Here is a 115,343-nt window from a genome sequence, read left to right as displayed (position 1 = left end):
TTCGAGAACCAATGGAGCAAATAGCACAGCATCGTCTGATCGAATAGATCATGCTCGAACCATAATACAACTTCATCATATTTATGAAAATCAGCTAAGATCTTTTCCTGTTCCTTACTGCTCTGTATAAATTCCTTCTGCGGAATCCCCATCGTTTGTTCTAAATAATGCGCTCTTACTAAGCGGTTATTCTGTTCCGCAGGCTCTAAAAAGACCGGCCCATGAGAGTAGACCTCTCTCCATACTAATACATCCCCTTGCACAATTCCCTGACGCAGCTTATCTCCCACTACATCTCCGTTTACAATATGAAGCACACCTTTTCCTCCTTCGTACAAATGATTGAACACGGAGAGGACATCCGCAACAGGTAGCGCACCTTTAAGCTTGCGGCGAGCATCAAAGAGTCGTTTCTTCAATACCGGGACTGAGGTTCCCAGAAAGTCAGCAATCTCTTGAAGGGAATATCCCTGAAAATAATATAATTGAACGGCAATCCGCATATTGGATGTCAATGCAGCTATAGACTCGTGAAGCAGACGCCGCGCTTCTTTTTTCTCAATAATGTCCGCCACACTACATGAAGATTCTGTCGATTGCACAGCTTCATCGTAGGGTAATGCAGGATGCTGCTTTCTTCGCAAGATTCGATAACATTGCCTTGTAACAATCGCTTTAAACCAGCCCGGAAATGCCTCTACTGTCCGTAATTTATTCAAATTCAGGAAGGCTTCTGTGAAGGCTTCCTGCACAGCATCCTCCGCTAATTGATAATCGTGGAGCTTTTCATACGCAACTGCATTCGCCATTGGTGTAAAATGCCTAACGATCTGTTCAAAAGCTTGACGGTCTCCTCGTCTCGCTTCTTCAATATACTGAAGCATACCTTCGCTCGCTCCCTTCTTCCGTATTATATACAAGTGCCCACGAAGTTCCCAAAGGTTACGGATTTAGGTCAATGTTTTTCACACAAATCCTACTCTTCACATTTGAACCTCAAGCTAGTTCCATATATGATAGCTTTATCTTTAGTTATCAGGGGAGGATTCATAGAAGTGGCAGTATTAATCAATGAACAAATAAGAGCATCCGAAGTAGTCCTAACTGGACTTAGAGGTGAGAAGCTGGGCATTGTATCTAGAGAAGAGGCATTAGCAATGGCTCGCGCTGCAGGTGCAGATCTAGTTTGTACCTCGCTAATGAGCAGCCCGCCGCCCTGTAGCCTAACTGCAAAGGGCAAAGCAAAAGCGGCCGCGCAGAAGGAGGCAGCCTCAGCACGCAAGGCTAGTGGTGGCCCAGCTGCAAAAGGTGGCAGCAAAGAGAAGGTCAAAGAACTACGCTTCACTGCTCATATTGAGGAGCATGATTACGATACGAAGCTCCGTCAGGCAGACAAGCATCTTCGCTCCGGCAAGCCAGTGCAATTAGTTGTGAAGGCATCCGGCGCCAAAGAAGCCGCTGCTTCCAAGTCCATTTTGGAGCGACTAGTAACTGACCTGAAGGAAGTCGGAACGAAGGATACTGGCATTCAGACAGGTGGTAAAGGTTCACAGGTGAAACTAAATCCACGTTGAAAAGTCACCTATTCCGATCATATAAAATCCAGCAAAAAAGCCATCCTCTCAGGGATGGCTTTCACTCATTAAGAAATATCCTTACTCGCTCTTCATCATTCACCTTAAACATGATTGCCCATTAATCCCCGTGGGCGATAGCTCATGCCGCCAGCATAAAGATGGGAAACGTCTCCTAGTCCAATACATCGAGGAACCGCAAAGTGCTCGCTGCGCTCTTCAAACAAGATCGTCGTTACCGAGCTTGGCGCAAGCCAGAATACGGACCAAGTCAAGGCTAACGGAATTTGTAATAAATGAGCTAGCCATGCGAGACCAAAGCCACCGTGGCATACTACTCCAATCTTCTTGGTAGACGGCTCAAGGATACGATAAAGGCCATCTTCTCTTCTATAATGGTGTCGAAGCAAGAATTGATCTGAAGCCGTTTGTAATTCGCTAAACCGCAATCTGTATTCCTCTTGCTTCAACCAATGATCTGTTTCATCAGACCATACTCTTTTTCCACTCGATAGTTCGCTAATATGTTCTCCGGGGCTATCCCAAATAGATGCCAATTGTCCATCCAACATAATCTCTGTCCAATCCAGTTCGTGGGTCCAAGGCTCTGTATGAATGACAAGTCCCGTCTCTTTGGCCACATAACTGGCTGTTGTCTGCGCCCTACCCAGTGGTGAAGCATATAATTCATCCAGACCTATAGATGCCATGCGTTTTCCTAGTGCTGCTGCTTCCTGATGCCCGAATTCTGTTAGACCATCTATGGAATAGTCCGGATCACCATGACGAATCAGAAATATTTGCATAATAATGCCCTGCTCCCCTCAAATCCAACCTTTTTCCTCTGCCAGTCGTACCGCCTCAATTCGACTTTTCACTTCCAGCTTATTGAGTATTTCAGAAATATAATTGCGAACAGTTCCATAAGAAAGGTGTAGCGAAAACGCGATTTCCGCCGCCGTTTGCCCTTCACCAGCCAGCTTTAAAATCTCTCGCTCCCGTGCTGTTAGTGGATTTTCTTCCCGCAAGCTACCAAAAACTAACTCGGGGGATACCTCCCGATGTCCAGCCATGACACGTCGAATAGATTCGGCCAGCTTATCTACAGGCTCGTCCTTCAACAAATACCCTTGTATACCAGCCTTCACTCCACGCTCGAAATAGCCCGGACGGGCAAAGGTAGTCAAGATGATAATTCGAGTCGGACAGCCTTTACTCCGCAATATTTCTGCAACCTCCAGCCCGCTCTTGAACGGCATTTCAATATCCATGAGACATACGTCCGGCTGAAGCCTGTCGATTAAAGCTAACGCCTCAGCTCCATCACAGGCCTCTCCGACGACTTCGATATCATCCTCAAGATCCAGCAGGGATGCCATCGCTCCCCGAAGCAGACGTTGATCCTCCGCTATAACGATGGTTATCATGCACTCTCACCTCCTGTTGCTTCCTTAACGATTAGAGGGATCATAACGATCAGCGTAGTTCCCTGACCTTCTTCTGAGCTTAGCGACAGAGAGCCATCAATCAGGGATAGTCGTTCCGCCATCCCCTTCATACCATTTCCATCACTAAGCTCACCATTACATCTCTCACCGTTCTGGAGGCCAATTCCGTTATCTTTAACGGTAACTCGAACTTTTCCGGCGGTCTTTTCCACCCCGATAAAGCATTTATCTGCTCTACTATGCTTCACAATGTTAGTCACCGCTTCTTTGATGCAAAGGCTGAGAATATTTTGCGTCAGATCGGATACTCCCTCTAGCGAGATATCCCCTTCCACTTCCAGGGCAATCTCCGCCGTGCGCAGCATTTCCCCGGTTTCTGCCAGTTCTTCTGCTACTGAGATCGCACGCATTTCCGACACTAGCTCACGCACCTGACGGAGCGCAGCCCGCGAAGTACGCTGAATTTCCCGCGCCTCCTCTTGGGCTCGCTCCGTATTTTTGGTCACCAGCTTCTCTACGAGTTGGCTTTTTAATGTAATCAAGGACAACGTATGCCCGAGCGTATCATGTAAATCACGAGCGATTCGCATCCGTTCCTCACGCTTCACCAGCTCTTTAATCACCTCATTGGCTTGATCCAGCTCTTTCTCCAGCTTCTGATTCCGATTCATGGATCTCACTCCGAATGGGCTAATCAACATAATAATGATAAATGGAGCTAAAAATATCATGCTTCCCCACTCCATCTCACGACCCACTAAGACCAGCACAGAAAGTACCATGACCACAAAAGAAGTAAATGCAATTTTGAACCCTTTATTCTCCGTATAGTAAGCTATAAAATTTGCGGTGAAAAAGCCCATGTAAAGATTAAAGGGCGTATAAAACAAACTAAGCACCACGATGATCACCATTTGAATCATTAGCCAGACATTAAAGACTCCACCCCGAACCCAATACAGCTGGCGATAGCTGATGGCAAACACCGCTATCATCAACCCGCCTAGAATGAGCTTCAATCCAGTCTCCCCACGCAAATTCAGGATGGGCAAAACCAGATAAACAGCCCATACATAAGGGAAAAACCCTTGTTTTTGTGGAAATAACCGGAACTGCGCACGCTCAGCCATTCATTCACACCGCTTCCTGTTTTTTTCGGATATAAACCGATAGTAACATAAAAACTACCAAATACCCGAGCAAAATCAAGACATTACTCCAATGCGGAGCTGAGCCACGCACAATCTCCCATGCCCCATTTCCATAGTTGTAGGAAGGTAACCAATGACCAATCTTCTGCATTAATTGCGGCAAAATCTCAATCGGCATCCACATGCCCCCCGCTACAGCAAGCGCCATATAAATCACGTTGCTGACTCCACTAGCTGTGTCCACCCGTTTCATAGCACCCACAAGCGTACCAATCGCCAAAAATGGAAGGGAACCGATCAAAATCCATAGCCCACTAAGCACCCATTGACCCGCAGATAAGGAGACACCGTTGATTAAATATCCTGCGATAAAAATACAAATGACCGAAAACAGATGCATCATCGTTTGCCCGAACATTTTTCCGAAGAAATAAACAGAACCCGGTAGCGGGGTAATCCGAATAAAGGTGGTCCAGCCTTGTGTTCGCTCTTGTACTAAACGGATGCCAAGCGTCATAATCGCTGAGCCCATTACACTAAAGGTTGCCATCGACATTAAGTAGTGAGCGCGCCAAGTCGGGTCATCGTTACCTGTATTAACCACGCGGGTGAAGATGAAGTAGAACATAATGGGCATGAGCAAGGACCAGCACACGTAATAAGGATTACGGATGATCCGCAGCATCTCGGCTTTACACTGTACAGTAATTAATCTCATCTTTAGATAGCCTCCTCTTGGTTCATGGTCAATTGTTCAAAAGCATCATCCAAACGTCCCTGGTCTATCCGAACATCCTTCACGGGAAGCCCATTAACAAAAATCGCTCGCAGCGCTTCATCCGTATCGTCTGTCGTCACATGAATTCGACCTTCCTTTTCATAACAATCTTCAATAGCGGTTAGTTCCAGCAGGCTCCTGCGTAATTTAGATCGATCACCTATTGGCAAAAAGGACACCGAACGCTTTACAATCCGCGATTTAATCTCATCTGGACTTCCGTCTGCAACTAAATGGCCTTTGCTAAACAACAGAATACGATCCGCAATATCTTCAGCTTCCTGTAAGTAATGTGTCGTGAACACTATCGTCTTACCCTGCTCCGCAAGTCCACGAACCGTATCCCAGAAACGCCGCCGGGAAGTAATATCAAGTCCAACCGTAGGCTCGTCGAAAAAGATCAGCTCTGGGTCACCTGCCAGGGCCAGGGCGAAGCCTAGACTACGTTTTTGACCGCCCGAGAGCTTCTCAGCGTATCTATTCAGATCCGCTGGCGCAAGCCCTGTAGCTTTAATTAGAAACTCCATATCCATCGGCTGTGGATAATAGCTACGGATCAGAGCAATGATCTCCCGAACCTTCAGCCGATCCATCACACTTACCTCTTGCAGCATCGCGCCGGTCTTTTCACGTACGATTTTATCTTTTGGATGTTGTCCAAATATTTTCACTGTACCTTCAGTGGGTTCTAATAGCCCCAATAACATTCCCAATGCTGTTGTTTTGCCTGCTCCGTTTGGTCCAAGAATAGCTGTAATCGAACCCTTGGCAATGTTGAAGCTGATATTATCTACTGCTTTCTTATCCTTATATAATTTGCTAACTCCATTCATCTCAATAACATTGTCCATTTCGTAACCCCTCCGATTCCGAATGCGTTTGATCTATTTCAATCATATGGAAAAAGGAGACCAGACATTAGTATGGACTGTCATTTCTTTAAGATGACAACTGTCACCTTCACAAAAAAAGAGGTTGTCCTATCCATAGTTTTAACTACGAATAGGGCAGCCTCTTTAAGCGAAAATACTAGATTACCTCTTGAAAAATCCTTTTCCGAGAAGGAATTCCTTCATATGCATTCGCGCTGGCTGTGCCAACCATTCTGCCATAATCACAGACCAAGGTGTATCCTTGGCACCATGAGTCCGCTCACGCATATAGTCTGAAGAGATTTTATCGTAAGTCTTGACCTGCTCCACTGTCATTTCGGCATTGTAGCGATTGCGATGTAGAACAGCCTCTAATGGCAGACGCGGACGCAGGCTTGTAGCTCCATCAGGATAGCCCACACACATTCCAAATATCGGGTAAACCAGCTCAGGCAGTCCAAGCAAATCAGAAACCTCCCCGATCCGGTTACGGATTCCGCCGATATAAACAATCCCGAGCCCGAGTGATTCCGCAGCTACAGCAGCATTCTGAGCAGCAAGCGCAACATCAACGGTAGCTACAATAAGGTTCTCCGCAGAATCTTCATACGATGTCTCTCCCTGTAAATGAGGTTTTGTGACCTCACGCAGCCGATATAAATCCGCGCACCAGACCAAAAAGACTGGGCATTGTTGGATATAAGCCTGATTACCCGCTAATCCGGCAAGCTCTGCTTTTAGAGCCGGGTCAGTCACTGCAATGACACTATAGGCTTGTACACTGCTGGAAGTCGAAGCCATTTGGCCTGCTTCAATAATAGCTGCAAGCTGCTCTTCACTTACTGGCTTATCCTGATACTTGCGGACAGATGCATGGTTCATTAATAGAGATATTGTCTCGTTGTTTTCTTGCACAGCGGCCACTCCTTACATAGTTAGGTTTCTCTTACAGCTTTACCCGCTGCAAACGAAGTGCATTCAAAACGACGGACACAGAACTGAATGCCATCGCAGCTCCAGCTAGCCATGGAGCTAGAAATCCGAGTGCAGCAATCGGTATACCTATTGTATTGTATGCAAGTGCCCAGAACAAATTCTGCTTAATATTACTCATCGTTTTACGGCTCATCATAATGGCATCGGGTATGCTCTTCAGATCTCCCCGCATCAGTGTAATATCTGCAGCCTCCATTGCTACATCCGTACCTGTACCGATCGCCATGCCCGTATCTGCAGTAGCCAGTGCAGGAGCATCATTGATGCCATCTCCAACCATAGCTACCTTTGTCCCATTCCGCTGCAGCTTACGAACTTCCTCCGCTTTGCCTTCCGGCAGAACCTCTGCTAACACTTTTCGAATACCTGCTTGCTTCGCAATAGCTTCTGCGGTGATTTTATTGTCACCTGTAATCATAATGACCTCTATGCCCATCGCATGAAGCGCAGCTACAGCTGCTTTTGAGGTTGGTTTAATCGTATCGGCAACAGCGACAATCCCGGCAATCTCATCGCCCACCGCTACAAGCATAGCTGTCTTTCCTGCCTCTTCCAGTCTCTTCATGACTGGGGTCCACTCTGTGATGTCCAATTGATGATCTTCCATCATACGCCGTGTACCCACCCTAACTTGTTGATCGGAGACAACAGCCATAATTCCCCGTCCAGGTACATTATCAAACTGTTCAGCGGCGGGTAAGATCAATTCTCTGTCAGCAGCTCCTGCTACGATGGCTTCCGCAAGCGGATGTTCTGATAATTTCTCGGCTGCCGCAGTTAAAGCTAATAAACGATTCTCGGCGCTTTCTTTACCATAAGCGGCAATTCCAGTGGTAGTCACGATATCAGTCAGCACGGGCTTACCATTTGTAACCGTACCTGTCTTATCCAAAACAACGATCTTAACCCCTTGTGCGCCTTCTAAATGCTCACCACCCTTGAACAGGATACCAAGCTCCGCAGCGCGGCCCGATCCCGCCATAATGGAGGTCGGCGTTGCAAGACCTAACGCACATGGACAAGCGATTACGAGCACCGCAATAGCTTTTTCAAGGGCATCGGCAAATTGACCAGGTGCTGCCCAGAAGTACCAGACCAAGAAAGTGATCATCGCAATGCCTACAACAATCGGTACAAAAATACCTGAGATGACATCCGCGATCCGCTGGATAGGCGCTTTGGAGCCTTGGGCCTCCTCCACTACTCTAATGATTTGAGCGAGTGCAGTGTCTCTTCCTACTTTGTTAGCTTTAATTCTTAAGATCCCATTCTTATTTAATGTAGCACCGATAACGGTATCTCCGGTTTTTTTCTCTACAGGAATACTTTCTCCGGTCAACATAGACTCGTCCACAGAAGAGGAACCCTCTACTACCTCGCCATCCACTGGCACCTTTGTTCCGGGCTTCACCAATACAATATCGCCGGGAATCACTTCATCTGTCGAGATATTCATTTCTTTGCCATCACGGATCACGAGAGCCGTCTTTGCCTGAAGCCCCATTAAGCTCTTAATGGCGTCAGAGGAACGTCCTTTGGCTAGCGCCTCGAACCATTTACCGACGAGGATGAGCGTGATGAGTACAGCACTCGTCTCATAATACATTTGGGTGGTATGATTCATTCCCTTCATACTTAATGAATCAATCGTCAGATAAAGACTGTAGAAATACGCTGCTGATGTCCCCAGTACGACCAACACATCCATATTGGCACTCCCGTTACGAAGTGCTTTATACGCGCCTACGTAGAACTGCCAGCCGATGATAAACTGTACGGGGGTCGCCAGAACAAGCTGAAACCAAGGATTCATAAATATCTCCGGTGTTGGAATCCAGCTTGTGAATGAGAAATGACCTGCCATCGCCCATAACAACGGGAAAGAAAGAATAGCAGAAATGATCCACTTCCACTTCTTATGCTGAATTTCCTGTACACGACGGTCCACATGATCCTTGCGGTCTTCTTTAAGTGTAGCTTTATATCCGATATTGCTTACCTTCTCCATGATCTCTCTTGGACTAATATTACCGGGAGTATATTCTACATGTGCCGTTTCCAGTGCTAAATTCACATTCACTGCTGCGATCCCCGGCGTACGACTCAACACTTTTTCGATCCGCGCCGAGCATGCAGCGCAGGTCATGCCTGATATATCAAAATCCGCGGTCTCTTTGACGGTATCATAACCAAGAGCGCGGATTTTATCTTCAATTTGTGGTAACCCTGATACAGAAGGATCAAATCCGACAGTGGCTTGTTCCAAGGCCAAATTTACATTTGCGCGAGAAACACCCTCCATCCGGGACAAACCTTTCTCAATTCGAGCTGCACAAGCAGAACAGGTCATGCCTGTAATCTGTACGGTCGCTTGCTGTTCATTGGGTGAAGCTGTTATTTTTAACTTATCCATGATTCCAAAGCCTCCTCATACCCCTATAGAGTATGATAATTTCTATAAAAAGAAAAGGCATTGGAGCTTATGGCATCCCCATAACAGCTCCAAGCCTTATTACTGTGCTTCAAATTAAACTACATCATACCCTTGCTCTTCAATAGCTTCTTTAATAGCTCCAAGGCTCACCTTGTTCTCATCATACTCAACGGAAACTTTTTTAGCTGCAAGATCAACTTTAGCAGTAGCTCCAAGATTACCTACAGCCTTCTCTACAGAGTTGACACAGTGACCACAAGACATTCCTTCGACATTTAATGTAGCGTTCGACATTATTATTACCTCCAGTAAATGTTATGAAGCTATGCTTAAGAAGCATTAGCTTATTATTTCATTAATTTGTTAACCGTGATTAGCAGCTCATCGATAACCTCATGTTCACCGGCTTCGATTCGTTCAACAATACAACTCTTCATATGCCCTTCCAGCAGCATCTTACCAACACCGTTTAGTGCCGCTTGAACCGCTGCGAGCTGATTGAGCACATCGTCACAATAAGTATCCCGCTCTATCATACCCTTTATCCCGCGGATCTGGCCTTCAATCCGGTTGAGGCGAGTATTCAAACCATTTTTGAAATCTGTCGAATGATGACTCATTCGTTCTCCAGATACTGAAGAATGACAGTCAGCTTCACAGGATTTCTCAGTTTGTTCTTGCTTACTAGTAGACATAAGGATCAGCCTCCTTGCCAATAATATAATATACCCCCGTAGGGTATGTCAAGAGATGTTCTTTATTTCCTATCCCCTAAATCCCATTTTTTCAAGCATAAACGCCTTCGGTATCTATATAAGGACGGTTAGCGTTTAAGCAGAAATATAAGACATATAGTATGGTGTGAAACTTATACTTCTTATATTTTAAAAAAACTATTGCTACCCTATTCAAATTTGAATATAATAAATTTTGCTTCTAACCTATGAACATTTTTTGAACGGATTTATCACTATTAGAAAAAGGAGCCTGCGAAGCATGCATACTAAAGAAAGTAATCTTAAACTCGTAGTTATCGGCCTGCTGCTCGGTATTCTGATGTCCGCGATGGACAATACCATTGTAGCTTCAGCTATGGGAACCATTGTTTCCGACCTTGGCGGTCTGGACAAAATCGTATGGGTCACTTCGGCCTATATGGTCATGGTAATGGCTGGGACCCCAATCTTCGGCAAGCTCTCGGATATGTATGGACGTAAACGTTTCTTCATGTTCGGACTGATTGTATTCCTGATTGGCTCAGCACTGTGCGGTACTGCAACCAGTATTACACAACTCAGTATTTACCGGGCTATTCAAGGGATCGGCGGCGGTGCACTAATGCCTATCGCCTTCACTATCGTTTTCGACATTTACCCGCCTGAAAAAAGAGGAAAGCTGACTGGCCTATTCGGTGCCGTCTTCGGAATCTCCAGTGTACTCGGACCATTATTAGGTGCATATATTACCGACTATGTAGGCTGGCAATGGGTATTCTACATTAACCTGCCGCTCGGAGTTATTGCACTGTTTCTGATCGCAACTTCGTACAAAGAATCGATCTCTCACGCTAAACAGCGCATCGACTGGGGCGGAGCCTTCACTCTCGTCGGCGCCATTATCTGCCTAATGTTTGCGCTAGAACTGGGAGGCAATCAATACGCTTGGGATTCCAGTGTCATTCTCGGCTTATTCGCCGGCTTCGCTGTACTCTTGCTGGCATTCATCCTCATTGAGAGAGTGGCGGCTGAACCTGTTATCTCGTTCGCGATGTTCAGTAAACGGTTGTTTGCAACAAGCAGTGTGACAGCCTTGTTCTATGGCTCTGCCTTTATCGTAGCCACCATCTACATTCCTATCTTTGTACAGGGCGTATTTGGCGGCTCCGCTACGAACTCTGGACTGATCCTCATGCCGATGATGATCGGTACGGTCGTGGGCAGTCAGACCGGTGGGCTACTTACAACCAAAACCAGCTTCCGCAACATTATGATCCTATCCGCTGTCTGTTTTGTAGCAGGTGTCTACAGTCTAAGCACTTTATCACCAGATACCTCCCGTCTCATGCTTAATGTATTCATGGCCTTAACTGGATTCGGCGTGGGCTTCTCCTTCTCCGTGCTAAGCATGGCGGCTATCCATAATTTCGATATGCGCCAACGCGGTTCGGCAACTTCAACAAGTACCTTTATGCGCTCGCTTGGGATGACGCTGGGGATTACGATCTTCGGTATTATTCAGCGTAACAACTTCACTAGCAGCATTAGCGAAGCTTTTGGCGGAAGTGAGCAGTCAGCAGCCTTCGGCGATCCACGGGCAGCCCTGACACCTGAAGCAAGAGCCAAGATTCCACCTGAAATTTTGGAGAAAATATCTAGTGCACTGTCCTCTTCAATCGCACATACCTTTATGTGGGCCATGATTCCTGCCGTCCTTGGTTTAGTCTTTGTGCTGCTGATGCCGAAAGACCGCCTCACCATCCCGAGTAAAACTGCTCAGGCGTCCGAGGGTAAAAGGTAATTATATGTCGATGAAATTGGCTATTCTCGGACTATTGCTTGAACGAAATATGCATCCCTATGAAATTACACTAGTCATGAAAGAGCGCTCCATGGACCGGATTACAAAGCTCCAGCTTGGGTCTCTCTACTACGCTGTCGATAAACTTGCACAAGATGGTTATATCGAAGCTTTAGAAGTGATTAGCAGCAGTGATCGCCCAGACAAAACCATTTACGGTATTACTGAGCAAGGTAAAAATTTATTCGAGCAGTTAATTCTACAGCAAATTAAAAAGAACGAGCCCTTCTATCATCCGATGTATATGGCTCTAGCCATGTCCCGTCATGTTGATCAAAACAAGGTGGAGAAGCTGCTCGAAGAACGTATTCGGGAAACCGAACATCAGGTGAATCTGGCTTATCAGGTATATGAAGAACATATTCCTATTGTTCCTCGTTCCGCCCTTCATCTCATGTACGGCACCTATGAACACACCCTTATTGAACTAAAATGGCTGCAACGTCTCTATGATGATGTTGTAGCACGCAAGTTGAATGACATTGGAACACCACTTAATACAGAGTAGAGTCCTTAGGGCCTCTACTCTTTTTTTGCTTTTCCAGAGACAATAAATACCATACTAGAATCTAAGCGTGTACAATATGTACGTGTACGCAATCATATTTCCCTGGGAGGAATCACATTGTTGAGAACGCTGCCTTTAAACAAGCGCGGTATACCAGCCAGCCGTATTGCTCTAGGTTGTATGGGATTTGGTGGGGGCTGGGATCATGAACCGATTACCACCGAGAATGTTAAGCAAGGACATGCAGCCGTCGACGCTGCACGATCTATTGGTATCAATATGTTTGATCACGCAGATATTTATACCCGTGGTAAAGCCGAGAAGGTATTCGGTCAGATCTTTAAAGAACGCCCAGGACTCCGCGAAGAAATCATTATCCAATCAAAGTGCGGTATTAAGCTAATGGAGCCTGGAGACAGTTCTAATGTCTTTGATTTCTCAAGCCAGCATATTCTAAGCAGTGTGGATGGAATATTATCACGACTAGGAACGGAATATATTGATATTCTGCTGCTGCATCGACCTGATCCTTTAATGGATCCGGAGGAAGTGGCCTCCGCATTACATCAATTGAAGACAGCTGGTAAGGTTCGTCATTTCGGCGTCTCCAATATGAGTGCAGCGCAGATCAAAATGCTGCAAGCCTATTGCGATGAACCTTTTATCGTAAACCAGCTACACATGAGCCTAGCCAAGCTCAGCTGGGTCGATGCTGGAATCAGTGTAAACCGTGAACCTTGGAAGGATATTACCTTTCCCGAAGGAACCCTTGAACATTGCCGAATGGAGAACATTCAGCTTCAAGCTTGGGGCCCACTCGCACAAGGCATATTTAGCGGACGTTCATTAGAGGATCAGCCAGAGAATATCGTCCAGACAGCCGCCATGGTTAAACAAATTGCAGATAAAAAAGGAACAACACCCGAAGCCATAGTGCTATCCTGGCTAATGACACATCCGGCAGCTATTCAGCCTGTGATTGGGACTGTGAATCCGCAGCGCATCGCTGCCTGCGCCGATGCGGACAAGCTGGAGCTTACTCGAAAAGAATGGTATGACCTATATGTTAGTTCACGTGGTACTCGTCTTCCCTAACTGAACCCACAATTAAAACTCGCAAGAATTCTTAATAGCCTAATCGCGCTTCACGCGCGATTAGGCTATTTTTAATGCAGTCGCCTCTTATATCGTTCTTTATTGCGAATAAAAATAGATATCAAGCGATAAACCGAGATAAATAGAGATAAATTAACATTATCGTTCTTTATAGAGTACAAATGAGACTTATTGACAGTTTTCTTTTCAAATTATTCCATGTATTATTCATTACAGAAGTTGTTCTTAATAAAGAACAATAATAACGAACCAAAGTAACTCAAGACATTGAGGGGAGGTATTCCTCTGAGACCCAGATCAGCAAAAAGAAGGCCTAAACGAAAGAAGCAAATCGGATTACGTGTTCTGCAATCAGGAATGGCTGTCTCCGTCTTGTTTCTGACTACCTCGCAGCAAGTGGGTAGTACCTATGGTGGTTTTGGAGCTACTGCGCAAACCACTAGCACCATTAGCTTTTGCGAAGTATTTCCAAACTCGATCAAGGGGCTTCTAACAGAACTCAAAGATCATATCGAAAGAGCTACTGCTTTAAAAGGATCTCTGCAAAGCTATACCCCTTCAGGCAGTCTCTCAGACGTTTCGGGAATAGAAGGCATGACGCTGGATGAGCTTGATGTCGCAGCGCAAGAGATTTCCACACAAATCTCCGCACTTCAATCTCAAATCAATGGCGTGAATGAGCAACTGGCCACCAACAGCCAAATTTGGAACGAAATCAATGGTGAGCTGAACGCAGCAGCAGCCGTCCTATTCCAGATTGGAGGATATATGACCTCTCTAGATTCAAACTGTCTAGAAATCAAGGATGAACCATTCTTCAGAGAGCTGCAAAGCAGCCTAAATCAAAGTGGGGTAATCTCTGAATCTCTAAATGCTTCATTAAAGGGAGTTATCCAGTACCTAAACTCCATACACGACATCGGCCTTCCATTTGCTTCGGTAGTGACCAGTGATGTATATGGACAACCCGAGTTACGCAATGAGGCGTTTCAGCAGCCGTTGCCTTTCCTGATTCCTTTTAGTCAGCCGGCCGGCAATATCTCTAGCGAACTGACCTCCACTTATGAGAATCTCAACACTGAAATGAATGACCTTAAAGAATCCGCTACTTCAGGAATCAGCAATCTTCAGAGTCAGCTCCAATTGATCAGTCAAGCCCGTGAACAACAATTGGAAGCCCTTGAGAAAGCCCGATTAGAGGCGCTGGAACAAGCGAAGAAAGAAGAAGAGCGTTTGGCCCTGGAGAAGAAGGAAAAGCAAGAAGCCGAGGACAAAGCGAAAGCAGAAGAGAAAACAAAAACGGAAGTGACTCCACCGACAGGTGAAGCAGCTCCAGAAAACATAAATAAAGAACAACCTGAAGCCCCAGCCACTAACCCAGTCGTTCCGGGAGTTGGTGAAGAGCCAACGATTCCACAAGATGTACCACAGCAAAAGGTTCCTCAGGAGACGCCAAAGGCGGAAGATACAACCTCTTCCCCACCGGCAGCAACACCAGCTCCTGCGGCCCCTCAACAAGACAAAGGTGGAGAATAATATGCGGATTAAAAAAATGATCAACAATACATTATCGAGCATCATGCTTGTCATCTTTATCCTGCTGGTGGTAGCTGTAGTTTTATCAAAGGCCTCCGGCGGTGAACCTGCCTTCTTCGGATACCAGATCAAATCCGTACTCTCAGGTTCGATGGAACCAGGGATTCACACCGGATCGATTGTCGCTTTAAAACCCGGAGGAGATATGAATCGCTTCAAAAAAGGCGATGTTATCACCTTTAGAAATGAAGAAAACCTGCTCATTACTCACCGTGTTGTGGAAGCAACAATGAACAACGCTACTGGTGAAGCCATGTATCGTACGAAAGGCGATAACAATGATGCGCCTGATATGAACCCTACCAGTTCAACGAATGTTGTAGCTGAGTATACCGGGGTTACCGTACCTTACGTAGGTTACGCTATGAATTTCGCAGTTTCCAAAGCTGGAAGTGTCGTGCTCATGATCGTACCAGGCTTGATGCTCCTGCTCTATGCCCTGTACTCATCATGGAAGGCTGTAGCTGCACTCGAAAAGAAAAATGCTGCTATACTGCCCACCTCTCCACCCCCAACTGAAATACAGTAATCCGTTGATTGTCCGCTTCCGCTTACGAACCGGAAGTTACAATATATAAATTTTATAAAAAAACCACAAAAACCGAGGAGGAATTTTAATTATGGGTATCAAAAAAACATTGGGTCTTGGCGTAGCATCTGCAGCACTGGGTTTATCATTGATTGGTGGAGGAACCTTCGCTTACTTTAGTGACACTGCACAAAACACTTCTACATTCGCTGCAGGTACACTCGATTTGAACTCCGACCCTTCTGTTATCGTAAATATCGCAAACCTGAAGCCAGGTGATACTGTATTTAAAACCTTCAAATTAAAAAATGACGGTTCCCTCGATATCGGATCTGTTCTTCTTAAGACAAGCTACTCCGTTAATGATGTGGGCGGTAACAACAACGGTGTTGATTTAGGTAAATCCATTAAAGTTAAATTCTTAACAAATCTTGATAAGAGTAATATATTTCAAGCCGATAAAGTAGTTTATGAAACAACACTAGCCGATTTGAAAGCTTTGTCCCCTGATATCGTAGAAAGAAAGTTTTTACTCAGTGAAGCAGCTGGAATTAAAGCCGGTACTAATGATACATTCGCAGTCCAATTTGAATTTGTTGATGATGGCCAAGATCAAAACTATTTCCAAAAGGATTCATTAACACTAACTTGGGATTTCTTTGCTAAACAAGGCAAAGGAACTGACTACTAATCTAATAAGTCTTCCATTCGAAGAGCAGCAGATTCTTATTCCGGAAAGCGGATAAGTAGATGCTGCTCTTCTCTTTACAATAAACTTTGTCGAATTTATCGATATTTGCTATACTAATAACAAAAAATACGGAGGGGCGTCAGCATAGTGGCACAAAATATGGGCCAACGTATCCAGCATCTCCGCCTAGAAAAGGGATTCTCCCTATCTGAGCTTGCGGACAGAGCGGATGTTGCTAAATCGTATCTTAGCAATGTGGAGAGAAACATCCAATCCAATCCTTCCATCCAGTTTATCGAAAAGATCGCCGATGCGCTTCAGGTATCCATCCATGCTTTGCTCTATGGAGAGCCTAATGATGCTGAGGAATCGCCTTTAGATTCGGAATGGTTCCGATTGGTGCAGGAAGCTATGGCCTCAGGCATAAGCAAACGCGAATTCAAGGAGTTTCTGGACTACCAGAAATGGCGCCTGGATCAGAAGGACTAATCCTTCATCTGATCTAATAAGATCCTCTTCTACTCATACTATCAAACATAAACGCCTTCGCCCTCCTAACATGGATGGCGAAGGCGTTTTATATTCTAACCATGTATCGTGTACAACTTATAGAAAAAGGGCACAGCGATTTATCGCCATGCCCTTTTTCGGTATATAACGCTCTAATGTATTACTGCACGGCTTGCACAGTCTTCTCCTGAAAGAATCGACGAATTTCATCTGCCTTTATGCCAGCCTTCTTAGCTGCTAATAATAAATGTACCCACTCTACGTCTACATCAATAACCTGCTGTTCTCTGTTGCTTCCCTGGTTGGACTTGTCCAAAAAATCTCCTCCTAAGATTTTACGTCCCCAGGCAATCCGGCTGTCATAGTATTTCTACCTTAGACCCGCGACTTTGTGCCCCTGTCTTTCGGCAGGTTTACCTTTTACTGGACCCTTTACACGAAAGGATCTACTTCAAAAAGGATGAAAAACGCTAACTGCAATAACATTATACTATACTAAAGTGGAAAAGTGTGTCGATTTCTGATTAGTTTTTCCATTAAAAAACAAAAAATAGAAGCTCTTTTCTGTGATATCTTGTCCTATTAACACGATACTCGTCCTATTCATAAAATTAATTAAGCCAATATAATGATGCTTCCTTCCCTATTAGTTAAAAATAAGGATATTAGAATCATTTTAGTGGGCCTTAGGAATGGGTAATGAGAAGAAACAGCGTTCTTTTCATTAGAACAAGCTAACCCATACCATTTTGCGAACGTATTGGACGAAAGAATGAATTGATTACACGTGTGGAAAGTAGCACAATAAGATGAGAAATGAAACCGCAATCATCACAGCTCCAGTAAGCGTTGACACAAAATGTCACGTATGGAGTTCATCCGTTAAGGAGGATGTATTCATGGCAGCCAAAGAGCCCTATAACGAATCCATTTGGAGTAAGTATTACGGACCCAATTTAGGCTACATTCAAGAAAGATATGAACAGTTTGTGAAAGATCCATCCACCGTAGAGAATAATTATCGCGAGCTTTTTACAAATTCGGGTCCCCCACCCCTAACACCGGACAGCGAACCGGCTCCACAGCCTCGCATTTCGGGAGACACCGAATGGCTTAGAAAGGCAGTAAGAGCTTCCAAGCTAATCGCTAATATTCGTATATATGGCCATATGGCCGCTGATATTGATCCGCTTGAGCGTGATCACAATCCCATGGCTAAATATCTCGAACTCGAAACCTATGAGCTGACTCGTGAGGATCTGATCGCACTACCTGCCACGCTCATTTGGGAGAATGCCCCGAATGATGTGCATACCGGATGGGATGCAGTTCAGCGTATGCGTCAGGCTTACACCAAGACGATCGCCTATGAATTCGGGCATGTGCATGAAGAAGAAGAACTGAAATGGTTGAACAGACAGGCAGAATCCACAAGCTCACCAGCGCCTTTAAATAATACAGAACGTAAAGAGCTGCTAAACCGCCTGATCCAAGTCGAGCAATTCGAAACCTTCCTCCACAAAACCTTTGTGGGTCAGAAGCGTTTCAGCTTGGAAGGCAATGACGCTCTCGTACCGATGCTCGATGAAATCGTACGCGCTGCTGCGCATGACGGTGCAGAGCATATTCTGATGGGCATGGCGCATCGTGGTCGCCTCAACGTTCTTGCCCATATTTTGGGCAAACCTTATGATATTATATTTTCAGAGTTTCATCATTCTCCAAACAAGGAGCTTTTCCCTTCCGAAGGCTCTACAGGCATTAACTATGGCTGGACGGGTGATGTGAAATACCATCTCGGTGCAGACCGCGCTGTTCGCGAAGGAGAAACCGTACGCACAAGAATAACACTAGCGAATAACCCAAGTCACTTGGAATTCGTCAATCCTGTCGTGGAAGGCTTCACTCGTGCTGCTCAAGAAGATCGGAGCACAGCCGGATTGCCGAAGATTGATACCAGTAAAGCTATAGCGGTGCTAATGCATGGCGACGCTGCTTTTCCAGGTGAAGGAATTGTTGCAGAAACACTTAATATTGGCAAACTTCAAGGTTATCAGAATGGCGGGACGATCCATATCATTGTTAATAACCGGATCGGCTTTACGACAGAAAGTGAAGACTCCCGTTCAACGCATTATGCGAGTGACATCGCAAAAGGATATGAAATTCCAATTATCCATGTCAACGCTGATGATCCCGATGCCTGTATATCAGCTGTTCGTTTAGCTAGCGCATATCGCAATCAATTCAAAAAGGATTTCGTTATTGATCTCATCGGTTATCGTCGTCATGGACATAACGAAATGGATGATCCTGAAACTACACAACCTATCGTGTACGGCAAGGTGCGTAATCATCCAACCGTTTACAAGGTGTATGCGGAGCGGCTACAGCGTGAGAAAATCCTTACAGCTGAAGATGTACAAAAGATGCACATTGAAACAGAAGGCGTATTGCAACGTGCATACGATAGTATGAAGGAAGGCAATCACAAGAAAAAAGAACCAAAAGCCTTCGTTCCTCTTCAAACAGAGCGCTCAGCGGCAGGGACTACAGCCGTACCGATCTCCAGTCTGCAAGAGATTAATCGTGAGCTACTAACCGTACCTGATGGATTCCAAGTCTATCCGAAACTGGAACGTATTCTGCAGCGTCGCAAGGATGCATTGAATGAGGGTGAAAAGGTCGACTGGGCACTCGCCGAGTCTCTCGCTTTCGCTACCATCCTGAAGGATGGAACGCCAATTCGACTTAGCGGTCAGGATGCACAGCGCGGCACCTTTGCACACCGCCATCTAGTACTGCACGACAGCAAAACAGGAGAATTATTCTCTCCGCTTCATCAGCTAAGTAATTCCCGTGCTTCCTTTGGCGTATATAACAGTCCGCTATCTGAAGCTTCTGTGCTAGGTTTTGAGTATGGATATAATGTGTTCGCACCAGAAACTTTCGTCATCTGGGAAGCACAATATGGCGACTTCGCCAATGCAGGTCAGGTTATATTTGATCAATTCATTGCCGCCGGACGTGCGAAATGGACACAGCGCAGCAATCTCGTCGTCATGTTACCGCATGGTTACGAGGGACAGGGACCCGAGCATTCCAGTGGTAGATTAGAACGCTTCCTGCAGTTATCCGCGGAAGAGAACTGGACCGTTGCCAACTTGACCACCGCTTCTCAATATTTCCATGTCTTGCGGCGCCAAGCTGCTTTATGTGGACAGGAAGACGCTAAACCACTGGTGATTATGACGCCGAAGAGTCTCATTCGTAATTCGCGCAGCACATCTGCCGGTACTGAGCTCGCCTCCGGACAATTCCAGCCTGTGTTAGCAGAGCCCCTGCTAGGCCAGAAACCAGGTGAGGTCAAACGTCTGGTAGTCTGCAGCGGTAAAGTAGCTATCGACATCCAAACAGAGCTAGAGGCTGCTTCAGACAAAGGTTGGTCATGGCTACATGTACTACGCTTGGAGCAACTCTACCCGTTCCCAGAAGTTGAACTGAGTGCTCACTTAAGCTCCTTCACCTCCCTTCAGGAAATTGTCTGGGTGCAAGAAGAGCCGAAGAATATGGGCGGATGGAGTTATACCGAACCTCGGTTACGCGCCATCGCACCGAACAACACTAGCGTAAGATATATCGGACGTCCTGAACGTTCCAGTCCTGCGAGTGGTTATGCAGATGTTCATAGCTTTGAACAGCGTAGAATTGTTTCAGAGGCCCTAAAAGCAAATTCACAAGTACAAACAGCTGTACCATCCTCTTAAGAGGATGGTATCACAATAGCGTAAACCATTATGTTTGGGGAGGTAACGGCCTGTGTCAGAAATCTTAGTACCCGATCTGGGAGAATCTATATCCGAAGGAACCATCTACAAATGGCTGGTTAAAGAAGGCGACACGGTAGGTCAAGGTGATGTGCTTGCTGAGTTAGAGACGGATAAAGTCAATTTGGAAATTAGTGCGGAGGTGGAGGGTGTCATCTCCTCCATCCTGCGTCAAGCGGGCGAGAACGTAGCCGTGGGCGAAGCCATCGGCATCATTGGAGCCGCTAGCGGCAGTACACCGCAGGCCGCTGAGAGCAAAGCGCCTGAAGCGGCACCGGCAAGCGGCACCGCAGCAGCCGCACCTGTAGCAGCGCCCGAAGTCGCTGTAGCGGGTGGCGAAAGCCCCGCTGCACTGGCATCGCCGGGCGCACGCAAGCTGGCACGGGAGCGCGGCATCGACCTCGGCGATGTTAGCGCCCGTGATCCTATCGGCCGGATTGGTCAGGCCGATGTGTCGGGCCATGGTGCAGCAGCGCCACAGGCCGCTGCACCGGTAGCTCCGGCGGCGCAAGCCAAGCCGGAGCCAGCGAAGCCGGCAGCGAGCAAAGCCGCTCCGGACGATGGCAAGCACGTGGAGCGCAAGCGCATGTCGCGCAGACGGCTCACGATTGCCAGCCGCTTAGTTGAAGCGCAGCAAACTGCAGCCATGCTGACCACCTTCAACGAGGTGGATATGACCGCGATCCTCGACATCCGTAAACGCCGTAAGGATGCGTTCAAAGAGAAGCATGAAGTTGGACTAGGCTTTATGTCCTTCTTCACCAAAGCTGTGATCGGAGCACTGAAGACCTATCCACTGCTGAACGCTGAGATCGACGGTGAAGATCTGGTCGTTAAGAAGTTCTACGACATCGGTATTGCAGTTGCAGCTAAGGAAGGTCTGGTGGTTCCGGTTGTCCGTGACGCGGATCGCCTAAGCTTCCCGGAAATCGAACGCCAAATTGGCGATCTCGCTTCCAAAGCACGCGCCAATACACTCAGCCTCTCCGAGCTACAAGGCGGAACGTTCACCATCACAAACGGTGGTGTATTCGGTTCCCTGTTATCCACTCCGATTCTGAATACGCCTCAAGTGGGTATTCTAGGGATGCATAAGATTCAATTGCGCCCAATCGCGCTGGACGAAGAAAGAACCGTTAACCGCCCAATGATGTACATCGCCCTTTCCTACGATCACCGGATCGTTGACGGCTCTGAAGCGGTTAGCTTCCTTGTCAAAGTGAAGGAATTGCTGGAAGATCCCGAAGCGCTGCTGCTGGAAGGCTAACCCTGATCGATCTTTCGACTTAAGAATATAAAAAAGGTATCCCTAAAGCTTCGCATTAGGGATACCTTTTTTTATATCTGAATCAACTTTTGAGATGAAGTATTTCGTAAGTACAGGGTGAATCATGAATCCTTAGTTTAGAAAGCCCGGCGCTGTCAGCAATGCTTCCTACCTTGCATATGATCTAACTGTATTTTGTACACTTATTTATTTCTGATCTCCCATATCCTCTTCCTTCATTGCATTCTCTACAACTAAAATCGCAAAAACGTTTATTTCCACTAATCTAAGCATCAATAGCTGTATTAAATACAACTACAGGGCTTATATAAAGGTATTAGTTAACTTTAATTGTATATAGTACAACTAACTTAGCGCATGCAACTACAAAACTACAAGAATCTACTTCAGCAGCTCACCAGCCACCTGAAGAAATTGCTCCTTGGTCAAAATCTTATCTCCGTAGCTAGTGAGCGTATAATACGCATCCTGCTTCTCGTTATACCAATTCAGATAGTCGTAACTGACCTCTTTCTTTACTACTTTGTTATAAACAACCTCCGTACCTGCTACTACAATCTTATCCGCTTGATTCTCAGGTTCTTGCTCCACGAACACTTTCCCGCCATGCATGATCGTGGCAGAGATACTTATAAAAGCATTATTCTTCGAATAAATTGCACTGATCCAGCCTGGTTCCGACCATGGAATAGCCTTCATAAATATATTATGGCTCCCCTTCTCTTTGTTCACCTGGGCTGTAAGATCTTGTAATGTCTCCTGGTATCGAGAACTTTTCTTATCTGCATCCGTTGTCGGATAATTAGGGTATATAACCCCATATTTAAAAGCATACCCTGATGCCATTGCAGGAAGCATCGGTGCCTCTGTCCGTTTGATTTCCTTTAAGAAATCAGAGTATACGCCTATCCGCTGCTCTTTATACTTAAATTGCAATTCTGTCGCCATGCCTTCTGCACCTGCTTTGTTGTTCATCAAATATGCAATCAGCTCACCCGGTTTAGCAAATGTATCGGCTTGCTGCGCATATTTATCATAGGAGGCTACTCCTGCCGATTCATTCGGGGCAACATGCTGGACCTTCACTACGCCTTCACTATTGCGGATCTGGATATATTCCGATGCAGCATAGGCTGTCACAGAGATCAGCAGGAACAATGCTAACATACTGGCAATTGCCGTTGTTTTATTCATCATCCGCAGCGAAAAAGACCGCTTTCGAGAGGATATGCCATGGATACGACCCATGACCTTCTCTTCTACATCGATTTTACCCAGAAGTTCATTGCCGGCCGAGGCATAGATTATATCTTGGTATTCATCGCTGATTGTGGTTCGTTCCATTTGATCTCCTCCTCCAATTTTATAGCTTCCTGCACCTTCCGCTTGATCCGGTTCATTCTCTTCGTCAGTGCATTCGGACTGACCCCAAGAATTTCGCCTATCTCTGCATAAGTCTTCTCTTCAAAGACCCGCAAAATAAGCATATTCCTCTCTTCCAGCGATAACTGTGTTAATGCGGCTGACAATGAGGGATTAAACAACCGATCATCCAGCTCTTGTTCAGGACTTGCAGACATAAAATCAGGCTTGAAGATACTCATGACCCGCTTTTGCAAACGGCGTCTGCGCAGCAGGTTTAAACAATGATGATACGCGATACGATAAAGCCATGCCGAGAAATGCATTTGCAATTTGTATTGATGGATAGATTGATAGCCCTTTACCAAAATATCCTGAACTGCGTCCTCCGCATCCTGCTTGTTCTCTAACAAACGATAACAATAGCGATAGATCGGCATTTGAAAAGCTTGGACAATAAAAGCATACTGGTCGGTATTGCCTTTTTGCACACTAGCTATGCACTCTTCCAATTCCTTGGGGTCTAACAAATCCTGTGGCGATGTAAGCACCTCCTTACCCTTTATATCTTCTATAACACTTGAGCCTAGAAAAAAGTGCCTATGTACACCAAAATCGGAGCAAATCAGTATAAACCTTTGTTACACAGAAGTAATTCCAGCGTGATATAGAATGTTTAACAGACCAAGGAAACCTTATTTCAGAAAAATATGCAGTTTCCGCCTACAGTCGGACTCAAATGCTGCCATTTGCTCAAATTCACTCCAATTATACACATTTAGAGGCTAATAAGAGCTATGCAGTCTGTATAGCTCTTAGACTCCACAGGTATTTTTTGGGGCACACTCCACGTACTGAACACACTTCTAACCAATAAAAAAACGTACAACTGTTGTCAGTTGTACGTCTTTTATAAATATCCTTAAGCCGTCCGTTCTGTAGCTTTGAGCCGAAGCGCCTTCTTCTCTTCCGCTTTCTCCACTGGCGGTTTTAGCGAAATCGCGATGATGCAGGCCAGCAGACACAAGAGACCAAAGATCACGAAAGTAGGTTTAAACCCGCCCAGGAAGACGGCGATGAACGAACCGGAAAGGGCTCCAATACCGAAACCTTGATATACGATTCCATAGTTCTTACTGTGATTTTTAAGACCAAAGAAGTCACTGACAATCGCCGGGAACACTGTAATGTTACCCCCGAAACAGAATGCAATGGCTGCTACACAAGTGAAGAACAGTCCGAAATTCAGCGTCGCATAGCTAAGGGTCAGCATAGCGGCTGCCGTTACTGCAAGCGAAGCACCTACCAGCTTCAAACGGCTCATTTTGTCAGACAAGGCACCCAAGATTAAACGCCCTGCTGTATTAAAAATTGCAATCATCGCCACGGCATTAGCTGCTGTCTGTACATCAAGTCCAGCCAGCTGCACCCCGATGTCTTTAACAATACCGATCAAATACAGGCCACACATACAAGCGGTAAAGAAAATGATGAATAACAGATAAGCTTCTTTTGTACGTAGCATTTCTTTTACCGTGTAGTCCTTCGGTTTAGCGATAGTCGAAGCTGATGTTGCACCCAGTGATGCCGTTTGTACTGGAGCTTCTCTGACAAGTAAGGAACCGATTACAATCATCACCATAACAATCATGCCCCAATACATAAACGTATTAGATACACCCACCGAGTCGATCAAACTACCATTGATATATTTAAATATCAAGCTCCCCGTTCCGTAAGCACCCACGGACACACCGGAGATTAAGCCTTTATTATTCGGAAACCATTTAATTAAGTTAGATAATGAAGTGATATAAGCTGTTCCGTCTGCAAAACCAACGATTACCCCAGCCAATATATAGAACATTAGCAGCGAATTCGCCTGAGAGCTAAGAATCAATCCTAGACCAAGCACAATCCCTGCGGTGGCAGTTAACCGGCGAAGACCAAAACGATCCTGCAATTTCCCTGCGAACAAAGTCGCAAAAGCGAGTGCAAAGCTCGTGATCGAAAACGTAATCGAAACAGCGTTAAGCTCCCATCCGAATTTTGTTACCAGATGTGCATTGAACAAGCTCCATGTATAAATGGTACCTAGACCCATCTGCATAATTACGGTTCCTAATACGATAAGCCACCGTTTTGCGTTTTTGTTGTCTTTCGTCGAAGTCATGGTCTATTCCTTCTTTCTCTCTCGTGATGTGCTACAAGAGCTTCTATCGCCTCTTTATTGTAGCTAAACCAGCGGATGTTGAGAGAAATCTGGCATGAAATGACGCAAATGAAGAATGAACTGCATTTATAAGCGCATGATCTGCCTGAATTCTTTTACCTTACTGCGACTTACGGGCACCTCAAACTCCAAATCATGCAAACGCAGCAAATACGTATTGTTGAACCAAGGGATGATTTCCTTGATTTTGGACAGGTTAACGATATAGGAACGATGGCAGCGAAAAAAACGATCCTCCGGCAGTCGATTATAAAAATCGCTGATGCTGAGCGCCATACTATATTCCTCACCTTTAGTTATTACGCTCGTACTTTTCTCTTGTGCGGAGGCGTAATAAATATCGTCGGCATTCACTACGATAATCTTTTCGTTTTTCCACAGATTCACCTTATCACTGACGGGATTACGTTCCTCTTCCCCCTGTCTTCCACGAGCAACGAATGCCCCCTCTAGCTTGTGCAGCATAGCTTTAATGCGAACCTCACTGTAGGGTTTAAGAATATAGTCAAACGCTTCAATCTCAAATGCCTCAGCGGCATGCTCCTTATACGCAGTAATAAACACTATATAAGGTTTTACCGAGAATCTGCTAATATTCTGAGCCAGCAGCACTCCGTCTATCGAGGGAATGTTAATGTCCAGAAAGATCACATCTACCGTCTCAACCTGTAAAAATTTGAGTGCATCCAGCCCATCTTCAAATTGTGCGGCAATATCGATCCCGCTATGTGTTTCTATTAAATAAGCCAGCTCCTGTCTTGCCAGCTCTTCATCCTCTACGATGATCGCTCTCATAGCCCCTCCTTTTTGACATCAAAAAAGATGTCCGTCCCTTTATCCAATCTCTGAATGGTAAGTCCTGTCCCATAGATCAGCTTGACCCGTTGATGTACATTAAATAGTCCGATTTTATTCTCCGGCATATCGCCAGCATAGACCTTCTCTATGGTATCTTCGCTGATGCCAGCTCCGGTATCCCGAATGCCAACCCGCACATGATCGCCTTGATCTTTTACAGAAATCGTTACCGTTCCCGTCCCTCTTACCTTTAGTATGCCATGGATGATCGCATTCTCTACAAGCGGCTGAATAATCAGACTCGGAATCCGAACTTGAACCTCATCAATATCATAAAGCACGTTAAGACGGCTTCCGAAGCGCGCCTTTTCAATCTCAACGTATTGCTGGACCTGCTGTAGCTCTCGTTTAATGTCGATAAATTCATCCGTCAGCTCCAGATTGTATCTCATATAACCGGACAGATTCACGATCAACTCACGCGCCTTATCCGGATTAATCCGGATCGAGGACGCAATCGCGTTCAGCGCATTGAACAGAAAGTGTGGGTTAATGCTTGTCTGCAGCGCCTTTAGCTCCGCTTTGTTCGCCATTTCTTTAATGCCCTCAACCCGCGATACTTCCATTAGCGTAGAGATCATTTGCGACAAACCTACAGCCATAGCTTGTAAAGAATAAGTGATCTTGTGGGCTCTGGTGTAATAGATTTTGAGCGCTCCCGTCACTTCACCTTTTTCCTTCAATGGAATAATAATCAGCGATTTAATCTCCGGATTCACATAATCACTATCGTCGTTACGGATCGTAATTTCACCACTGGACAACGTCACTTTCGTTTCTTCGCTTATAATTTCATTGGTCGTAGTATAATCCTCTTCTCCAACACCAACGTAAGCGAGAATGAGTCTTGTATCCGAAATAGCTACAGCGTCTGCACCGATATCTTCTTTGATAATTTGGCAGATGGTACGAAGCGACTCGGGATTAATATTGCGAAAATATGGCAAGGTCTTATTGGCAATATCCAGTGCCAGCTTGGACTGCTTCGCTGCAATCCGTTCCTTTTCACCTTCCACACTCTGCACTAGCATGACAATCAGACCAACACTAATCTGGCTCATAATCATCGGAAAAGCAATTTTGGACACGATATCCACACCCAGCGACGACGGTTCGGCCATCACTAGAATGAGTAGCATCGTCAGGGCTTCACAGGCCATCCCGGCCAAAATACCGGCCATCCAGCGACGTTCACCTGAAGTGCGGCGGTATATTACTCCTGACACAATCCCTGCGGTAATACTCGTAATCAGACAAGGAAGAGAGGTTACCCCTCCAATATCAATTAGAAAACGGTGAACCCCTGAGATGATGCCTGTTATGAGTCCTACCCATGGCCCGAACAAAATCCCACCAGACACGATGGCGATAATTCGCACATTCACAAGCGAGCCTTCCACATTAATCCCACTATAGGTACCAAAGATAGCGAATAAACTGAAGATCGTCGTCGCTATGGCAAGCTCCTGCGGGGCGTAGGTTCCTTTTTGAAAAATCTCTTTAAACCGCGGCAGACGAGTCAGCACGAACAGACACATCAGCAGTAGTGCAGCTCTTTCGAATAATTGCAGTAATATCGTAAACGTATATTGCACGGTCTCCGCCTCCAAAGGACTAGATGTCGACTTATTATAAAGATAGTTCATGCCTCTGTCCATTCAGCCTATCCTTTAATACCTCTATTGAAACTCTTGTTGTATGATAGGAACAGAATAAAAGCATACATATACGGAGGTGGGCGGTTTGCAAAAATTAGAACATGAGGCAGATATCATACAGCTTGTACAAAATGATCCCTGGATGATGGATATATTAGAGAATGCTAGATCGCTGCAGTTACCTGACTGGTGGGTTTGCGCCGGCTTTGTGCGTGCAAAAATTTGGGACACCCTTCACGGCTTCGAAGAACGGACACCTTTGCCAGATGTTGATGTTATTTATTATGACGACAGCAATCTTCAAGAGGAGGTGGAGAAGGATTGGAAGGCGAGACTACGAAGCCTGAATCCTGCTATTCCCTGGTCTGTTAAAAATGAAGCAAGAATGCATACCGTCAATCAACTTCCACCGTATACATCAGCTGTTGATGCGATATCCAAGTTTCCGGAAACCGCTACAGCGCTTGGACTCTCCCTAGATCCATCAGGGAAAATCCTCCTAGTCGCTCCACACGGAATTTACGATGTTATTCATGTAGTATTACGACCTACCCCACATTTTACTGAAAACCCGAGCTTACTCCCTATTTATGAACAACGCGTTATTAAAAAGAACTGGCAGGCGACGTGGAAACAGTTGCAGATCAGCGCTACCTAAAATAACAAAAAGCAAGCCCCTAATATAGCAGGGCTTGCTTTTCTGGTTTTATTACACCGCCAAATCGATACCTACTACACCAACGACATCTCCCTGACGATTCTTAATCGCTCTGGATAATGTAACACAAGAACGCTTCGTAATCGCAGATACATAAGGCTTCGAGACATATTGACCTTCATTTATGGCCCCATTCCACCAATCACGCCGCTTGGCATTCAAGAGGCCAGCCGCTGGCTCGGAAAAGATAAAGGTCCCATCCGTCCGATTGGACCAAATGGCTTGTACATCCGGAATTTTTTTAATGTAAGAGGTCAAAACACCTTGATGAACTTCAGTATCTGGGTCGTACAGTTCTTCCTTAGCTGAAATTGTCTCCAAGAGACTCTGCATTTCTTGAAGCCGGGCTGCATATTGGCTCATCTCGATTTCTTCTCGACCCGCAATGCCGGTAACCGACTGCTGCAACGATTGCGACTCGGCTAACAGATTGGCGCTGACTTCGTTCAGCTGCCCGATCTGGCTCCGCTGCCGTGTCACCTGTTCCAGCGTAAGATCCACATTGGCAATCGTCTCATTCACGATAGCCACTGCCCCACTCAGTTCCGTCGTCACTTCAACTATCAGCTTGCCCTGCTTCGCGGCAGCATCGATGGTTTCCGTTACTGCGCTGCCTACCTCATCGACTCTCGAAGCAATATCATCGAGTCGAAGCTTCACCGTGCCGACCTCGTTCACCCCACGTTCCACTGAAGCTTGCTCTTTCGTAACGGATTCCAGCACCTGCTGTACTCCGTTATTAATGTCGAGCAAGATGCCGGAGGAACGATCGACCGAGCTCTTGCTTTGATCAGCCAGCTGCCGAATCCGGCTGGCCACCACCGCAAATCCGCGGCCCTGTTCTCCGGCCCGGGCCGCTTCTATGGAAGCATTAAGTGCTAGCAGCGAGGTCTCATCCACAATTCCGTTAATAAGCGTATTGATCTCTTCTACCATCGCAATATGATTACTCAAGATAGTAAACTTAGCTAACATGTCCCCGCTCTGCATCTGTAAATCCTTCATCACAGCATCTGCGATGCTCAAGGAATCTACCATGGTTGTCATTCCTTGACGGGCATATTGCATATTTGACCCCAGTCTCTCCGTCAACTCTTCGATATGTGTGGTAACGGATGCTACTCCGCCCATTGTCCGATAAGCATCTTCAATGTTAGCTTTAGCTTCGTTACTGCGAATCCGCAAATCCATTTCATATTCATGTGAATAATCAGCTGTCCGCTGCAGCTTTTCTGTATGACGGCTGATTTCTTCGAGTGCACCATGCAGTCGGTCCGAAGTAACTACAATCTCATTGCCAAGCAGCTCCACCTTACTATTAGCTTCCTTCAGCAGTACTTCTTTACGATAAACGTAGCGGGACAAATTTAGCAGGACCCAGCCTAGAGAAGCCATAAGCAGGATGATTACCAGCTTATGAATCCAGAACATGTCTATCAACAAACTGTAAACACTGACAAGGAGCAACAGGACGACTACAAAAATCTGGCTTCGACGAATCTGCATCATTATTCCCACTCCACTCGATTGATGTTATGTATTCTAACATTATATCAGCAGAGTTAATTAAAGGAAATACTTTCTATACTATTCCTTTTCGATCAGTCCTTCCACACGCAAATCCATATTTATGGAGGACCTATACCAACGTTACCGTAATATACGAATATATTTGGAGATAATTGGTCGAGAGGGAATCCGTAATTATTGTCGAATATATAAGCAAATTGCCACTGGAAAAGAGGAACACATTATGCATACTACATCTCAAACTCCTCGTCAGACCCATTGGAATCGCGTGCTGCTCAATGCATTCTGGATCATCCTGATTGTGGATTTAAGTATTCATATGTTTGTTTCTCAATGCTTATGGGGCCAACATTCGGATACCCTAACCAGAGGAGAGTTTATTACTCAGTCGCTGATTCCTGATTCCGTCATATTGACTTTGATCATTATTCTGGAATTTATCTATAGATGGAAACCCCAATGGTCCGAGCTAGCTATTACAGTAGCGAGCCATTTATTTGCGCTTCTTATTATCATCAATCTCAATGATGAACTGTATGTTAAGTCATTAATTATGCTGCTGCCGCTGCTTGTATCCATGATCTATATGAAGTCTAGTTATATGATAGCCTCTTCTGCTGTTTGTCTACTGTACACGATCATTTTATTCATCAAGGCATCTAATCACGGGTATGTCCCTATCACCCAAACTATCATTATTGTTCTTATTTTTGCTGCTACTGCTTTAGCAGGCTTTGCAGTTATCGGTCGCGGGCGTGATTTGATGCGATCCCTGGAGAACTCCGTAAAGTCAGAACAGGAGTTACGCATTCAGAATATAATCATGGACCGGCTATCCAAGATCGATCCTCTGACGGACCTTTATAATCATAAGACGTTTCATGAATACTTAGGATGGCTGATCGATCATCAGCAGAGTAATCCATTTCCTATGCAGCTAGCCGTCATGGACATCGACAACTTCAAAAAAGTAAATGATTCCTATGGGCACTCCGTTGGAGATATCGTATTGCAAAAGGTTGCAGCGATCCTCCTCGAGCATGTCGGTCCTGATGATTTCGCGGCTCGCTTTGGCGGGGAAGAATTTGTCGTCATTCTGACTTCTAAGACCCTTGATCATTCTCATGAGATTATGAAGCATATTCTAACGTCCATCTCCGATACCCCCTTTGCGGAAATGAACGACAAAAACATAACCGTCAGTATCGGTATGCACGATTTTATAGGTACAGATTCCAAAAACTCTACATTTCAGAAAGCAGACGATGCACTTTATGAGGCTAAGAACACCGGGAAGAACAAAATCGTAATCAGCTAAAGGCCGAACACAAGCAAAAACGCCTTCGGCGTCCCTAATGGACGGTAAGCGTTTTTGTGTTCATCTGCTTGAATCTGACTGCTGTATCCCATAGCGCCTCTGTGTTTCTAAAAGCTCTTCGACTGCCTGCTTTGGCACAGGTCTGCTAATCAGGTAGCCTTGGATCTTGTCGCAGCCTAATTGCTTGAGCACATCCATCTGAATGACCTCTTCTACACCCTCTGCTACAACTTTCAGTCCCATATTATGCCCCAACTGTATAATGGACTGCACAAAAGACTGGCTGTCAGCTTTTTCTGAAAGCGAATCAATAAAGGTTTTATCCATCTTGAGCGTTGAAATCGGCAATTGCTGCAAATAGCTAAGTGATGAATAACCCGTTCCGAAATCATCCAAGGCGATACTAATGCCCTTAGACTTTAGAAACTGCAGCTTACCCAGAATACTCTCAAATGATTTCATAAAAATAGACTCGGTGATTTCCAATTCAAGGCAGCTTGGATTTAGGCCACTTACTGCCAGACTATCCTGTACCCTCTCGATAAAATCGTTCTGGAATAGCTGAATAATCGAAATGTTGACCGATATTTTATAAGGAACACCAGTACGATCTTGAATACCTTTCATAAAGATGCAAGATTCGCGAAGCACCCATTCACCAATATCGATGATCAGTCTGGAATCCTCAGCAATTTTTATAAAAGAAAGTGGAGATACAGAACCGAGAGATGGGCTGTTCCAACGAATTAAAGCTTCAAAGCCAGAGATGAATCCGGATTCGATATCCATCTGGGGCTGATAGTTCAGTTCAAATTCATTATTGTTCATAGCACTGCGCAAATGTTTCTCTATATTCATTCGTTCATTAAACGCTGTATGCATCGATTTGTCATAGACTACATAAGTTCCTTTGCCATCCTCTTTAGCACGGTACATCGCCACATCCGCATTACTCAAAATTTGCTCGGCCGTCTCTCCATCCTCTGGATAAAAGGAAATTCCGATGCTTAGCGAGACGTACAGATTACTCTCTCCTATTAAAAAGGACTGCCTGAACGCTCTCATTATACGCTCTGCCAGACGCAATACAGCCTCACGATCCTCTGTATCTTTAATAAAAATAACAAATTCATCTCCACCTAGCCGTGAGAGCATATCTCCTTCCCGCATCAGTGACTGCAATCTCTCACTTGCCTTCCGGATGAGTACATCCCCGGATTTATGACCTAGGGTATCGTTGATGTATTTAAAATTATCTGAATCCAGAAACAGCAGTGCAAATTTCCCTCCCGGATGCTTTAGATACTTCTCCATGGTCTCCAGCAGACATAAACGGTTAGGTAAGTTACTAAGCGCATCCACATAAGCCAGACGATGCATATGTTTCTGATTGTCTAGAAGCATATTATATTGTACTAGAAGCTCCTGTTGAGTAGTCGCGAGCTGCTCATAGGTCGCCCCAAGCTCTTGGTAGCTGTTGCTCAGTTTAAGCTCCGCTTGCTTCCGTTCGCTGATATCAATCAAGGAGCCCATGAATAACAGAACTTTATCCTTTGGATTAACGGTAGCCTTACCCCTAACCTCAAACCACACGATTTGATTATCTTTGGTAATCATGCGGAACTCCGTTTCGAAAATAGGTGTGACACCCTTCAGGTGATCTTGTTTAAGCTTGAGGGTTGTAGCAAGGTCTTCCGGATGAACAATACTAAGCACTCCATCTTCAAACGAATTGATTTCATCCTTCGTGTAACCCATGAGTTCATACCATCGATCCGATAAATTAAAGTGTCTCGCCTCCAAATCAAACTCCCACATATACGCACCAGAACCTTCTGTGGAGAGCCGAATACGCCTTTCACTGATTTGTAGCTTATTAAATTGCTCCTGTAGATCGATCTCTGTCGCTGAGAGCTCTTCGTATGTAGCTTCCAATTCTCTATAACTTAGCTGTAGCCTCAGCTCATTTTGTTTACGATTATCGATATCCACACCTACAAGGACAAAGATATCGGCTGCTTGCTTATCAAGTCCTTTTAATAAGGCTGTCCGGAATGAGAAATATCGCGCTTCAGATGACTGGTCTGGGAGCTTAATTTCTACGTTGCTGACATATTCGAGACGTATGGCCTGCTTCAGTAGATCCCGGATTATAGCCGTGTTGCCTTCCAGACCTGCGATATCCTCAATATTTACACCCAGTACCTCTTTTTCACTTAAACCCGTCATCTGTTCAGCGAATTTATTAAACCGCACTACCTTTTTATCTGCCTGCACCGCCCAAACTACCATGCCACTATGCTCTATAACATCTTCAAAAAATTGATGCTCTGAATAAACAGCACGCCGTAAACGATTAATATTCATTTTAAGCAGGACTCCACCCAGGATAAGAAGACAGAATAGAAGGATTGCTCCGTAAACCCATCTTTTGTGGATCATACCTTTATAATAATCTGAATGAACGAAAAAATAGTTCTGGTACAGCTCTTCAAAAGCACCCGAATGCTTCAATTCCCCCAATCTCTCGTTAACATAAGAAACTAACTCCGGTGCAGACTTATTGATTGCAAAAGCTACATCCCTGGGATAAAGATCATTTATTTCCTTAATAATACTGTCTGTCTTCCCCTGTTCAACGAGCAGATAATCGACCACCTCCTGATTCTCAAATAGAAGGTCGATCTCCCCTTTTTCTAAAGCCTCCAAGGCTTCAGGAATCGTAGCAAATTCTACGTAATCATTAATTCCCAATTTGCCGTTCAGTACTGTTTCAGAATACTGCCCGTTTCCTAGACCTATCTTATAACCTCCAAGCTTATTTAAATCGATCTTACCCTTAAGCCCTCGCCTTGCGTAGATGGAAATATAGCTTTTGAAAACAGGATCTGAAAATAACAACTCTTGTTTTCGTCCTTCCGTTACTGCCATTAGACCCGCTGTTTCGATATCACCCTGAACGAGCCGATTATACACATCAGGCCACTTCCCTGTACTGTAGTGGACATCGAAATCCTGCTTCTCAAAGATCATATTACTCAATTCAATATCAAAACCGGTCATGTACCCATCTTTTATATATTTATAAGGTGGATATTCCAGCTCTACTTGATATTCGATCTCCTTTCTTTCGGCGTGAAGGGCAGTAGGAGGTAAGAGCATAAATAAAATGCTAATCAGAAGCAACAGTCTGCACTGCTTCATCGCTCGTTCCCCCTTTTTACTGAATTTACAGTAATATCCTAAATGTTATTCGACAAAATATGGCAATACCCCTGCTTTTTCTTTCCTCGTCACATAATATACGCAAATCCCATCAATGAACCCTTCCCTTTGTAAATTATATAAAATTACGGATGCTACATTTTTATATTGCTTTTTAGATGGAAAATGTGGATAATAGCAATAATGATACAAGTTGATAATGATTATCATTATTAAATAAGTTATTGATTTCACTTTACTATATTTAAGTTAAAAGGAGACTGATCACCCATGAACGTTACCTCTACCCGAACAACACTACAGGTTGACGATTATCTGGATCTGCTCAATCTTGCCGTTAAAGTTGGAGATTTAAAATGGCAAAAAGAAATTAAATCCAGATTGCAATACATTCTCTGTCTGCCGACAAGATAACCTTTCTGAATATTCGCCGCATTCCTTTTAGGGAATGCGGCTTTTTTTGCTTGTATGATTGGCAGCTATGTAAGAATAGGTATCCCCGGGTCACTTGAGGGTTAATGATATAGTATAATTATCAGCATAATATACTGAATACAAAGTCCTTCAGATTGGAGCGTGTCAGCTTGAAAAAGTATATAGCTTTATTCTTATTGATCAGCGTGTTATGGATACCCGGTGCATACGCCGCCGAAATCCCTGCTGAGCAGGGATTAGTAACCGATAAAGCTGGAATGTTCAGTTCCGCAGAAGCGACGTCCATTTCTGCTGCTGCCACTGGAGATCTGATTACTATGCATGTACTCACCGTAGATTCCCTAAACGGCACTCCGGCCGATAAGTACGCCGAGGATACTTACACCTCTTGGGGATTATCCACACGCGATATTCTCTTGCTGATCTCCGCTGGCGACCAGTCCATTGAACTAAATTTTAACAATCCGGGCTTTCAAACCTCGTTAAATGCCTGGTCCCAAAATCAGGGAGGAAAATCAGGAAGTGCTGCCATTACAGCGCTAGTTAATACTTATTTCATCCCTTATGCCAGAGAAGGTGACTTCGCTGGAGGGACAAAGGCTCTAATTAAAGCGGTCCATTCCATCGGGGAGAGTACCGGAAATACTGGAGGAAATGCAGGAAGTGGTAGTGCAGTTGGCAGTACGAATAGCGGTTCAGGGAACGGAACCTCCGGTAAACCAGGGACCTCGGTCAGTACCGGAAGCCGCTCCAATAGCTCCATGTTTACGATTGTCGCCATTCTAATCGGAATCGGACTAATACTACTTGTGCTATTCATAGTGGTCACAGGTCTACGTCGACGCAAACAGCTAAACGCACAACAAGAGCAATTATCCGATTTGCTAGTACAGGCAAATCGAGCATTGGAGTCATTAAAGCCATTTCAAGGGATCGTTCAGGGAAAAACCGAGGTACTGGTAGAAGGCATTTCAAAACGGCTCTCTGCAAAGCTTGTTGAAATCTCTTCACTGCAAAGTGATGGGCAAGGTGTACAGCCACCCTTTTATCATTTGACTGCCCTTAAGGCAGCCGTGGAACAATTACAGCAGACAGAGGCCTCCTTCCGCGCAGCGCTCGAGGAAGAAGAGAAGAACATTGCTGTCATCAGTGAAGCTGATCGCAATGTTAAACAGCGAATTACAGAGCTGAAAGAGGATGCACCAGAGCTTGAAGAGCAGCTGCAGGGTGCGGTTAAAGAAACTGGCTATGCACTTCAAGAAATTGTAGAAGAGCTCAAGGAGCTTGCCGAGGAGACCTCTAAGGCAGATCAATTGGAGCTTTTTGACCCTATCGCCGCACAAGAAATTACCGAGGATGCACAAGATCGCCAAGAAAAGATTGAACAAGACCTGAAGGATGTCGATCTCTACGATGATAAGCTAAATAAGTTCCCTACGGTTTTAGCTGCAACCCGTGCCAAAATCACAAACATCATCGAGCAGAGTTCACTCCACAACATGAAGGTAAAACCATTTGACCGTCTGGAGCAGGCCCGCGCAGAATCGCTAACGCTTGAAGCGCCGCTGCGTGTTGGAGATATGGATGAGGTGCGCAAGATAGGCGCTACTCTTGACCTTCTCCTGGATGAGGCTGTTGCTATGACAGAACAACAAGCACTTCTTCGGCAGAATAACCGCAGAGATTTAGAGTTATTCCGTACCCAGTGGAGCCAATTAAAACAGCGGCGAGACGGACTGCAAAGCCGGATTACCGAAGCACGTATGTATTTTGAAGAACAACATGTATCAACTGTGGAGAACATCCTTACAGCGTGGAGCACACGCCTTCGGGAAGGTGCTAGTGAAGTGGCGCAGATTGAGAATTGGACCAGTGATGAGCGCGGCGAATATGATAAGGCCCACAATGCGCTAGAACAGTTGCTATCCCTCCAAGATGAAGCTGCAAAGCAGTTCGATGGAGTCTCAGAAAGTCTAAATGCACTTCATGAAAGACTGGATAAGGTCACTCGCCTCTTTTCCGAAGGGCAAAGCCGGGTGGAAACAACCCAGCGTATTCTGCATAGCAGAGGGTTATCTTCTAGAATTCGCTTCGAGCTATCCTTACTGCCGGAATACAGTGCACTGGAACATCGTTTGGCATCCCGGCCTTACAATCTTGAGGAACTGGAATCCCTTGGCCGTTCTTATGATTCACAGATCAATTCCTTTGTGAATGAAGCGAACCGACTCGTTCGTCAGAAGGAAGAAGAAGAGCGACTAGCTCAATTAGCTATGCTGAGAGAACAACAACGCCGCGCACAGGCTCGCAAACGAATGTCCTCTGGCCCACCTTCATCAGGTGGATTCGGTGGAGGACGCTCGTCCGGAGGCTCCTCCTGGAGTGGAGGCGGCAGCGGTGGCAAATCCTCCGGCGGATCTTCTTGGGGCGGCGGAGGGAAGTCCGGCCGAAATTCATCAGGCGGATCCAAGTGGTAGACTTTCTCCAAATAAAAGACTCTTCCAGCCTGCATAGGCGGAAGAGTCTTTTATTATGAATTACTGCTTGCACGACGAAGAAATAGCCAAGATAAGCCCTTTATTTTATTGGCAAATAAATCGTAACGGCTGTACCTACGCCCTCTTCACTTGCTATGGCCACGCGTCCTCTATGTGCAGACACTATTTTTTTAACAATCATGATTCCCAGTCCATTACCGTCACCTCTGGTTGTGTGAAAAGGCTGCCCTAATTTATCCAGCACTTCCTTGTTCATACCCTCTCCGTTATCTTTGAAGGTAATCGTCTGGAATCCATTCTCCACATCTAGGGCAACTGTAATGCTTCCGCCAAAGGGCAAGGCTTCCATTGAGTTTCTTAGGATGTTTAGGAAGACCTGCTTAATCTGATTACGGTCACACAAGATATTCGCATCACAATGGAATTGTGTTTTCAATGATATATTATTCATCTCCACTTGAATCGCAAAAATGCTGAGCACTTCCTGCAGAATCGTGCTACATTGTTCTACCCTATAATGCGCGGCCTGCGGTTTACCTAGTATGAGGAACTCGCTCACAATGAGGTTCATTCTTTCTACTTCTGACATGATAAGATCATAATGTAGCAGTTGCGAATCTTTATTGGCTAGTTGAAGCATTCCTTTGACTGTAGTTAGCGGATTACGAATCTCATGTGCGATACTCATGGCTAGTTGTCCAGCGACCACTAGCTTCTCTGTATTGCGCAACACTTCTTCCGTTTTTTTCATCTCTGTGATATTACGAAGACTCCCTATCACACGAGCTAAACATGCATTCGAATCGTAAACCGGAAGCACATCCAGCATATAATGCTCAAATAAACCGTTGCTCTCCTGAATCACTTCCAGCCCAGCACATGCCTCTTGCTGAAGAATGACGTGTTGAAAATAAGAGCCCACATTCCGAATTTCGAAGACACTGGCACCGATAACAGATGCTTGATGCTCACCATCCAAATGAAGCATGGTTAAGCAGTTCTCATTTATATTGACGACCGTTCCAAGTTCATCCGTTATAATAACACCCAAGTAATTGGTATCCAATAGGATTCGATTTAAAAGCTGAAGCTCAGCATTCCCCCTACGCAGCAAAATCTCGCGTTCGATAGAGTCAGCCATGGTACAGAGCAAAGGCAATAAGTGGGGATGCGCCACATCAATATCCGCCATAAATGATATCGTCCCTAATATTTCAAGCCCATCCTCTTTATAAAAAGGAGCCGTACAGCACACTAAACGATGAAGAATTTGATGATAATGATCTTGTCCCTTCAACTGAAAAGGCCGCTGATGTTCCAGACACAATGCAATTGAGTTTGTACCCACTTCTTTGTTTAGTTGCACACCTTCTTTGATGCCAACCTGCCCTACGAGATCAATAATCGTCGGATCCCCTTTGAACGCCAATAGATAACCTGCATCATCCGATATCGTAACAAGGATCGGATTACCTTTTACTGAAGAAAGGAACTTGTTTACAAAAAAATCAATAACCTCAATCACTTCACTATATACATGGAGTTGTGACCCCAATTCATCTGCAGCATAACATTTTGGAAAAATAGGAGGCTGCTCTGGATCTATTCCTTGATCAATGCAATGCTGATTGGAAGCCTTAATGATAGTCTCATCCGTCAGTATCCCTGTTGTCTTTTCCAAAGCCTTACCCCATTCTGTATGATTCTTCAATTTTGCAATACTAATATGTATTCTACTTCTTTCCCCCTAATCCTTTTCAACCCTAAAAAATCAAAATATCCCAAAGATAAAGAAATATCTTACAGCACAAAAAACTCCGCTCTTTTAAAGAGCGAAGTTGCGGATTCACATTATTTCTTCTTAATGTTTCGGATCATCCAAAAAAGGTTTGTTCACATAATAATACATAACCCCCATCAGAACCCCGCCGCCAATTAGATTTCCGATTGTAACGGGCACAAGATTATGCACCACACCGCCCCACGAAACCGTTCCGGGATGGTCAAGGACTAATGCAATTGCAAAAGTACACATATTGGCAATACTATGCTCATAACCGGAGATGAAAAAACAGAAAACGAATAAGACCATTGCGAACATTTTGGCCCCATCGCCTTTGATATTCATTGGGATGAAAAAAGCCATACAAACAAGCCAGTTACAGAGGATAGCGCGGAAAAAAAGCTGCCCTGCCGGAGCCTCCATTTTATGCTCAACCACATATAGTAAAAAACCATTTACATCAGAACTGTAAAACAGCCCTGTTAAAAAAATCAACAGTGCAAATGCAGCAGCACCAAGAATGTTACCTATATAACTCATGACCCACATGCGTACAACCTCGGACCATTTCATTTTGCGTCTCAAAGCCGTGTACGTGTAATAGAAAGTATCTCCGGTAAATAAGTCCCCTCCACCGTATGAGATTAGGATGATCGCTGCTCCGAAAGTAATCGCAGCCATTGGATACGCAAACGGTGAATGCTCCATATAGAAATAGTTGCCTGTCTTGAAGGCTACAATTACACCAAACCCGATAAACATACTGGCCAGCATGGCTCTGGCAATATAACGCATTATACTTTGCCGAAAAATTTTCTGTTTCTTGAGTGCCAATTGTTCAACCTGAAGCAGCGCCTCGTTCTCCATGTGACCTCCTTAGGGATTTTGGTATTTCCAGCTAGTTAAGGGCTAATCGTACAGCCTTGAGTTATTATACCCAATAACCCGCTGGAAATTACTTGAACCAAGTTGTGGTTGAAAATCCCCGAATTTCTTAGAGGAATTGATGTTAATTCCCGCTAACTGTCGTCATTCAATTTGGCTATCGCTTCTGCTTTTTCGCTGCTGGCTACGATGATAAGCACGAGTATCAAACACCCTAAGATCATATGCCTATCCCCACTTTCTACACATGTAGTCTTGTGACAACTTATGTATGAGGATAGGGCTTTATGATTGCTGTGAGTTCTTGTTCCCTTATTAGTCTTTCAGGACCCCTGTGTAATAGCTTATTGCCTTATAATCTTTATCATAAAAAATAACGATATATTCTTCTGTCTGTCCATTTAAAGCCGGATCAGAAGAATTGAAAACGGCCATTCCTTGATAGACCTGATTTAAATTCTTGACCACATTTTCGACCGTAAAAGCTTGTTCTTTTTCCAGCATCGATCTTGATGTGACTGTGAAATATACAGCCTCCCGGTGTGTGCGTACGTAGTTTTGGACATCAATAAAGTCTACACGTCCGCCGTTGCCATAGTGACGTTCCATAGTCACTCCATCCAACACTTGAACCGCTGAATTGTCCCATGCTGGAGAAAGGACTGAAAAGTTCATCTGCTTCGTCGTATAGCGCAGTGGCTTATCTGCCTTATCGTAATAAACTATCGTTACGTTATAATCACCTATCTTATCCCGAATAGGCAGTAATATTTTATTAATCTCCGAAAAAGCATATTTACCGTAACTACTAGGAGTCTCTAAATCGTTCGCAGTGATCGGATCTTTAGTAATATAGTAAGAAAAGCTTCCAATCTCCCTTCTTAAAGTATCCGGAAAGTCTATAGAATACGCATTAACTAACGTACCGTTAAAATGAAATTCTCTAATACCAATATAGGAAGAGACAAGCGCAAGGTTCTGTAACGGCCCTGATTTCTTAAGTTTTTCAAGAGTTTCTTGAGCATTCATAAGTTTCACTTTACGCTGCTCACTAATCCTCCCACGGAGAGATTCATTAAGTGCCTCATAGGCTCTAGCGGCCCTATTTATAGTATCCTCATCCTTTAACCCTAGACTGAAAGGAATATCGTCAATCCTCTTCTCGGCAGCTTCAATTGCCAGCTCGTCACTTAATTGAACCTTCCCTTCGTAATAAGCGATTGCCTTCAAATTGGTGTCATAGAACACAATCATATATTCTGCTTCGTTGTAGGTTTTATAGTTATAATAAGACTCGTAAGCAATAGGAATATACCCTGGTGATGTTGCCCCGCCGGAAGAATAAGTAGTTTCGACCACTCTAATCCGAGTATCCTTATACAGCATATGTGGAGTAGTAATAATCTCGCTAGCTTGAGGATTCATGTCCATATCCCTATAATACCTAGGGGAGATTGTATAAGAAACCGCATTACCATTTAACTGTGCAAAAGCATTTGTAACATCAATAATATCAGAATAATATTCCCCTGCATTTAACCAACCGTCATAGATAAATTTTTCTTGTGTAATGGTCACTCCACTTTCCAATTTCACCATGTCATTGGCTTGCTCAGTTTGCGAGAACTGCAAGTTCATCTTTTGGGTGTAATACCCTGTGATTTCTTCTTTATTGTTTCTAACAACAACCGATACATACTTTTCCCCATCCCTGCCTCCATCTATATAACTAGAAGACACCGTGATTGTGGGTAACATCTGAGCTGTAAAACCGGACATAGTTATATATGAATTAAGATTAGTAAGGCCCCAACGAAGATCTCTATCATTAATCGGCTCGGATGTAATATAGTAAGTGATCTGATCATTTAGATTCACTGTTGTGCCAAAAACTTTACTAAAGTCAACTTTCAGATAAACGGAATTTGTGACTGACTCATTTGGAGTAGATGTAATATGAATATTTAAGGCGGGCAATTCTTTTATAGGCATTGTAGGTTCAGGGGTTGACGTTGGTGAAGCAGTGGGTGTGGGTGTCGGTGTAGCGGTTGGAGTAGAAGTTGCCTCAGATTGACCACCACCAGCACCACCACCTCCTCCGCCACCACTTCCTCCGCCAGCAGATGCTGCAGTTGCCGTTGGCGCAACACTAGGCAAAGAAGTTGTAACTGGAGAAGCTGTCGGCAACACTATATGCGTAAGAGCCTCAGCGGAATCAATCAGTGTCAAGGACTCTGCACGGGTTAATGCCTGTCCAGGCGCAAAAGTCCCATTAGGGTATCCTTTCAGAACACCGGCTTTAACTGCTGAAGCAACGCTTTCTTTGCTCCATGCAGCAATTTGTCCAGCATCGCTAAACACCTTCAGTTCATCAACACTGCCCCCTTCCAGTTTCAACAGTCTGCTAATAATGACTGCTGCTTCCTGGCGGTTAATTGGAGCATTCGGACGCATCTCGTTGTTAAATCCTTGGATATATCCGGCTTCAACTGCTCTCGCTATCTCATTATATGCCCAGTTAGTAGAAGGCACATCATCGTAACTAATCTTAGCTAGCTTCGTATAATTAAACGCACGGTTGACCAATGTCATAAACTCAGCTCTTGTTATGGTTTGATTTGGCTTTACAGAGCCATCTTCAAAACCCTTCAACTTGCCGCTGTCTAACCAGCTATCAATAGCTTTTTGAGCCCAATGACCTTCGTAATCCTTGCTATTTTGTGCTGTTACTACCCCTAAAGAACTAAAAAGCATACTTACGCCCAGTGCACCAGCTAATATTCCCCTAAACTTTCTGCCCATCCATTTACCCCTCCCAATAGGTATGCCCGTTTCTCTTGAAACAGCGCATGATAAAGCCGATCCTTTCATCTTAGGTGCACCTGAGCATCAATAAATCCATCAGATCTTTACCATAATATCTCATGAGAAAATTTTAGTAAATTGGAATATATTATAACTAATGTTGAAAAAAGAACAAAGAGAAAAACCTGCTGAAAAATTCAACAGGCTTTACATCCTATACTGTGTATTCATGCGAATTTCAGAAACAATTAGTTCAAGAAACTGCTCAGTTGACTCTCAGCCTCTCCTTGCTTCAGTGCCTGAGGCTTGTCCGCCTCATTTAGTCCTAAACGATTACCCAGCTGAGTATTGATTGCCGTCATTTTAGACGTATAATCTTGACAGCTCTCAATAATACGACGGTTGGACTGTTCTGAAGTATCTAGTGCGCTAAGCAGATCACCAATCGCTTGATTCACAGCTTCCATAGACATAGAAGGCTTAGACAGCAACTCGGTTGTTTTCTCTGTAGTGGTACGCAGCAGACGTGCATTTTCTTTAAATTGATCTTCAATCGTCTTATTCGTCGCTTCTACAGCATTGATGACGTTCTCCTGATCCGCTAAAGACATCGCAATCATTGCCGACACCGTGATCAGATTAGAGGTCTTATCAATTGCGTTATTCACGGAATCAATCAGCTTGTCATTATTATCATTAATGATGTCTGTAGCAGCAATCGCTTGATTGTACAGCAGAATCATTTCTGTCATCGACTGAATTCGAACCATCACTTTACGCAATCCGCGCTCCAGATAAGCTTTACGGTACTCATTCTCTGGCTTCGCGATCTCTACCTCGAACAATTCTTTCAACTTAGTGCCGAAAGCAATTTTGGTCTGTAGGTTATAGATCTCTTCCATAGAGGTACGTTTCAGCTGACGCATATTCACAATGCTCTCTTCGAGGGTATCTCTACCATCGCGAAGCCCTGTAACTATGGCATCAATGTTCGTACGAACCGACTGATATTTATACACATAGTTCTTCATTGGACTCTTGCGCAGCATCTTGCCAAAGAAGCTCACATTCTTACTTTGCTGCAGATTCTCACACTCATTCCGCAGCTTCATAATCATATTAGGCACTTCAACGCGCTTACCAGACATCAGGTCATTCACTGGGCGATCCAGCAGCTTCAAGGTTTGTCCTGCTTTTTCCTGCGTCTTAACCCCAAGCTTGCCGATATCATCCATCAAGGAATCCAGTGTAACCGTATCCGTTTGGGATACCTTCTCAATTAATTGTGCCGCTTCCTCGACTACCTTTTGTTCATCTTCTTTTTTTAATTGGATCAACTGCGTGGACATGGGATTCCCTCCTATAGTTCGGAACTGCTGTACCGCTGATGAATCAGTTCCGCCTTCGTCTGAAGTTCCATCAGGTCTTTATGTTCGATCGTGGACGCGATATCCGATATTTTGGAGTCGACATCTCTTAGACCGTTCAGCAGCATTCTCCGATTCTTCGTCTTTGCTTCACCGCCTAGCCGTAAGAACGGATTGATTACACCATTCAAATCCTTCAGAATCAATCTGCGGACCGTATGATTAATCTCGCCGTTATTCAGCTCCTGCAGCAGTGGAATTACACGTTGAAGCCTCGCGAAGAGCGCCAATGATTTCTCGACAATTTCATTGTCCAGCGTATCCTTCTGCCCTTCTGAGATAATCATATCTTCCAGAATACTAAGATACTCCACAACCGGAGCGAACTCCGGTCCAATCTTCACCCCGCTCTCAGTTCTACTGTCATAGCCGTGATTACCTGATGTGGTATCATTTGTCGTGGTGCTTAATTGAGGAGCACTCTCAGCGGGTGCCTTAGCAATAGGTGTCGTCACAGGGCCTGCTGGCAACACCTCCGCTGGGAGATTGGTTCTTGGACTTCTCGTTACCAGAGCACCTATCCCCGCACCCGCTAAAGGCAACAGCAGAGAGATGAATTCGGGCAGAAAAGAGCTCGTTAATACAGCAACAACATAACCGATACCGGCGTAAAGCAACACTTTCGATTTAAACTGAATTGTTCTCACCTCTTGTGAGCGACTTTATGAACGCTCAATTCACGGCATCCGGAATGACAGATTGGCCGTTTATTTTCATAATCATCGGTTGCTCCAGATGGCTAGCCAATACATCACCTTCAAAATTCATAGGCTGAACCTCGCCACCGAGTGCGCTTTTGACGGCTAAATAAGGAAAGTTAATCCCTGACAGACATGACATATGCAGTCCACCGGACATTCGTGGGTTAATTTCCAACAACTTTGGAATATCTCCATTGTATTTCATTTGAATATTGAAATTGAAGGGGATCTTGTAAACTTCTGCAACTCTAGCTGCAATCTCCTCCAGTTCAGGAATATGCTCCATCAATCGCAGACGACCGCCCACTTTTCGACGTGGCACAGCCACTAATAGCTTACCGTTCTCATCTGCCAGACAATCTATACTATACTCGTAACCCTCCAGTAATTCCATCACCATCAAATCAGGGAAGCTCTCTTTGCTTGCAAGAATATGATAGGCATCCTCAAACGTAATCAATGGAGTTACATACCCAAAAAGCTCTTGAAGCGGATCGCGGGTATTGTCGATAATTCGGAAGCCTAACCCGCCTTCTGTTTCAGTAGGTTTAAAGCAAACACGATGTCCCTTGGCAACAAGGTCCGTGTAAGCGTCTTTAAACTGCTCCGCTGTACTAACTACATGATAATCCGGGATACTCATGATGCCCTGCTCACTAACATTCTCGTAAAATTTACCTTTGTCCATAATGGACTCCAGCAGATCAAGATCTCTACAGACCAGAACCTTAGTACCAATCGCATCAAACATTGCCACATGGAGAGCAATATCAAGCATATGCAACCGTGGAATAAAGACATCGATCTCATTACGCCGACAGAAATCAACGCAAAACTGAACATATTCTATTCCCTTCAGCGCCGGCTCGGTTTCAGCAAAGTCAGCACCTTGTAGCGACATATGGCGGATATCCGGGTGTGTTGCAAAGATTTGAACCGGTATACCATCCTCGTTATTGCGAAGGAGATTCATATAATGGTAAGCCACGGAAAACCAACGATTGAAATAAATATTTACCTTTTTCATAGTGGCCCCACTCCCAATGCAGTTAGATTATTATAGATCATATTTACATACTGCAAAATCTCATCTCCAGCAAATACGCCTGATTCTTTCGTAAATGGATATCTTGATTTTACAAGACCACTCTGTTGCTCTGCAAATATTTCACCATGGCAAGGAGCAATAGCATAGTCGGCACTCTCAAGCAGACTCTTATCTAGCAGTGAGTCCCCGGAGGCTACCATAGGTTCAGAACGAACGGTGCGCCGCAAATGGAGTATAGCGTCGCTTTTGTTCACGGCAGCCGGCACAGCGTACAGCTTGCGGCCTTGTAAAGAAACCCTCCAGCCAAGATTATAGAGCCGATCTGATAGATTAGTGATTTCATCTAAAGGTAACTGATCCCGATAAACCATGAAGGAATAGAATAGATCATCACAATAATTCTCACTAATGATCCAATCCTCACGTACAACCGCCTTGATATATGATCTAACCTCTTCAGCCCCAGCAGAGTGACGAGCTACCAAGCTACCGATTGATTCTCTCCATTCCTTATCGACAACACCACCGATTAAGATATTCCCCCCATTGCTTGTAACCGCATAGTCCGGTATTACTGTTTCTTGAAATAGATTAATACGCTTATATTGTTGTATCGTACGCGTAGTAACCGGGATGAAAATAATCCGTGTGTTCAGATCCATCAGCTGATTTAATGCATGCTGCGAAATATAGGATCTCGTCTTTCCCTCGATAATTTCCGCCGGAATTAGACCTGGAGTATTCTCCGGCACACCTATTGCACCTAAAGAATAGATCAAAGTACGATCTAGATCACTAGCATATATCATTCTGTCTCCCCCTTCAGCGGTTTAATTATTCCGCAGCAGGAGTACGTCATCCCAGGAAAGATCTCAACAGGAACGCCCCGGTCCTTCGCTAAGAGAAGAATATGCTTTAGATTCGGATTATCCATAGTATCGACAAGAATTTTCCAAGGTACTCTACGTAGTAATACGCGGGTTGTTTCGCCGACTCCCGGCTTTATCAGATTAATGTTATCTATTCCGAAAGTCTCCTGAATACTCTGAATATCACGAAGACCCTGCCAAGTAATTTCTGGCGGATGCTCCAGCATCTGTTCAGCAATATTCTTCGCTTCTTCTACTACGGAAGGAAAATACGGGCAAATCGTATCAATAAATACATTGGACTCGTCCGCATTCAGCCACTCCTTATAAAACTTTGAACCATGAAATTCCTCAGGACCAATGAGATCAGCGTGTAACACCGTTCGGCTCATCAGCCCAGAAACGGTAGAGTTTAAGCAGGCGCTAGGAATGAGATAGTCTTCTCTAGTCCCAAACATACCTGCGCAGCTTCCAGGGTCAGCCAATACGGCAAGATCATCATTTAAGCGAATACCATACTTCTCATAGAAGGTATTGCAAGAATCAATCAGCACCCCACGGATAGCCCCTTTTCCTGTCCACCCATCCACAAACTGCAAATCAGCATCAAGTCCATGCTTCTGCAGAATGTAGAGTATCGCATTCTCATCTATACCTTTTCCTCGAATAATAGAAATACTATAATGCGGCAAGTCTACCTCGTATCTCTCAGTTATATAACGCTTAATCAGTATACCAACGGGTGTTCCTGCTCTAGCTAAAGAGACAAGCACCGTACTTAGTCCTCTTCTTGAGACAATCATCTCAGAAACAATGGCAACAGCTAAAGCTACCTTCTTAGCCGATTGCTGCAGCGTCTCATGAAACAGGTCGACATACTGCTCGGTAGGCTGATATTCAACGGGCAACATCTCAGAATAATGGACACCCGATTGAATAGCTTCCTCCCTTTCCTCCGTCGCCAGCTCCAGCGAAATGTCACTAAGATCCTTGAGCAGAAACGTAACATCTGACGATGGATAGCTACCTAGCGGAACTGGTTCTGCTATTTTTTTGTCCATGACTTTATGATTACTTGTTCCCTTCATACTGGAGGCCCTCCACTTCTTCCTTCAGGAGTCAGTACAATAAGATGCACTTTATGGCGGGCAAGTGTCTTCAGTATATCAAGCATGGGTTTCATTCGTTCATGCGGTACATCACGCTCAATCAGCACGAATATTTCATCATACTGATCAGAATCCACATTATAAATAAAGTTTGTAATTTCCGGATCGCTAGCTGAAGGATATGCGGCAGCACTATGCACTCCGTAATCTGGTCGACGTTCAGGGTGGATTGGACTGCGAGTAGAGGACTGATACGAAATGCCTTCCCCCATCTCAGCCGCTATCCGCATAGGAAGGTACATAAATTCACCTACACCCATCACTAGAGTCTTAGAATTCCCCCCTCGTAGTTCTCTTAGCTGAGCGGCTATCCGGGTTACCCCTACATCAAGATCATCATTATTCAGCGACTCCAGTCCGAAACGTCCGCTGTATTTCACATAAGGAGACGAGTTGGTGTCACCATATGAATCTACGGATGTTGCCTGCAAACGTTCTAAACCGTCCACTACATAAGTGGTCACTACTTCGGATTCCACTGAAGACGATAACAAATCTTTGTCATTCCCAGCATTTAGCAAAGGCGTGCCTTTTACTTCAATACTGCCTTGAAGCAAACACAAGGACTTAATCCGAATCCCCAGTTCCTGTTCTAATTCGCTATAGGTATGAAGATTATTACCGCTCCTCCAATCCAAAATAGAAACGACTACGTATTCCTCCCGAGGGAATTTGGACTGAATATCACGGATCGTATTAATGGCTGTATTCCCTGTTGTAATCTCATCATCCACCAAAATAATCGGCTCAGTCCCTGATAATAGCTTAATATTCAAGGCGTAACATAGATGGTCAACCGCATGTGAATGCTCTTCTTCAAAGCTAACAATGGACTCCAAATCGATGATATGTTCACGGGTAGTATGAATATATGATGCTGCATCAGCAAACATGTTGTACACACTGTGACCCAGTGCAGTTGCAGTCTCAGCAAAGCCAATAAAGACAACAGGCCTAGGAAGAACTAATCGTGCAGCTAATAAATGCTCATAGGCTTCCTTGGCAGACTCAGGATGTATCAGTCCGTGTACAGCTTTATCTAATAAATCTTCCATCCTATCATTATCCGCAGAATTACCGTTCATCTCCTGATATAACAGCAGCGCTAATGCAGCACCACTTAGCAGAGAGGTGTACGGATTAACAGGGATATGTTTACCAAGTACCTTGCTGACGAACAAAAAGGAGCGTTTCTTATTAATCCGGGCTGCCATGGAGAATAAAGTATCCACAGGCAAATGAAAGGGATTAGATGTTTCGGTAACCATAACCTGCAGGTTCTCGACTATGTTATACGTGTGTAAATTCGTTTTCGGGTAATAATCCGACAAAATGCTGTTGTTCATGTAACACCCCGTATATTTGTGATCGTAGTAAAATCCGTTTTGCCCAGTTCAAATGCGGCTTAATCTCGTTCATCTTATTAGAATATTGACTCTTGAAGACGCCTAGGCTACCATCGTTACTCTCTACGATACTGCAGGCGTCAACATATTCCTCGTGCATTACCGTGTACATGGCCTGAACAGGTCTGAGATGTGAGGGATGTATAATCGTCTTGCCCAAGATCCCATTTTCTTTATCTAAAATCACTTCACGAATAAGCCCATCCATGCTGCTAGAAATGTAACTATTTCGCATGTCGCGGCCGTTTTTACCATAGGTGTCCTCAAATGGAGTCTGCCGTAGCTGTGGTCTGAGCACCCGATGCCCTTTATTCGCAAAATATTCCCAGACTGGTCCGGAAATTACATACCCTTCTTCCACTCTGCCAAAAATATTAATAATATCCGATATGCAGTCTCGAATAGGGGTAAGATCATAAATACTAATATCAGGACTACGGCGCAGTCCGAATAAACTTGAGAAGTCTGTTGCTCCAATTCTAACGTTCAACACATATTCGCGGTAATTGCCTAGCAAATTACGAATAGATAAAAGACTATCTACCCGGCTCTCCCGGTAAATAATAGGCGCACTTTCCAGAATTGGCATGCCATAAAGCACTGGGTCTGAGTAACTGCGCGTTCTATTGTAATCGGCTATCGCCTCGAAATATTGGATTCCGTTGTCGACCGAAAACTTAGGGAAAACAAACCCTGTTAACATCGTAACCAAAGACCCTAACCGAAAAATCAGCTGCCGTAGCTGCTCCGGGTTACGAACTCGGATGAAGAGGAGCGGAAGACTATCACTCCCGCTTGGCTCGTTCTCCTCATATGCGGCGAGAAAAATAAGATGCTGAATGAGAGACTCCTCTGCATGGTCAACCTCGTTATCTCCGATCGCATCCTCCAGATCAATAATAACGGTTACAAGTCCTGCACTTTTGAGCTTCAAAATGTCTTCGGGAACACTAGCACGAGTTGCTGGCATATAAAGGGCAGCTCCAACAGCATGAGCCAGCAAATCTTTACTCGTAGTATTATGGTTAAATGAAATCGGCGGATTATAAAATAAGGCTATTTCTTGTTCTTTCGTCAGGTAATCGAAGTATCTCAAGATGGTTCCCCCTTATAGTTTTGCGAAGCCAAGCAAAACAAGCGCAGGCCTCTCCTATAGAGAGTGGCAGAACCAGCTATACCCTATCCGGTTCTCTCATATATAAGTGAAGGCCTACGCTATAAACATATACGATTACCTGAAAGCAGCAGTGTTCAACTAGCTTTGAAATCAAGCATTTCTATGGGCTTCTTTTTTCTTACGCAGTACGCTGTAAAGGATCGTACCACCGAATACAAGAATAATGATTGAAAAGAATAATACATGTGGCATTTCGTACCCAAAAGCGCCCGCGAGCATTTTACCAGCAATAATGGCAATAAGCGCAAAGGCGGCACGCTCAAGTTCCGGAATTTTATCAATAAGCTTCAAGAATAATTGCGCTACTCCCCGCATCATCAGAACGCCTATGATTCCGCCCATAAAGAGCACCCAAACCTGGTTACTAACACCAAATGCAGCAATAACACTATCAATGCTGAAAGCAATATCCATTAATTCAACAAGGAAAACCGTCTTCCAAAAAGAGAACCCCTTATTCTCGATCTTCTCATCGCCACCGCCCTTAAATAACCCGCCATAGGCGATATAAAAGAGATAGGCTGCACCAAGAACCTTAACCAACATAAATTTAATAAGAAATGTCCCTAGACCGATAGCCAAAAACCTAAATACATAAGCGCCTATAATACCGTAAAAGAGCGCCTTCTTCTGTTGTTCCTTAGGTAAATGCTTAACCATGACGGCGAGAACAAGCGCATTATCTGCAGAGAGCAGTCCCTCTAGCAGAACTAAACTACCAATAATGCCCCAGCTAACCGGGTCTGAGAGCGTACCTACCACATCGCTCCATGAGAAAAAATGACCGTAGTTCTCACTAATATTCCTAAAAAAATCAGCGAACCAATCCATTACACTTGCGCCTCCGAAAAAATCGTCTATTTACTGCCAGCAACCCAGCGCAGTCCCCAACCATATGCCTCATCAATCTCCCGATGACCACTGTAATATTGGACCAGCCGTTCAACACTGAATGTCTCGTTATTCACATTCCGAAATAACGCGATAGCACACATGCCTTTGCGGTTGTTATGCTCGTCCAAATTGACAATAATATCGGGGCCGCCACTCTGGGTAATCGTGACAACACCGTCAGCTTCTGACCAATTGGTAACGCCTTTATAAATAAAAGAAAAAATTAGAATCCGTTCAATATCAGCAATTTTGCTGCCGTTAATCCGCAGATTCTCACCGGTTGTTACAGAGCCTGTCCGGTCATCTCCATCAAGCATGACATAAGGAGGTTGGTTCAATGAGCCAAAAGCATTGCCCAGCGCCTGAACTACTCCCTTGCTGCCATTCTTCAACTCATATAGACAAGCAAGATCTAAATCCACACCATTTTTACGATTAAATAGCCCTCCACCCTGCTTCTGATTCCAGTTGAGGTTAATTAGCAATTCACCCAAACCACCAGCTGATTTCTTCAGGTTGATCGAATCACCTTTTTTCTTCAGTTCGATCTTCTTCAGGTTGAGATTGACCGGAGGGGGTGTTACAGCTGAAGGCGCGGCTGCAGGAGGAGGTGGAATCTGAATCTTAGGCTCCGCTACCGGCGCTGATTGACGTTTAAGCTCTGGCTGCGGTGGAGCAGCAGGCTTAGGCACTGGTATTGGTGTCGGTGCTGGTTCATCGTTCGTTTCTAATCCAAAGTTCTTACACAGTTCCTGTAGACCACCAGCAAAACCCGCGGCAATGGCGCTGAATTTCCATTCACCGTTATATCTATATAATTCTCCTACCACAACAGCCGTTTCCACGGAGAAATGATTTTCAAGATCACATCGGAGAAGCTCCGCACCTGTTACTTGATTCAGAATCCGAAAATAGGCCTGATTTACCTGCCTAAAACTTTGACCTCGCTTCTCGCCATCATAAATGGTAAGTGTAAACGCGAGTTTCATCACATCAGAAGGAATTTTGTTTAGTTCCACGTCAAATTGCTTGAGGCTGTCTGATGTAGGCATTTCCTTATATCTGATATAAGGTGTAGACGGATTATTATAAAATATCAAATCCTCATCTTTGCTTACTTTACCTTGCGCTCCAAGCAGAAAAGCAGAAGTATCAATCTCAAGTGAAGATGGCGATTGCCAGCCAATCTCTACGATAAGAGAATCAAGTCCAGGATTGCCTTTAGTTAAATCGACCTTTTGTCCTTTAACAACTGTAATACCCATTCTTACACCACCTTTATAAATGGAGCAAGCATAAACGCCTTCGATGTCCTTATAAGGACGACAAGCGTTTAAGCGAGAAATATAAGATATATAGTATCGTATGAACCTTAACTTGCTTATATTTTTAAATAACCCCACATAGTGGAGTTTATCCTTCGAGATCCCTTCCATGTCCTTTGTGAGGGAATCCATAAAGAATTAAAAAAGGGCAGGATCGGTGATGACCCCGCCCGGAAGATGCTATTGCGCGTCCAGCCCATAATTTCTACACAATGCGCTAAGACCGCCGCCAAAACCACTACCAATAGCCTGGAACTTCCAATCCGCACCATTGCGGTAGAATTCACAGAATACAACGGCTGTCTCTGTTGAGAATTCTTCACCCAGGTCGAAACGAAGTACTTCCCGATCCGACGAAGCATCCACAACTCGTACAAAAGCATTGGAGACTTGTCCAAAGTTCTGTGCACGAGATTCGTAATCATAAATGGTTACTGTTATCCCAATACGCTGAATATGGGCAGGGATTTTGGTGAAATCAACGATGATTTGCTCGTCATCTCCGTCACCTTCACCTGTACGGTTATCTCCAGTGTAGATTACAGAACTCGCACCACCATTTGGATTGTTATAGAATACAAAATCATCTGTACCTTTAGCCTTGCCGTCTTCATGAAGCAGAAACGCTGAAGCATCGAGGTCAAATTCTTGACCTCCACTATATTTATTAGTGTCCCAGCCCAATCCAACTACTACCTTTGTCAGACCTGGATTAGTCTTGGTAAGATCAATTCGCTGTCCTTTGGAGAGACTGATCGTCACGGACATAACCTTCTTTCATTGAGTAGATTCAGTTCACTGTGTAACTCTAAGCTCTATACTACAAGGCTTATTGCAGGCCGTAATCGCGAGTCAAACCGCTCAAGCCGTCTTTGTAGCCGCTACCGATGGCATTGAACTTCCACTCTGCACCATGACGGTATAGCTCACCAACAACAACACCAGTTTCAATAGAGAAGTCTTCACCCAAATCGAAACGAATGAGCTCCTCATTGTTTAAATCATTTACGATACGTACATAAGAACGGGAAACTTGTCCGAAGTTTTGGCTTCTTGCATCAGCTTCATAAATCGTAATGGTAAAAGCTACCTTTTCCACATCTGCTGGGATACTCAGAAGATCCACTTGAACCTGCTCATCATCACCATCGCCGTCACCCGTACGGTTATCACCTGTATGAACAACTGAACCATTCTCATTCTGTTTATTATTGAAGTAAATAAAGTTCGTTTCTTTTTCAACTTTGCTGTTCGCATTAGTCAAGAATACAGAAACGTCCAAATCGAAATCTTTACCGCCATCATATTTATTAGTGTCCCAACCAAGACCTACTGTGATTTTGGATAGACCCGGATTTGTTTTTGTTAAATCGATCTTTTGACCTTTAGATAGATTAATTGCCATGATAACATTCCTCTTTTCTTTTATTTGGATTATACGTAGCGTTCTGCCAGTTGATTGATATGTGCCGCGTGACTACCTTCACCAATTGCGGCGAATTTCCATTCTCCACCTTGTCGGTACAGCTCCCCACAAATCAGTGCCGTGTAGCCATTGTAATTATCAGATAGGTTAAAGCGGATTAGTTCATTATTGCCTACAGCATTCATAACACGGATATACGCTGATTTGATCAGACCAAAATCCTGTTTACGATTTGTGGCATCATAAATATTCACCACTACAAGAACCTTGTGCACATCAGAAGGAATAGCATTCAGGTTGACCATGATTTGTTCATCGTCTCCGTCTCCATCACCCGTGAGATTGTCTCCAGAGTGAATAACAGAGTTACAAGGACTTTGCTTATTATGGAAGCAAATCAGGTTCCCCTTCTTAACTAACTTACCATTCTCATTAAGCATCAATGCTGAGGCATCACAGTCCACGTTGGCCTGTTTCTTCACACCGAAGAATCCTCGAGCCGGCGCAGCCGGATCCCAGCCTAAACCTACAATTACGTTAGATAAGCCTGCATTACCTTTTGTGAGATCAATCTTCTGACCTTTTACCAGATTAATTCCAGCCAACTTTACGTACCTCCATTCTCTAAAAAAAATCACCATCTAGTAGTCTAGCTTTTGGATGTTATATGAGTGATACGCTAAAGAATTAAATACGTTTCATCCGAACTCATGTATAGGGTATTACATCATTTATAAACTGAATTCACTAGGGTTTAATCCCAAGACACCGCAAATATGCCGCACAACTGCTTTTTCATTGTCATCAAAATCACCATCAGCTGATCCAATAGCTGAGCACACACCCACAATTACACGTCCCACATCTGGTTTGCCAGTAAACTTACCGATGGCTTTCAGTGCTTCCTGCTTACCGATTTCTGGTGAGAACTCAAAGTTACTTACATAAAAGTTGAACTGGGTAATGACGTCTCTCATGTCAAACACCTTTAGCTCATTGCTCATATTCATATAGCCGGCCATTTTGTTCTTTTCAGCTTCTTCTATCTTACCGTCGGCAGCAGCAACTAAGGCGCAACCCGCAACTACCGCATTCATGAAATCTTTATTTTTGAATTTCTTCACTTGATCTGTTAGTCCGTTTTTGGTTGTGTTCAACCAGCTTTTAAATGTGCTCATCGTATTCTCCTTCTATCACCGTAAGATTATGATAACAAAAGATATCCTAGAGCCTCCTCTCCACGTATCCGACAGAATTTTCATAGTAGATCCCTGAATCACGGTTTACTCTTCTAATATACCTGATAAAATAGCAATATTCTACTTTTCCAGACTTTTACAGCTCTTTTGACAGAAAGTTGAAACACCAAAAAAAGGCATTGCCAGAGATTCTATCCTCTCTAGCAATGCCTTTAGCACATTCACCTGTAAATTCTATTAAAGAATGATGTCCCCATCATAAGAACCAATCATTTTGTACAGATCCGGCCGGCGATCACGGAAGACGCCCCACTCGATCCGTCCGACTTCCAAAGCATCCAGATCAAATTCACTCACTATTACAGTTTGCTCGTCTCGGCCTGCTTCAACAATTTTATTGCCTTGCGGTCCCGCAATGAACGAAGAGCCGTAGAAATTAATGCTAGAATCTTCATCAATTTCTTCACCGATACGGTTGGAGGCAATGACTGGAATAAGGTTAGCCGCTGCATGCCCAAGCATACAAGTCTGCCAATGATCCTTAGAGTCGATCGATCCATCCTGTGGTTCTGATCCGATAGCGGTTGGATAGAACAGAATTTCTGCTCCCATCAGGCTCATCACTCTAGCCGCTTCCGGGTACCACTGATCCCAGCAAATCCCTACACCAATCTTGGCATAGCGAGTGTTCCATACTTTAAAGCCAGTATCTCCCGGATTGAAGTAGAATTTCTCTTCATACCCTGGGCCATCTGGAATATGGCTCTTGCGGTATTTGCCCAGTATCGTTCCATCGGCGTCGATTACAGCTAGTGAATTGTAACGTGCGTAGTTCTTTTTCTCATAAAAACTGATTGGCAGCACCACTTGCAGTTCCTTGGCTATTGCTGTGAAATGATTAATCGCTTTGTTATGCTCAAGCTCTGTTGCATATGCGTAATAATCAGCTTTCTCTTTCTGGCAGAAATACGGTGTCTCGAACAGCTCCTGCAGCAAAATAATTTGTGCTCCCTGTGCCGCCGCTTCTCTGACCAAGGTTTCGGCTTTGCTGATATTCTCATCAATATTGCTGGAACAGCTCATTTGCGTCGCAGCTACTTTTACATTTCTCAAGAATCTGTCCTCCTTATATATATAAATGTCCCATTGGACGTTTAGTTTCCTTCAATTATTGCTGAGCCGGCATCTGTTGCGTAGTGCAGTGAACATTCCCGCCCTCGGTGATGACCGCCATACCGTTAACGGTACGAATCTTACGTTCCGGGAACAAACCAGCCAGTACTTCCTCAGCAAGTTTATCCGTTTCCACCGCTGTACCGCCAAACACAGGCAATATAATTCCACCATTTACGAAATAGAAGTTCAAATAACTGAGCGTCAGACGGCTGCCGTCATGATCCACCCGTGGAGGCTGCTGAATCTTGATAATCTCCAGCTTACGCCCTTTTGCATCTATGGCATTCTCCAAAATACGAAGATTCTCCTGTGTAATCTCAAAATTCTCGTCCTGCGGATCCTCACAGACCTGAATAATGACTTTACCTGGAGCAGCAAAGCAAGCGATATTATCCACATGACCATCGGTTTCATCACCACTTAGACCACGCTTAAGCCAGATAATAGTTTCTGTACCTGTATAATTGCATACGTACTCTTCAATATTCTCGCGCTTCAAATCCGGGTTGCGGTTCGTATTGAGCAGACATTCTTCTGTAGTAATCAAGCTGCCTTCTCCATCCGTATGGATCGAGCCGCCTTCCATCACAAGCGGCGCATCAAAGCGTGTCACTTGTGAGTGTTCGAGAATCTGTGGAGCTACCTCATCATCCAGATCCCAAGGTGAATATTTACCGCCCCAGGCATTAAACTTCCAGTTCACGCCTGCTAGAACGCCGTCTTTATTAACAACAAAGGTAGGCCCGTTATCACGCAGCCAAGCATCGCTATGCTTTATAGGCAGCAGCGTTACATTCGGTCCGCTGACCAGACGTTCTACCTTTTCCACGTCCTCCGGGTTAACGATGACCGTAATCGGTTCAAACTCCGCAATAGCTGTAATAATGTCAGCATAACCTTGGCATACCGACTCGTGGTTATCCGGGAAACACATAGATTCCTGCACCGGCCAGGAGATAAAAGTACGTTCATGCTTGCCCCATTCCGGTGGCATTGTATAGTTCAAATCTTTAGGATTCATGTGTTAACTACCTTTACTATTATATTTGGAGCCAGCCCTGCCCTAAAACTCCTACCTCATCATACAATAATATGTTCTAGTGCTCAATTCCCTGGAACACTAATAATGTTGGAAGGAATTCGGGTCATATGGGATCTGACTGAGCTTTTAGTGTAATCCTTTTTACCACATCGCCCTCAAAATCCTTAACGATGAATTCTCCACCCTCAAGAATACCATAGGAATTCGGATGATTCTCCTTAGGCAGCGATATCGAACCAGGATTCAGCACGTATACGCCCTCTTTTACATCCGCAACCGGAAGATGGGTATGCCCCTGAATAAAGATATCCTTCTCAGACAGTGCCGGTAAATTCTCAATACTAAAGCCATGACCGTGTGTAACATAGATTCGTCTGCCTTCATGCAGTAGCATCACATAATCGCCCATCATCGGGAACTGCAGCAGCATCTGGTCTACCTCAGCATCGCAGTTACCACGTACTGCCGTAATAGGCTTCTTTTTGTTATATTCATTCAGTTTATTAGCAACTCCCTGCGGGTCATAACCCTTCGGCAGTGGATTTCTGGGACCGTGATATAAAAAGTCTCCTACGATTACAAGACTGTCTGGCTGTTCTTCCTCTACCTTTTCCAAAGCCCGTTCTAACCAGAATAAAGAACCGTGAATATCGGAAATAAACATTAGCTTCATCATGTATTCTCCTTTTCGACTTAAATAGATCTTGTGCTTAGGTTTCAATTTTAACCTTGAACAGGCAAACAACGCAAAAGCGGACGTTCCTCCAAAAGGAACGCCCTGCCCTATATGCCTCTATTCTTACGGCAAGTTCGATGATCCCATCAAGAATCGGTCCACTTCGCGGGCTGTCTGTCGCCCCTCATCAATGGCCCAAACTACAAGGCTTTGTCCGCGGCGCATATCACCTGCTGTGAATACCCCTTCTACATTGGTCGCTTGTGCTCCGAACTCCGCCTTGACATTTCCGCGCTCATCACGTGCCACCCCAAGCTCACCTAGCACAGTCTCCTCGGGCCCTGTGAATCCTAATGCGAGTAGTACCAGCTGTGCCGTTAGAACTTCTTCACTGCCTGGTACTTCAACCGGAACTATCCTTCCCTGTTCATTACGATTCCACTCAATTCGCACGGTATGCAGCTCCTGCACATGACCACCGTCGTCACCAACAAAACGTTTCGTCGAAACCAGATAACGACGTGGATCTTCCTTATACAGTGAAGCTGCTTCTTTTTGGCCATAGTCCACCTTAAGAACCTTTGGCCATTCCGGCCATGGATTGCTAGGCTGACGGGTCAGTGGAGCCTGTGGCATTATCTCAAGCTGGATCACACTACGACAGCCGTGGCGGATCGACGTAGCTACACAGTCTGTGCCAGTATCCCCGCCACCGATTACAACTACATCCTTATCTGCCGCAGACAAGTATTCGCCATCAGCAAGCTCTGAATCCAGTAAGCTCTTAGTATTCAGTGTCAGAAACTCCATCGCCTGATGAATGCCCCGCAGCTCACGACCCTCTAGAGGAAGCTCTCGTGCCTGCGTAGACCCGCCACACAAGACAACAGCATCGTGCTCCGCCTTGAGTTGTGTCGCCGAGATATCTCTCCCAATCTCTGTACGAGTTACGAATGTAATGCCTTCAGCCTTCAGCAGGTCTACCCGGCGCTGAACCGTTTTCTTATCCAGCTTCATGTTCGGAATACCATACGTCAACAAACCGCCAATCCGATCTGCCCGTTCATACACGGTCACCGAATGCCCCGCCTTGTTAAGCTGAGCTGCACAGGCAAGACCTGCTGGACCCGAGCCCACTACGGCTACCTTTTTACCTGTGCGAATAAGCGGTGGCTCAGGAACAATCCAACCTTCTTCAAAACCTCTATCTACAATCGACTTTTCAATCGACTTTATCGTTACAGGCTTGCCGTTCATCCCTACTGTACAAGAACCTTCACAAGGTGCCGGACATACACGTCCAGTAAATTCAGGGAAGTTATTGGTCTTATGCAGACGTTGCAGTGCAACCTCCCAGTTTCCACGATAAACCATATCATTCCATTCAGGAATCAAGTTGTGTAGAGGGCAGCCGGAAGCCATACCAGATAACAGACGTCCTACATGACAAAATGGCGTACCACAGTCCATACAACGTGCGCCTTGCTCGCGCAGCTTCTCTTCATCCATAGGAATCGAGAATTCATCCCAATTCTTAATCCGCTCCAGCGTCTCACACTCCGAAGGCGTCTGCCGTTCAAATTCCAAAAATCCGGTTGCTTTCCCCATCTCTCTCATCCTCTCTAAATACCCCACAAATATATACTTTCTGAACCGCTAAAAAAGAAAGGTACTTTCTATGTTTGTCTGCTGCCAAGCCTATGCCACTCTAAAGCACCAAAGTAAATGTCTTCATATTAACATGCAATATCATCATCGAAAATGAGTAATGTCACCTTTTTATGTAAAATGAAACAATCAAGTTAAGAAAATGGAATAACAAAAAAACACACGGTGTACTGTACCTTATTAAAGTACGTTACATCGCATGCTTTTCAATAATGATCTTGTAAAAGACTATTTATTACGCCGTCAGGACTACTGTCCCAATCCCATTTACAGTTAGCTTATTTCCAGTCAGCTCCTGCGTAAGATCAGCCCCGAAGATGGTCTTCCATGCTCCAAGCTGCGGCAGAACCACAGTAGTGTGTTCAGCATTCGCATTAAAAAGAACATAAATATGCTTCGCTGCATCTTCTCCAGCATGACCACGTAGCGTGTAAGCTACTGCACTTGCGGGTGCTTTTTCAAAAACCAAATGGTTCCGAATGTCAGCTGCTGTTCGCATGCGGAAGGCCGGGTGAGCTTTACGCAGTGCGATTAACTGTTTCATATACGCCACATCTTCCTGATGCGCGGCGCACAATTCCCAGTCCATACGATTGATTTCGACCGAAGATTTATAGCTGTTCTCCACCCCGTCCTTCGTACGCATAAACTCCTGCCCTGCATGGATAAAAGGAATCCCCTGACTCATGAACACTATCGCAGAAGCCAGTCTATGCATGGAACGGCGCTGCGTAACCGTCTCACCCTCGGTGGACAATACGATCTTATCCCATAAGGTATGATTATCATGACACTCTACATAATTAACGTTTTGCTGAGGCTCCACGGCAAATTGCTTAATTCCTGGGCTGAAGTCAATTCCTCCCGCAACCCCTGCTTTGATCGCAGGCTCCAGACCCATCATTCCACTGATGAAGCCCGGCTGATCATACAAAAAGATATTTCCTTTAATAGCATCCCTGAAATCATCATTAAAATGTCCGATTCCCGGCATAAGGGAAGCATTCTTCTGATGAGCGAGCCGTTCCACCGGTAGCTCAGTCCCCATCATCCAGCCTTCACCGATCGTCATGATGGACGGATCTATTCCATCCAGACGCCGCCGGGTTTCCCGCATTGTATCGACATCCATCAAGCCCATCAAATCGAAGCGGAAGCCGTCGATATGGTATTCTTTAGCCCAATAGACCACGGAGTCCACAATGAAGCGGGACATCATCATACGTTCTGTAGCCACGTCATTTCCGCAGCCTGAGCCATTCGACAGGCTTCCATCTTGTTTATAACGCAAATAATAGCCAGGAACCAGTTTAGTGAAATTCACGCGGTATCCGTCGTACACATGGTTGTAAACTACATCCATAATGACGCGGAGTCCACGATCATGAAGCGCTTGAATCATTGTTTTTAGTTCTTGAATACGTAGTCCGGGCACATAAGGATCCGTAGCATAGGAGCCTTCAGGAGCATTGTAGTTCTTCGGATCATAACCCCAGTTAAAATGCGGCTCATCCAGCTTCGTCTCATCTACACTCTCTGTAGAATAATCATAAATAGGCAATAGCTGCACGTGGGTTACACCGAGATCTGCGATATGATCGAGTCCGGTGAGAATGCCCTCTGGTCCGCGGGTTCCTTCTTCCGCCAAAGCGAGATATTGACCCTTATGAGCCATTCCGCTTGCTGGATGAATGGATAAGTCACGCAAATGAAGCTCATAAATAATGGCGTCTACAGGATCCTCAAACGACGGCTTATCTTCTGTCCACCGCTCAGGGTCCGTCTTGCGCAAATCTAGAATAGCGCCTCTGTCCCCATTCACGCCAACAGCCCGTGCGTAAGGATCAGCTGCTTCATTCCACTGTTCACCTAGACGAACTCGGTAGGTATAGAACTTGCCATCTAAATCACCGTCAACCGTAGCTCTCCACGTTCCCCGAATATCGCGGATCATAGCATATTCGGACTCCGCAGCTCCCTGCCATGAATCATAAATTACTAGCTCTGCCTCCTGAGCCGTAGGAGCCCACAAGCAAAATGATGAAGAGGCCGATGAATATGTAAGTCCGAGATCATCCCCGTCATAACTAAACAAATGATCAAACTCCTGAGCAAATACGGAAATCCCTCTAGTAGTCGCAGGATCACCATAAAAAATCGGTTCCTTCATTTCCTTTTGTACGGACAAAGCACCTATCCCCTTTTCCAGTTATTAACTGGATTATAGTATGATCCTCAAATTTGTGCAAACGTTTGGACTCAAAATAACCAGATCATTTTTCCAGGGTAATTGCATAGCTAAATCACGACTAACTTGGCGTTTCTAAGATATTCATTCCCACCATTGTGATGATGTCTTTATTTGCATAATATGGGATGCGGCGTTCTTTACAGAGAGCAATCCTTCCATCCCTATACCTCACACCATTATCCTGAACGATGAGGATTGGACAATCCCCGTTATCAGGTACTTCATATCCTATTCCTAATACCCAGTGGTAATCGTAAGCAAAATTCCCTCTCCACCGAAAATTAAACCATTTATCAAATTTAACAGCTACTGGCCGACCTGCATCAATCTCCACTTTATACACATCGAAATCGTTAAAAGTAGAGATAGATAGCTTATGTCCCCCTTTTGGCGAGATTGAGGAGTGGATATAAGCTGTGATTCCCTTTACAAACCGACGTACACTCATGCCTAAAGGGGTACCTCCGTGATGACTGTATATGTAATTAATATGAGCTGCTTTAGAGTGAAAATGACCTTTGCCACGAATAAAGCCCATTCTTAGCCGGGTATTCCAATACTCCGTTAAAGCTGCCAGGGTCGCTGGTCCACATGCAGAAGACGGGGATGAAACCCCAGCCTCCCACTGTGTGTATGGATCTACTGATAGTTTGTTACTGAGACTGGAGTTTCTATGCTTCATCAGGATGTTTCTCCCTTTGAAGAGTTTGGCTTAGAAGCTGAAAGGGCAGAGCCTTCCGGAAGTAAAATCACATTTCCACCAACATCCATAGATCCCTCTGAATTAGATTGTGATTCCATTTCCTGTGCGGGCTTCTGCTCTGCCAGAGTAATATCTACCTCATCGCCCTCATATTTACTTTCAGGATTAATCTGTAGCGTGAAATAGAAATTAGAGCCGTTTCCTTCACTACTCTCCACCGCAATGGCTCCACCCATCAGCTCGACAAGCTTCTTGCAAATGGCTAGGCCTAACCCCGTCCCGGCATACTTACGGTTAAACGAGGAGTGCAGCTGGTAAAATGATTGAAACAACTGATGCTGCTTTTCTAAAGGAATACCTATCCCCGTGTCTCTGACATTAAACTTCAAAGTCGATTTCTTTGAAACCACGGACAATTTCTGCTCCACATAAATACAGACATTGCCTCGGTCAGTAAATTTAATCGCATTGCTGACCAGATTAACCAATACCTGACGTAATCGGCCTGCATCTCCCATAATGCACGTAGGAACCCCTTGTGCCATGCTGTAAGACAGCTCAAGATTTTTTTCCAAAGCCTTAGCCATAAACAGATCCGTTACACTGTCCAGTACCTCTTGAAGATACACGGGCTCATGTACGATCATCATTTTTCCGGCTTCAATTTTACTGTAATCAAGAATTTCATTCAAAATATATAGAAGAGAGCTACTACTCTCCTTAATAATATTGGTGTACTCACGTTGTTCTTCATCTAGTTCCGTCTCTGCAAGCAGATCAGTCATCCCCACAATGCCATTCATAGGCGTGCGAATTTCATGGCTCATAATGGCTAGAAACTCTGATTTAGCTTGGTCCGCTTTCTCCGCAGATTCCTTGGCACGAATGATCTCCTTCTCATCCGTAATATCTCTGAACACGACTACAACACCCTTAGGTTCACCTTTATCAAAAAGAGGCGTTACCTGGTACTCTGCAAGAAAGCTCGTGCCATCTTTACGCCATAAGACTGCATCCTTACTCTGATAAGATCCCCCTGACCTAATAGCCTTGATAAGCGGGGACTCCTCGGGCCTGTAGTGGATCCCATCAAGTGCTGTCTGCTGCATATGATCCAGATAAGAATGGCCCATGATCTCATCATGTTCATAGCCGAGCATATGCAAACCTGCAGGGTTAATGAAAGTCACCTTCTCCTCCATATCGAGCCCAAAAATACCCTCCGAGACTGCATTTAATATCAGGGTGTACTCATTGCTTAGCTTCTCAATTTGTTCTGTATATCTTATACGTTCCGTAATGTCACGGGAAATACCATATACACCAACCACTTGATCGTCTACAATGATCGGAATATTAGTGGTATTGATCTCTACAAAATGACCGTCTTTATGAATAAGCGTCAGTTCATAGCTTTGGGGATATCCCTTAGCGGCTAAGTTAAAATGATACAGTGTCTTCTCCATATCCTTCTCATGCACAACGGGACCAAAGTACATTCCGATCAGTTCTTCCAGCGAATACCCGGTCAGCTTCTCCAGATTCGCATTGGCCGTTAAATAATCTCCTTGCAAATTCATTGAGTACACAGCAGAGGGATTATATTCAAATAAAGATTTATAGCGCTGTTCATTCTCCTGAAGCTTGAATTCAAACTGTTTACGCTCTTCAACTGCATGACGCGAGATTAAATCCAGCGAATTCTCGGACATCAATCTATAATTACGTTCACTTTGATAGATCTGTTCCTCTAGATCTCGTTGAACTGCCATTTGTTGATCTGCAATCATTCGTTCTGTAATATCTTCGGCGTACACAATAATACACGAAGGGGCTTGTCCTACTGTTCCAAATCCTGAGAATGTCAGGGAAAGCCATACCAGGTGATCCCCTTTGCGAAAGCATTCTTCCTTCTTCCAGCTCCCTGCTGGAGAATTCTGAAGCTCGTCCATCACCAATCTATAGGAAAGCTCTTTCGAAGACGTCTGTCTATTTTCCATTTCTGCAAAAATAGCCCCAGCAAGAAACTCAGCTTCCGTTAAGCCAAGTAAATTGCAAAAAGCCGGATTGACCTTCAGCCACTTGCCCTTACCATCGTATAAAGACAGTGCGGCTATTCCCTCTGGGGACCTCATAAATGCATGTTCCAACATTGTGCTATATTCCACCGCGTTATCCATCTACGCCAGACCTCCTTTGTTGCGAACGTTGCATCCTTTATTCCATCCTAAGTTCAGTATACGATAAGAGAAGTGAGTATAGAAATGTCCTGCGCATCATTTTGAATAGGGAATAGCTTAATTTTAAATATTGACTGGATGGCTTGGGGCAAACTATTATTAAACACAAGTACAAACGCCTTCGGCGTCCTCGTTAGGACGATAAGCGTTTAAGCGAGAAATATAAGAATAATGTATAGCGTGAAACTTATACTTTCTTATATTTTAATAATATCGTTCGTGACCTATTACGCTGGAAGCACCCGTAATAAAGGCTTTTGCCTTTGCTACGGGTGCTTTTTTTGTTGCCATTAGGTTGCGACAATAGGAGGAGAATAAATGAAAATATTTAAGTCAGTGCCCTTACTACTGCTTACGATCCTGCTACTGCTAAGCACATCATCCGAAGCTATTGCTGCATCTACAACAGAATTAACCCCCTCTGTTAAAGCGGCTTTTGATCTGACGGCCGCAACGGCAGAAGGTCCTGCCAGGGTTAAGCTGACTTCTCTTTACAATGATTTATCCACCTTAAAGCTGCAGTATGATCAGCGCGAGGAGCAAATCCGAATCCTTCACTACAATAATGAGCAATCGCTGGTTGTGGTACGTCAACAAATTAAAGGGATTGATCTTGAAGCAGTGACCCGATTGGAAGCCTCCGTTAAGAGCAGCAAGCAGCGCTATCAGCCCTTATTCGACCAGTATAGTGCACTTAACAAGCGAATTAGTATCGCCAAGTCTCTTAAGGACAAGACCTTGAATACCGTACTGCGTGCCCAAGGTGATGCTATGAAGATCTTGGTTCAGTTGGCACGCCAAGAGATCAGTGACAAGCAGAATCAGCTGAACGCCGCGAAAAAGAAACGTTCCCAAAAGATAGCCGAGACTCGCAAAACCTTGTCTGGCATTGAAAGTCCTCAAATCACGATCAAATCTAACAAGAGCGTGATCACCTCTTTAAACAAACGTATTTCAGCAGATTGGACTGACTTTAAAGCAGCGATTCGCAAACAAAACCTTACCCTAACTACCCAGTCCTTAGCTGCACTGGTCTCCGGTTATCGTCAGATTGCAACCCATAAGCAAAAAATAATTGAGCTCGAACAAAAGATTTCCCTTGTTATTGCGAATACGAAGAAGCAAATCAGTTAGCGGACTTCTTTTTCTCATTTGCTCTGCGGTAAGCCATCACTTTGCGGTACATGCTTTTATTAGAAAGATGTTTAAAAATATATGGATCTGGACTTGTATTCACTTCAATAATCCAAGGCGTCATGTGGCTATCTAATCCTACATCTACACCAATCTGTTTAAAGCCAGGATATTTCTTATGGTAGAAACGTCCGGTATCCTCACCTAGCTTTCGCAATATCTTAAGCATCTGAGTTTGCTGAGCATCGTTCAAATAAGGCGACAGCAGCTTCTCCATAGACATTAGCGTACCACCGTTATGATAATTGGTAACAATCTTGCCCTTCTCAGCTACTCGGCCAATCAATCCGGTAGTTTCCCATTTGCCACGCGGACTGAGCTGGACCATCACACGGATATCAAAACGATGCTTTCCGTGCTTTAGCAAAACAATCCCTCTCTGAATCAAGTAACTACGTCCGCGTGTCGCTTTCTTAAGGGATGAATAAAAGGTGTCATAGGCTCCAAAGGTTTTTATCTTTGTTCCACTTTGGTATTTGTATTCCGTTCCATGGGAATCCTTACTCTGTTCAACCTTCATTACACCGTTACCATAGGTGCCATGTTCCGGCTTAACGTAAATCATCCCATATTTCAAGAGCATCGTTCTTAAGTTTGCTTTACTAAACTTCACTGTTTCTGGAATGAGCGGTGAAATCTCGGAACTTTGCATGAGCACCTTGGTTTTAATCCATTTGCTGGTCAACGCAGACTTTAACTTCGTTCCCAATTGCCCTCTCCCCTGTCACTCAAATAATGATCACAGCCTTGCTTAACCTTAGTATTTTATGCTCCGACTATATGAATGGAATGGGTTGAACGCCCTCTCCGCTCTCAGATGTATCTCCAGATACTCAAGCTGCATATGGTGGGAAGAGGATAACCATTAGCGGATCAGAGGAGGCATGAACCATGCATATTTGTATTATTGCGCCGGAACGTCTCCCGGTTCCAGGAGACGGGTCAGTAGAAATCTGCATTTGGGCCATTGCCAGAAGGCTGGCTGAGAAACATAGGGTTACCATTGTGAGCCGCAGAGTGCCGGGACTGCCCGATACTTCCATATTGGAGCAGGTAAGAATCATTCGATTACCCGCAAGTACTCCCGTTCATTATCGTACTTCGGTGTTAGACTACATTCAGAATGAGTCATTTGATATCGTTCAGATCGATAATCGTCCCCATCTTATGTCTGCTGTAAAGAAACGGCTCCCTCATCTTCCTGTATTTCTATTTCTGCATTCTCTTACATTCACACCGGACACAGTTAAGACTGCCAGTGCCTTGGCTAGAGCAGATCTGATTATTGCGAATAGCCACTCTCTACAGCGAAGACTAAGCCGTCGTTTCCCTCAATTGAACAATGAAATCCGCATCGTCCTGCTCGGAGCAGATCTTGATCGATTTACTCCTGTAGCGATACAGGAAAAATACCATCTTCGCAGACTTTACAGACTCCCGAGAATCTTTACCGTATTGTTCGTCGGTCGAGTCATTCCCCGCAAAGGGGTGCCCGTATTGATACGTGCTATGTACCATTTAAATAAACACCTTCCCGCTCATCTTGTTATTGCAGGCAAAGGGAAACCGACGTATTTGCGACAGCTGAAGCTGCTTGCTCGGCGACTAGGCGTATCCGTCTCCTTTCTTGGAAATGTAGCTCATGAGGATATCCATACCCTTTATCAAGCAGCCGACTGCTTCGTATGTCCTTCTCAGAATCATGAATCCTTTGGACTTGTTAATGTAGAGGCTATGGCCTCGGGACTACCGGTCATCGCTTCTAGCAATGGCGGTATCCGTGAGATTATCGACTCCGGCCATAATGGATATCTGGTGGAACGATATCGGGAGGCCTTACCCTTTGCTAGAGATTTGCTGCGACTAGGCCGGAATCCAGAGGTAGCAGCAACCATTGGCAGACAAGGACGAGCGGATGCGCTTGATGCCTTCAATTGGCAACGTACAGCAACTGATTTGGAGCGGCTTTATCAAGCTGCCTTAGTACAACAATAGATTCCTACAAGCATAAACGCCTTCGGCATCCTTATAAGGACGATAAGCGTTTAAGCGAGAAATATAAGACAGAAAGTATAGTGTGAAACTTATACTCTCATATATTTCAAAAAAATAGTCCGCCTCCAGTCACTGGAGACGGACTACTTTGATTTAAATAAACTGAACAACCGTAAGAACAAGCCCTACAACAAAGCCGCATAACGCGCCGTTTACGCGAATCCACTGAAGATCTTTACCTACTTTATCCTCCAGCATATTCACTAAACTAGCATCGTCCATGCTATCTAGATTCTCTTTCACCAAAAGACCAATTCGGAAGTGGTTAGCCTCTACAAATGCAATTAATGAAGCGCGAATCCGCTCCTCCCAGCTACCAATCCACTCTTGTTCCTTACTGATACGGCGCACAAGCATGGCGTATAGTGCAAATAACTTGCGTCCGCCAGCTGCCCGATCCTCTTCCAATAAAGAAAGCGCCTTGCTACGTGCGTTCCCCAATTGAGTATGCAGAAAAGCGGTTGCCGCTTCTCCCTCAAGCTCATGTAGTACCCATTCTTTTACAGAAGTCATTCTAGCCTCATCATTAACAATCTGGAACAGCGCCACCCGAATTTCACGGATGATCTCTTCACGGTAAGGGCTATCCTCCTCACGGAAATCGCGAATACCGGACTGTAGCATTCCTTGCAGCATTTCACCAAGCATATCTGCATCCATAAATCCAACGAAAGCCTGGAAAGCCATCCCCTTAAGTCCACCGAGCTTCACTTCAGCCAGTTTCTCACTGGCGATCTTACCCAGCATAGCTTTCGTTTCAGGACGACCGCTCCAATTAGATACCCCTTCCAGCGCATAATCCAGAGCCGCTACATCTTTTCCATCGTTCATTAATTTAGTGACAATTTTATCAGCCGCAACCCCAAGCTCTGCTTCACGAATATAATCGGAAGCGGCCTTTTGAAGAAAAGGTACGGCTTTTTCTACCGGAAGACGTGACACGAATTCGCTAAGCTGCTCTAGAATCTGGGCTCTCACCTTCTTCTTGCTAAAGAACTTTGTCAGCAGCTTGGAACCCATAGACATAATACCAAACTTGCGCAGCTTGTTCTCAATACTCTCTTTGTTCAGCAGCTCAGTCTCCATAGCGGTAATTAACGACTGGATAATCTTATCCCGATTCTTGAGCAGCAGTGAGGTATGTGGAATACGCAGCCCGAGCGGATGGCGGAATAACGCGGTTACCGCGAACCAGTCGGCAATCCCCCCAACGAGCCCGGCCTCAAAGCCGCCTCTTAGTAGAATTACAGCGAGATTTTCAGGTAGAAATAGTGTAATCAGAAACCCACATGCCATAAAAGCTAGTGACATGGTGGCCAAGTTTTTGGATCTCACGATTAGTCCCCCTTACATACACAGCTGCCGATGTCCTTACGCAGGAAAAATATCGGCGGATCACGTCCCACGAACATGAACAGACGATAGACTCGGCTAGTCGATTAGTTTAACCACTATTGTACCACGACTGAACTATTTTCTAAAAATATACGATTAGAATAGGAATGAAAAGGTGTTTTTGGTTTTCAGAATATTAATGATAAGATACAAGTAACGTTCTCACTGGCCCGCGAAGGGCACAACTATGACTGGACAAGGAGATCATACACTATGCTTATTGCTTTAGATATGGATGGTACATTGCTAAACGAAGAAGGACAAATTAGCCCAAAGAACCGTGAGGCGATTATAAAGGCTCAGAATTTAGGTCATATCGTAATTATTGCTACGGGACGCTCCTTTATGGATGCGGAACGACAACTTCGGCTGGCAGATCTGGAATGCCCTGTAGTCAGTCTGAATGGCGCAGTGGTTACATTGTCTGACCACACGCTTGCAGCAAGTAAGCCGCTGAATAAGGAGGACATCATTCCTGCATTACGCTGGATGAACGAAATTCCTGATTTGTATTACGAGGTATACACAGAGGACAACGTATATGTGGAACTCAATAAACGGGTAAGATTAGAGAAGCTATCTGCACTAAGTGAAGAAGAAGTACCCGAGGAGGTCAGCTGGCTGCTCAAAGCAATGATCGATCAGCAGTTTCAACAAGCGGCTGTAACATACGTCGAAAGTATGGAAGAGATCTGGAGTAAAGAAGAAAACGTCATTTATAAAACATTAGCCTTTTCTCTAAACCGGGAGCTGCTCAAAGAAGCCTCCACCCGCTTCGCCGCGATCCCTGGCCTCATTATTACAGCCTCCCATGTCAATAATATCGAAATTAACCATGAGGACGCCAACAAAGGCTCAGGTGTAACTATACTCGCCGCCCACTATGGCATCCCGCTAGCAGATGTAGCCGTAATGGGTGACAGTTATAATGATCAACCGATGTTCGAGGTGGCCGGCTACCGAATTGCCATGGCTAACGCGGCACCCATTCTGAAGGAAATGGCTGAGTTTGTTACCGTCAGTAATGATGAAGATGGGGTAGCGGTAGGAATTGAGCATCTTTTGGCTAAATTCTGAACCAACATACCTTAATCATAAACAGCTAAATAACCTCTGACAGCATCCTGAGGATGGGTCAGAGGTTTTTTTTCTACCGCTTTATACAAGGATGATTGTCCAAGCTCAATGGCTTAGCAAACTCAACGTCTTTTAACAACTCGTTATTCTGCTTATTATGCATAACACGTGATTCGGACAGCCCTGACTGAATCTCCTTGAGTATTTGATGATTCTCATCATATAAGGTGACTGCCAGTAAATGTTCCTCTTGTCTTACAACCAGCTCCATATTTGGTTTAACCTCAAGCGATACCTTCTCAAAAGGAGACACATCGATCATAACTTCCAGTCCCACATTCTTGAATGTATAGGCGTAAGTGACTTCAAGTCCACGGTTATACGTGGCTTCGATCTGTCCCTTTCCTATATTCACATTATAAGCCAAGGATTCAAGCTCTTGCGGAATTCTTGGAGCAATGGTCAGTGTATTGTTAATCAGGTCTGGACGGATACCTAAGAAATATTGATACCACACACGCAGCTGCTCAGCATTAGACCAAGCTTGCAGGTATGCCCCCGTCAACTTCGCCCAGTTCTCCCCTTCCACAGGATAAGCATCCATATTCTCACAAAGTCCACCAACAACACCTAGATTCAAGGCCTGCCAGTTCATATTCTTGAATAGCTGATAGGCGGTTTCATCCTGCCCCGCTTCAATCATACGCTGCATCGCAATACCATTAAGCCAAATCCAGACCGCACCGTTATGGTAAGCCTCGTCTTTCGGATAATGAGGTGTTAAATGAAATGGACGGAACAAAGGATGATGTCTATCTAAAGAAGCAACGCCCCAAGGGTAGACCAACTCTTCCCATGCGGTACGAATCGCTCTTGCTTTAAAGTCATTATCGTTAAACATTTCAAAAGCAAATAACTGGTTCGGGCGCAAGGAGAATTCCGGCTTGTCCTCTGCGTCTAGTCTATCCGCTAAATAAGGATGAGCCTGATCACAGAAATCCAACTCAAAATGGTGCTTCAAGGTGTCAGCAATGCCCTTCCATTTATCCGCATTCACCTTGTCATTCATATATTCAGCAAAGTAAACACCAGCAAGCAATTGGTTATACCAGAGTGCTTGAATATCATTGGCACGGGTATCCCGCGGAGAATACGACTCCAAGTTGCCATCCCGGGCATCCATCCAAGTTTCATTATCTGCGTGCTTCAAGTACCCTTTATCATCTACCCAATATTTTATGGAACCTTCAATACTATTTTGTACATTGTGATAAAGCTCTTTAATGATCGCTGTATCTCCTGAATATTTAACGTAATCCTGCAACTGGCTAATAAATCGCGGTGTACCATCCGTTGTATGGTAATCCACCTTTCCAGGAGATAAGATATTTGGAATTCTACCAAAGTATTTAGAATCTTCGTCCGTATTCTGAAATTCTGCGAATGACAGCAAGATATTTCTAGCCGTTTCGAATTGCCCTGTAACGAGCACCGCGCCTGGAAGAGCTATGAATTGATCCCGTCCCCAATATTCGTTAAACCATGGCAGTCCTGCATAGATACCATCACCCTGCTGTCTAGTAACCAACTGATCCATGGTGATGTTCAACCAATTCATCGCTAAAGTAAATGTATCATCACTGCTGGTTAGATGGGCATTGTGGTGTAAGAACTCTTCCATCCGCTTAACACGTTCATCTTTCAGAGCACCTATATCTCGCTTAGCTTTAAGGATTAAACCTGCTGCTGCTTCGTTCGTCTTCCCTACAGCGATATAATAGCCTCCAGCGTTTGCGTCGGCCATTAGAATTTCATTATCCATGTGCAAAGGCGAAGGGTTAATAGCACTAACTGCAATGACCCAATCTCCCTCGATAGGGCTAAAGAACGCGATTTGATCCAGTTGGTTGATATAAGTAACATTCTCTCCTCTTAAAGTAATACCTATGGCTTCCTGCACATTAGCGAGACTAATTTCTAATAGATTATGATAATCCAACAACCACAGCTCTTCTGTCAAATCCGCATGGTTACGCACCATTTTGTAAGGATAGGCCCAAACTTCAGATTGTCGATTGTCTAGCTTCTGCTCACCCACAAATAAAGTGTATCCACCAAAAATTCTATTCTTAGCAATATTCAATCCCTCAAAAAAGGCATGTTCCACATGATTCGTATGATGAGATTGCGTAAAATAAAATGCGGCCTCTTTATTCGTAAATGAAATACTCCGATTAGCTTCTGGAGAGATAAACATCTTCATTTCATCCAGAATTGATGGATGAACTTGATTACTATTACTATTCATTGTAAGCCTCCTACTTGAAAATAGTAGGCCGCTATGAAGCTTCATAGCGGCTGTCTACTAATATTTATTCTTTAACCGAACCAACGACAATCCCTGATACGAAATACTTTTGCATAAACGGATAAATCAACAACAATGGCAGCGTGGAGACTACGATTTTAGCAGCGTTCAAAGTCTTATTCGAAACCTTTGCTAATTCCATTAATTTCTCCGGATCTGTAATATTCTGAACCTCAACGCTAAGCTGTTGGATATAGGTCTGCAATGGATAATTCGCCGTTTTATTAATATACACCAGGGCACCAAAGTAATCATTCCAATGGCCCACAATAGTAAAGAGCGTAACCGTGGCAAGCGTAGGCAATACTATCGGAAGATAAATTGTCCCTAATATTCTCCACTGCGAGGCTCCATCTATATTCGCAGCTTCCTCTAGCGATTTCGGTACAGCCCGGAATGCATTCATCAGCAAGATAACATTCCCTATCGGTACGGCACCCGGTAAGATCAATGACCAGATGGAGTCTAAAAGGTTAAGCTCTTTGACTACCATAAAGGTTGGAATCAATCCGCCTGAGAATAACATTGCAAAGATAACGAGAGTCATATAAATCTTCTGACCTGTGAATACTCGTGAACTTTTAGACAATGGATAGGCTGTAAGAATCATCAGTACCATATTCACAAGCAGACCTAACACTACCCGTTCTACAGAGATCATGAATGAACGCCAAAACTGGCTGTCAGACAATAATTTTTCATAGGAGCTAAATGTCGGATTAACCGGGAATATACTTACAAGATTTGCCGAAGCCGCCGCATTATCACTGAAAGAGATGGCTACTAAATTGACTAACGGTATAAGACAGGACAAAGCGAATGCTAGAACAAATACCCAGATAATAACATCTGCAATACGACCCTTGATGTTAGATGCGTAAATGGGAGAACCCCCCTTTCTTTAGAAAATACGATAATCCGTAAGTTTTTGGGCCAATTTATTCGCAGAAAGAATCAGTACGATACCAACGACCGACCGTAATAGGCCAACTGCTGTACCTAAGCTGTATTGTCTTTCTACCAGACCCACCCGATAAACGTAGGTATCAATAATATCCGAAGATTCATACACCAAAGGATTATACAGATTGAAGATCTGATCAAAACCAGCATTTAATACATTCGGCAAGTTCAAGGTTGTAACCAGCAAAATAGTTGGCATCAAACCTGGCAACGTGATATGCCACAGTTTCTTAAACCGGTTGGCTCCATCGATGGAGCCCGCCTCATAAAGTCCGGGATCAATAGATGTCAGGGAAGCTAGGTAGATGATTGAACCGTACCCGAAACCTTTCCAAACATCTGTTAATACTAGCATCGGTCTAAACCAGGTATTGCTGGCCATAAACAAGACTGGGTCAATCCCAAACCAGCTTAACATGGCATTAACGGGACCTTCATAAGAGAAGATGTTCATGACTACAGTAGCCAAGATCGCCCATGACAAGAAGTTCGGCAGATATACAACTGTCTGTACAAATCGCTTAGCAAACTTCACACGAATTTCATTTAATAACAGGGCAAACACAATGGATGTAAAAGTACCCACAATAATCTTCCATAACGCGATAACGATCGTATTACTGAAAATCTGTTTGCTGTCTGGAATTTGTAGCATAAATTTGAAATTATCAAGACCTACCCAGGATGAACCACTCATTCCTTTAGCCGGAATATAATTCTGAAAAGCCATTATAATCCCGAACATTGGAATAAACGAAAAGATAATTAGGAAAATCATGCCTGGCGCCATCATGAGATGGAATGCTGTCTGATCTTTTTTATTTTTCATTTACGGATCATCTCTTTCAACATCATTTGGTTGCTATCGCTTCGTTAACTTCCTTAGTAATGACTTCGCCGCCAGTTTTATTCCAGCTCTCTACAAACTTATCAAATGCGTCAGGTTTCTGCTCACCTGTAATGATTTTCAAATACATTTCAAGCTCCATTTTAGTAAGTGTTGGCCATTTCAAAGTCATGGATGCTGTACTTCCAAAGAACAATGGATTCACTTCTTTAATATTTGAGGCTTTCACCAAACTAGCTGTTGTAATACTGGAAGTGTAGCCAGCCCATGCATTAGAATCTGGTGTTCCTCCATTCTTCTCACTATCAAGATATTTCTTATAGGAGTTATAAGCCGTCAAATCCTCATTGCTAGTCAATTTACTTGTATCTCCTGTTTCTAATGCTTCTTTCATGATGTCAACATTACGATAGAAAGCGTCATAATAATCGATATTAATGGCAAGTGGAGATCCGCCAACATTCATGCTCTTATAATCTTCAAATTCTTTCAGAGCTTTTGCATCTTTTTCTTGGTAACGCTGATAGTCATATTGAACACTCACGAGCTTGGCTGCCAGTTCAGGATGTTCAAAGCCTTTGCGAACAACCAAATAACTGCTGGAAGGATTTCCAGTGAACATGGTAAGCGAGCCATCCTCTGATTGTGGGGCAACATAAGATACCCATTTCGCTTCTGGATTCAGCTTAAGCGTGTCAGCCACAGTCCAGCTTCCCCACCAGTTATCCATGAACGAACCACTTTTTCCGCTTGTAAGTAGCGCCTTGCGATCATCACCAGTACGTACGGCAAACTGACGATCAATCAAGTTATTCTTGTACATTTCAGACAACTTGGCCAGTGCTGGCTTCATCTCTGGTTGAACAGATCCGTATACGGCCTTTCCACTTCCATCATCAATCCACTGTTTTGGATACGCACCATATAATGAAAAGATATTATTAAATGAGAATTGTCCACCAGAAACACCAGCAACGTTTTCATTATCAACAATAAGACCCAGCGTTTTACCCGCTCCGTTGCCACCTGGATCTTTTTCTACAAATTGCTTAATAATGTTCTCGACATCGGCCATTGTTTTTGGATCAGCAAGTCCCAATTTGTCCATCCAGTCTTTACGAAGCCAGAGGATACCAGGGCCATGTGAGATTTCAGTTGTTGGTATAGCCATCAGCTTGCCATCAAACTTTGCACTATCCAGAACACGTCCACCGTAGGAATCATAAATTTCCTTAATACGGTCACTGGCCGTATTCTCATAAGCTTCTGTCAGATCTGCAATCAGATCGTTCTCATAAAGCTGTTGCAATGTCGCATAGTCGGGAACGACCATAAGATCAGGGATTTCACCACTTACAATGGCCATCGAAACTTTCTGACTATAGTCTGTACCATCATTCGATTCAAACGAGGTCGTATTTTGGATATTCAGCTTATTCTTGAAATATCTTGTCCATACATTGTTTGTGGAATTATCACCCTCATAAGAGGTTCCTGCAAGTGCCGAATAGCTTGTTGCCACTTGTCCAACAGAATAAGAAACCGTTTCAGGATATGCGCCAAACGGAGTCGTCTGTGCTTCTTTCCATGCAGGATCACTCGCATCTGTCTTTGGGGTAGATGCTGAAGAATTATTAGAACTCGAACAACCTACCATAGCAACAGCTAATAGTGATGCTAATATGATGGAGCTTGATTTTCTCAATTTATGTTTCATTATAAGAGCCTCCCTTTTTCTATAAAAAACTCGTATTAGAAAACGATTTCAAAGCGCCGGCCAGCTTCAAAAAAATTTATATTGTTACTTCCTTAAGTTTATAGATTCTTGCCAGCCATCGTAAACGCAAAAAAATTATGTTTTACACAAATAAATACTCATCATTGATGATAATATCGGGGAATTATTGCTACGGTCGAAGATGTTATACTACAATATCAATGTCACTACATGTCGAAAGGTGGTACATAATGTTATCCATACTGGTGGTAGATGATCATAAGGAGGAGCGAGAGGGAATTGCTTTCCTCATTAAGGAGCTTGGCTTCCCCCTCCAATTGCATGTTGCAGAAAACGGCCGTAAAGCACTTGAATATGTAAGCGCACACTCTGTCGATATTCTATTTACCGATGTGCGGATGCCTATAATGGATGGATTACAGCTAACAAAGGAAGCATTAAAGCTGCACTCCAAACTTAAGGTGATCTTATTCAGCGGATTCGCTGAATTTGAGTATGCTAAAACAGCCCTCTCCCTGGGCGTATCCGAGTATCTTTTGAAACCGGTTAATATAGAAGCGTTCCAGACTACTTTGGAAAAGGTTATTCAGGAATTAAAGCACCAGCAGCAAAAAGAAAAAGCGTCTCAAAGAAAGCTAAGCTATGTGAGAAAACATCTACTCTTCTCTCTAGTCAACGGCATCGGAAGCCCGCCTCCTCTTCAAGAGCTGTCTATTGAATTACCGAGCCATTACAATAAAATGCTTTTGTTAGAATTCGATAAGCCATTTTTTGAATCTGTAGATTCGGAATTCGAAGAGTTTGTACTTGGTTTAGTAGACTCATCTGCTGATTACTTAAATCTAAACGGATGTCAAAGCCTACTACTGTTTCCTGAGCAAAAGTCCCCTTCTTCCCAGTTTGATAATCATTCAGCGATGCACCTGCATCATTGTATCCTTGATAAATATAAAGTGAATTGTTATCTCGCTATGAAAGAGGAAGTAACCTCAATACTAGATTTAGGTTCAATTTTGACTTCATTAGAAGAATTGATGGAATATCGTTTTTTTCTCCCAGATACTTTTGTATTTAATACACAAAATGACTTACATTTCTCTGAGGCCTTGTATCCAGACCTTACAGATAGTCATCTACTAGATCAGATTCGTAATAATTTGAAGGATCAAGATATTTTTAGCTTACGGGCAAATACTGAAATTTTATATCAAAAATACGTACATCAAGTACAGTATTCACATTTGTATGTAAAGTATATGTTCTCCACCATCTATCAAGAAATCATGACACAAGCTGCACCGATATCAGAAATGGAGCTGCAGACTGCCGTCGAGACCATATATGGATCTGAAGATTTGCGGGACATCAAAGATATCATATTTGAAGGTATCGCTCGGATTGATCAGAACTCCACCAACCATGAGCCTATTCAGAACCGTGATGTCGATGCCGTCAAACAATATATTGAACAATATTATGCAGATGATCTCAGTCTGGAAATGCTTGCTGCTAAAGTGTATTTATCTCCACATTATCTTAGCTCCATCTTCAAGAAGCAGACAGGCTGTGGGCTTAATAAATATATTAAGAATGTCCGCATGCAAAACGCAAAAGAGTTGTTAACAAATACGCATCAAAAAATATCAAGCATTTGCACCGCAGTGGGCTATCGCAATATTTCATACTTCTGCCAAAATTTCAGGGATTTCTATGGGTACACACCAGAAAAATATAGACAGTATAATCAGAAGTCCTCTGTATATCGGGAGGAGCATTATGCAACTTTGGCGGACACTTAAGCAAAATATTCACGATTTGAAGTTTCAAACCAAGATCATGCTTTCATTTATGTTAATCAGTATGATCCCTGTTATTGTATTGGGCAGCTTCTGCTATCAGGAAGCCAAATCTTCCCTCATTAAGCAATCCAAATCTGATTTGAAGGCAGCCTTAAATCAAGGGGCTTTAGCTTTAAATAGTCATTTAGATGTCTACAATAAACTCATGAATTTCTTGAGTTTTAATCAGGAAATTATTAATTCAGCCAATCATACCTATACAAGTATGTATGAAATGTATGATCAGTTAACCCATGTGATTGACCAAAATTTCAATACGGCACGGTATCTAAATACCGGTGTAGAACAAATAACGCTGTATACAGGAACCAATCTTTTGGCACATGGCAATACCGTCCGAGCCTTAAATGATATTAAACAGAAACATTGGTACCCGGCGTTGATGAAGTCAGTCGATGTCCTGTGGTTTACGGATAACAAGGAAATTTTTGCTGTTCGACGCATTATCAATACGAAACAGAAAAATCCTAAAGAAAATGTGCTGTATGCACGTGTGAATTACGATTCGCTATTTAATCCTTTTGACCCCCTACTCTCTCAGGGTTCAGAGATTCTTGTCAAAGATGCTTATGGAAAATCGATCTATGCCTCGCCTGGTATAGAAGGATATATTCCTTCCAATAGCACAGACAACATGGATACGCTGCAATGGAAAAATACAAAGTACACTGTATTGCAATCTGAAGTTCCTATATCAGGATGGACAGTGATGTTATGCAAACCTACGAAGATGATTACGAATTCTGCCTGGAAAATCCTCACGACAATCGGGCTTGTTATTGTTGCCTGTATTGCTGCCGTTGCTATAACTGCCAATCTATTCTCTCGAAAATTCAATTCACAAATTAAGCGTCTACGCAATAATATGCGTACCGTAGAAGAGGGATCCCTGGAAGTTACGGTCACCAGTACATCCAAAGATGAAATCGGAGATTTAATCAGAGGTTTTGGCAATATGGTTGACAAAACTAAAGTGTTAATCGATAAAGTATATATTGAGGGAATTTCACGAAAAGAATATGAAATGAAAGCCCTACAATCTCAGATCAATCCCCATTTTCTATATAATGCTCTTTCGCTCATCAATTGGAGAGCCATTCGAATCCATGCCACAGATATTAGTGAAATGGCGCAGCTTCTGTCCACGTTCTATCGGACTACCCTGAATAAAGGGAATAATATCATTTCAGTTTCGGATGAACTATTGAATGTACAAGCTTATATACAAATTCAGCTTAACATGCATAGCAACAGCTTTGAGGTAGAATACCAAATCGACGAGGCTATTCTCTCTTATTACATGCCTAACCTGATGCTTCAGCCTCTAATAGAGAATGCTATTATTCATGGCATCGAGAATAGAGAAGAAGAAGGAAGCAAAATTATTCTATCCGGAGAAATGGTGGAGGAGTGTATCCTCTTCAAAGTAAAGGATAATGGCGTTGGCATCCCACAAGAACGACTTAATCTTCTGCTAAAATCCCAGTCGATAGGCTATGGGCTCAAAAATGTAAATGACCGGGCTATGCTAATGTACGGACCAGAATACGGCTTATCCATTAGCAGCATTCTAGGACTGGGAACGGAGGTCATCTTTCGATTTCCATCCAAAAGATACGAAGGTGGCTCAAATTTATAACGATTATACTCAAAATCAACCGGGACAAGTACGCTGGTTTCAAAAAGACCCGGTTGATTTACTTCAATTCATTGATTTACAAATGATCAGGAGCGCTTTCCTCCCCCGCCCATTCGGCAGAAACACGCACATAGTCCCCCACATCAGGAGACGTCACCAGTTCAATAATGATCAATTCGAGCGGTGTAATCGCCCGCAAACCATGTCTCGCACCGGCAGGTACTGTGACCGTGTCTCCGGCTGTAACTGCATGAAGAACGCCGTTCATACGGTACTCTCCATCCCCCGAAAGTAAAGACCATATTTCTTTGGTATGCCTGTGAAAATGATAGCTGGTGTGCTTTCCTGCCAACATCGTGATTTTGGAAGTCGTAACCTCAACCCCTGCAGCTGTTCGTGAGAAATCGAGAATGCGCGAGCTTCCCCACCGCTTTTCTTCAATCATCGGCTTCGCCGCATGACCCTCCAGCTTCTGCTTAATCCGTTTCGCCTGCTCGATCCCAGCAACCAAAATACCATCCGCACCCGCCGCCACAATCAAACCTGGGGCACCAATAACATGCACGGGACAAGAGAGCTCGTTCACCAAATAGGTTCCTTTTGAATCCTCAGAAATGCTCCCTCTGCCAATTGTTTTTACCTGCAAATGAGGGGTAAGTGCATCCCAACTACCAATATCCGCCCAAACTCCGGTGTAAGGAATAACTACCGCTCGCTGCGTATGCTCAAGCACTTCATAGTCAAAACTTCGTTCTGGCAATTCGTCATAAAGCTCCACTAGCTCCGTGTAATCTACTGGAAGCTTCCGTGTCACCATACTTGAGAGCAAGTGTCCTAATGAGCAGGAGAACACCCCACAGTTCCATAGTCCTCCACGGGAAATGAACTCGGCCGCCGCCAATTCGCCGGGTTTCTCTGCAAATTGCTTCACATTTAGAAAAGACGTCCCCTCTGAACCTTCACTCGGCAATATATACCCGAACTGTGTGGACGGGAATTCAGGCGTAACACCGATCAGGGCAATATCCGCTTGTGATTCGGACAGCACGCTGGGAAACTGCCGAAGCTGACTGAAAAAAGAAGCCTCTACATAAGAGTCCACCGGAATGACCACAACGATCTCTTCTAAGCTTATTTTCTTTACGGAATGCAAATAGCTCGCCGCCAGTGCAACTGCAGTAAAGGTTCCCCGCTTCTGTGGCTCCGCCAGTAAAGCAACCTGATTGCCAACAGATTTGCGGGTAATTTCCACCTGACTGCGATGGGTTACAATGCAGCTTGAATCTAACAATCCTGCCTCATCCAGCCCTCTGCATACTCGCTCGATCATCGACTCCATGCCGCCATTTTCTGTTGGGAGTAGTCTTAAAAATGCCTTTGACCTGATCTCATTTGACAGCGGCCACAGCCTCTTCCCCGATCCCCCTGAAAGGAGCACGATCTGCAACGTTATCGCCCCCCTGCGCTGGACTTACTACCCGGTGTTCTCACATACCCCTTCCGCTTATGAAAAGACAAGGATCTGTATTTTTTCGCCAGCTCATTCAGCTTCTGCTTGGACAGCTGACCTGCATTCATATGAAGACCTTTATTGCGTGCTGTTTGGATCTTCATGCCCCCACGTTCCTTCGAATACAGGTAATTCCCATAAGTTTCGAATTCAGAGAAAGCAAATTGCTTAGTACGGTTCATACTGTGTAAAATCGCCGAATACCAGGGCTTCTGATGCTTTGCTTCTATTTCTCTTTTCATTTGGGCCAATTGACTACGTTCAAACAGCATGTAATGGGTCACAAAAGAGGATGTAGATGACGCCTTTCTACCCATCAGCTTCCTATAGGTTGTAAAGTACTGAGGCTGACTCCAATTGCGGCTGTAAAAAATCGTCTTTCCCTTCTCACGGAATCTATGAGGAGCGATTAAGACCGTATCTGCATCGATGACTAAAAAATAGTCAGCCGTACACAGCTTGTCACCATTCAATTTCAGCAATTGCTGAAACAACCACCCCGACCGTTCCCATGTGCGTGAACGGTAATGAATGTCTTTTTTCGTAATCGGCAGGACCGTATTCTCATTAATAAATGTGCAGCCCTTAGCACGGCAGAAATCGATGATCCGCTGCTTCTTGGGAGCAACAATCAAAATTTCGCCGATGGGATGCTTAACATGTGCTCGAACAGCGTCAATTACATAGGGCAGTGTAGCCAGATCTTTTTCAATAGCCGGAATCAGTACATCTATAGTAGCGGCATGTCTTATGCTGACTTTACGGGGTGAGGGCATAGGGTCATCTCCATATCATGATTTTGCTTTAGGATATGAGCATGATAAGGAAAGGGAATGGGCTTTACTGTAAACATAAGAGCGGGGCGCTCACGGAGCCTAATTCCAGCATTTCTACGGGGTTTATACCGTACTTTCCGCTCACCTAGCCTAATTCCAGCATTTCTACGGGATTTATACCGTACTTTCCGCTCACCTAGCCTAATTCCAGCATTTCTACGGGATTTATACCGTACTTTACGCTCACGGAGCCTAATTCCAGCATTTCTACGGGTTTTATACCGTACTTTCCGCTCACCGATCCTCACCCACGCAACCAAACCTCACCCTTTATCCACACTATATCCAGCATTTTTTTCTGTGCAGCAAAAACGCTGGGATGGTATATTGTAGATTGGCTAAATTTAAGACACTATTTAAGATGAACTCAAAGCATCATAAGATTAGATTCTTTGAGGACACTCTATACCGAAATATATGAAGGTGAATCTATTGAATAAGCTCTTATTTCATAATATCCCGCTGGGAGCAACCGGCGAACGCATCCCGCAAGCGGCAGTAGCTTCAGCACAGACCAGCAAGGAACTAGTGAAGCGGGAAGAGGGGGACTCCGCTTATTTCCGCAGGCTGGAGGAAGGCGGCATCCTGCTCAACCGCCCGCAGATTGCCGCGGTGCGGCATCATAAAGGGCCGCTGCTGACACTGGCCGGCGCAGGCTCCGGCAAAACCTCGGTTCTGATCTGCAGAACCGGTTATTTGTTGTCCGTGCGTGGCGTCTCGCCAAGTCAGCTGCTATTGCTGACTTTCTCTAGCAAAGCCGCGGCAGAAATGCGCGAACGAATCGCCCTGCTCCCGGGCGTAAGCACAGCGGACGTCGCAAGGCTGCAGGCTCGGACGTTCCATTCCTTTTTCCTGTTTTTCTTACGCAGACAGGGATTGCAGCAGGAAATTTTCAGTGAGACACGGCGCCAGCATATCCTATTGAAGCAGATCATGCGGGAACTCGGGCTGCCGAAGGATGCTTATCCACCGGAAACCCTACTCTCACTACTCTCCTCCTGCAAAATGAACATGGGCACCGTGGAAGATCTACCGGAAGCAACCACTGCCGAAAAAGAAATGAAATCCATTCTAGAAATATATGAACAATGGAAACAAGAAAATTTCAAAATTGATTTCGATGATGTCCTCTTAATTGCTTATCGGATGCTGAAGGAGCGTCCGGCGCTTTTGCAGGAATTGCAGATGAGATATTTGTATGTAATGGTCGATGAGTTCCAAGATACAAATGCCTTGCAGTATCAGCTTGTCAAAATGGTTGCTCACCCACAGCATAACCTAATGGTGGTTGGTGATGATGACCAAACGATTTATTCCTTCAACGGGGCGCGCAGCGAGTTCATTTTGGAGTTCGAGAAGCTCTATCCGGGAGCAAAGGTGATTACTCTCGATATTAATTACCGTTCTGGTCCAGCCATAGTCGGACTCGGCAACGGCATTATCCGGCACAATACACGTCGGCGCTCCAAAACCCTGCAAGCGGCCAAAGGCAGCGGAAGTCAGCCCCGGTATATGCGTCCGCAGACAGCAGACGAGGAAGCTGAGCAGATGATCGAGCATATTTTAAATGAGGTCTCTACCGGCAAAAGAGAATATCGAGACTTCGCCATGTTGTATCGAGCGTCCAGCAGTAATCGGGCTGTTCTCGAACTGCTCCTTTTACGCGATATTCCTTATATTGATTACGGAGAAGGACAATTATTGTACGAGCACTGGTTGATCTCTCCGGTAGTGGATCATTTGCGACTCTCCGTAAATCGGCGGAATTTTGCAGCGATGGAGAATATCCTGCCGACGCTGTATATGAACCGTGAAAAAGGCATGAATCACATCCGCCAGATGGAAGCGAGACAGCCCAAACAAGGACCGCTGATCCACCTGTTGTCTATGCCTGGCATGGAAGACTTCAAGGGAGGTAAGCTAAGAGATCGGCTTGATCTCATTCGGAATATACGTGAACTGACCCCAATACAAGCGATCCGTCAAATCCGTACCCAATTCTACGATTATTTCATCGAGGCGAATGAACGGCATCAAGCGACGCTGCACCGAGAGACGTTAAAAGAAATGCTAGATGAGCTAGAATCCTCCGCGGCGCGTTTTGACAGCATCCCTGCCTTTCTTGATTTCATAGATAATGTTACCGAGCGCAACGAGCATAATCGTCAACCTGGTACGAAAGAGCAAGGCAACCGGATTGCATTAATGACCATTCATAAATCAAAGGGACTTGAGTTCCCTGTAGTCTTTTTAATTGGAGCGTCTGAGGGAATCCTTCCGCATAGCTCTGCACTGGAGGGCGACCGGTTAAAAGACCGCAAGCTTGCGGCCGGAAGCAGTGGAGCTTCAAGCTTAGCAGCATTGGAGGAAGAGCGGAGACTAGCGTATGTGGCAGTTACGAGAGCCCGTGAGGAGCTATTTATCAGCTCGCCCGCACAACATCGGGGTAAAAAAGCGGAGGTCTCCCGCTTCATGTTATCCGCCTTCCGATCTGCCGTTTCTGCTTCTGCAGCGACTTCGGTGGGCAGAACTGTAACGACAAGATCGGTAACGACAAGAGCCTTGCCGACCAGCCGAACAACCACAACAAAAACCCATGTCGTTCCAGTATGGAATTGCACGAGCAGCAGTTGTCCTGGTTGGACACGCATGAAAGCTAACGGAGCTGAGGATCACTTGACCTCAAAGCCCTGCCCACTCTGTAGCTCATCTATGACGAAAGATCAAAGAGAAGTTCCTGTATAATTTATACGCAAAAAAGCAAGTTTCCACTTCCTTGGAAACTTGCTTTTTAATATAACACGCCAGGGTTCAGCTTAGGTCCACGCCCACAAAAATCCATCCCGATCCCATGCGATCTTTCCGCCATGCAGCTTCCGGAAAGCTTTCTTTACTTCCTTGGACAGTGAGGCATTGCCGTTCTCATTCACAAATACAAATTGTTCCCCAAAATTCTCTTTCACATATTCAATCGCCGCAGTCTGGTACAAGGTACCCGTAAAACGAATTTCCTTAACCATCCATTCGGCTACGTCTTGCGCAGTTACCTCCATATGGATATGCCCCCTTCCGTGTGTACTTCTTGCTAAAATGTGCCCTCATTATAACATGAATACAGCCCGACCGGACAAACGTCCGAATCGGGCTGTATTGGGCTGATTCTAATTATTGTAGATAGTTACGATTCGAAGGATAACGAGTTTTCTGTCCACCACTTACCATCAGCAGAATTCCTGTAATTAAGTGTAATCCCCAGCCCACAAATGGAATCCAAGCGAGTAAAGAAGTTATAATTCCGAGTACTGAACCATAAATAGATTCTTGGTTCTTTGAAGATAAAATTAAAGTAACCAGGTGAAGAATAAACATCAATCCCAGTACAGAGTATCCACTGAACATTACAATAGCAGCACCCAGAAATGGAATCGCCAAAATAATCTCACACGAACCTGTAATCCATTTCATGGATTTAGAAGTACTCAATAGATAACCTCCTAAATAGGAAAAATATACTATTTAGTATACAAAAAATCCATGCTTATCGCATATGATTTTTGTCGTGCTTTACTATTTTATGTTTATCCTAAAATTACAGGTTCCTCTACTTCATGCTGTAATTGCTTCTGTACAAATGGAGGCAATCCTTCCTTACTCATTGCAGCCGAAGGAGCAAGACCTAAGCAGTGGCACATTAGCGGAGCTAGCCGCAACTGGGGGATTATTTGATCCTCTTTTTCCCGCGGTAATCGATCTACTCCAAACGTATATAACGGCACATCCCGTTCAGAATTGGTTTTTCCGCCGTGGTACCCATTGGCATTCATCCCATGATCTGCCGTAATCAGAATCTTATATCCCTGCTCCATCCAAATGGGCAAAACAGTGGCTAGCAGACCATCGGCAGTACGCACGGAAAGCTCATATTCCTTGCTCTCCCCGCCATAACGATGCCCGGCATCATCTATGTTCATGGAGTGAATGTATAGAAAATGCGGATCAAAAGCACTCCGTAAATATACAGCGTCGGCAAACACATGGCTATCAGGATAGTGGTCCTCGAAATAAAAGCTGCCATGCTGAATCGGCTTCATCACATTGTGCTGATGGCGGTCAGCCAGCGGATCAAAGGGGGCTGAATTATAAAGCTCACTGACCCAATGATAGGCGACAGCAGCTGTACGCAGATTAGCGTTCACTGCCAGATGGAATATGCTCTCTTCATGGCTTGGTCTGACAATATGGTTAGCCGTAATTCCATTTTTGGACACGGTTGTACCCGTTAAGAGCACTTCATACAGCGGACGTGACAAACTGGGTAATTCCGACTGTACACGATAACAAGATAAGAGTTCCTGCTCCACAAGATGCTCCAGATACCCCATGTATGTGCGAGCTGCATCATATCTAAGTCCGTCTAAGACAACCACAATAAGTTTATTGGTCATTTCCGTCATTCTAATCACGCTCCTTCTCGCTCTAAATGTAAAAGCTCGGAAGGGTTCAGCGCCAACGTGACTTTATCCCCTTCTCCAACCCGCAGCCAGCGTCCATCATTTAAAAGATCAACCGTTAATCGGATGCCTTCAGCCTCAACCGTACATCGAATGATATTCCCTAACACAGATACCGATTTAATGATTCCATCCACAAGCTGTGCTCCGGCAGCGGCCTCCTGTTGACCTGCTCCCTCATGCAGTAGGGTTACGGCCTCAGGGCGAATAGCAAAGCTGTCCATCCCACTATCTATTCCGTGGAACAGTGCCATTACTTCGGGCCGAGTTAATACGTTATAACTGCCCATGAACCGGGCAACGAACTCTGTGCGCGGCGCAGTGTACAGTCCTTCCGGTGTTCCATCCTGAACAATTCGTCCCCCGTTCATAATACAGATGCGGTCGGATAGAATCAGTGCTTCCTCCTGATCATGCGTAACGAATAGTGTCGTCATGTTAAAGCGCTTCTGAATATCGCGAATTTCGGCACGTAGATTCTTACGAATCTTAGCATCGAGTGCACTCAGGGGTTCATCCAGCAGTAACACTTTGGGCTGCACGGCTAGAGAACGGGCCAGCGCTATCCGCTGCTGCTGTCCACCGGAGAGTGACTGCGGATAGACGTCCCGCTTCTCCTCCAGATCAACCAAAGCCAGCAATTCCGCAATGCGACTACGTCGGGCAGATTTGGATAAGCCGCGCATCTTCATGCCATACTCAATATTTTGGCTCACCGTCAGATTAGGGAACAGCGCATAGGACTGAAACACCATGCCTACCTCGCGTTTACGAGGCGGCAGATTGGCCAGATCTTTATTCTCCAAGAGAATTTTTCCGCCATCCAGCTCCGAAAGGCCAGCTATGCAGCGCAGTAAAGTGCTTTTTCCACAACCGGAGGGTCCCAGCAGCGTCACAAGCTCTCCTTCGCGAATCTCCAAATTTATATTGTCTAGCACACAGGTATCACCGAACATTTTGCGTATCCCCTGCAGCTTCAGATAATCGTTCATCCCTTAACGCCTCCTCCCATCTTTTTGCCAAGCTTCATCAGTACCATCGAAAGGACTAGAATAAACAGAAAATACGAGATTGCAATCGCGCTGGCTAAATGTCCGCTTTCGCCCATTCTTTGATAAAGATATACCTGAATCGTCTGAATATGCCCCCCAACTAGCATGTTTGTAAGGACAAATTCGCCGAATAGAACGGAGAAGGATAACAGAGTCGAAACGATAACCCCAGGCCAGATATTTGGCAAAATCACATTCACAAAAGCCGTTCTGCGGCGGGCTCCAAGCAATTCTGCAGCATGCAGCAGCTCCACGGCGTTAACGGTCAACAGACTATTGCGAATGCCCTGATACATATAGGGAAGGATGACTACAAAATATGCTCCCACCAATAAATAAGCTGTTCCAGCGATATTCAAGGGACCAGAGGAATAGGTACGAATAAGACCCACCGCAGCCACTACACCGGGCACCGCATAAGGCAGAACAACGATCACCTTCATAAAGTTCTCCCAACGCGGAAAATAAATGGTGATGACAAAAACAGCTGGCAGCATCACGGCCAGACTCAGCACCACGCTAATCAGACATAAATACAGGGAGGTCCAAAGCGCCTCCAAAAAACGAATATCCTTAAACATTTCTCCGAACCAATTTAATGTCCATGCTTGAGGCAACAAGGTATTCTGCCAGTCCTGCGCGAAGGCATAAATACCGGTTGCCAACAGTGGAAGTAATAAATAAGCCATGAGCATTAGCATGAGGGTACGCGGAGCAAAGCCCGCTTTACGTATATTCATTGCCGAGCCTCCTCACTGGCTGCTGTCCATAAGCGCCGAGAAGTGGCTTTTACATTCGATTTACTGAGCGCTTTAGCTCCAAATCTTTCCGTGCGCCGAACCATCAGATGATTCAAATAAACGGCCAAAATCGTAGTCAGACCCAGCAAAACAGCAAGCGTACTCCCCATTTCAGGCTGAGTAACCACATCCCCAGCAACCAGAGAACCGATACGTACCGCCAGCAGATTATAATTCCCGCCAACTAATGCGTAAGCCGTGGCATAAGCGCCCATTGCATTGGCAAAAAGAATCCCGAGCGTGCCAAATATCGCCGGGGTTAGAATCGGTAGCCCAATCGTCTTCCAGAACTGCCACGGTCCTGCCCCCAGCAAGGACGCCGCCTCTCTCCACTGCTCACGAATGCCATAAAAAGACGGATACAAGAGCAGTAAGGCTAACGGAACCTGAAAATAGACATACACCAGAATCAGACCAGACCAGCTATATAAATCAAAGTCGGCAAAAACACTCCAGCCCCACTGTTTGAATAAAAGCGTAAACACCCCGTTATTTCCGAGCAAAATAATATAAGCAAAAGCTAACGGAACCCCTGCGAAGTTAGAGGTCATATTCGACAGCATTAAGAGTCTGTCCCTTACCCTCGGAGTGAACCGAGTAATACAATAGGCACAAAAAAGTCCGACAATGATCCCTATCAGACTAGAGGTTAAAGCGATCAGCAAGCTGTTTTTAATCGCCTGCATGTAATAGGCACTTTGCAATGCGTGCAGATAATTGCCCAGCGTAAACCCAGTCCCATCTGCCTTTTGGAAGCTTCCCGTCAGCATGGACAATACAGGTACCAGCTGAAATGCCAACACCATCAGTGCAAACGGAAGGAGTGCCAGGATCACACCGCGGCTTTTCTGTTTCAACTTACTCACTCCTTGTCGCGGGAATAGAACAAGGGCACCTTACGGCATCGTGACGAAGGCGCCCTGTTTCTTTTTTTTAGGGGGAGAACAATCCTAGTTCAAATGCACAAGTACACGTTCCTGCCATAGCTGCGGAATAGTCTTCGCCGTCTCTTCCCAAACCTTGTAATCACCTACAGGTTTAGCGTTGACATACTCTTCTTTGGATAGCAGCTTAGCCGCAACATCATCAGGCAGCTTTACACTGTCACGGATCGGACGAGCGTACCCTTTGGCAAGGTTAACCTGTCCTTCATCACTAAGGATATATTGACGTGTCAGCTTCGCAGCGTTAGGATGCGGCGCATATTTGTTAATGATCGTTGCATAGCCGCTCACTACACTGCCTTCCTTTGGAATGGCTACCGCGAAGCCATCTTTGTTGATCTGGTCTCTATAGTTCAAAGCGTTGAAATCCCACAGCAGGGTAACTTCTACTTCCCCTTTTTCAATATTGGCAAGGGAAGCTTCTGCATTGGAGAGACGCCCTTTTTTAGCCAAATCCTCGAAAAAAGAAATCCCCGGCTCAATGTTCGATTCATCGCCACCAAAAGCAATCGCTGCGGCCAATACAGCCATCTGCGCTTGAGCAGCTTTGGTTACATCGCCAACGATGATTTTGTAATTGCCGTTCTTCAGATCTTCCCAGCTCTTCGGTGGATTAGCCACGAGCTTGGTGTTCGTCAGAAACGAAATCGTCCCTTGATAGCCGACAATCCAATTTCCGTCCTTATCCTTAGCCCAATCGGGGATCTCATCCCAATAGGTCGTTTTATAAGGCTGCGTTACCCCTTTATCTACAGCAACCGATCCAAAAGCGATCCCTACATCTCCAATGTCAGCCGTTGGCTTGTCTTTTTCCGCATCAAACTTGGCAATTTCCTCCGCGCTCGACATATCGGTATCTGAATGTGTAAGACCATACTTACTACTCATATCACTCCATGTATCTTTCCAGTTCGCCCAGGAATCCGGCATTCCCACACTGATAACACTGCCCTCTTCTTTAGCTTTACTCTCAATCTCGGTCAGACTTAATTCTTTGGTGCCAGCATTTCCATTCGTTGATTCGTCAGCCTTAGCCGAATTTCCACAAGCAGCAAGCAACAGGACGAGCAAGGATAACATTAGACCCATCGACAATTGATTTTTGATCCCTTTTTTCATGATTTCCCCTTCACTCCTATTTCTTATTTGCGGGCTTCTTTATGCTCAAACTGTTAGGCACCCAATTGCAGTATAGGCGTGTACTATTTTCGTGACATTAAGGAAGATAGGAATATTTGTAAATAAAAAGGAAGACATGCCAAAAAGCCACCTGATCCACTCAGGCAGCTTTGGTGTTTACGTTATTTTATTAAAGCCATCTTACCTTCTACGTGCCGCCATACTAACCACACCGTATCTATAGAGCACTTTCTTACCGAACCAACCAAATAGCCGATCCGTGAAAAAGCCCATAAAACCAAGGCAGAACAAACCAACAAATATCCAATCGGTACGAAAAAATAACCGTGAATTCCAAATCAGATAACCTACACCTTCGTTCGAAGCAATCATTTCCGCCCCGATAATCGCCATATACGAAGTTCCCATCGCTAGCCGGATGCCTGTGAAAATGTACGGTATCGTCGCCGGAACGATCACATGAATCAGGATTTGCCACTCACTAGCGCCCATACTGCGGGCTGAGCGGATTTTATCCTCCTCCACAGACATGACACCGGTCAAGGTATTCAGCACCACAATAAAAAAGGTAGCGTACATAATCAACGCAATCTTCGACTGCTCCCCAATCCCAAACCACACTAGAAACAATGTGATAAACGCAATCGGCGGGATAAACCGGATGAAGTTCAGAAAAGGCTCTGCAAAGATACGAATCACATTTACCTTTCCAATTACCAATCCTACGGGAATCGCTATTAAACTGCCGAGTACCCAGCCAATGAGCACCCGGTAAAAGCTAATGCCGATATATTGCATCAAGGTGCCATCTTCCAGCAGTTCCCGTCCACCCTTGAACGTACTCCATGGCCCAGGGATCACATCAGGACCGTAGATCACCGCTCCAAGCTGCCAGATGCAGAGTGCGGCAATCCATAGTATGGATACGGAGACCCATTTCTTTTCCACCCATTTCATCATCTGTTCCACCTTATCCTATTCTTCGAAATGGCCCTGAATTTGATTGTATAGCGAGTAAAATTCCGGTGAGCTTATATCCCGCGGATAAGGGAGCGTGTTGTCATAAATGTTCGTGATGTTAGAGGAAGGCCCCACAGACATAATGCCGATCCGTTCCCCCAGCAGCAAAGCTTCCTGAATATCATGGGTTACAAAAATCACCGTCTTATGCGTCTGTTGCCAGATATTGACCAGCTCCTTCTGCATCGTCCTCCGAGTCATCGCATCCAGCGCACCAAATGGCTCATCCATCAGCAGGATCGCCGGATCATTGGCGAGCACTCGTGCCAGCTGGACACGCTGCTTCATACCACCTGACAGCTCCTTAGGGAATTTCTGCTCATGCCCGTTTAGCCCAACAAGCCCGATGAACCTATCCGATATTGTATGTCGTTCTGCCTTCGCGATTTTCTTCATTCTCAGTCCGAACTCCACATTCTCTCGAACCGTTAGCCAAGGAAATAAAGAGGAATCTGCTTGCTGGAACACTACTGCCCGATCTCTGCCCGGCTTATTCACCTCTTCGTCATCCACCCGAAGGTTACCACCAGATTTGGAAACAAATCCGGCGATCATATTCAGCAGCGTCGATTTTCCGCAGCCACTTGGGCCGAGTAGAACGAAGAACTCCCCACCTTTGATTACGAGATCCACGTCTTTAATAATATAATGAACATCTCCGGCGGCTGGCTCACTGTAGCTCTTGCGAAGCTGCTCAATATGAATGGTGTGCTGCTTAGCAGGTAATGACATGCTGAACCCTCCTATTTCTTATACGTGACTTCATCCGGCAAAGCTTTGGTCAGCGGTTCAAGATTAAGCTTGCTATCCAGATCGAAGTCCTTTTCGATGATTCCAGTGTCGACCATATATTTCTTCTGTTTAGTCAGACTGTCATATGCTTCCTGCGTGAACCCAAGGGCCCAAGGATTATTTGGAAGATCTTTGATCGTGGATTCCTTAGGCTGCTTCACTTCCTCGTACATCAGATCAGCCACCTCATCCGGATGAGCCTGTGCATAACTCCCTGCTTCATCCACTGCTGCGAGAAAGTTCGCGATCCCCTCTGGATTGTTGGTTACAAAATCATTACCTGCTACAATGCCCATACCTAACCGTACGGTTGTTTTGGACATATCCGTCAGCTCATGTACGCCAGCAAGGGCACCCAGCTTATCATTAAGAACAGAACCATAGAACCATGCCCCATCCACAGCCCCCTGCTTCAAAGCAATATAAGATTCATCAAAGGCTCCCTGTCCTATCAATTCCACATCACTTAGAGCAAGCTCATGTTCTTTCAAATATTCATCCCAAAGGTATGGAATAAAGGTTCCGCGAATAAAGCTTAGCTTCTTACCCTTCAATTCCTCAGCTGTCTTGATGTCATCCTGTACGAACAGCTTCCATTCTGTTGAAGCTTCATCTGTCGCTAGACCTGCCGAGGCGATGATAGAGTAATCCCCTTTCGACACTGCGTTCAGCAAGGGGAAATCCGCCCCGAAAGCCACATCCACCTGTTTAATGAAGAGTGCATTCACACCTTCTGCCGGAGAACCAAAGTTAACTAGTTCAGCATCTATCCCGTGTTTGGCAAAGATACCTTTATCTAACGCCACACGAAAAGTTGGATTCGTATTGATGTCGGCGATTTTAATCTTCAATGTCTCTTCTTTGCCGCTTGCTGCTCCATCTTTAGCGGGCGACGCATCACCTTTGGAGCTGCAGCCTGATAAAAGGATAACAACGGATAAGGATAAGAGCAGAAAGCTAGAGTTGATCCATGATTTTTTCAAAACGACATCCCCCTCAAATTTATGAATTGGCTTTGCGGCTACTACCTTCATCTGTCGTCGCCACACAAGCAGCTCCCTCAACAAACGGCAGGGTTGTCGCCACACTCACTACGGAATCCGAACCTTTAGGTGCGGCCCCCGGTACTCTGAACTGTGTTACATCTATCGGCTCAATCGCTTGTTCTTCCGGCTTCTCCAGCTGTGGTACCCACGAATATGGCACACGATAGGAACGATAAACCATGTTCGTATTTCTGGAGTCAATAAAAGGTGAGATATATTCCCACACCAGTTCATGTTCTGGCGTAACCTCGAAAAGTCTACCGTTAGATCCTTCTGTAATTAAGGTGTTGCCATTCAGCAGTCGCTGGGCTGAGCTGATATAAGGACTGTAGAATTTATAAGAATCCGTCGGAACGGAGAAGCCTGCCTCTGCCGCGGTATACTGCCATTCAATTTCGAGTGTCACTGGATTAATCTCCAGAATTCGAGAGTAGTCGCGTAGTGCATTCTTTTGCCCAAAGGGTGAGGATGGATTGGGAAGACCGTAACCGCCCCAACCTCCGTTATCAAATACGAGTAAGTTTCCTTCTCCCGGCAAGCCCTTCGGAATGATGTGGGCGTGATGCTGGCCAATGATCCAATCGATAGACTTCAATTCTGGTATTGAGTAGTCTGGACCAATTCTCCACACGATGGCCCCGGTACGCTTATCTGTAATTGCGATAATATTCGCTTCCCGCGCATCCCAGATCACGTTATCTGGATGGAAACGCTCATCACCTGCATCATAAAACTTATTAGGTCCTACATAGGAAGCTGAATTGATATGCAACCAGTCACCCACACCGCCCCCCAAATTTCCGAAGGAACGTGAGTTAGGATCACGGAATAGGACATTTTTTGCCGCTTCATCAAAGCCCAACTCTGCAAAATGTTCATTTGGAGCCCACTCCCAAACGATATTCCCTTCCCAATCCACCTCGATAATCGTGTCATCCAGCAACTGCTTGTCGGAAATTTGGTGGTTGTAAATATTTTTGTGAGCGAGGATTAGGGTATTGCCGCCATCTACCTTTGGCTCCAGCCCTGGTGCAAAATAACCGACAGGATTACCTTCACGCTGATAGTCATGATGCTGACGGGCATACCAGAGCGCTTCATAACCCGGATCTTCTATATGCTCGTAGCTGTTGTATTTCCACACGATGTTACCATCCCAATCGACCTGCACCAGATCTACATTATCCTGAATACCAAATTTCGGATCTCTTCTGCCAGTGCTGCCTAGCACATAACCACCAGGAAAGATTTTAGCCGGAAACCCGAGCAGCCCCTTCCACAGATGCACTTCTTTACCGTTCATATCAATCAGAACAACGCCCTCTTCACCCGCTTGAAATACGGTATAACCACTCCATGCTTTGCCCGGATTATATACGGTTGCTCCAGTTGGATATATCGTTGAATGTCCCATAATTCATCTCTCCTACATTTGATTTATTTTAATAGCTAAGATAATTGCTTTTCTTGGTGACTGCCCGTGGCTTCTGTTCAAGGCTCGGTGAGGACTCGGCCTCCGCATTCTCCTTCGCCAGCTTCAGCAAGGTATCTGAGAATCCTTCAAGATTGCTGATGATTCGCTGATAAAAGTGACTTTGCTGCGTCAATTCCTCTTCCGTAAACCCCTCAAACAGAAGCGAGATACATCGTTCCCCAATATTGCTGTTAAGCTCCGCCATTTCCCGGCCTTTGTCTGTGATGTCCAGCATCACCGTCCTGCGGTCCCCTTCCTTACGTTTGCGTACAGTAAATCCACCTGCCTCAAGCTTATCGCTCAATGCAGTGATCGCACCTGACGTAAAGTCCAGTTCATCCGCTAAATCACCAAGCCGCTGTTCGCCTTCGCGAATGATTTTTTGCAGAATCAGCATACCTGGCAAGGAGATGCCTTCCACAGTGACCTTATCCCGCTCCTTTACAAATCTGCGGACTACCTTACGAAATATCCAATCTGTCTCCTCCAGCTGACTCCAATACGTATCGCTCATCCCTACCTCATCTTTCTCCCTATCGGCCAAGTGGAAACGATTTTGCCGTCCTTTATAGGACGGTAATATTTCAACAAAAAAAAGACTCCCAGCACATACCCCTGTCAAGAGAAAAGTGCGGGAGCCTTTGGCGGTCCAATCGGCTCGGATAAATTATTTCACTGTTCATTTAATTAGTATTTAAGGATTGGTGATATCATATACCCCTTTATTCCTACCTGTCAAGTATGTATTTTAAAATATAGAAAAAAAGCCCCTATAGTGAAGCAGATCAAAAGCTTGTTCCAATCCAAAATCAAATAAAATTCAAGCTTTTTCATTGACATTTTGCCCATTGTTAAATATATTGTACCTAAGAATAAATGTTTACCTAGGGAAACAAATTAGATATTTAAAATAAATGTTTCCAACAGGAAACAAATCATTGAATATAAGACGAGGAGTTTTTTTATGATCCAAATCAGAAACCTAAACGTGGATTATTTCGGTAATTCAGCGCTAGAAGATGTAAACATAGATATTCCTTTTGGGTATACGATCGGAATTATCGGGCCCAATGGTGCAGGGAAATCTACATTTATTAAGTCGTTGTTAGAGGTGATAAAAAAGAGAACAGGATCCGTTATGGTGGAAGGTAGAGATATTGCTGAGTACAAACGGAAGATCGCATATGTGCCACAAAAGAATGACATTGATCTTACTTTTCCAATCACAGTAAAAGATACCGTACTAACTGGAACCTACCCAAATTTGAGAATCTTCCAGCGCCCAGGCAAAAAAGAGCGGCAAACCGTTGAGGAATGTATGGCCATGGTCGATATCAGTGATCTTGCGAATAAACAAATCAGCAATTTGTCTGGGGGACAACTACAAAGGGTTTTTATTGCCAGAGCGCTTGCACAACGGGCAGATGTATTTTTTTTAGATGAACCTTTTGTCGGCATAGATCTAGTCAGTGAGAAAATTATTGTAAAGCTGCTTAAACAGCTCCGCGAAGAAGGAAAAACTATACTTATCGTTCATCACGATCTGCATGAGGTGGAAGAATATTTTGATAAAGTAATCATTCTTAATAAAAAACTCATTGCCTTTGGTGATGTGAAAGACACCTTTACAGCCGATAATATCCTCAACGCATACGGGGCCTCCTTAGGTAATCTGGTGATCAAAGGGATGGGAGGAACAGCGAATGATTAATTATTTGTCAGAGTTATTAAACATTCCAATCTATGCACTTAATGCGGGATTGTCTGCTATCATTCTTGGCATTGTCTCAGGCGTTCTAGGAAGCTTTATTGTACTCAGAAAGATGTCATTAATGGGCGATGCTTTATCTCATGCTGTATTACCAGGTGTGGCGCTCTCTTATATTCTAGGGATCAACATTCTTGTGGGCGCTTCATTGTTTGGACTGTTAGCGGCAATTCTCATTCAATTTATTACAAGTCGCAGCAATATTAAAAGTGATACCTCGATCGGGATTATTCTCAGCTCATTTTTCGCTCTAGGAATTGTCCTCATCACTTTCGCCAAAAGTGGACTTGATTTAACTCATATTTTATTTGGTAATATCTTGGCCGTCCCACAGTCCGAGTTAACGCAATCCTTTATTATCATGCTTGTTGTTATAGCCATCATTTCATTGTTATACAAAGAGCTTTTGATTAGTTCGTTTGATCCTGTCGTCTCTAAGGCCTTCGGTTTGAAAACAGGGTTCTATCATTATCTATTGATGATGCTGCTATCCGTGGTTACCGTGTCCTCGCTATCTCAAGTAGGTATTGTGCTTGTGATTGCAATGCTGGTTATTCCAGCAGCTACATCGTATCTTTGGACAAATAAGCTGTTCCACATGATTCTCGTTGCTTCTACCATCGGTGCTGTATCTGGAATTATAGGTGTGATCCTAAGCTTTAGATTCAATTTACCTACAAGTGCCACCATTGTTCTGGTAGGCGTAAGTTTGTTTGCTATATCATTTATTATCTCGCCCAAAAATAATTTTCTAAGAAAAGGGGTTAAACAAGGATGAAAAAAACAATAAAGATGCTCTCTTTGACAATGTTCATCTTACTATTTACTGCATGTTCAAACGTTAGTGAGGGAGAAGGAAACAACGACAAATTAAAAATTGTTGCCACATACTCCATTATCGCGGATATGACTGAAAACATTGTAGGGGAAAAAGCTGAGGTATACAGCATGGTTCCCATCGGAACAGACCCTCATATGTACGATCCATTACCGAAGGATACAAGTAAAGTATCTGACGCAGATTTAGTTTTTTATAACGGATTAAACCTGGAAACGGGTAAGGGATGGTTTAAGGATCTATTAGAGGTAACCAACAAAAAAGAGGTTGCCTTTGCTGTTTCAGATGAAGTAACCCCAATGTTCCTAACAGAAAAAGGCAAAGAAACTCAAGAAGATCCTCATGCCTGGCTCGATATTCAGAATGCGATTAAATATGTAGATATCATCACTAAACATGTCATCGAAAAAGATCCGGACAACAAAGATTTTTATCTGAATAACCAATCAGAATATGTAAAGAAGCTTAATGAATTGGATCAATATGCAAAAGAAGCGGTAGAAAAAATCCCGCAGGAGAAACGTATTTTGGTTACAAGCGAAGGGGCATTTAAATATTTTTCAAAAGCCTACGGATTTAAATCCGCATTTATATGGGAGATCAATACGGATAGTCAAGGTACGCCAGAACAAATGAAAAACATCATTAACATTATTGAGGAGAATCAAGTGCCCGCTTTGTTTCTGGAAACGAGCGTGAATCCGAAAACAATGGAAACGATCTCCAATGAAACAGGAGTACCGATACACTCCAAGATTTTTACCGATTCTTTAGCGAAGAAAGGCGAAGAAGGCGACACATACCTTAAAATGATTAAATGGAATATCGATAAAGTCATTGAAGGATTAGCGTCATAAAAAAGGCTGTCGAGAATTTTCTCGACAGCCTTAACTCCTGTAAAGGACATAGCGGATAATTATCGTCCAGTTTCGATTACAATTGCCTGACTATCCTCATCATAAACCTGCATAAAAGATGAAACGGTCGGCAAGTAATCGGCTGCTACATACAAAGTACCCTTTATGTTTTGCACATTAAGCCCCCCGTTTGGCTTTAGGGAAAGTGTCCACTCCCCTTTGCTAATCATCGTCTCTTTACTTCCCGCATCCCAACGAATATCCGCTCCCCATGAGCTAAATAACGCTCTAACCGGTAAATATATTTTACCCGACTCCTTAATTGGTAGAGTGGCAGTGTTTAACTTCACCTGCACTCCGTCCAACCATACTTGGATGTCCTTACCTGCTGGCATTAGCGAGACTGCATCAAGCAGATCAGCTTCGCTACGAAGTGGCTTAAGGGCTTGCAAGTCGAGTTCTAATACCTTTAACTTATTATTCAGCGTATCTGTCACATACAATTTCCCGGAGCCAAGCGCAACACCGGAAGGCTGATTAAACATCACTTGATCCAATGCTCCAACCTGATCTCCCGAGATGCCCTGTCCTGCAACTGTGATGACTCTTCCATCCTTCTGAATGGCCCGAACCCGATGATTTAGACTATCAGCAATCAGCAACACTCCATCGGCATAAGCCAGACCACGAGGACGATTGAACAATGCCGTCTGGCGATCGCCATTCTGGAACCCTCCAGCCATATAACCAGTCACTGGATCAATAGGGGTTGCTTTGCCTGCAAAGGTCTCAACCTTATCGCCTTTAATCCATCGGATCATCTGATTTCCACTGTCTGCCACATAGAGATTACCGGTTTCATCGAACACAAGACCCACAGGCTCATTAAACTTGGCCGAAGTCACCGCACCGTCCAAATAAGCACCATCGTTGCTCTGCTGACCCGCAAAAGTACTCACAACACCTTCCGGTGTAACTTTGCGAATCAGATGATTCAGCGTATCGGCTACGAATACATTGTTATTGCTATCTATCGCTAATCCGCCTGGGGCGTTAAATTGCGCCACATTGGGTTGTCCATCTTTATAGCCAGCGATTCCCGTTCCTGCGAGGGTGTACACTTTTCCGTTCTCTATTTTACGGATTACATGGTTATCGGTATCACTGATATAGATATTGCCTTTACTATCAGCGGCAGTGTATGTCGGATGATTAAACAAGGCCTCTTCGCTCTTACCATCGGTATACCCTTCAGCATCATGTCCAGCTACCGTCTGTAGATCGCCATTACTCCACTTGCTGATAGTACCACTTCCAGATTGCACGATAATGAGATCATTGCTACCAGGTACGGTAACCACGCCCAACGGCTGCTTAAGAGAGGATACAGCATTCGACGAACCATTCTTGACGATACTCCCTTGAATGCCGTCCTTCGTGTTTTGTGCTATTTCCGCCGCTACGATATTGGAAAATGTTGCGCTTATAAGCATAAATCCGCAAGCGATGGAGATAAGTTTCTTGTTCATTTCGTTATTTTCTCCTCTCAAGGGTTACCGCACCCTTAGAATTGCATATTTACATAGAGCCTGAGCTCGTCTATTACAATTTGCATAGAACCTTCATCTGCTACTATATTTTTCACAATGGGAATGATCACGATATAAGGCTCAGAACCCATTGCGTTCAAGAATTCCGGCAAAAGTTTGAGTACAAAGGTATTCTCATCGTTTCGAACCAGCGTGTAATCCTTGCTTTCCAGAGGATGAAGTTCTCCCCCAGACAATCCCGGCCGATATCCAATCTGCCCCGTATCATAACCCAGTGAGTGAATCGTAAACTCTGGAGCATCGCCTTCACCTACAACCTCGGTATAGTTAAAATGACTTGGAGCAACTTGTCCTTCGAAATAAAAGCCCTCATTGAATAGCTGTTGATCTTCTTCCTGAACCTCCCCGGAAAGAGCATTCTTTAACAAACCGCCACTAACTTTAATTTGAACTACAGACCCATAAGAAATTCGGTCCATTAGATAAAGAACCAGCTTGTTCTCTTCAATGATTACCTCACCTATTTCGAACATGCTCTCACTCTCACCCAACATAACTTTCACCATATTCCTGATCTCATTAGGATTAGAGTCATCTGCTATATTAAAAGCCAGTGGAGCTGTAAACGGCACAACAATCTTATTATCACGGATGAGATAATCATAGATATGGTCTCTAAATTCCTGCTGATCCAGCTCTGGTACACCGATAGGAGCTGGTGTTTGCGTTGGCACGGGAGTCTCGGCAGGTTCCGGCGTCGGCGTTGGTGATGCCGTTGGTTCCGGCGTCGGCGTTGGTGATGCCGTCGGTTCAGGCGTCAATGTCGGAGCTGATGTCGGCACAACCCCTTTGCCAGGACTAGCAGAAGGAGATACAGGATAGATAATCTGAGGCGCCGGCGTAGGTGTTGGTTTAAGCGCTGCCATAGCGTCTTTCTTTTGTTGTATTAAACGTTCGAGCTGATTCTTCATAACTTCGGTTAACTTCTGTTCTTCCTGTAAGTATTTCATATGCTGTTCCAGAGCAAAAGGCGGCAATCCTTCCAAGGATAGCGGCTCCCTATTCCATTGTTGACCATTCATTAAAAGCTGCTGGGAAGCAGTAATCGAAAACGCATTAGCATTCGGATTTAAAGGCGAAGCCACGCGAACGGTTCCTTCCAAAACCCCCAGATATCCATTATTTCCCAGCCCTCCAATCAGAGCTGGATTCCCTTGATTAGGATTAACGCTAACAAAAAACTCTGTGCCCATAACGCCCATGATAGCCGTCGGTGTCTCAATCTCGAACCTGGAGTCGCCATCCAGCTTCTTTTTCACCTTAATCAAAACTTGCCCGTTTTGTAGCTTCAGGCTTGTTTTTCCACCCAATGCCTTTGCGCTTTCGACTAATTGGCTAATGGTAAGTGTCGTCCCTGCTCCAATCGTAACTTCTTTGTTAGCGTCGAGATCGAGATTAACTTGTCCATCAGAACCCGTTATAATCGTATCGCCTTGCGTAATCGCCATCCCTTTAAAAGCGTTGAATTTCTTCGTCCCCCCGCTCTTTTTCACCTCAGACTTTCCTGAGACTGCGGTTATTTTCCCCACCTTAACGCTGTCCTTCGCCTCTGTGACAACCGCTGGCCAAAGAATGCTGAATATCAGCATAAACGACAATGTAAGCTTTAACGACTTCACCTTCATCGCAATCCCTCCAATTCATAGACATGGATTCCTTGCTCCTTGCCCTTTACCTTGATCTCTCCTAATGAAACAGCAGATACTCTATCTTTTACAAAAGCGTAGGTAGCCTCACTGATGAGGATTTGCCCAGGCTTGGCATTGCTTTCCAATCGGGCCGCTGTGTTGACGGTGTCTCCAATCGCTGTATAATCCATCCGTGTCTTGGAGCCGATATTCCCAAATACAGCAGGGCCAGTATGCACCCCAATACCAAATTTAACAACCAGTCCAAACCGTTCGAACAGCTTTTGTTCCACCGCCGCCGAACCTTGCTTCATCGCCCACGCAGCCTTTACTGCTTGCATCGGATGATCCTCCAACAGCAATGGAGCATTAAAAATCGCCATCGTGGCATCCCCGATGAACTTATCCAGCGTGCCATCATACTTAAAAATACAACTCGCGGTCAAATCCAGATACTCATTCAGAATCTCAACAATCTCCTCCGGTTCAGCAGCCTCCGACAACAGGGTGAATCCGCGAATATCGACGAATAGCAAGCTCAACTCTCTGCGGCTTCCTCCAAGCTTCAGCCCTTCCTGACCGTTCTTGAGAATTTGATCCACTACCTGCGGGGCAACATATCGGCCAAAAATATCCGTAACTCTACGCTTCTCCATCAATTCTTCTAAATATTGAAAGGCTATCACGATAATGCAGCTAACGATTAGAAAAGGAATCACGTAACCTAGTGAAATTACCGTTCCATGGTCATAAAAATAACGACCCGCAAAGATAAGTAGGGCAATGATGACCACAATGACCACATAGGAATATAACATCTTCACCTTACGGAATAGTAGATAGGCTAGGAGCGCAACAAAAAGCAATACTGCCTCATTCCACTTCCAGTCCAGCACCCGTTTATAATTATCGTCCAGCAAAGATTGAATGATATTCGCATGAATTTCCACACCATATAATGTGTTTTTCCCGCTAATTGGTGTTAGGAAGTCATCCTTGAACCCTGTAGCATATGGCCCAATAAGTACAATTCTATTCTCGAAATAAGATGGCGGTACCTCTCCGTTAAGCACTGCCGAATAAGGAATCTCCTCAAAGGCTCCTTTACTGCCTGAATAGGGGATATAGAAACGTCCAAAGTCATCTAGCGGGAGCTTCTGTGGATCAGCAGTGCCCCCCATCACCTCTTGATATTTCTGAAAGACTGTCCATGACAAACTATGAATTGGCTTTCTTTTATAGTCAAAAGAATAAAGCACCTTACGTACCACACGGTCGGTGTCGGTAATGGTATTAATATGGGCGGTTGCAGCGGCAGCCTCCCTCAAGGCCTCAAACGGCTCAGACAGCTCCAGTGCTTCAATCTTTCCTTGCTCGGTATTAGGTGCAAAGGTACCATATATGGGCAGAATAACATTTCCCGCCCGAGCGACAGCCGCAGCGAACTCGGCATCCGCCTCGGGATCCTCCGAACCCACCGGGAACGTCAGGTCAAACCCAATTACGGCTGGATGTCCCTCGGAAAGTGTATCTAGCAGCTGTGCATGAACATTTCTGCTCCACGGCCAGCTGCCGAAGTCCTCCAAGCTCTGATCGTCTATCCCGATAATCGCAATGGTAGTGTCCACTGTGCGCTCGTGCTGCATCACGCGATCTTGTAATAGATGATCAATGGAGTCGAGACTCCCTCTATACAGTAGAATCGCAAAAATTACAGTTAGCAGAAGTAAAATATGTGCTAGCTTTACTCTCAAGGTTCGTTTCTCCAATCTATGTATTATAGGATGAGTCCGAGCCAGCACTATAATAAGCGGTTAAATACGTTGGTAATTGATAAGCAAAGAAGATGGGATCAGTGGATAAAACAATAAGGAATACAAGTACCCATGGTTGAATACCCATTCCTGTGCCAATTAGAAGAAGTGCTTTAACCAGGAGAATAACTGCCGAATCATCGCGAATGACAAGTGTAATTACGAAAGTAATCATTAAGACTGTCAGCAGGAAGTTAGATTATCTATTAAAAATTTATTCAAAAATATTATATATGAAAAATCATATAAATAGTAAGAATTTCCTGCTTTCATAGAAGAAAAGGGATAAAAAATGACAAAAGCAGACCAGAGTTCCCTCTGTCTGCCTTTGCCAAACTATCCTTATAAATTGATTATTCCATATAACAGTTTTGCAATTTCAGCCCGGGTTACTTTGCCACGAGGATCAAAGTTATTGTCACCCTTGCCGTCAAGGATTCCCTTGGCTTTCAATTCACTTACCGCTTGCTTCGCCCAGTCCGATACGCTGTTCATATCCTTAAAGCTTGCAGTAGCAGCACCAGAAGAGTCTGAACCAGCTTTGTACTGTATCAATTTCTGGAGGACTACAGCCGCTTCTTCACGAGTTATCGCATCTTTAGGCCGGAACTTGCCATCACTGCCTTGAATGAGCCCAAGCTGGACCGCCTTGTCTATCGATGAGGCATAATATGCATCCTCAGATACATCTGCAAAAGTACTTTGTGCGATAGTTCCACTAGCCTCATCCAATCCAAGTGAACGAATGGCTAGTGTAACAAAATCCGCACGGGTTACATTAGCTTGTGGACCATAATGTGTATCGTCGATACCCATAATCACATGCTTAGCCGTCAGCTTGGAAATGTACGACTCTGCCCAGTGACCAGCGGTATCACTAAATTGCTTCTGGTATTCCAGTACCGCGAAGGTAGAGAAATGATCTGTTGTAAAGGTAACGGCATTACCTTTAAAAACGCCACCCAAATATGTCAAGGTACTGCCATTTACATAATAGACGCCTGCAAAATCAGTATCGATCTTAGCAAGCTGTTCCTTCGTCAGCGTCAATGTAATGGTAACAGCACCTTTAAACTGGTGAATAGCCGTTTCTTTGCCGCCTGCTGTGATACTAAGGTTCAGCGTAACGGCAGCTCTGGATGGACTCATTCCAGCGACATTGGTTGGTACAGATATCGTACTTGTATCAACACTCAGCAGCAGCATATCGCTTCCGGCTGGGATCGCTGGTAAAGAGCTTGTTGGTACGCTTAATGTAATGCTGGAAGATACAATATTCAGACTCAGCTTCTTGTCGGCAGCCTGTTGGATGCTCGCTGCGTCAAGTGCAAGTTTAATCTGATCTTGGGTTAAAGCGCCTTTGCCTAAGCTAATCTTGATATTTCCACCTGTCGCAGCTTCCTCTATCAGCTTCTTCAATGCTGCAGAATCAGCGGTATACATACCGTCACTTCCGAGGGTCAGTTCAACGCTTCCTTTTTCCGCTACAGGGGTAGCTGTAGGACTCGAAGACACTGTAGGCACTGATGAACCTACTGGAGGTGCCGGTGTCACTTCAGGCGATGGCGATACCTCTGGCGTCGGCGTTAGTGTTGGCGTTGGCGTCGGTGTTGGCGTCGGTGTTGGCGTCGGTGTTGGCGTCGGTGTTGGCGTCGGTGTTGGCGTCGGTGTTGGCGTCGGTGTTGGCGTCGGTGTTGGCGTCGGTGTTGGCGTCGGTGTTGGCGTCGGTGTTGGCGTCGGTGTTGGCGTCGGTGTTGGCGTCGGTGTTGGCGTCGGTGTTGGCGTCGGTGTTGGCGTCGGTGTCACATCCTCTTTTCCAGTGTAAAAGCCCCAAATATCTGAAAGCACACTGCCGGAGTGATCATCCTCGACTTTTGTATACCATTGGTAGTAACTATCCGGATTCCGTTTGCTCCAAGTAACCTGAGTCTCCGCACCGCTCTCTACTTGCTGATTGGCTGCGATTTTCTGATCGCTGTAGACCTTCACGCCGATATAATCGGTAGCTACACGTTTTGTCACAGGCTGTAGATCCAGATCTAATACGAACTCATCTTTGCCTGGGAATTCATTTTCATCATAATAATTATAATCATCTAAATAAGGTGAATAAGTCTTCACACGCAGCTTATTGTTAGCAATATCGAACTGAAGCAGACGAATATAACCAAGTCCACCCTCTTCAGCACCTTGATAGTCTGCCAGCATTTGATACACACTGCGATCCGGAATACCGTCACCGTTATCATCCAGCTCGTCGATCTTCAGCTCAGCATCATGATAATGACCGGATAATGCTGCGATTACGTTCTTGTTAGGTTTTACAACCATCTCAAAAATCTTATCCGCAATAGGTGCGCGGTTATTAGAAACCAGCAAGTATTCATGGAGGCAAAGAATCGCTTTGCGCTCTGGATAACGGGCAACGATCTCATTCATCCATTGAATCTCTTCTTCAGCTAGTCCCCAGCCCATATATACGATAATAAAATCATTTCCATTTGCAGAAACCAAATCATAATGGCCCCGGTTGTTATCATAAGAGCCACCGAAGGTCGGCATATTCTTGAATCTCCACTCTCCAAAATACTCCCAGAACTTCGTATAATCCCCGGTTTGATGACCTACGTCATGGTTGCCCGCAAGCACACCATAAGGAATACCTGCATTTTCCAGAACCTTCATGTCCCGGTCAGCTTCCTCCCACTCATACTCCTGATAGGATTTATCTACGATATCACCCGTATGAATAACATATTTCAGCTTCAGGCTCTCTTTGTTGTCGGCAATCCACTTCACATTTTTCTGATAAATGTAAGGGTAGCTTTGGGAATAATATTGTGTATCCGACATCCATACAAAAGAGAAATCATAGGTGTCTTGCGTTACTGTCGGTGCAGTCTTAGCCACAGACGCAATCTCATCCTGAACCATAACAGCAATGCTATGTGCATTAGCAAATTGTCCTACGGTCACCGTCGATTTCAGCTCAAAATCCTCTGTACCGGCGATCAAATGATCCAGCTGCACCCACTTCTCTTCAGCAGGACTCCAAGCATAGAGACTTACTTTACGACCTGGAAGTGAATTCCCCTTCCATTCAATATCCACACGATCTGTAGCCTTAACGGAATCATCAAGCTTAATTTCATAACGCTGATACGGGAATTGCTCTACAGCATCGTTGATTAAATACTGTCCGTCCAACGCGCTTATTTTACTGTAATCATCACCGCTAAGTGCTGTTTCACCCGCAGGTACGGACTGTTTCGGCGGCTCTGTATCGGATGCATTTATAAACCCAGCGAAACCTTGCTCAGGATGGTTAGCATCATACTTAAATCCTCTAAAGAAAGTAACATTCATCTTATCATGGTTAGGATCTTCAACCTTAACCTTCAAAGTCGGATTAGTACCTACACCTGTCTCCCAGTTCGTAGGAGAAATAAGCTGGGGTGCAAATGGATTCTCATTCGGCACATGGAAGATAACTACTTTCTCTGCCTGATTGCCGATCTTGTCCAAGGCAGTGATAGAAAGCGTATGCTCTCCAGCCGTTAGCTTTCCGGAGGAAGTAGCATATGGAAGTTCAATACCTTTGCCATCGAGCTTCACGCTGACCTTGTCTACACCTGCGTAAGTATCCGTAATCTGAGCAGCAATTTCGAAATTACCACGATAAGTCTTTCCATCTTCAATCGATGCTTTGATGGATGGCGGCGTGTTGTCTACAATTACACTTGACGATACCTTAGATCCACCTTCAGTCAGTGTTACTTTATGTTCTCCATCAGCGGCTTCTTTAGTATTCCAGTCATACGCTTTCGAACGGAACAAATCCGATTTCAAATCGAACCGGAAACCGATAGATTCATGCTTACCTGCGCTGTCCCCCATCTTAATTTCTTTATCACGTTCTGCATAAGCAGGGTCCCAAATCTCAGTGCCGTCTGCAAGTAGTAGGCGTACATTTTTCACTTCGAAATCATCTTTATTCTCCTCGGGACGTGGGTCAAAAGGTGATGATTTAGAGCCCGCCCGAATGTAGATCACATTATCCGTGCCCACCTGTAAAGCGGCAGAGGAGATCGGGAAGGTCAATGTCGTATATGAAGTAATCGGGTCCATAAAGGTGTATAGAATGCTCGCATCCCCTAATTCTTCTGGTCCCATTGTGATGCCATTTTTGAAATAATAATCCACATTTTTAGCTTCAAATACAAAGTAAGCATCATTCTCAAGCGCGGCATATGCCTCATGATTGCCGAGTACCTTATTATCGATGCTCAGGTCCACTGCATCAGCCTTTGCGGTGGCAGAGGTTCCTTTTACCGTCATAGAACCATGGATGAACTGCCCATCCTTCACATTCAAACGAAGCGCTGATTGATCAGGCCCTCCCGTAATTTTCACTTTCATTACCGGAGATTCGACCTCATTGGTGCCATCGGAAACGACGAAATAATACTGTATTTGATTTCTGCCAATCAAATCAGCCGATGATAACTTATAATGATACAAGCTATCGTTGAAGTCTTGGGATAGATTATGGCTGACAAAATCAGGCTGCTTGTCCGACACTACCCTTACTTCTACAGATGTAATGGCTTTATTGTCATCAGCGAAAGCTTTCAAATCCAAACTCATCGACTGATCAATCTCCGTCACAGCAGTCAGATCATTCACCGTCGGATTTTCGGTATCCGGCTCTACATGGATCGGTGTACTAGGAACCAATCCTGCATCCACTTGCCCTGGTGACGGAACGGCTGATCCTGTGCTAATCTTAAGCATTTTACTTTGCCCATTCACAGGATACTTGTATAGAAGCGCTTTATTTTCTTTGGTGTCATCACCTTTAGCTCCACCCTCATAGGTGAGGTCAGCATCATAATACGCAGAGGAAATTTCTTTCTCCGTGTTGCTCTTGATTACGACTGCCCGGCGGCCAGAGTTCGCCATCCCATCACTTTTAATTAAAAAGAGGTTCGTGCCATCGATCAGATTCGTATTGAATTCTGTATTAAAATCATCAGCAGTGTATGTACTGTTAGCACTATTCATAATCCAGAACACCACAGACTGCTGTGCAGGAATGACGAAACTCTCTTTAGTAGAGGGCCACTTCACATCAGAAGCGTTGCCTTTATCAGGATAGCGATAATAGATCTTATAGTTCTTAAAATCAACCGGTGCATCCGTATTGTTATACACCTCAATGAATTCAAAAGCATCGGTGCTCGTTCCTTTTACATTCGTCGAATTCGGCAGCAGCTCAGTAACTAACAGCGGCGGCACATTGTTCGAATCAAACGCAGGCAGGTTCACTTGAACAGAATAATGCTCCGTAACATTGTTTACACGGATGCTGTAGTGCAGTTCTGGCTCTTCCAGCGCAGCCGCAGGAATCAACGCAGTGAACTGATTATCCCCCTTTGATGTCATAGTGATTACCGTATCTTTTGCCTGGGAAGGAGAGCCGTATTGCAGCTTCACTACCGGCAATGCTCCATCTGGGCCAATCTCTAGGTTCGTAATCTTCGCGGTGATAGGAAGATCAGCTGGATCTACACTGCTCTGCGTATGGTGTTCAATCAACGGCTGTTTGTCTCCAGGCACTGGTTTAGGAAGTTGTTCGGGTTCTACGGTTCCAGGTGTCGCCGCAGCCTTTCCCGAAATCGCCATGAGACTCATCGTAGAACTGTCAGCTTGTGAAAATTGATAGAAAATCCCGTTGTTTTCCTTCACCTGTTCTTTTCCATAAGAAGAAGAGATAATTAGGGCATCTCCTGCTTTGCTTTTAATTTGTAAGCTACGCGTATCAGTGTTAGCCATACCACCGCCACCGTTGATACGGAACAGGTTTACGCCTTCTTTCAAGGATGCTGAAGGATTAAAATTTTTGATGAAATCCTCGGCAGGAACATTCAGATTATTGCCGTTCATAATCCAGAAGACGATATTTCCATGCGCCGGGATTACAGCATCGCCGTTGGTTATCCATTTATCTCTGTTATAATAGTAAAAATAATAATCCTTAAAGTTTACTGGCTCATCCGTATTATTATAGACCTCAACAAATTCATAACCATCAACAGAGGATCCATCCGCACCTTTGACATTTTTAGTATCTGGAACAACCTCTGTAATAAGTAATGCTCCTGGATGAGCAGGTGTCGCATACACATCTGCCACTACTGTCGGTTGATTTAAAAGCGTATCGAGCTCAACCTGCTCGTCAAAATGTGCTCCTAATTCGGAAGAGGTCTGCTCTGTGTCCAGCTGCTGTTCTTCAGCATATCCTGCTGGAACCATTATCCCCAACATCAGACTACTTGCAATTACGCTGGATAGAAAACGTTTAGCTTTTGCTGTTATTCTCAAAACTCCGAACACTCCCCATTTGTTTAGTTGTGACCCAGTGCATAAATATGCATTGAAGATCATCTGGAAAGTATACTAAGGATATATTATCGCTATATCATTTCAATGTTAAATCTTTAGGTTATCTTAAATATTGCTTAAGCTTGGACTCAGGTTTGCGGGTTACAATAGAAATAGGTTAAATCACAACCATCACAAACACATTCAACAGAAAACCATAAAACGTTATTTGTAAAATAAGAAAAGAGGACTCTAATGGATATAAAAAGAGTGATTATAGTAGGAACCGTAGTTATAGTGATGTCTTTCGGAAATGCTTGGAGTAGCCTTACTGCAAGCGCGAGTTCGCCTGCCCAATGGTCCACTGTAAAAGCTGCAGATCCAGACGAATTATTATTGAAAGCCCTTAACCAACCTACAGATGAAGATCTGTACGATGCCTTATATGATGGCAAGTCACTTCAAGATATTGCCTCAGAGCAAAACACAGATATTGAAGATGTGATCAATCTACAGGTAGCACAGCTAACAGAACAGCTAGATTCAAGGCTAGCTTCCGGAAGCATTACAGCCGAGCAGTATGCAGCACATACAGCCGAGCTGAGGGACATCGTTACGGAGAGCGTTCTCACTTCTTTCGGCTAACAAAGATACATACAGTGGCCGTACAACATTGCTCCGCGCCAACCATAAAGAGGGTGATCCGATAGCCATTTAATGGCTATCGGATCACCCTCTTCTTATATTCAGAGCTATTTAATTGAATTCTTAATTTCTATCTTGCTGTCTCTATTGATCTCCAGTATATCCAGGAAGAACACAAAAATTGGAATACCGAGAATTAGACCCCATACACCCAAATAATGCTCAGAGAATAACAGAACGATAAAGGTGTAGAACATCGGCAGGTTCATTTTGGATGACATCAGCTTAGGATTCAAGAAGTAGCCTTCAACAAAATGTAGTACAGCAATCATAACGAGTACATAGATCGTCATAGCCAGACCACCAATATTGTAGCCAATAATACACAGCGGAATTAGTGAAATTACAAAGCCTACCACTGGTATCAGACTAAGCAGGAAGATCATGATCGACAAGGCGAATAGATAAGGAAAACCTAAGATCCAGAGTCCAATCACCGTAAAGCATGTATTAAACAGCGCGATCAGTATTTGCGCTTCGATCACTTTACCAAAAGATGAGATGAATTTTCTACCGAAATACTCAAGCTCAACATAGAACCAGGAGATCTTGCTATCTTTAAGACGTGTAGTAAAATTGACAATTCTGTTCTTCTCAAGAATAAAGACAAAGCTCAGAATAGTAGATAATACGAAGCTGGTGCCCCAATTACTTATTTTCAGGACGTATTCAAGACCATCTTTCACATAAGACTGGTAGTTCAAATCCTTAAGCTGGGCAAATAAATACTGCACAATATCGTTCTGCGGAATGTTTGCAGGGGTTAAACTGGTTAGAAAATTTGTTAACTGCTTAATCTGCGTAAAGACCTTCGGTAAATAATTCACTAAGGTCACTACGATCAGCGCAATCAGAGCTAAATACAGAATAACAATAATGACCTTACTGTTGACTGCCACATATTTATTGATCCGCTTCGTAAGCAGCACTTGAAAGCTATTCATTACATAAGCAATCAAAAATGTTAACAGTACTAAATTGAGCATATCTCTAATACTGAATAGCAGCAGGGCAACAAGACCCAAAATAAAAAAACGCCGGACCGTTAAATTCGCGTAATAACGCTTAAATACTTCCATCAGTTCTCTCCATTCGCCTACCAATTAGTACTCTTTTATAGTCTACAGTAAGGAATTCACTTATAGCAACTAGTGATTCGCCTAAATTGGCGAAATTTCTCACTTTTTGTAAACTCCTAAGGAACATAAGGGTAGATGACATCCATTCCATACAGTTCCTCAGCCTTTTATATTCCCCCAGTGGTGTGTAATAAATTAACGATCCGACTCTTCTGATCATAGTTGAGATCAATATGTAGATCTTTGCATAATTGTATAAATGGAACCATCAAGGTCCCTTTCCTCATTTCGGGCGCACTTCCTATCAGAGCTACTCTTTGGTTATTCAGGGTTAATTCCATGGGCGAATCTACATGTTTAATCTGCTCAAGGGTTTGGATTGCGGTTAGATTCTGACTTCCCCCGTTGATTCGAGAGGCGTTCCGGTCTGTTCTCGCATTGATCCCATCCTGAATTTTAAAAGTCAGCGTAATTCCGAGTGAGTCACAGGCGGATAGCAATCGGTCATTGTAAGATCCATAAGGAAAGGCAATCGCTGAATCGGTATTCCCCAGCTCTTCCTTCAGCCTTTGCTCTGCCTTGGCCAAATCACGAGTAACTCTGTTGTAGTACTCCGTATTCATTTCATTTCTGTTCTCATCGTCGATATATAATAAGGCACTGGCCGCTGGCCGCTCCCCACCTTCAGCATCCACGATACCATAATGGTGTAAGTCATACGTGTGACTATAGAATCCCATCCCGTTCCGCTTCATTTCCCGCATCTGTTCCCAGGTAAGCTTCGGCACACTGTTCGGATTGGGGTGATCGATCGTAGACACGATAACGAAATTAACTGCCGTATAACCATATTTTTTTAAGATGGGAAAGGCAAACTCATAGAAGCTCTCATATCCATCATCAAAAGTCAGCAGCACCGCATTATCTGGAACCGAGCCATTATTCAGCATAAATGCTCGATATTGTTCCATCGTAATCACATGAAAGCCTTCTTCCTTCAGCAGCTTCATTTGATCCTCAAACCGATCAACCGATAATATCCAGGGAAACTGTGGCATCGGCTTCTCTGAAAGATGATGGTACATCAGCACAACTACATTGTCTCTGTAGTAAATGCCTTTCGGAAGTGGTCCCTGCTTCTGCCAGTCGATACGCATATTAAGCGCCTGTTCGGCAACAGCCTTGGGAATCATAAGCTCATCAGGCGAGGCCGGGTATGTAGCTACCGTCTTAATGATTTGACCGTTCACATTTATAGTAACTGCAGAAGACTCACGTTGATTATTGATAATAGCAGCGAGGCTTATTAGCAGAACGATGACTAAAAGAATCATATATTTTTTCGTATGCACTTTGAATCTCCTTAAAATGATTTCTTATTCACTATGTAACTACATATTCGGTGACAGTTCCACCTACTTTTGGTTACATTTTCTTTTTATTTGGGTTCATACAATAAAAATAGGAGGCGAACCTTAAGCCCGAACTGGCTTGAGGAACACCTCCTGCAAATGGAGATCTATAAATAATTATATACATCTATATGTAATTATAGACAGTCTAAGGCCTATTCTTGTCTGCAAAGTAATTCTCTTCGCCAAGCTCGTCCACAAACTGCTGCAGCCAATGATAATACTGAACGGCATGCTCCAGCTTTTCCAGATCCTTCAGACAGAATTGCCGCTCTTCCTCCGATGTATCCACAGCTTGAACCAATCCCTCCAGCTCAGGAATAACCATATCCAAAGCATGCCTCATGACATCAATCTCCCGCTGAAGCTTCATCCCGAAAAAGTTCTTAAAAGTCTGAAAGAAATCCGTTTCCACTGCATACAGATCCTTTCGATCCTGCTTCTCCTCCAGCTTGGTGACCATCTTGGAAGCCATCAAAGAACGAACTCCATAGCTCATATTACTCTTGCTCATATTCATCACTTTCTTCATTTCTTCAAGCGTCATCGGCCGGTCTTCAAAGAACATAATCCCATAAAGCTGCCCAAATGAGTAATTGGCACCATATAAGTCCATCGTCTGAGCAATCGCATCGATCATCGGACGCAGTAGCTGCTCACGTGGAGATAAGTCTCTATTCTCTTCACCATAGGCTACCTGTTTCATAGCTGCACCTTCATTCCACTTAGAATCTGTCCTTTTATTTTACACAAAATAGCAAGTACTTTCGCTAATCTCTTAAATTTTTACATAATCTCGCATCGATCTTTACGCCCGCTTGACCACGTAGCCGCCATATGAGTGTACAATTTTTTTTGAACGGAGGAGCTTTCCTCAGAATTATACCGCAAAAAACAGAAGATGGAATGGGGTATCGACAGAAATATGAAACGCTCAAGATTTATAGGTGAGTTGAAACCGGTGCTCTTTACCTTGCCGGCAATGATTCCATTCGTTGTATTTTGGCTTGCGCCATTACTTTATGTATTTTATCTCAGCTTTAATGAATGGGACTTCATGAGCCCTGAGAAAACCTTTGTCGGACTAACCAACTACCTGGATCTGTTCAGCAACCCTGCCTTCTATAAAGCACTAAGAGTAACCCTGTTATTCTGTGCGGGAAGTGTACTGCCCGTTATTCTGATCGGACTAGGACTAGCACTCCTGATGAACGGGAGACTGAAAGGCTCCACTCTCTATCAGGTGCTGCTTTTCTCCCCTTGGGTCACGCCGACAGTGGCGGTATCGATTGTTTGGTCCTGGATTTATGAACCGGAAATTGGCTTGGCCAATACCGTACTTGATTTCTTAGGTCTAGAAAAAATCGGTTGGCTTCAAGACCCGAAAT

At 44.5% G+C, this 115,343-nt stretch carries 94 protein-coding genes and 1 riboswitch (2 of these 95 cut by a window edge); of the genes, 25 read left to right on the top strand and 69 right to left on the bottom strand.

Annotated elements, in window-relative coordinates; translation table 11 throughout:
* Positions 1 to 884, bottom strand: partial view of a sigma-70 family RNA polymerase sigma factor gene (locus MHB64_RS02050; protein ID WP_094869667.1) — the 5' portion only. Its footprint begins 673 nt before the window's first position; 884 of the gene's 1,557 nt are visible here — the first part of the coding sequence; the start codon lies at positions 882 to 884; the stop codon falls past the left edge of the window.
* 171 nt (positions 885 to 1,055) lie between these two features.
* On the opposite strand from MHB64_RS02050, the gene infC reads away from it, so the two are divergent.
* Positions 1,056 to 1,574 (top strand): translation initiation factor IF-3, encoded by a 519-nt coding sequence (gene infC / locus MHB64_RS02045; RefSeq protein WP_341133608.1) that lies wholly within the window; start codon positions 1,056 to 1,058, stop codon positions 1,572 to 1,574.
* Positions 1,575 to 1,678: 104 nt separating this feature from the next.
* Here infC and MHB64_RS02040 read toward each other — a convergent pair whose 3' ends face one another.
* The 9 genes from MHB64_RS02040 to MHB64_RS02000 form a co-directional block, all read right to left on the bottom strand.
* Complete coding sequence (locus MHB64_RS02040) at positions 1,679 to 2,380, bottom strand: histidine phosphatase family protein (protein WP_341133607.1); 702 nt, start codon at positions 2,378 to 2,380, stop codon at positions 1,679 to 1,681.
* An 18-nt stretch (positions 2,381 to 2,398) separates the two neighbouring features.
* Positions 2,399 to 3,001: a response regulator transcription factor gene (locus MHB64_RS02035; protein WP_042184310.1), complete on the bottom strand. Its 603-nt coding sequence runs from the start codon at positions 2,999 to 3,001 to the stop codon at positions 2,399 to 2,401.
* The gene (locus tag MHB64_RS02030) at positions 2,998 to 4,152 is read right to left on the bottom strand and encodes a sensor histidine kinase (RefSeq protein WP_143812121.1); all 1,155 of its coding nucleotides are present in this window, start codon (positions 4,150 to 4,152) and stop codon (positions 2,998 to 3,000) included. Before MHB64_RS02030 ends, MHB64_RS02035 begins: the two co-directional genes overlap by 4 nt.
* Before the next feature lie 4 nt (positions 4,153 to 4,156).
* Entirely contained in the window at positions 4,157 to 4,891 is a 735-nt protein-coding gene (locus MHB64_RS02025) for an ABC transporter permease (RefSeq protein ID WP_341133606.1), read from the bottom strand.
* A gap of 2 nt (positions 4,892 to 4,893) precedes the next feature.
* Positions 4,894 to 5,802 carry an ABC transporter ATP-binding protein gene (locus tag MHB64_RS02020; protein WP_094876713.1) on the bottom strand — a complete coding sequence of 303 codons (909 nt, stop codon included), beginning with the start codon at positions 5,800 to 5,802 and terminating at the stop codon, positions 4,894 to 4,896.
* A 183-nt stretch (positions 5,803 to 5,985) separates the two neighbouring features.
* Positions 5,986 to 6,738, bottom strand: a complete 753-nt coding sequence (gene nfsA, locus MHB64_RS02015; protein ID WP_341133605.1) for an oxygen-insensitive NADPH nitroreductase — start codon at positions 6,736 to 6,738, stop codon at positions 5,986 to 5,988.
* A gap of 31 nt (positions 6,739 to 6,769) precedes the next feature.
* Positions 6,770 to 9,232 (bottom strand): heavy metal translocating P-type ATPase, encoded by a 2,463-nt coding sequence (locus MHB64_RS02010; protein WP_280787145.1) that lies wholly within the window; start codon positions 9,230 to 9,232, stop codon positions 6,770 to 6,772.
* Positions 9,233 to 9,346: 114 nt separating this feature from the next.
* Complete coding sequence (gene copZ / locus MHB64_RS02005; protein ID WP_042184300.1) at positions 9,347 to 9,547, bottom strand: copper chaperone CopZ; 201 nt, start codon at positions 9,545 to 9,547, stop codon at positions 9,347 to 9,349.
* Between the two features lie 53 nt (positions 9,548 to 9,600).
* The gene (locus tag MHB64_RS02000; RefSeq protein ID WP_256989783.1) at positions 9,601 to 9,873 is read right to left on the bottom strand and encodes a metal-sensitive transcriptional regulator; all 273 of its coding nucleotides are present in this window, start codon (positions 9,871 to 9,873) and stop codon (positions 9,601 to 9,603) included.
* 376 nt (positions 9,874 to 10,249) lie between these two features.
* On the opposite strand from MHB64_RS02000, the gene MHB64_RS01995 reads away from it, so the two are divergent.
* The 7 genes from MHB64_RS01995 to MHB64_RS01965 all read left to right on the top strand — a co-directional run bounded on the left by MHB64_RS01995 (position 10,250) and on the right by MHB64_RS01965 (position 16,759).
* Positions 10,250 to 11,770: an MDR family MFS transporter gene (locus MHB64_RS01995; RefSeq protein WP_094869660.1), complete on the top strand. Its 1,521-nt coding sequence runs from the start codon at positions 10,250 to 10,252 to the stop codon at positions 11,768 to 11,770.
* Positions 11,771 to 11,774: 4 nt separating this feature from the next.
* The gene (locus tag MHB64_RS01990) at positions 11,775 to 12,338 is read left to right on the top strand and encodes a PadR family transcriptional regulator (RefSeq protein ID WP_042184294.1); all 564 of its coding nucleotides are present in this window, start codon (positions 11,775 to 11,777) and stop codon (positions 12,336 to 12,338) included.
* Between the two features lie 117 nt (positions 12,339 to 12,455).
* Positions 12,456 to 13,433, top strand: coding sequence for an aldo/keto reductase (locus tag MHB64_RS01985; protein WP_256990484.1), 978 nt, complete (start codon positions 12,456 to 12,458; stop codon positions 13,431 to 13,433).
* A 288-nt stretch (positions 13,434 to 13,721) separates the two neighbouring features.
* Positions 13,722 to 14,990, top strand: a complete 1,269-nt coding sequence (locus tag MHB64_RS01980) for a hypothetical protein (protein ID WP_179281564.1) — start codon at positions 13,722 to 13,724, stop codon at positions 14,988 to 14,990.
* Between the two features lies 1 nt (position 14,991).
* Complete coding sequence (gene sipW / locus MHB64_RS01975; RefSeq protein WP_094869658.1) at positions 14,992 to 15,579, top strand: signal peptidase I SipW; 588 nt, start codon at positions 14,992 to 14,994, stop codon at positions 15,577 to 15,579.
* Between the two features lie 91 nt (positions 15,580 to 15,670).
* Positions 15,671 to 16,270, top strand: a complete 600-nt coding sequence (locus MHB64_RS01970; RefSeq protein ID WP_094869657.1) for a TasA family protein — start codon at positions 15,671 to 15,673, stop codon at positions 16,268 to 16,270.
* Positions 16,271 to 16,429: 159 nt separating this feature from the next.
* Entirely contained in the window at positions 16,430 to 16,759 is a 330-nt protein-coding gene (locus MHB64_RS01965) for a helix-turn-helix domain-containing protein (protein ID WP_256989782.1), read from the top strand.
* A 181-nt stretch (positions 16,760 to 16,940) separates the two neighbouring features.
* Here MHB64_RS01965 and MHB64_RS01960 read toward each other — a convergent pair whose 3' ends face one another.
* Positions 16,941 to 17,096, bottom strand: coding sequence for an anti-repressor SinI family protein (locus MHB64_RS01960; protein ID WP_143812120.1), 156 nt, complete (start codon positions 17,094 to 17,096; stop codon positions 16,941 to 16,943).
* Positions 17,097 to 17,123: 27 nt separating this feature from the next.
* Positions 17,124 to 17,208, bottom strand: a riboswitch (cyclic di-GMP riboswitch).
* A 471-nt stretch (positions 17,209 to 17,679) separates the two neighbouring features.
* On the opposite strand from MHB64_RS01960, the gene MHB64_RS01955 reads away from it, so the two are divergent.
* Entirely contained in the window at positions 17,680 to 20,547 is a 2,868-nt protein-coding gene (locus tag MHB64_RS01955) for a 2-oxoglutarate dehydrogenase E1 component (protein ID WP_341133604.1), read from the top strand.
* A gap of 52 nt (positions 20,548 to 20,599) precedes the next feature.
* The gene (odhB, locus tag MHB64_RS01950; RefSeq protein WP_341133603.1) at positions 20,600 to 21,874 is read left to right on the top strand and encodes a 2-oxoglutarate dehydrogenase complex dihydrolipoyllysine-residue succinyltransferase; all 1,275 of its coding nucleotides are present in this window, start codon (positions 20,600 to 20,602) and stop codon (positions 21,872 to 21,874) included.
* Between the two features lie 402 nt (positions 21,875 to 22,276).
* Here the strand turns inward: odhB and MHB64_RS01945 are convergent, their stop codons facing one another.
* The 5 genes from MHB64_RS01945 to MHB64_RS01925 form a co-directional block, all read right to left on the bottom strand.
* Positions 22,277 to 23,239 carry a hypothetical protein gene (locus MHB64_RS01945; RefSeq protein ID WP_341133602.1) on the bottom strand — a complete coding sequence of 321 codons (963 nt, stop codon included), beginning with the start codon at positions 23,237 to 23,239 and terminating at the stop codon, positions 22,277 to 22,279.
* On the bottom strand, positions 23,200 to 23,808 hold the full coding sequence (locus MHB64_RS01940; protein ID WP_094876722.1) for an RNA polymerase sigma factor: 609 nt from the start codon (positions 23,806 to 23,808) through the stop codon (positions 23,200 to 23,202). The genes MHB64_RS01945 and MHB64_RS01940 overlap by 40 nt, the downstream gene beginning before the upstream one ends.
* A gap of 371 nt (positions 23,809 to 24,179) precedes the next feature.
* Positions 24,180 to 25,430: an L-lactate MFS transporter gene (locus MHB64_RS01935; RefSeq protein WP_094869651.1), complete on the bottom strand. Its 1,251-nt coding sequence runs from the start codon at positions 25,428 to 25,430 to the stop codon at positions 24,180 to 24,182.
* Between the two features lie 126 nt (positions 25,431 to 25,556).
* On the bottom strand, positions 25,557 to 26,285 hold the full coding sequence (locus MHB64_RS01930; protein WP_094869650.1) for a LytR/AlgR family response regulator transcription factor: 729 nt from the start codon (positions 26,283 to 26,285) through the stop codon (positions 25,557 to 25,559).
* Positions 26,282 to 27,886: a sensor histidine kinase gene (locus MHB64_RS01925; protein WP_341136041.1), complete on the bottom strand. Its 1,605-nt coding sequence runs from the start codon at positions 27,884 to 27,886 to the stop codon at positions 26,282 to 26,284. The genes MHB64_RS01930 and MHB64_RS01925 overlap by 4 nt, the downstream gene beginning before the upstream one ends.
* A 262-nt stretch (positions 27,887 to 28,148) precedes the next feature.
* On the opposite strand from MHB64_RS01925, the gene MHB64_RS01920 reads away from it, so the two are divergent.
* The gene (locus tag MHB64_RS01920; protein ID WP_341136040.1) at positions 28,149 to 28,664 is read left to right on the top strand and encodes a nucleotidyltransferase family protein; all 516 of its coding nucleotides are present in this window, start codon (positions 28,149 to 28,151) and stop codon (positions 28,662 to 28,664) included.
* Between the two features lie 51 nt (positions 28,665 to 28,715).
* Here MHB64_RS01920 and MHB64_RS01915 read toward each other — a convergent pair whose 3' ends face one another.
* A complete protein-coding gene (locus MHB64_RS01915) occupies positions 28,716 to 30,233 on the bottom strand; it encodes a methyl-accepting chemotaxis protein (protein ID WP_341133601.1) in 1,518 nt (505 codons plus the stop codon).
* 244 nt (positions 30,234 to 30,477) lie between these two features.
* Here MHB64_RS01915 and MHB64_RS01910 point away from each other — a divergent pair, with 244 nt between their 5' ends.
* A complete protein-coding gene (locus MHB64_RS01910; protein WP_341133600.1) occupies positions 30,478 to 31,572 on the top strand; it encodes a GGDEF domain-containing protein in 1,095 nt (364 codons plus the stop codon).
* Positions 31,573 to 31,632: 60 nt separating this feature from the next.
* Here MHB64_RS01910 and MHB64_RS01905 read toward each other — a convergent pair whose 3' ends face one another.
* Positions 31,633 to 34,776: an EAL domain-containing protein gene (locus MHB64_RS01905; protein ID WP_341133599.1), complete on the bottom strand. Its 3,144-nt coding sequence runs from the start codon at positions 34,774 to 34,776 to the stop codon at positions 31,633 to 31,635.
* 291 nt (positions 34,777 to 35,067) lie between these two features.
* Here MHB64_RS01905 and MHB64_RS01900 point away from each other — a divergent pair, with 291 nt between their 5' ends.
* Positions 35,068 to 35,211 carry a hypothetical protein gene (locus tag MHB64_RS01900; RefSeq protein ID WP_167348483.1) on the top strand — a complete coding sequence of 48 codons (144 nt, stop codon included), beginning with the start codon at positions 35,068 to 35,070 and terminating at the stop codon, positions 35,209 to 35,211.
* 170 nt (positions 35,212 to 35,381) lie between these two features.
* Complete coding sequence (locus tag MHB64_RS01895; RefSeq protein WP_341133598.1) at positions 35,382 to 37,709, top strand: TPM domain-containing protein; 2,328 nt, start codon at positions 35,382 to 35,384, stop codon at positions 37,707 to 37,709.
* Positions 37,710 to 37,809: 100 nt separating this feature from the next.
* On the opposite strand, the gene MHB64_RS01890 is transcribed toward MHB64_RS01895, so the two are convergent.
* The 23 genes from MHB64_RS01890 to MHB64_RS01780 form a co-directional block, all read right to left on the bottom strand.
* Entirely contained in the window at positions 37,810 to 39,441 is a 1,632-nt protein-coding gene (locus tag MHB64_RS01890; RefSeq protein WP_341133597.1) for an ATP-binding protein, read from the bottom strand.
* A 150-nt stretch (positions 39,442 to 39,591) separates the two neighbouring features.
* Positions 39,592 to 40,380 (bottom strand): formate/nitrite transporter family protein, encoded by a 789-nt coding sequence (locus MHB64_RS01885; RefSeq protein WP_280787136.1) that lies wholly within the window; start codon positions 40,378 to 40,380, stop codon positions 39,592 to 39,594.
* Positions 40,381 to 40,713: 333 nt separating this feature from the next.
* A complete protein-coding gene (locus MHB64_RS01880) occupies positions 40,714 to 43,200 on the bottom strand; it encodes an S-layer homology domain-containing protein (protein WP_341133596.1) in 2,487 nt (828 codons plus the stop codon).
* 251 nt (positions 43,201 to 43,451) lie between these two features.
* Positions 43,452 to 44,552 (bottom strand): toxic anion resistance protein, encoded by a 1,101-nt coding sequence (locus tag MHB64_RS01875; protein WP_042184271.1) that lies wholly within the window; start codon positions 44,550 to 44,552, stop codon positions 43,452 to 43,454.
* Between the two features lie 11 nt (positions 44,553 to 44,563).
* Positions 44,564 to 45,268: a hypothetical protein gene (locus MHB64_RS01870; RefSeq protein ID WP_341136039.1), complete on the bottom strand. Its 705-nt coding sequence runs from the start codon at positions 45,266 to 45,268 to the stop codon at positions 44,564 to 44,566.
* Between the two features lie 34 nt (positions 45,269 to 45,302).
* Positions 45,303 to 46,358, bottom strand: a complete 1,056-nt coding sequence (locus MHB64_RS01865) for an ATP-grasp domain-containing protein (RefSeq protein WP_094869644.1) — start codon at positions 46,356 to 46,358, stop codon at positions 45,303 to 45,305.
* Positions 46,355 to 47,188, bottom strand: coding sequence for an HAD family hydrolase (locus MHB64_RS01860; protein ID WP_094869643.1), 834 nt, complete (start codon positions 47,186 to 47,188; stop codon positions 46,355 to 46,357). Before MHB64_RS01860 ends, MHB64_RS01865 begins: the two co-directional genes overlap by 4 nt.
* Entirely contained in the window at positions 47,185 to 48,336 is a 1,152-nt protein-coding gene (locus tag MHB64_RS01855; protein WP_341133595.1) for a cysteine protease StiP family protein, read from the bottom strand. The genes MHB64_RS01860 and MHB64_RS01855 overlap by 4 nt, the downstream gene beginning before the upstream one ends.
* On the bottom strand, positions 48,333 to 49,763 hold the full coding sequence (locus MHB64_RS01850; protein ID WP_094869641.1) for a phosphoribosyltransferase family protein: 1,431 nt from the start codon (positions 49,761 to 49,763) through the stop codon (positions 48,333 to 48,335). The genes MHB64_RS01855 and MHB64_RS01850 overlap by 4 nt, the downstream gene beginning before the upstream one ends.
* The gene (locus MHB64_RS01845; protein WP_231573371.1) at positions 49,708 to 50,919 is read right to left on the bottom strand and encodes an HpcH/HpaI aldolase/citrate lyase family protein; all 1,212 of its coding nucleotides are present in this window, start codon (positions 50,917 to 50,919) and stop codon (positions 49,708 to 49,710) included. Before MHB64_RS01845 ends, MHB64_RS01850 begins: the two co-directional genes overlap by 56 nt.
* Before the next feature lie 171 nt (positions 50,920 to 51,090).
* Complete coding sequence (locus MHB64_RS01840; protein ID WP_094869640.1) at positions 51,091 to 51,831, bottom strand: TerC family protein; 741 nt, start codon at positions 51,829 to 51,831, stop codon at positions 51,091 to 51,093.
* Positions 51,832 to 51,857: 26 nt separating this feature from the next.
* Entirely contained in the window at positions 51,858 to 53,159 is a 1,302-nt protein-coding gene (locus tag MHB64_RS01835; RefSeq protein WP_341133594.1) for a TerD family protein, read from the bottom strand.
* Between the two features lie 240 nt (positions 53,160 to 53,399).
* Positions 53,400 to 53,981: a TerD family protein gene (locus MHB64_RS01830; RefSeq protein ID WP_094869638.1), complete on the bottom strand. Its 582-nt coding sequence runs from the start codon at positions 53,979 to 53,981 to the stop codon at positions 53,400 to 53,402.
* A gap of 67 nt (positions 53,982 to 54,048) precedes the next feature.
* Complete coding sequence (locus MHB64_RS01825; RefSeq protein WP_094869637.1) at positions 54,049 to 54,624, bottom strand: TerD family protein; 576 nt, start codon at positions 54,622 to 54,624, stop codon at positions 54,049 to 54,051.
* 29 nt (positions 54,625 to 54,653) lie between these two features.
* Positions 54,654 to 55,250, bottom strand: coding sequence for a TerD family protein (locus tag MHB64_RS01820; protein ID WP_341133593.1), 597 nt, complete (start codon positions 55,248 to 55,250; stop codon positions 54,654 to 54,656).
* Positions 55,251 to 55,376: 126 nt separating this feature from the next.
* Positions 55,377 to 55,823, bottom strand: coding sequence for a tellurite resistance TerB family protein (locus MHB64_RS01815; RefSeq protein ID WP_094869635.1), 447 nt, complete (start codon positions 55,821 to 55,823; stop codon positions 55,377 to 55,379).
* A 258-nt stretch (positions 55,824 to 56,081) separates the two neighbouring features.
* Positions 56,082 to 56,957 carry an N-carbamoylputrescine amidase gene (aguB, locus tag MHB64_RS01810; protein WP_094876734.1) on the bottom strand — a complete coding sequence of 292 codons (876 nt, stop codon included), beginning with the start codon at positions 56,955 to 56,957 and terminating at the stop codon, positions 56,082 to 56,084.
* Positions 56,958 to 57,012: 55 nt separating this feature from the next.
* Positions 57,013 to 58,041 carry an agmatine deiminase family protein gene (locus tag MHB64_RS01805; protein WP_341133592.1) on the bottom strand — a complete coding sequence of 343 codons (1,029 nt, stop codon included), beginning with the start codon at positions 58,039 to 58,041 and terminating at the stop codon, positions 57,013 to 57,015.
* Positions 58,042 to 58,165: 124 nt separating this feature from the next.
* Positions 58,166 to 58,735 (bottom strand): phosphodiesterase, encoded by a 570-nt coding sequence (gene yfcE, locus MHB64_RS01800; RefSeq protein WP_341133591.1) that lies wholly within the window; start codon positions 58,733 to 58,735, stop codon positions 58,166 to 58,168.
* Between the two features lie 126 nt (positions 58,736 to 58,861).
* Positions 58,862 to 60,346 (bottom strand): glutamate synthase subunit beta, encoded by a 1,485-nt coding sequence (locus MHB64_RS01795; RefSeq protein WP_341133590.1) that lies wholly within the window; start codon positions 60,344 to 60,346, stop codon positions 58,862 to 58,864.
* A 295-nt stretch (positions 60,347 to 60,641) separates the two neighbouring features.
* Positions 60,642 to 62,594 carry a type I pullulanase gene (gene pulA / locus MHB64_RS01790; protein ID WP_341133589.1) on the bottom strand — a complete coding sequence of 651 codons (1,953 nt, stop codon included), beginning with the start codon at positions 62,592 to 62,594 and terminating at the stop codon, positions 60,642 to 60,644.
* Positions 62,595 to 62,715: 121 nt separating this feature from the next.
* Complete coding sequence (locus MHB64_RS01785) at positions 62,716 to 63,339, bottom strand: C39 family peptidase (RefSeq protein WP_341133588.1); 624 nt, start codon at positions 63,337 to 63,339, stop codon at positions 62,716 to 62,718.
* On the bottom strand, positions 63,339 to 65,540 hold the full coding sequence (locus MHB64_RS01780) for a PAS domain-containing hybrid sensor histidine kinase/response regulator (RefSeq protein ID WP_094869628.1): 2,202 nt from the start codon (positions 65,538 to 65,540) through the stop codon (positions 63,339 to 63,341). Before MHB64_RS01780 ends, MHB64_RS01785 begins: the two co-directional genes overlap by 1 nt.
* A 378-nt stretch (positions 65,541 to 65,918) precedes the next feature.
* On the opposite strand from MHB64_RS01780, the gene MHB64_RS01775 reads away from it, so the two are divergent.
* The gene (locus MHB64_RS01775) at positions 65,919 to 66,734 is read left to right on the top strand and encodes a hypothetical protein (RefSeq protein ID WP_094873878.1); all 816 of its coding nucleotides are present in this window, start codon (positions 65,919 to 65,921) and stop codon (positions 66,732 to 66,734) included.
* Here the strand turns inward: MHB64_RS01775 and MHB64_RS01770 are convergent.
* The gene (locus MHB64_RS01770) at positions 66,727 to 67,503 is read right to left on the bottom strand and encodes a YheC/YheD family protein (protein WP_341133587.1); all 777 of its coding nucleotides are present in this window, start codon (positions 67,501 to 67,503) and stop codon (positions 66,727 to 66,729) included. The genes MHB64_RS01775 and MHB64_RS01770 overlap by 8 nt on opposite strands.
* 182 nt (positions 67,504 to 67,685) lie before the next feature.
* On the opposite strand from MHB64_RS01770, the gene MHB64_RS01765 reads away from it, so the two are divergent.
* Positions 67,686 to 68,789, top strand: a complete 1,104-nt coding sequence (locus MHB64_RS01765; RefSeq protein ID WP_341133586.1) for a glycosyltransferase family 4 protein — start codon at positions 67,686 to 67,688, stop codon at positions 68,787 to 68,789.
* A 153-nt stretch (positions 68,790 to 68,942) separates the two neighbouring features.
* On the opposite strand, the gene MHB64_RS01760 is transcribed toward MHB64_RS01765, so the two are convergent.
* On the bottom strand, positions 68,943 to 70,184 hold the full coding sequence (locus MHB64_RS01760) for a DUF445 domain-containing protein (RefSeq protein ID WP_341133585.1): 1,242 nt from the start codon (positions 70,182 to 70,184) through the stop codon (positions 68,943 to 68,945).
* A gap of 273 nt (positions 70,185 to 70,457) precedes the next feature.
* Here MHB64_RS01760 and MHB64_RS01755 point away from each other — a divergent pair, with 273 nt between their 5' ends.
* Positions 70,458 to 71,321 carry a Cof-type HAD-IIB family hydrolase gene (locus MHB64_RS01755; protein ID WP_094873873.1) on the top strand — a complete coding sequence of 288 codons (864 nt, stop codon included), beginning with the start codon at positions 70,458 to 70,460 and terminating at the stop codon, positions 71,319 to 71,321.
* A 73-nt stretch (positions 71,322 to 71,394) separates the two neighbouring features.
* Here MHB64_RS01755 and MHB64_RS01750 read toward each other — a convergent pair whose 3' ends face one another.
* The 4 genes from MHB64_RS01750 to MHB64_RS01735 all read right to left on the bottom strand — a co-directional run bounded on the left by MHB64_RS01750 (position 71,395) and on the right by MHB64_RS01735 (position 77,216).
* Positions 71,395 to 73,629: an amylo-alpha-1,6-glucosidase gene (locus tag MHB64_RS01750; protein WP_341133584.1), complete on the bottom strand. Its 2,235-nt coding sequence runs from the start codon at positions 73,627 to 73,629 to the stop codon at positions 71,395 to 71,397.
* 64 nt (positions 73,630 to 73,693) lie between these two features.
* Positions 73,694 to 74,572 (bottom strand): carbohydrate ABC transporter permease, encoded by an 879-nt coding sequence (locus MHB64_RS01745; RefSeq protein ID WP_341136038.1) that lies wholly within the window; start codon positions 74,570 to 74,572, stop codon positions 73,694 to 73,696.
* Between the two features lie 18 nt (positions 74,573 to 74,590).
* Complete coding sequence (locus tag MHB64_RS01740; protein WP_094873867.1) at positions 74,591 to 75,481, bottom strand: ABC transporter permease; 891 nt, start codon at positions 75,479 to 75,481, stop codon at positions 74,591 to 74,593.
* 22 nt (positions 75,482 to 75,503) lie between these two features.
* Positions 75,504 to 77,216: an extracellular solute-binding protein gene (locus MHB64_RS01735; protein ID WP_094873865.1), complete on the bottom strand. Its 1,713-nt coding sequence runs from the start codon at positions 77,214 to 77,216 to the stop codon at positions 75,504 to 75,506.
* A gap of 251 nt (positions 77,217 to 77,467) precedes the next feature.
* Between MHB64_RS01735 and MHB64_RS01730 the strand changes: the two genes are divergently transcribed.
* Positions 77,468 to 79,036 carry a response regulator gene (locus tag MHB64_RS01730; RefSeq protein ID WP_341133583.1) on the top strand — a complete coding sequence of 523 codons (1,569 nt, stop codon included), beginning with the start codon at positions 77,468 to 77,470 and terminating at the stop codon, positions 79,034 to 79,036.
* Positions 79,014 to 80,735: a sensor histidine kinase gene (locus MHB64_RS01725; protein WP_341133582.1), complete on the top strand. Its 1,722-nt coding sequence runs from the start codon at positions 79,014 to 79,016 to the stop codon at positions 80,733 to 80,735. Before MHB64_RS01730 ends, MHB64_RS01725 begins: the two co-directional genes overlap by 23 nt.
* A 76-nt stretch (positions 80,736 to 80,811) precedes the next feature.
* On the opposite strand, the gene MHB64_RS01720 is transcribed toward MHB64_RS01725, so the two are convergent.
* Positions 80,812 to 82,173, bottom strand: coding sequence for a sugar phosphate nucleotidyltransferase (locus MHB64_RS01720; protein WP_341136037.1), 1,362 nt, complete (start codon positions 82,171 to 82,173; stop codon positions 80,812 to 80,814).
* Positions 82,174 to 82,184: 11 nt separating this feature from the next.
* Complete coding sequence (locus MHB64_RS01715) at positions 82,185 to 83,021, bottom strand: DUF6492 family protein (RefSeq protein ID WP_094873858.1); 837 nt, start codon at positions 83,019 to 83,021, stop codon at positions 82,185 to 82,187.
* Positions 83,022 to 83,513: 492 nt separating this feature from the next.
* On the opposite strand from MHB64_RS01715, the gene MHB64_RS01710 reads away from it, so the two are divergent.
* Positions 83,514 to 85,826 (top strand): UvrD-helicase domain-containing protein, encoded by a 2,313-nt coding sequence (locus MHB64_RS01710; RefSeq protein WP_341133581.1) that lies wholly within the window; start codon positions 83,514 to 83,516, stop codon positions 85,824 to 85,826.
* Between the two features lie 71 nt (positions 85,827 to 85,897).
* Here MHB64_RS01710 and MHB64_RS01705 read toward each other — a convergent pair whose 3' ends face one another.
* The 12 genes from MHB64_RS01705 to MHB64_RS01650 all read right to left on the bottom strand — a co-directional run bounded on the left by MHB64_RS01705 (position 85,898) and on the right by MHB64_RS01650 (position 96,374).
* Positions 85,898 to 86,134, bottom strand: coding sequence for a DUF6953 family protein (locus MHB64_RS01705; RefSeq protein WP_042123499.1), 237 nt, complete (start codon positions 86,132 to 86,134; stop codon positions 85,898 to 85,900).
* Between the two features lie 112 nt (positions 86,135 to 86,246).
* The gene (locus MHB64_RS01700) at positions 86,247 to 86,564 is read right to left on the bottom strand and encodes a hypothetical protein (RefSeq protein WP_094873854.1); all 318 of its coding nucleotides are present in this window, start codon (positions 86,562 to 86,564) and stop codon (positions 86,247 to 86,249) included.
* A 95-nt stretch (positions 86,565 to 86,659) separates the two neighbouring features.
* The gene (locus MHB64_RS01695) at positions 86,660 to 87,535 is read right to left on the bottom strand and encodes an alkaline phosphatase family protein (RefSeq protein WP_341133580.1); all 876 of its coding nucleotides are present in this window, start codon (positions 87,533 to 87,535) and stop codon (positions 86,660 to 86,662) included.
* Positions 87,536 to 87,540: 5 nt separating this feature from the next.
* Positions 87,541 to 88,584, bottom strand: a complete 1,044-nt coding sequence (locus MHB64_RS01690) for an ABC transporter ATP-binding protein (RefSeq protein WP_341133579.1) — start codon at positions 88,582 to 88,584, stop codon at positions 87,541 to 87,543.
* Positions 88,581 to 89,384 (bottom strand): ABC transporter permease, encoded by an 804-nt coding sequence (locus MHB64_RS01685; protein ID WP_341133578.1) that lies wholly within the window; start codon positions 89,382 to 89,384, stop codon positions 88,581 to 88,583. The genes MHB64_RS01690 and MHB64_RS01685 overlap by 4 nt, the downstream gene beginning before the upstream one ends.
* Positions 89,381 to 90,301: an ABC transporter permease gene (locus tag MHB64_RS01680; protein WP_341133577.1), complete on the bottom strand. Its 921-nt coding sequence runs from the start codon at positions 90,299 to 90,301 to the stop codon at positions 89,381 to 89,383. The genes MHB64_RS01685 and MHB64_RS01680 overlap by 4 nt, the downstream gene beginning before the upstream one ends.
* Before the next feature lie 93 nt (positions 90,302 to 90,394).
* Positions 90,395 to 91,507: an ABC transporter substrate-binding protein gene (locus MHB64_RS01675; protein WP_341133576.1), complete on the bottom strand. Its 1,113-nt coding sequence runs from the start codon at positions 91,505 to 91,507 to the stop codon at positions 90,395 to 90,397.
* Between the two features lie 201 nt (positions 91,508 to 91,708).
* A complete protein-coding gene (locus tag MHB64_RS01670) occupies positions 91,709 to 92,485 on the bottom strand; it encodes an ABC transporter permease (protein ID WP_094873842.1) in 777 nt (258 codons plus the stop codon).
* An 18-nt stretch (positions 92,486 to 92,503) separates the two neighbouring features.
* The gene (locus tag MHB64_RS01665) at positions 92,504 to 93,280 is read right to left on the bottom strand and encodes an ABC transporter ATP-binding protein (RefSeq protein WP_341133575.1); all 777 of its coding nucleotides are present in this window, start codon (positions 93,278 to 93,280) and stop codon (positions 92,504 to 92,506) included.
* Between the two features lie 11 nt (positions 93,281 to 93,291).
* Positions 93,292 to 94,323, bottom strand: a complete 1,032-nt coding sequence (locus tag MHB64_RS01660; protein ID WP_256990006.1) for an ABC transporter substrate-binding protein — start codon at positions 94,321 to 94,323, stop codon at positions 93,292 to 93,294.
* A gap of 19 nt (positions 94,324 to 94,342) precedes the next feature.
* Positions 94,343 to 95,800, bottom strand: a complete 1,458-nt coding sequence (locus MHB64_RS01655) for an aryl-sulfate sulfotransferase (protein WP_094873835.1) — start codon at positions 95,798 to 95,800, stop codon at positions 94,343 to 94,345.
* A gap of 28 nt (positions 95,801 to 95,828) precedes the next feature.
* A complete protein-coding gene (locus tag MHB64_RS01650) occupies positions 95,829 to 96,374 on the bottom strand; it encodes a MarR family winged helix-turn-helix transcriptional regulator (RefSeq protein WP_094873880.1) in 546 nt (181 codons plus the stop codon).
* Between the two features lie 450 nt (positions 96,375 to 96,824).
* On the opposite strand from MHB64_RS01650, the gene MHB64_RS01645 reads away from it, so the two are divergent.
* The 3 genes from MHB64_RS01645 to MHB64_RS01635 are packed head-to-tail and all read left to right on the top strand — an operon-like array spanning position 96,825 to position 99,323.
* On the top strand, positions 96,825 to 97,571 hold the full coding sequence (locus tag MHB64_RS01645; protein WP_094877257.1) for a metal ABC transporter ATP-binding protein: 747 nt from the start codon (positions 96,825 to 96,827) through the stop codon (positions 97,569 to 97,571).
* Positions 97,564 to 98,406: a metal ABC transporter permease gene (locus MHB64_RS01640; protein WP_094873831.1), complete on the top strand. Its 843-nt coding sequence runs from the start codon at positions 97,564 to 97,566 to the stop codon at positions 98,404 to 98,406. The genes MHB64_RS01645 and MHB64_RS01640 overlap by 8 nt, the downstream gene beginning before the upstream one ends.
* Positions 98,403 to 99,323: a metal ABC transporter substrate-binding protein gene (locus MHB64_RS01635; protein WP_341133574.1), complete on the top strand. Its 921-nt coding sequence runs from the start codon at positions 98,403 to 98,405 to the stop codon at positions 99,321 to 99,323. The genes MHB64_RS01640 and MHB64_RS01635 overlap by 4 nt, the downstream gene beginning before the upstream one ends.
* Before the next feature lie 59 nt (positions 99,324 to 99,382).
* Here the strand turns inward: MHB64_RS01635 and MHB64_RS01630 are convergent, their stop codons facing one another.
* The 5 genes from MHB64_RS01630 to MHB64_RS01610 form a co-directional block, all read right to left on the bottom strand.
* Positions 99,383 to 100,852 carry an NHL domain-containing protein gene (locus MHB64_RS01630; protein WP_341133573.1) on the bottom strand — a complete coding sequence of 490 codons (1,470 nt, stop codon included), beginning with the start codon at positions 100,850 to 100,852 and terminating at the stop codon, positions 99,383 to 99,385.
* Positions 100,853 to 100,887: 35 nt separating this feature from the next.
* A complete protein-coding gene (locus MHB64_RS01625; protein WP_341133572.1) occupies positions 100,888 to 102,558 on the bottom strand; it encodes a FecR domain-containing protein in 1,671 nt (556 codons plus the stop codon).
* Positions 102,555 to 104,315 (bottom strand): CHASE2 domain-containing protein, encoded by a 1,761-nt coding sequence (locus tag MHB64_RS01620; RefSeq protein WP_341133571.1) that lies wholly within the window; start codon positions 104,313 to 104,315, stop codon positions 102,555 to 102,557. The genes MHB64_RS01625 and MHB64_RS01620 overlap by 4 nt, the downstream gene beginning before the upstream one ends.
* 16 nt (positions 104,316 to 104,331) lie before the next feature.
* Complete coding sequence (locus tag MHB64_RS01615) at positions 104,332 to 104,550, bottom strand: hypothetical protein (RefSeq protein ID WP_341133570.1); 219 nt, start codon at positions 104,548 to 104,550, stop codon at positions 104,332 to 104,334.
* A 167-nt stretch (positions 104,551 to 104,717) separates the two neighbouring features.
* Entirely contained in the window at positions 104,718 to 110,759 is a 6,042-nt protein-coding gene (locus MHB64_RS01610) for an S-layer homology domain-containing protein (RefSeq protein ID WP_341133569.1), read from the bottom strand.
* Between the two features lie 255 nt (positions 110,760 to 111,014).
* On the opposite strand from MHB64_RS01610, the gene MHB64_RS01605 reads away from it, so the two are divergent.
* Positions 111,015 to 111,404, top strand: a complete 390-nt coding sequence (locus tag MHB64_RS01605; protein WP_094874219.1) for a hypothetical protein — start codon at positions 111,015 to 111,017, stop codon at positions 111,402 to 111,404.
* Between the two features lie 107 nt (positions 111,405 to 111,511).
* On the opposite strand, the gene MHB64_RS01600 is transcribed toward MHB64_RS01605, so the two are convergent.
* The 3 genes from MHB64_RS01600 to MHB64_RS01590 all read right to left on the bottom strand — a co-directional run bounded on the left by MHB64_RS01600 (position 111,512) and on the right by MHB64_RS01590 (position 114,661).
* Positions 111,512 to 112,543 (bottom strand): AI-2E family transporter, encoded by a 1,032-nt coding sequence (locus MHB64_RS01600; protein ID WP_094874218.1) that lies wholly within the window; start codon positions 112,541 to 112,543, stop codon positions 111,512 to 111,514.
* 167 nt (positions 112,544 to 112,710) lie between these two features.
* On the bottom strand, positions 112,711 to 113,895 hold the full coding sequence (locus MHB64_RS01595; RefSeq protein WP_094874217.1) for a polysaccharide deacetylase family protein: 1,185 nt from the start codon (positions 113,893 to 113,895) through the stop codon (positions 112,711 to 112,713).
* Between the two features lie 208 nt (positions 113,896 to 114,103).
* The gene (locus tag MHB64_RS01590; protein ID WP_094874216.1) at positions 114,104 to 114,661 is read right to left on the bottom strand and encodes a GbsR/MarR family transcriptional regulator; all 558 of its coding nucleotides are present in this window, start codon (positions 114,659 to 114,661) and stop codon (positions 114,104 to 114,106) included.
* Between the two features lie 219 nt (positions 114,662 to 114,880).
* On the opposite strand from MHB64_RS01590, the gene MHB64_RS01585 reads away from it, so the two are divergent.
* A protein-coding gene (locus MHB64_RS01585; RefSeq protein ID WP_094874224.1) for a carbohydrate ABC transporter permease crosses the window boundary here: on the top strand, positions 114,881 to 115,343 show its 5' portion. It continues 419 nt past the right edge of the window; 463 of the gene's 882 nt are visible here — the first part of the coding sequence; the start codon lies at positions 114,881 to 114,883; its stop codon lies beyond the right edge, outside the window.

Origin of the sequence: Paenibacillus sp. FSL K6-2859 (assembly GCF_038008265.1) — a bacterium.
Lineage (GTDB): Bacteria > Bacillota > Bacilli > Paenibacillales > Paenibacillaceae > Paenibacillus_AQ > Paenibacillus_AQ nitricinens.
Note: the sequence above shows the minus strand (reverse complement) of the source record. Positions and strands in the feature narration are given on the sequence as shown.

What these genes read in the sequence shown, in the direction of transcription:
- MHB64_RS01740 (WP_094873867.1), bottom strand. Translation starts at nt 75,481, where the DNA reads ATGAAAAATAAAAAAGATCAGACAGCATTCCATCTCATGATGGCGCCA.
- MHB64_RS01690 (WP_341133579.1), bottom strand. Translation starts at nt 88,584, where the DNA reads ATGAACGATTATCTGAAGCTGCAGGGGATACGCAAAATGTTCGGTGAT.
- MHB64_RS02030 (WP_143812121.1), bottom strand. Translation starts at nt 4,152, where the DNA reads ATGGCTGAGCGTGCGCAGTTCCGGTTATTTCCACAAAAACAAGGGTTT.
- MHB64_RS01880 (WP_341133596.1), bottom strand. Translation starts at nt 43,200, where the DNA reads ATGGGCAGAAAGTTTAGGGGAATATTAGCTGGTGCACTGGGCGTAAGT.
- MHB64_RS01850 (WP_094869641.1), bottom strand. Translation starts at nt 49,763, where the DNA reads ATGAACAACAGCATTTTGTCGGATTATTACCCGAAAACGAATTTACAC.
- MHB64_RS02020 (WP_094876713.1), bottom strand. Translation starts at nt 5,802, where the DNA reads ATGGACAATGTTATTGAGATGAATGGAGTTAGCAAATTATATAAGGAT.
- MHB64_RS02035 (WP_042184310.1), bottom strand. Translation starts at nt 3,001, where the DNA reads ATGATAACCATCGTTATAGCGGAGGATCAACGTCTGCTTCGGGGAGCG.
- MHB64_RS01795 (WP_341133590.1), bottom strand. Translation starts at nt 60,346, where the DNA reads ATGGGGAAAGCAACCGGATTTTTGGAATTTGAACGGCAGACGCCTTCG.
- MHB64_RS01930 (WP_094869650.1), bottom strand. Translation starts at nt 26,285, where the DNA reads ATGAGAGCGATCATCGTAGAGGATGAAGAGCTGGCAAGACAGGAGCTG.
- MHB64_RS01735 (WP_094873865.1), bottom strand. Translation starts at nt 77,216, where the DNA reads ATGAAACATAAATTGAGAAAATCAAGCTCCATCATATTAGCATCACTA.
- MHB64_RS01625 (WP_341133572.1), bottom strand. Translation starts at nt 102,558, where the DNA reads ATGAAGGTGAAGTCGTTAAAGCTTACATTGTCGTTTATGCTGATATTC.
- MHB64_RS01665 (WP_341133575.1), bottom strand. Translation starts at nt 93,280, where the DNA reads ATGTCATTACCTGCTAAGCAGCACACCATTCATATTGAGCAGCTTCGC.
- sipW (WP_094869658.1), top strand. Translation starts at nt 14,992, where the DNA reads ATGCGGATTAAAAAAATGATCAACAATACATTATCGAGCATCATGCTT.
- MHB64_RS01615 (WP_341133570.1), bottom strand. Translation starts at nt 104,550, where the DNA reads ATGATTACTTTCGTAATTACACTTGTCATTCGCGATGATTCGGCAGTT.
- MHB64_RS01970 (WP_094869657.1), top strand. Translation starts at nt 15,671, where the DNA reads ATGGGTATCAAAAAAACATTGGGTCTTGGCGTAGCATCTGCAGCACTG.
- MHB64_RS01835 (WP_341133594.1), bottom strand. Translation starts at nt 53,159, where the DNA reads ATGGGTATTACAGTTGTTAAAGGACAAAAGGTCGATTTAACTAAAGGC.
- MHB64_RS01775 (WP_094873878.1), top strand. Translation starts at nt 65,919, where the DNA reads ATGAAAATATTTAAGTCAGTGCCCTTACTACTGCTTACGATCCTGCTA.
- MHB64_RS02025 (WP_341133606.1), bottom strand. Translation starts at nt 4,891, where the DNA reads ATGAGATTAATTACTGTACAGTGTAAAGCCGAGATGCTGCGGATCATC.
- MHB64_RS01915 (WP_341133601.1), bottom strand. Translation starts at nt 30,233, where the DNA reads ATGATGCAGATTCGTCGAAGCCAGATTTTTGTAGTCGTCCTGTTGCTC.
- MHB64_RS01715 (WP_094873858.1), bottom strand. Translation starts at nt 83,021, where the DNA reads ATGCCCTCACCCCGTAAAGTCAGCATAAGACATGCCGCTACTATAGAT.
- MHB64_RS02010 (WP_280787145.1), bottom strand. Translation starts at nt 9,232, where the DNA reads ATGGATAAGTTAAAAATAACAGCTTCACCCAATGAACAGCAAGCGACC.
- MHB64_RS01670 (WP_094873842.1), bottom strand. Translation starts at nt 92,485, where the DNA reads ATGAAATGGGTGGAAAAGAAATGGGTCTCCGTATCCATACTATGGATT.
- MHB64_RS01600 (WP_094874218.1), bottom strand. Translation starts at nt 112,543, where the DNA reads ATGGAAGTATTTAAGCGTTATTACGCGAATTTAACGGTCCGGCGTTTT.
- MHB64_RS01990 (WP_042184294.1), top strand. Translation starts at nt 11,775, where the DNA reads ATGTCGATGAAATTGGCTATTCTCGGACTATTGCTTGAACGAAATATG.
- MHB64_RS01865 (WP_094869644.1), bottom strand. Translation starts at nt 46,358, where the DNA reads ATGAAAAAGGTAAATATTTATTTCAATCGTTGGTTTTCCGTGGCTTAC.
- MHB64_RS01765 (WP_341133586.1), top strand. Translation starts at nt 67,686, where the DNA reads ATGCATATTTGTATTATTGCGCCGGAACGTCTCCCGGTTCCAGGAGAC.
- MHB64_RS01645 (WP_094877257.1), top strand. Translation starts at nt 96,825, where the DNA reads ATGATCCAAATCAGAAACCTAAACGTGGATTATTTCGGTAATTCAGCG.
- MHB64_RS01705 (WP_042123499.1), bottom strand. Translation starts at nt 86,134, where the DNA reads ATGGAGGTAACTGCGCAAGACGTAGCCGAATGGATGGTTAAGGAAATT.
- MHB64_RS01635 (WP_341133574.1), top strand. Translation starts at nt 98,403, where the DNA reads ATGAAAAAAACAATAAAGATGCTCTCTTTGACAATGTTCATCTTACTA.
- MHB64_RS01750 (WP_341133584.1), bottom strand. Translation starts at nt 73,629, where the DNA reads ATGAATAGTAATAGTAATCAAGTTCATCCATCAATTCTGGATGAAATG.
- MHB64_RS01925 (WP_341136041.1), bottom strand. Translation starts at nt 27,886, where the DNA reads ATGTGTCTGTTCGTGCTGACTCGTCTGCCGCGGTTTAAAGAGATTTTT.
- MHB64_RS01965 (WP_256989782.1), top strand. Translation starts at nt 16,430, where the DNA reads ATGGGCCAACGTATCCAGCATCTCCGCCTAGAAAAGGGATTCTCCCTA.
- MHB64_RS01815 (WP_094869635.1), bottom strand. Translation starts at nt 55,823, where the DNA reads ATGAGCACATTTAAAAGCTGGTTGAACACAACCAAAAACGGACTAACA.
- yfcE (WP_341133591.1), bottom strand. Translation starts at nt 58,735, where the DNA reads ATGAAGCTAATGTTTATTTCCGATATTCACGGTTCTTTATTCTGGTTA.
- MHB64_RS01955 (WP_341133604.1), top strand. Translation starts at nt 17,680, where the DNA reads ATGGCAGCCAAAGAGCCCTATAACGAATCCATTTGGAGTAAGTATTAC.
- MHB64_RS01920 (WP_341136040.1), top strand. Translation starts at nt 28,149, where the DNA reads ATGATGGATATATTAGAGAATGCTAGATCGCTGCAGTTACCTGACTGG.
- MHB64_RS01785 (WP_341133588.1), bottom strand. Translation starts at nt 63,339, where the DNA reads ATGAAGCATAGAAACTCCAGTCTCAGTAACAAACTATCAGTAGATCCA.
- MHB64_RS01685 (WP_341133578.1), bottom strand. Translation starts at nt 89,384, where the DNA reads ATGAATATACGTAAAGCGGGCTTTGCTCCGCGTACCCTCATGCTAATG.
- MHB64_RS01875 (WP_042184271.1), bottom strand. Translation starts at nt 44,552, where the DNA reads ATGTCCACGCAGTTGATCCAATTAAAAAAAGAAGATGAACAAAAGGTA.
- MHB64_RS01590 (WP_094874216.1), bottom strand. Translation starts at nt 114,661, where the DNA reads ATGAAACAGGTAGCCTATGGTGAAGAGAATAGAGACTTATCTCCACGT.
- MHB64_RS01855 (WP_341133595.1), bottom strand. Translation starts at nt 48,336, where the DNA reads ATGAAGGGAACAAGTAATCATAAAGTCATGGACAAAAAAATAGCAGAA.
- MHB64_RS01640 (WP_094873831.1), top strand. Translation starts at nt 97,564, where the DNA reads ATGATTAATTATTTGTCAGAGTTATTAAACATTCCAATCTATGCACTT.
- MHB64_RS01730 (WP_341133583.1), top strand. Translation starts at nt 77,468, where the DNA reads ATGTTATCCATACTGGTGGTAGATGATCATAAGGAGGAGCGAGAGGGA.
- MHB64_RS01825 (WP_094869637.1), bottom strand. Translation starts at nt 54,624, where the DNA reads ATGGCAATTAATCTATCTAAAGGTCAAAAGATCGATTTAACAAAAACA.
- MHB64_RS01630 (WP_341133573.1), bottom strand. Translation starts at nt 100,852, where the DNA reads ATGAACAAGAAACTTATCTCCATCGCTTGCGGATTTATGCTTATAAGC.
- MHB64_RS01995 (WP_094869660.1), top strand. Translation starts at nt 10,250, where the DNA reads ATGCATACTAAAGAAAGTAATCTTAAACTCGTAGTTATCGGCCTGCTG.
- MHB64_RS02040 (WP_341133607.1), bottom strand. Translation starts at nt 2,380, where the DNA reads ATGCAAATATTTCTGATTCGTCATGGTGATCCGGACTATTCCATAGAT.
- MHB64_RS02000 (WP_256989783.1), bottom strand. Translation starts at nt 9,873, where the DNA reads ATGAGTCATCATTCGACAGATTTCAAAAATGGTTTGAATACTCGCCTC.
- MHB64_RS01755 (WP_094873873.1), top strand. Translation starts at nt 70,458, where the DNA reads ATGCTTATTGCTTTAGATATGGATGGTACATTGCTAAACGAAGAAGGA.
- MHB64_RS01650 (WP_094873880.1), bottom strand. Translation starts at nt 96,374, where the DNA reads ATGAGCGATACGTATTGGAGTCAGCTGGAGGAGACAGATTGGATATTT.
- MHB64_RS01780 (WP_094869628.1), bottom strand. Translation starts at nt 65,540, where the DNA reads ATGGATAACGCGGTGGAATATAGCACAATGTTGGAACATGCATTTATG.
- MHB64_RS01675 (WP_341133576.1), bottom strand. Translation starts at nt 91,507, where the DNA reads ATGAAAAAAGGGATCAAAAATCAATTGTCGATGGGTCTAATGTTATCC.
- MHB64_RS01725 (WP_341133582.1), top strand. Translation starts at nt 79,014, where the DNA reads ATGCAACTTTGGCGGACACTTAAGCAAAATATTCACGATTTGAAGTTT.
- MHB64_RS01935 (WP_094869651.1), bottom strand. Translation starts at nt 25,430, where the DNA reads ATGACTTCGACGAAAGACAACAAAAACGCAAAACGGTGGCTTATCGTA.
- MHB64_RS01655 (WP_094873835.1), bottom strand. Translation starts at nt 95,800, where the DNA reads ATGGGACATTCAACGATATATCCAACTGGAGCAACCGTATATAATCCG.
- MHB64_RS01860 (WP_094869643.1), bottom strand. Translation starts at nt 47,188, where the DNA reads ATGATATATGCTAGTGATCTAGATCGTACTTTGATCTATTCTTTAGGT.
- MHB64_RS01885 (WP_280787136.1), bottom strand. Translation starts at nt 40,380, where the DNA reads ATGGAGAACGAGGCGCTGCTTCAGGTTGAACAATTGGCACTCAAGAAA.
- MHB64_RS01695 (WP_341133580.1), bottom strand. Translation starts at nt 87,535, where the DNA reads ATGACGGAAATGACCAATAAACTTATTGTGGTTGTCTTAGACGGACTT.
- MHB64_RS01840 (WP_094869640.1), bottom strand. Translation starts at nt 51,831, where the DNA reads ATGGATTGGTTCGCTGATTTTTTTAGGAATATTAGTGAGAACTACGGT.
- MHB64_RS01805 (WP_341133592.1), bottom strand. Translation starts at nt 58,041, where the DNA reads ATGAATCCTAAAGATTTGAACTATACAATGCCACCGGAATGGGGCAAG.
- MHB64_RS01910 (WP_341133600.1), top strand. Translation starts at nt 30,478, where the DNA reads ATGCATACTACATCTCAAACTCCTCGTCAGACCCATTGGAATCGCGTG.
- MHB64_RS01905 (WP_341133599.1), bottom strand. Translation starts at nt 34,776, where the DNA reads ATGAAGCAGTGCAGACTGTTGCTTCTGATTAGCATTTTATTTATGCTC.
- MHB64_RS01900 (WP_167348483.1), top strand. Translation starts at nt 35,068, where the DNA reads ATGAACGTTACCTCTACCCGAACAACACTACAGGTTGACGATTATCTG.
- MHB64_RS01605 (WP_094874219.1), top strand. Translation starts at nt 111,015, where the DNA reads ATGGATATAAAAAGAGTGATTATAGTAGGAACCGTAGTTATAGTGATG.
- MHB64_RS01945 (WP_341133602.1), bottom strand. Translation starts at nt 23,239, where the DNA reads ATGGAACGAACCACAATCAGCGATGAATACCAAGATATAATCTATGCC.
- copZ (WP_042184300.1), bottom strand. Translation starts at nt 9,547, where the DNA reads ATGTCGAACGCTACATTAAATGTCGAAGGAATGTCTTGTGGTCACTGT.